At 54.5% G+C, this 115,343-nt stretch carries 95 protein-coding genes and 3 pseudogenes (2 of these 98 cut by a window edge); 44 read left to right on the top strand and 54 right to left on the bottom strand.

The window, feature by feature from the left end; translation table 11 throughout:
- On the bottom strand, positions 1-1,098 hold the 5' portion of the coding sequence (locus OEV49_02860; GenBank protein ID MDH3889999.1) for a TldD/PmbA family protein. 345 nt of this gene lie to the left of the window's left edge; the window shows 1,098 of its 1,443 coding nt (coding positions 1-1,098); the start codon lies at positions 1,096-1,098; the stop codon falls past the left edge of the window.
- 275 nt (positions 1,099-1,373) lie between these two features.
- Here OEV49_02860 and OEV49_02855 point away from each other — a divergent pair, with 275 nt between their 5' ends.
- Positions 1,374-2,138 (top strand): sulfite exporter TauE/SafE family protein, encoded by a 765-nt coding sequence (locus OEV49_02855; protein MDH3889998.1) that lies wholly within the window; start codon positions 1,374-1,376, stop codon positions 2,136-2,138.
- A 141-nt stretch (positions 2,139-2,279) separates the two neighbouring features.
- Here OEV49_02855 and OEV49_02850 read toward each other — a convergent pair whose 3' ends face one another.
- Entirely contained in the window at positions 2,280-4,031 is a 1,752-nt protein-coding gene (locus OEV49_02850; GenBank protein MDH3889997.1) for a chloride channel protein, read from the bottom strand.
- A gap of 168 nt (positions 4,032-4,199) precedes the next feature.
- Between OEV49_02850 and OEV49_02845 the strand changes: the two genes are divergently transcribed.
- Both OEV49_02845 and OEV49_02840 read left to right on the top strand, forming a co-directional pair.
- Positions 4,200-5,348: an FAD-binding oxidoreductase gene (locus OEV49_02845; protein ID MDH3889996.1), complete on the top strand. Its 1,149-nt coding sequence runs from the start codon at positions 4,200-4,202 to the stop codon at positions 5,346-5,348.
- Between the two features lie 51 nt (positions 5,349-5,399).
- The gene (locus tag OEV49_02840; protein ID MDH3889995.1) at positions 5,400-6,119 is read left to right on the top strand and encodes a hypothetical protein; all 720 of its coding nucleotides are present in this window, start codon (positions 5,400-5,402) and stop codon (positions 6,117-6,119) included.
- A gap of 93 nt (positions 6,120-6,212) precedes the next feature.
- Here the strand turns inward: OEV49_02840 and OEV49_02835 are convergent, their stop codons facing one another.
- Positions 6,213-6,980 carry a hypothetical protein gene (locus tag OEV49_02835; protein MDH3889994.1) on the bottom strand — a complete coding sequence of 256 codons (768 nt, stop codon included), beginning with the start codon at positions 6,978-6,980 and terminating at the stop codon, positions 6,213-6,215.
- Between the two features lie 291 nt (positions 6,981-7,271).
- Between OEV49_02835 and purF the strand changes: the two genes are divergently transcribed.
- Complete coding sequence (gene purF, locus OEV49_02830; GenBank protein ID MDH3889993.1) at positions 7,272-8,687, top strand: amidophosphoribosyltransferase; 1,416 nt, start codon at positions 7,272-7,274, stop codon at positions 8,685-8,687.
- A gap of 173 nt (positions 8,688-8,860) precedes the next feature.
- Positions 8,861-11,602, top strand: a complete 2,742-nt coding sequence (locus tag OEV49_02825) for a S8 family serine peptidase (protein ID MDH3889992.1) — start codon at positions 8,861-8,863, stop codon at positions 11,600-11,602.
- A 752-nt stretch (positions 11,603-12,354) separates the two neighbouring features.
- Here the strand turns inward: OEV49_02825 and OEV49_02820 are convergent.
- The 35 genes and pseudogenes from OEV49_02820 to OEV49_02650 all read right to left on the bottom strand — a co-directional run bounded on the left by OEV49_02820 (position 12,355) and on the right by OEV49_02650 (position 48,331).
- Positions 12,355-13,734: a toll/interleukin-1 receptor domain-containing protein gene (locus tag OEV49_02820; GenBank protein MDH3889991.1), complete on the bottom strand. Its 1,380-nt coding sequence runs from the start codon at positions 13,732-13,734 to the stop codon at positions 12,355-12,357.
- A 530-nt stretch (positions 13,735-14,264) separates the two neighbouring features.
- Complete coding sequence (locus tag OEV49_02815) at positions 14,265-15,710, bottom strand: NADH-quinone oxidoreductase subunit N (GenBank protein ID MDH3889990.1); 1,446 nt, start codon at positions 15,708-15,710, stop codon at positions 14,265-14,267.
- A 49-nt stretch (positions 15,711-15,759) separates the two neighbouring features.
- The gene (locus OEV49_02810) at positions 15,760-15,972 is read right to left on the bottom strand and encodes a glutaredoxin family protein (GenBank protein MDH3889989.1); all 213 of its coding nucleotides are present in this window, start codon (positions 15,970-15,972) and stop codon (positions 15,760-15,762) included.
- A complete protein-coding gene (locus OEV49_02805; protein ID MDH3889988.1) occupies positions 15,960-17,555 on the bottom strand; it encodes an NADH-quinone oxidoreductase subunit M in 1,596 nt (531 codons plus the stop codon). The genes OEV49_02810 and OEV49_02805 overlap by 13 nt, the downstream gene beginning before the upstream one ends.
- Positions 17,556-17,558: 3 nt before the next feature.
- The gene (gene nuoL / locus OEV49_02800) at positions 17,559-19,496 is read right to left on the bottom strand and encodes an NADH-quinone oxidoreductase subunit L (GenBank protein ID MDH3889987.1); all 1,938 of its coding nucleotides are present in this window, start codon (positions 19,494-19,496) and stop codon (positions 17,559-17,561) included.
- 12 nt (positions 19,497-19,508) lie between these two features.
- Positions 19,509-19,811 carry an NADH-quinone oxidoreductase subunit NuoK gene (gene nuoK, locus OEV49_02795; GenBank protein MDH3889986.1) on the bottom strand — a complete coding sequence of 101 codons (303 nt, stop codon included), beginning with the start codon at positions 19,809-19,811 and terminating at the stop codon, positions 19,509-19,511.
- The gene (locus OEV49_02790; protein ID MDH3889985.1) at positions 19,812-20,396 is read right to left on the bottom strand and encodes an NADH-quinone oxidoreductase subunit J; all 585 of its coding nucleotides are present in this window, start codon (positions 20,394-20,396) and stop codon (positions 19,812-19,814) included. It abuts the gene before it with no gap.
- Complete coding sequence (gene nuoI / locus OEV49_02785) at positions 20,393-20,905, bottom strand: NADH-quinone oxidoreductase subunit NuoI (GenBank protein ID MDH3889984.1); 513 nt, start codon at positions 20,903-20,905, stop codon at positions 20,393-20,395. Before nuoI ends, OEV49_02790 begins: the two co-directional genes overlap by 4 nt.
- Before the next feature lie 19 nt (positions 20,906-20,924).
- Positions 20,925-21,908 carry an NADH-quinone oxidoreductase subunit NuoH gene (gene nuoH / locus OEV49_02780; protein ID MDH3889983.1) on the bottom strand — a complete coding sequence of 328 codons (984 nt, stop codon included), beginning with the start codon at positions 21,906-21,908 and terminating at the stop codon, positions 20,925-20,927.
- Positions 21,909-21,912: 4 nt separating this feature from the next.
- A complete protein-coding gene (gene nuoG / locus OEV49_02775; GenBank protein ID MDH3889982.1) occupies positions 21,913-24,477 on the bottom strand; it encodes an NADH-quinone oxidoreductase subunit NuoG in 2,565 nt (854 codons plus the stop codon).
- 11 nt (positions 24,478-24,488) lie between these two features.
- Positions 24,489-25,823, bottom strand: a complete 1,335-nt coding sequence (gene nuoF, locus OEV49_02770; protein ID MDH3889981.1) for an NADH-quinone oxidoreductase subunit NuoF — start codon at positions 25,821-25,823, stop codon at positions 24,489-24,491.
- Positions 25,820-26,296 carry an NADH-quinone oxidoreductase subunit NuoE gene (gene nuoE, locus OEV49_02765; protein MDH3889980.1) on the bottom strand — a complete coding sequence of 159 codons (477 nt, stop codon included), beginning with the start codon at positions 26,294-26,296 and terminating at the stop codon, positions 25,820-25,822. Before nuoE ends, nuoF begins: the two co-directional genes overlap by 4 nt.
- Positions 26,293-27,465, bottom strand: a complete 1,173-nt coding sequence (gene nuoD / locus OEV49_02760) for an NADH dehydrogenase (quinone) subunit D (GenBank protein ID MDH3889979.1) — start codon at positions 27,463-27,465, stop codon at positions 26,293-26,295. The genes nuoE and nuoD overlap by 4 nt, the downstream gene beginning before the upstream one ends.
- Complete coding sequence (locus OEV49_02755) at positions 27,465-27,989, bottom strand: NADH-quinone oxidoreductase subunit C (protein MDH3889978.1); 525 nt, start codon at positions 27,987-27,989, stop codon at positions 27,465-27,467. Before OEV49_02755 ends, nuoD begins: the two co-directional genes overlap by 1 nt.
- A 116-nt stretch (positions 27,990-28,105) precedes the next feature.
- Positions 28,106-28,555 (bottom strand): annotated as a pseudogene (locus OEV49_02750) (NADH-quinone oxidoreductase subunit B).
- Positions 28,546-28,905: an NADH-quinone oxidoreductase subunit A gene (locus OEV49_02745; GenBank protein MDH3889977.1), complete on the bottom strand. Its 360-nt coding sequence runs from the start codon at positions 28,903-28,905 to the stop codon at positions 28,546-28,548. The pseudogene OEV49_02750 and the gene OEV49_02745 overlap by 10 nt, the downstream one beginning before the upstream one ends.
- Before the next feature lie 115 nt (positions 28,906-29,020).
- Positions 29,021-29,425, bottom strand: a complete 405-nt coding sequence (locus tag OEV49_02740; protein MDH3889976.1) for a hypothetical protein — start codon at positions 29,423-29,425, stop codon at positions 29,021-29,023.
- 1 nt (position 29,426) lies between these two features.
- A complete protein-coding gene (locus OEV49_02735; protein ID MDH3889975.1) occupies positions 29,427-30,476 on the bottom strand; it encodes a histidinol-phosphatase in 1,050 nt (349 codons plus the stop codon).
- A complete protein-coding gene (locus OEV49_02730; GenBank protein MDH3889974.1) occupies positions 30,469-31,797 on the bottom strand; it encodes an MFS transporter in 1,329 nt (442 codons plus the stop codon). The genes OEV49_02735 and OEV49_02730 overlap by 8 nt, the downstream gene beginning before the upstream one ends.
- A 3-nt stretch (positions 31,798-31,800) precedes the next feature.
- Complete coding sequence (locus OEV49_02725) at positions 31,801-32,361, bottom strand: HDIG domain-containing protein (GenBank protein MDH3889973.1); 561 nt, start codon at positions 32,359-32,361, stop codon at positions 31,801-31,803.
- A 54-nt stretch (positions 32,362-32,415) separates the two neighbouring features.
- Positions 32,416-34,428 carry a TonB-dependent receptor gene (locus OEV49_02720; GenBank protein MDH3889972.1) on the bottom strand — a complete coding sequence of 671 codons (2,013 nt, stop codon included), beginning with the start codon at positions 34,426-34,428 and terminating at the stop codon, positions 32,416-32,418.
- A complete protein-coding gene (locus OEV49_02715; protein ID MDH3889971.1) occupies positions 34,425-34,949 on the bottom strand; it encodes an ECF transporter S component in 525 nt (174 codons plus the stop codon). Before OEV49_02715 ends, OEV49_02720 begins: the two co-directional genes overlap by 4 nt.
- Entirely contained in the window at positions 34,946-37,063 is a 2,118-nt protein-coding gene (locus OEV49_02710; protein MDH3889970.1) for a DUF6055 domain-containing protein, read from the bottom strand. The genes OEV49_02715 and OEV49_02710 overlap by 4 nt, the downstream gene beginning before the upstream one ends.
- On the bottom strand, positions 37,060-37,896 hold the full coding sequence (locus OEV49_02705) for a PHP domain-containing protein (GenBank protein MDH3889969.1): 837 nt from the start codon (positions 37,894-37,896) through the stop codon (positions 37,060-37,062). The genes OEV49_02710 and OEV49_02705 overlap by 4 nt, the downstream gene beginning before the upstream one ends.
- Positions 37,897-39,405, bottom strand: coding sequence for a glutamate formimidoyltransferase (gene ftcD, locus OEV49_02700; GenBank protein MDH3889968.1), 1,509 nt, complete (start codon positions 39,403-39,405; stop codon positions 37,897-37,899). It abuts the gene before it with no gap.
- A gap of 104 nt (positions 39,406-39,509) precedes the next feature.
- The gene (locus OEV49_02695) at positions 39,510-40,466 is read right to left on the bottom strand and encodes a hypothetical protein (GenBank protein MDH3889967.1); all 957 of its coding nucleotides are present in this window, start codon (positions 40,464-40,466) and stop codon (positions 39,510-39,512) included.
- A 3-nt stretch (positions 40,467-40,469) separates the two neighbouring features.
- On the bottom strand, positions 40,470-41,294 hold the full coding sequence (locus tag OEV49_02690; GenBank protein ID MDH3889966.1) for a DUF3108 domain-containing protein: 825 nt from the start codon (positions 41,292-41,294) through the stop codon (positions 40,470-40,472).
- A gap of 7 nt (positions 41,295-41,301) precedes the next feature.
- Positions 41,302-41,805, bottom strand: coding sequence for a low molecular weight protein arginine phosphatase (locus OEV49_02685; GenBank protein ID MDH3889965.1), 504 nt, complete (start codon positions 41,803-41,805; stop codon positions 41,302-41,304).
- On the bottom strand, positions 41,802-42,464 hold the full coding sequence (locus tag OEV49_02680) for an L-threonylcarbamoyladenylate synthase (protein MDH3889964.1): 663 nt from the start codon (positions 42,462-42,464) through the stop codon (positions 41,802-41,804). The genes OEV49_02685 and OEV49_02680 overlap by 4 nt, the downstream gene beginning before the upstream one ends.
- The gene (locus OEV49_02675) at positions 42,433-43,056 is read right to left on the bottom strand and encodes an SPOR domain-containing protein (GenBank protein ID MDH3889963.1); all 624 of its coding nucleotides are present in this window, start codon (positions 43,054-43,056) and stop codon (positions 42,433-42,435) included. The genes OEV49_02680 and OEV49_02675 overlap by 32 nt, the downstream gene beginning before the upstream one ends.
- Positions 43,031-44,098 (bottom strand): sugar phosphate nucleotidyltransferase, encoded by a 1,068-nt coding sequence (locus tag OEV49_02670; protein ID MDH3889962.1) that lies wholly within the window; start codon positions 44,096-44,098, stop codon positions 43,031-43,033. Before OEV49_02670 ends, OEV49_02675 begins: the two co-directional genes overlap by 26 nt.
- A gap of 400 nt (positions 44,099-44,498) precedes the next feature.
- Complete coding sequence (locus OEV49_02665) at positions 44,499-44,945, bottom strand: hypothetical protein (GenBank protein ID MDH3889961.1); 447 nt, start codon at positions 44,943-44,945, stop codon at positions 44,499-44,501.
- Positions 44,946-45,319: 374 nt separating this feature from the next.
- The gene (locus tag OEV49_02660) at positions 45,320-45,907 is read right to left on the bottom strand and encodes an indolepyruvate oxidoreductase subunit beta (GenBank protein ID MDH3889960.1); all 588 of its coding nucleotides are present in this window, start codon (positions 45,905-45,907) and stop codon (positions 45,320-45,322) included.
- Between the two features lie 5 nt (positions 45,908-45,912).
- Positions 45,913-47,694: an indolepyruvate ferredoxin oxidoreductase subunit alpha gene (gene iorA / locus OEV49_02655; GenBank protein MDH3889959.1), complete on the bottom strand. Its 1,782-nt coding sequence runs from the start codon at positions 47,692-47,694 to the stop codon at positions 45,913-45,915.
- A 154-nt stretch (positions 47,695-47,848) separates the two neighbouring features.
- Entirely contained in the window at positions 47,849-48,331 is a 483-nt protein-coding gene (locus tag OEV49_02650) for a DinB family protein (GenBank protein MDH3889958.1), read from the bottom strand.
- A 559-nt stretch (positions 48,332-48,890) separates the two neighbouring features.
- On the opposite strand from OEV49_02650, the gene OEV49_02645 reads away from it, so the two are divergent.
- From OEV49_02645 to OEV49_02610, 8 genes are all read left to right on the top strand, one after another.
- Positions 48,891-49,244 carry a carboxymuconolactone decarboxylase family protein gene (locus OEV49_02645; protein ID MDH3889957.1) on the top strand — a complete coding sequence of 118 codons (354 nt, stop codon included), beginning with the start codon at positions 48,891-48,893 and terminating at the stop codon, positions 49,242-49,244.
- Positions 49,241-50,113 carry a hypothetical protein gene (locus OEV49_02640; protein MDH3889956.1) on the top strand — a complete coding sequence of 291 codons (873 nt, stop codon included), beginning with the start codon at positions 49,241-49,243 and terminating at the stop codon, positions 50,111-50,113. The genes OEV49_02645 and OEV49_02640 overlap by 4 nt, the downstream gene beginning before the upstream one ends.
- A gap of 231 nt (positions 50,114-50,344) precedes the next feature.
- Complete coding sequence (locus tag OEV49_02635; GenBank protein MDH3889955.1) at positions 50,345-50,989, top strand: endonuclease V; 645 nt, start codon at positions 50,345-50,347, stop codon at positions 50,987-50,989.
- Between the two features lie 21 nt (positions 50,990-51,010).
- On the top strand, positions 51,011-52,204 hold the full coding sequence (locus OEV49_02630; GenBank protein MDH3889954.1) for an amidohydrolase: 1,194 nt from the start codon (positions 51,011-51,013) through the stop codon (positions 52,202-52,204).
- Positions 52,201-53,682, top strand: a complete 1,482-nt coding sequence (locus tag OEV49_02625) for a hypothetical protein (GenBank protein ID MDH3889953.1) — start codon at positions 52,201-52,203, stop codon at positions 53,680-53,682. Before OEV49_02630 ends, OEV49_02625 begins: the two co-directional genes overlap by 4 nt.
- A gap of 669 nt (positions 53,683-54,351) precedes the next feature.
- A complete protein-coding gene (locus OEV49_02620; protein ID MDH3889952.1) occupies positions 54,352-55,269 on the top strand; it encodes a CdaR family protein in 918 nt (305 codons plus the stop codon).
- 2 nt (positions 55,270-55,271) lie between these two features.
- Positions 55,272-56,276, top strand: coding sequence for a tRNA (adenosine(37)-N6)-threonylcarbamoyltransferase complex transferase subunit TsaD (tsaD, locus tag OEV49_02615; protein ID MDH3889951.1), 1,005 nt, complete (start codon positions 55,272-55,274; stop codon positions 56,274-56,276).
- Positions 56,276-57,019, top strand: coding sequence for a hypothetical protein (locus OEV49_02610; protein ID MDH3889950.1), 744 nt, complete (start codon positions 56,276-56,278; stop codon positions 57,017-57,019). The genes tsaD and OEV49_02610 overlap by 1 nt, the downstream gene beginning before the upstream one ends.
- A 17-nt stretch (positions 57,020-57,036) precedes the next feature.
- Here the strand turns inward: OEV49_02610 and OEV49_02605 are convergent, their stop codons facing one another.
- Both OEV49_02605 and OEV49_02600 read right to left on the bottom strand, forming a co-directional pair.
- On the bottom strand, positions 57,037-57,525 hold the full coding sequence (locus OEV49_02605) for a hypothetical protein (protein ID MDH3889949.1): 489 nt from the start codon (positions 57,523-57,525) through the stop codon (positions 57,037-57,039).
- 11 nt (positions 57,526-57,536) lie between these two features.
- Entirely contained in the window at positions 57,537-57,797 is a 261-nt protein-coding gene (locus OEV49_02600) for a class I SAM-dependent methyltransferase (protein MDH3889948.1), read from the bottom strand.
- 278 nt (positions 57,798-58,075) lie between these two features.
- Between OEV49_02600 and OEV49_02595 the strand changes: the two genes are divergently transcribed.
- From OEV49_02595 to OEV49_02555, 9 genes are all read left to right on the top strand, one after another.
- A complete protein-coding gene (locus OEV49_02595; protein ID MDH3889947.1) occupies positions 58,076-58,642 on the top strand; it encodes a sigma-70 family RNA polymerase sigma factor in 567 nt (188 codons plus the stop codon).
- A 24-nt stretch (positions 58,643-58,666) separates the two neighbouring features.
- Positions 58,667-59,686 carry a DUF4097 domain-containing protein gene (locus OEV49_02590; GenBank protein MDH3889946.1) on the top strand — a complete coding sequence of 340 codons (1,020 nt, stop codon included), beginning with the start codon at positions 58,667-58,669 and terminating at the stop codon, positions 59,684-59,686.
- 34 nt (positions 59,687-59,720) lie between these two features.
- Positions 59,721-60,926: a polymer-forming cytoskeletal protein gene (locus OEV49_02585; protein ID MDH3889945.1), complete on the top strand. Its 1,206-nt coding sequence runs from the start codon at positions 59,721-59,723 to the stop codon at positions 60,924-60,926.
- Between the two features lie 57 nt (positions 60,927-60,983).
- Positions 60,984-61,841, top strand: a complete 858-nt coding sequence (locus OEV49_02580) for a toast rack family protein (protein ID MDH3889944.1) — start codon at positions 60,984-60,986, stop codon at positions 61,839-61,841.
- Between the two features lie 373 nt (positions 61,842-62,214).
- Positions 62,215-63,585, top strand: coding sequence for a trypsin-like peptidase domain-containing protein (locus OEV49_02575; GenBank protein ID MDH3889943.1), 1,371 nt, complete (start codon positions 62,215-62,217; stop codon positions 63,583-63,585).
- The gene (locus tag OEV49_02570; GenBank protein ID MDH3889942.1) at positions 63,578-65,035 is read left to right on the top strand and encodes a PDZ domain-containing protein; all 1,458 of its coding nucleotides are present in this window, start codon (positions 63,578-63,580) and stop codon (positions 65,033-65,035) included. Before OEV49_02575 ends, OEV49_02570 begins: the two co-directional genes overlap by 8 nt.
- Positions 65,036-65,621: 586 nt before the next feature.
- On the top strand, positions 65,622-68,927 hold the full coding sequence (locus tag OEV49_02565; protein ID MDH3889941.1) for a KAP family NTPase: 3,306 nt from the start codon (positions 65,622-65,624) through the stop codon (positions 68,925-68,927).
- A gap of 927 nt (positions 68,928-69,854) precedes the next feature.
- Positions 69,855-70,703, top strand: a complete 849-nt coding sequence (locus tag OEV49_02560) for a T9SS type A sorting domain-containing protein (GenBank protein ID MDH3889940.1) — start codon at positions 69,855-69,857, stop codon at positions 70,701-70,703.
- A gap of 77 nt (positions 70,704-70,780) precedes the next feature.
- Positions 70,781-72,478, top strand: a complete 1,698-nt coding sequence (locus tag OEV49_02555; protein MDH3889939.1) for a protein kinase — start codon at positions 70,781-70,783, stop codon at positions 72,476-72,478.
- A gap of 226 nt (positions 72,479-72,704) precedes the next feature.
- Here the strand turns inward: OEV49_02555 and OEV49_02550 are convergent, their stop codons facing one another.
- Positions 72,705-73,211 carry a ferritin gene (locus OEV49_02550; GenBank protein MDH3889938.1) on the bottom strand — a complete coding sequence of 169 codons (507 nt, stop codon included), beginning with the start codon at positions 73,209-73,211 and terminating at the stop codon, positions 72,705-72,707.
- A gap of 683 nt (positions 73,212-73,894) precedes the next feature.
- A complete protein-coding gene (gene pepF / locus OEV49_02545) occupies positions 73,895-75,781 on the bottom strand; it encodes an oligoendopeptidase F (protein MDH3889937.1) in 1,887 nt (628 codons plus the stop codon).
- 111 nt (positions 75,782-75,892) lie between these two features.
- On the opposite strand from pepF, the gene OEV49_02540 reads away from it, so the two are divergent.
- Positions 75,893-76,297, top strand: a complete 405-nt coding sequence (locus tag OEV49_02540) for an acyl-CoA thioesterase (protein MDH3889936.1) — start codon at positions 75,893-75,895, stop codon at positions 76,295-76,297.
- Here the strand turns inward: OEV49_02540 and menE are convergent.
- The 8 genes from menE to OEV49_02500 form a co-directional block, all read right to left on the bottom strand.
- A complete protein-coding gene (menE, locus tag OEV49_02535; GenBank protein MDH3889935.1) occupies positions 76,290-77,747 on the bottom strand; it encodes an o-succinylbenzoate--CoA ligase in 1,458 nt (485 codons plus the stop codon). The genes OEV49_02540 and menE overlap by 8 nt on opposite strands.
- Positions 77,740-78,843 carry an o-succinylbenzoate synthase gene (gene menC, locus OEV49_02530; GenBank protein MDH3889934.1) on the bottom strand — a complete coding sequence of 368 codons (1,104 nt, stop codon included), beginning with the start codon at positions 78,841-78,843 and terminating at the stop codon, positions 77,740-77,742. Before menC ends, menE begins: the two co-directional genes overlap by 8 nt.
- The gene (locus OEV49_02525) at positions 78,840-79,724 is read right to left on the bottom strand and encodes a 1,4-dihydroxy-2-naphthoate polyprenyltransferase (protein MDH3889933.1); all 885 of its coding nucleotides are present in this window, start codon (positions 79,722-79,724) and stop codon (positions 78,840-78,842) included. Before OEV49_02525 ends, menC begins: the two co-directional genes overlap by 4 nt.
- A gap of 277 nt (positions 79,725-80,001) precedes the next feature.
- On the bottom strand, positions 80,002-80,835 hold the full coding sequence (menB, locus tag OEV49_02520) for a 1,4-dihydroxy-2-naphthoyl-CoA synthase (protein ID MDH3889932.1): 834 nt from the start codon (positions 80,833-80,835) through the stop codon (positions 80,002-80,004).
- A 2-nt stretch (positions 80,836-80,837) separates the two neighbouring features.
- A complete protein-coding gene (menH, locus tag OEV49_02515; GenBank protein ID MDH3889931.1) occupies positions 80,838-81,650 on the bottom strand; it encodes a 2-succinyl-6-hydroxy-2,4-cyclohexadiene-1-carboxylate synthase in 813 nt (270 codons plus the stop codon).
- Positions 81,651-83,426: a 2-succinyl-5-enolpyruvyl-6-hydroxy-3-cyclohexene-1-carboxylic-acid synthase gene (gene menD, locus OEV49_02510; protein MDH3889930.1), complete on the bottom strand. Its 1,776-nt coding sequence runs from the start codon at positions 83,424-83,426 to the stop codon at positions 81,651-81,653.
- Positions 83,427-83,428: 2 nt separating this feature from the next.
- Entirely contained in the window at positions 83,429-84,829 is a 1,401-nt protein-coding gene (locus OEV49_02505) for an isochorismate synthase (GenBank protein ID MDH3889929.1), read from the bottom strand.
- Entirely contained in the window at positions 84,829-85,608 is a 780-nt protein-coding gene (locus tag OEV49_02500; GenBank protein ID MDH3889928.1) for a ubiquinone/menaquinone biosynthesis methyltransferase, read from the bottom strand. The genes OEV49_02505 and OEV49_02500 overlap by 1 nt, the downstream gene beginning before the upstream one ends.
- A 168-nt stretch (positions 85,609-85,776) precedes the next feature.
- Here OEV49_02500 and OEV49_02495 point away from each other — a divergent pair, with 168 nt between their 5' ends.
- Both OEV49_02495 and OEV49_02490 read left to right on the top strand, forming a co-directional pair.
- Positions 85,777-86,724, top strand: a complete 948-nt coding sequence (locus tag OEV49_02495) for an aldo/keto reductase family protein (GenBank protein MDH3889927.1) — start codon at positions 85,777-85,779, stop codon at positions 86,722-86,724.
- A 91-nt stretch (positions 86,725-86,815) separates the two neighbouring features.
- On the top strand, positions 86,816-87,319 hold the full coding sequence (locus tag OEV49_02490) for a DinB family protein (protein MDH3889926.1): 504 nt from the start codon (positions 86,816-86,818) through the stop codon (positions 87,317-87,319).
- A gap of 436 nt (positions 87,320-87,755) precedes the next feature.
- Here the strand turns inward: OEV49_02490 and OEV49_02485 are convergent, their stop codons facing one another.
- The 4 genes from OEV49_02485 to OEV49_02470 form a co-directional block, all read right to left on the bottom strand.
- A complete protein-coding gene (locus tag OEV49_02485) occupies positions 87,756-90,713 on the bottom strand; it encodes a VCBS domain-containing protein (protein MDH3889925.1) in 2,958 nt (985 codons plus the stop codon).
- Positions 90,714-90,917: 204 nt separating this feature from the next.
- Positions 90,918-92,321, bottom strand: a complete 1,404-nt coding sequence (locus OEV49_02480; protein MDH3889924.1) for an RtcB family protein — start codon at positions 92,319-92,321, stop codon at positions 90,918-90,920.
- Positions 92,322-92,639: 318 nt separating this feature from the next.
- Positions 92,640-93,065, bottom strand: coding sequence for an archease (locus OEV49_02475; protein ID MDH3889923.1), 426 nt, complete (start codon positions 93,063-93,065; stop codon positions 92,640-92,642).
- Entirely contained in the window at positions 93,052-93,900 is an 849-nt protein-coding gene (locus tag OEV49_02470; protein ID MDH3889922.1) for a histone deacetylase family protein, read from the bottom strand. The genes OEV49_02475 and OEV49_02470 overlap by 14 nt, the downstream gene beginning before the upstream one ends.
- A 510-nt stretch (positions 93,901-94,410) precedes the next feature.
- Between OEV49_02470 and OEV49_02465 the strand changes: the two are divergent.
- From OEV49_02465 to OEV49_02375, 19 genes and pseudogenes are all read left to right on the top strand, one after another.
- Positions 94,411-94,491: pseudogene (locus tag OEV49_02465) on the top strand (type VI secretion protein).
- A 27-nt stretch (positions 94,492-94,518) separates the two neighbouring features.
- Positions 94,519-94,707 (top strand): annotated as a pseudogene (locus tag OEV49_02460) (PAAR domain-containing protein).
- 823 nt (positions 94,708-95,530) lie between these two features.
- Positions 95,531-99,493 (top strand): hypothetical protein, encoded by a 3,963-nt coding sequence (locus OEV49_02455; protein MDH3889921.1) that lies wholly within the window; start codon positions 95,531-95,533, stop codon positions 99,491-99,493.
- Between the two features lie 48 nt (positions 99,494-99,541).
- Positions 99,542-100,762, top strand: coding sequence for a hypothetical protein (locus OEV49_02450; protein MDH3889920.1), 1,221 nt, complete (start codon positions 99,542-99,544; stop codon positions 100,760-100,762).
- Between the two features lie 15 nt (positions 100,763-100,777).
- Entirely contained in the window at positions 100,778-101,209 is a 432-nt protein-coding gene (locus tag OEV49_02445; protein MDH3889919.1) for a DUF1795 domain-containing protein, read from the top strand.
- A gap of 15 nt (positions 101,210-101,224) precedes the next feature.
- On the top strand, positions 101,225-102,145 hold the full coding sequence (locus OEV49_02440; protein ID MDH3889918.1) for a hypothetical protein: 921 nt from the start codon (positions 101,225-101,227) through the stop codon (positions 102,143-102,145).
- Positions 102,146-102,251: 106 nt separating this feature from the next.
- Positions 102,252-103,043, top strand: a complete 792-nt coding sequence (locus tag OEV49_02435; GenBank protein MDH3889917.1) for a hypothetical protein — start codon at positions 102,252-102,254, stop codon at positions 103,041-103,043.
- A gap of 219 nt (positions 103,044-103,262) precedes the next feature.
- Positions 103,263-104,168, top strand: coding sequence for a hypothetical protein (locus tag OEV49_02430; protein ID MDH3889916.1), 906 nt, complete (start codon positions 103,263-103,265; stop codon positions 104,166-104,168).
- The gene (locus OEV49_02425) at positions 104,165-104,668 is read left to right on the top strand and encodes a hypothetical protein (protein MDH3889915.1); all 504 of its coding nucleotides are present in this window, start codon (positions 104,165-104,167) and stop codon (positions 104,666-104,668) included. The genes OEV49_02430 and OEV49_02425 overlap by 4 nt, the downstream gene beginning before the upstream one ends.
- Before the next feature lie 14 nt (positions 104,669-104,682).
- Positions 104,683-105,969 (top strand): hypothetical protein, encoded by a 1,287-nt coding sequence (locus OEV49_02420; GenBank protein ID MDH3889914.1) that lies wholly within the window; start codon positions 104,683-104,685, stop codon positions 105,967-105,969.
- A gap of 137 nt (positions 105,970-106,106) precedes the next feature.
- Positions 106,107-106,772 (top strand): endonuclease/exonuclease/phosphatase family protein, encoded by a 666-nt coding sequence (locus tag OEV49_02415; GenBank protein MDH3889913.1) that lies wholly within the window; start codon positions 106,107-106,109, stop codon positions 106,770-106,772.
- A 183-nt stretch (positions 106,773-106,955) separates the two neighbouring features.
- Positions 106,956-108,410 carry an AAA family ATPase gene (locus OEV49_02410; GenBank protein MDH3889912.1) on the top strand — a complete coding sequence of 485 codons (1,455 nt, stop codon included), beginning with the start codon at positions 106,956-106,958 and terminating at the stop codon, positions 108,408-108,410.
- Entirely contained in the window at positions 108,407-109,498 is a 1,092-nt protein-coding gene (locus tag OEV49_02405) for an AAA family ATPase (protein ID MDH3889911.1), read from the top strand. The genes OEV49_02410 and OEV49_02405 overlap by 4 nt, the downstream gene beginning before the upstream one ends.
- Positions 109,499-109,534: 36 nt before the next feature.
- On the top strand, positions 109,535-109,975 hold the full coding sequence (locus OEV49_02400; protein MDH3889910.1) for a type VI secretion system contractile sheath small subunit: 441 nt from the start codon (positions 109,535-109,537) through the stop codon (positions 109,973-109,975).
- Positions 109,976-109,999: 24 nt separating this feature from the next.
- Positions 110,000-111,421: a DUF5458 family protein gene (locus OEV49_02395; protein MDH3889909.1), complete on the top strand. Its 1,422-nt coding sequence runs from the start codon at positions 110,000-110,002 to the stop codon at positions 111,419-111,421.
- Positions 111,422-111,489: 68 nt separating this feature from the next.
- Positions 111,490-111,900: a hypothetical protein gene (locus tag OEV49_02390; protein ID MDH3889908.1), complete on the top strand. Its 411-nt coding sequence runs from the start codon at positions 111,490-111,492 to the stop codon at positions 111,898-111,900.
- 83 nt (positions 111,901-111,983) lie between these two features.
- On the top strand, positions 111,984-113,771 hold the full coding sequence (locus OEV49_02385; protein MDH3889907.1) for a phage baseplate assembly protein V: 1,788 nt from the start codon (positions 111,984-111,986) through the stop codon (positions 113,769-113,771).
- On the top strand, positions 113,771-114,145 hold the full coding sequence (locus OEV49_02380) for a GPW/gp25 family protein (GenBank protein ID MDH3889906.1): 375 nt from the start codon (positions 113,771-113,773) through the stop codon (positions 114,143-114,145). Before OEV49_02385 ends, OEV49_02380 begins: the two co-directional genes overlap by 1 nt.
- A 28-nt stretch (positions 114,146-114,173) precedes the next feature.
- A protein-coding gene (locus tag OEV49_02375; GenBank protein ID MDH3889905.1) for a hypothetical protein crosses the window boundary here: on the top strand, positions 114,174-115,343 show its 5' portion. Its footprint extends 489 nt past the window's final position; 1,170 of the gene's 1,659 nt are visible here — the first part of the coding sequence; the start codon lies at positions 114,174-114,176; its stop codon lies beyond the right edge, outside the window.

The following is a 115,343-nucleotide window of genomic DNA, read 5'->3' as shown; positions in this document are numbered from 1 at the left end:
CGGTTCGAGATTGATATTGGTCATGCGAATCAGCGGCAGACGGTTCCATCCATCGGCCCTCATGGTGCCGCTGGAGCGTTGGTTGATCACCGGCGCCGTCTCACGGCTGGAAAGATATCCGACGAACTTCCCCTTGCGAATGAGCCAGTTGCGCGCCGCTTTGACACCTTCATCGTCGTACCCGAAACTACCCAGCGCGCCGGGCACGGTGGCATCGGCTACGATGTTGACGATGTCCGAGCCGTACTTGAGCTTCTTCAGTTTGTCGATAGTCATGAAGGACCCACCGGCCAGCGATATCTCCGTACCTAAAACACGGTCCAACTCGGTCGGATGGCCGCATGATTCGTGAACTTGCAAAGCCATCTGCGGTCCGTTGATAATTACGGTCGTGGTCGTGTCCGGGCAGGGAGCCGCCTTAAGCAACGCCACGGCTTCTTCGCGCACCCGGTCGGTGTGGTCCATGAAGTTCATGCTATCTATAAACTCGTAACCGCTGGTGGCGTAGTCACCACCAAAGGAATTCGGGTATGATCGGCGATGTGCTTCATTGCCGTCGAACGCAACCGCCGCGTATCCACCGCCTGCCTCTCGAATCTCCTGCTCGATCTCGGCGCCTTCGGTAGACACGAACAGCTTGTTGATGTGATGGAATTCCATCGATCCTTCGGCTGTTTTGATCTTCTTGGATTTTCTAATCTCATCGCAGACGTTGATCAGCAGCCCGATCTTATCGTCCGAAGACACTGTGAATGGATCGACCTTGAATTTGGTCCGATACCGAGCGACATACGGCTCCTGTTCGGCGAGCACGACCGACTCATGTTTGGTGATGGCTGAGGCTTTGGCAATCTTGAGAGCCAGGTTGGCAGTTTTCCTCAACTCCGCGCCGGTCAGCGTTGCCGTTGAGGCAAATCCCCAGGCGCCGTTGGCGACGACGCGGATACCAACGCCGACATCCAGGTTGCGCACGAACGAATCGACGTTGCCGTCGGAGACGTTTAGTGATTCCTTTTCGGTCCTGACATAACGGCAATCGGCATAGTTGACCCCCTTGCCACGTAGCCAGTCGACACATTCCTTGAGTTTATCTTTCACGAACCCTCCGAAGAGTAGGGTTAATAATTACACGCAGCTTGGCGGCCAATTTACTGCAAATGACAATCGGCGTCAAGCGCCGTCCGGGAGAAAAAAAGCTTTCTTACGCCATGATAGTGTCGTCAGCCAGAGCGCCTGGCCGGGTCGCCCGACACCACCTACAACCAAGCACCTGTACAAGAAATCCAGAGTTTTGGATTGACCGCTGGCCGGTACGGCGGTAGGTTAGCGGCCGATGATTCGCACCGACACAAAACGCCTTTCACGCTGATTCGATGGATTGGTATCTCTACATTGCGGTGATCGCAGCCGGCTTCATAGCCGGGTTTATCAATACGCTGGCCGGGTCCGGTTCACTGGTGACGTTGCCGCTGCTGATTTTCCTCGGCCTACCGGCCAACATCGCCAACGGTACCAATCGCATCGCGATACTCCTGCAGAACGCGGTCGCAGTGAAGAGTTTTCACCGTCAGAAGCTGATTGATTTCAGACACACTCTCACCCTGGCCATCCCGGCTGTGCTTGGCGCTTTGGTGGGCGCACAAATCGCGGTCAATCTGGACGAAGTTATCATGCGCCGCACCATCGGAGCATTGATGTTGGTCATGCTGATCGTCACACTGATGCATCCACAACGATGGCTTGAACAAACGAAATCGATTGCCACCCGACCGGGTTGGTGGCAGATGGTTTTGTTTTTCGGCATCGGAATCTACGGCGGCTTCATTCAGGCGGGCGTGGGTATCTTTCTGCTGGCCGGACTGGTGCTGAGTATCGGCTACGATGTCGTGCACGCTAACGGCGCCAAGGTGGTGATAGTTTTTTGCTTCACGGTAATAGCCTTGGCCGTCTTCGTGTTCAACGATCAGGTTAACTGGACGGTGGGACTTGTTCTTGCTATCGGCAACATGTCCGGCGCCTGGGTAGCTGCACGCATGGCGGTCAAGCGGGGCGCCGTGTTTGTGCGGTGGCTATTGATCGTCGTGCTGATCTTGTCGGCCGGGTATTTGTTGGGGGCAGGGGATGTGATCGGCTTGTGACTTCTTCTTGTAGGTCGGTCCGCCGCGGCGGACTGTGGTCCTGACAGGCAAGCCTGTTTCTTGCGCTACGCGCACTGTCTTAGCGCTACTTGATAGTATCACGCGCCGCGAAGCGCCTGAGGACCATTTATGGGTGATTTATCACCGCCGCAACGTCTCGATCAACTGCTTGTTGTAGTACCCCAAAAGTTCATCACGACGCAACACACCGATGACTTTCTTTTCATCACCGGCAACCACAATCGGAATCAAGCGAAGATCACGCAGGTTGAACATGCGATAAGCCGTCTCCAGCGTATCGTCGGCCAGCAACACAGCCGTTTCCGGATTAACCACATCCTGAGCAATGACCAGGTGGTCAAGAGTGTGCTCACTCATCAATGACCGAATATCCTGGAACGACAGAACACCACGCAACTGCTCGGCTGAGTCGAGGACTATGAAATAAGAATCGCTGGAGCGTTCTATGGCATGAAATATACTGAGTAACGGTGTGGCAGCGCTAAGTGTTTCGAACTTACTGTCCATGATCTCGGATACTTTGTGCGAACGCAGAACATTGATGTCTTTACCGCCACGTATGTCGATTCCACGGCGGGCCAGCTTTATCGTGTAGACAGAGTGTTCGAAGAGTTTTCCGGCAATGAGAGCGGCAAATACTACCGTGACCATCAGGGGAAGGATGATACGGTAGTCGGAAGTCATCTCAAAGATAATCAACATCGCCGTGATCGGCGCATGGGTGGCTGCAGCAACCATCCCGGCCATGCCAACCAGAGCATAAGCGCCGGGCGTGGCGACGGTGCCGGGGAAAAGATAGTTCACTAAAAACCCGAAAGCACCACCGCCCACGGCACCCATAAACAGCGATGGCGCGAAGATACCTCCCGAATTACCCGACCCCAGCGTGAACGACGTAGCCAGCAGTTTCAGGACAATTAACAACAGCAACAACGACACACCCAACTGTCCGTGCAAGGTCAGGCTGATAGTCTCGTATCCGTCGGCCAGTACCTGCGGGTAAAAGATCGCGATGCAGCCCAGCATCAAGCCACCCACGGCCGGTTTGGTCCAGTCGGTGATTTTGAGTTTTTCAAACATGTCCTCAAACCAGGTAAGCGTGCGCGTAAAAATAACCCCACCACCGCCCATGGCGGCGCCCATCACAACGTACAACGGGATCTCCCATGCGGAGACCAGTGAATAACTGGGCACGGTGAAGGCCGGATGGTCCCCCATGAAACTTCGTGTCACCACCGAGGCCACCACCGACGACAGAATCACCGGCGAGAAAGTCTTGATGGCAAAGTCACCCAGGATGACTTCCAGCGAGAAAATCACGCCCGCAATGGGGGCGTTAAACACCGCCGATATCCCCGCAGCCGCGCCGCAGCCGACCAGGATTCTCACCCGATCACCCGACATCCTGAACATCTGGCCGACCGTGGAGCCTATCGCTGATCCGATCTGAACAATGGGCCCTTCTCGACCGGCCGAGCCGCCGGACCCTATACAAATAGCCGAGGCAATCGTCTTGGCCACGGCCACGCGGGCACGAATGATCCCACCCAGACGCGCAACCGCGTTCATTACTTCCGGTACCCCATGGCCTTTGGCCTCGCGGGCGAACAGGTAGACAATCGGCCCGACCAGCAAGCCGCCAACCATGGGAATCAGCGGCAGCCAAAACTTGAAACCGCGCGCTCCAACCGCCTCGGTCAGGATCTGATCGGTCAGACCAAAGGCCAGGTCGTTAAAATACCGAATAAGCCAGGTGAAACCCATCGCCCCGAAGGCTGTGGCCAGTCCCACGAACACAGCCAGCAATATGAGGACATGGGTTCCGTGGAATTCGAAACGGTGGTAATACTTATCAAGCAGTCCGGAAAACATGGTTTTTGAATCTATCCATTTTGCAGACAATCGCCAAGTCTTTAATGCACGTTTTTGGAGTGATCAATCCGCCTTGGCGCGAATTGGCTTGACTTGGCGGGGGTCGATGTTTAACCTTGGTCCGATGCTGACAAACGGTGCCATATATGTCGGACAGGCAGCCCCTTCATGCGGATGAGAGCCGACGCCATTATTATCGGCGGCGGGATTATCGGCGTCGCAACCGCCTTCTATCTGGCTCGTGAGAAGTTCGGCCAGATACTCCTTCTGGAAAAAGAACCACTATTGGGTGCCGGGGCAACCTCCAAAGCGGCCGGCGGGATAAGGGCCCAGTTCTCCACCAGAGTCAATGTCGAGATGTCGATGTTGTCCGAAAAGGTTTTCACTGGTTTCAAAGAGGAAACCGGTTTCGACGCGCTGTATGATAAGGTTGGGTACATGTTCCTTCTTCAGTCCGACGAGGAAGTCATCAGGTTCCGGGCCAGTTACGAGATGCAGAAGTCGTTGGGCCTGGATGTAGCAATGCTTGAGCCTTCGGAGATTGCCATGCGAGCGCCCCATGTTTCTCTGGAAGGTATTCAAGCCGCCGCCTTCTGCGATGACGACGGCCTGGGTGATCCGCACGAGTTTCTGACCGGCTACGAGAAAGCTGCTCGCAAACTGGGTGTCGAATTTGCCTTCGACACTGAAGTGACCGGGATTGACGTGAAACAAGGCGAAGTTGCGGGTGTCCGGACCAACCATGGCACAATCAGCTGTCCGCTCGTCATCAATTGCGCGGGACCTCATGCCGGAGTGGTCGCTGAGATGGTCGGTGCCGACTTGCCGGTCGTACCGGTCAGACGACAGATTGTAACGACCGGCGAACTGGATTTCGTTAAACCGTCCTTCCCCATGGTCGTCGATGTCAAGACCGGATTGTACTGCCACAAAGAATCGCAAGGGATGCTCCTGGGCTGGGCTGATAAATCGGTAGAGCCTTCGTTCGATGTATCTCTGGACCCGGACTACACCGACCACATTCTGGAAATCGCCCTCGAGCGAATACCCCAACTGGAACAGGCGGAGGTCGGCAACGAATGGACGGGGCTATACGAGGTGACGCCGGATCATCACGCCATTATTGGATGGGAACCGTCAGTGAACGGCATGTTCCACATAGCAGGCTTCTCCGGCCACGGATTCATGCATGCCCCGGCGGCAGGACTTCTAAGCGCCGAGATAATGTCCGGCAAAAAACCGACTTTGGATATCTCAGCCGTCAGCCCGACCCGCTTTGGACAGGGCGTCATGGTCGAAGAAACGAACGTAATCTGATCGACAGTTCGGCCCCAGCCGAACGCACAAGAACAACTGGGAGGTGTTCTGATGTCACGAAAAATACTGTGGTGTTTGCTCATGCTGGCGGCTCCAATCGCTTCAGCTCAGGAAGGCTGCTCCGCCGATCAGGCCGCTGCATCCGGATATGTCTCGTTCGGCGACTTCCACAATATTATGGCCCCGGCCTGGCATACGGCCTGGCCCGCCAAGGATTACGCTGCACTTATTGCGGCCGGCCCCAAGTTCACCGAACAGTTTAAGGCTATCGCACAAATGAATCCCGAACAGGTATCACCGACCCGCCGACCCAGCTTCATAGAACAGAGACAACTGTTTGCCGAACTCGTCGAAAAGTATGCCAATGCCTGCCGACAGAGTGATTCGGAACAGGTCTACAAGCTGATGCCTGATCTGCACACCGCCTTTGAGGCTACCGCGGCTACCCTGTTGCCGGTGAGCTATCCTGAGTTTGACGGGCTCATGGTGACGATTGATCTGATCGTACAGCACCATCTGCCCGACCGGAACATCGAAGGACTGGTCGCTTCCACAGAAACCCTCCGGACAAAAATGGAACACTTGATCGCCGCAGAGTTGCCGGAGGCATTAGAAGCGGATGAAGAGAAGCTTCGGCCCGCCCTCGAAATGCTATGGCATCTGGTTCTGCACATGCTTCAGGCTATGTATCAAGATGATATCCATGAGTACATCATCTACGCCACGGAACTCAAAACTCAGGCGGACGAGTTTATCTGGCTGAATCTGTAGACTGTGATAGCGGGATCGAAACCAGAGGTCCGGTCCACACCCCACAGAATCCGTCTGTCTTGTTGGTAGAGAGAATAACGGCCGTTTTGCCGCTCACTGATCATCCCGCTCATCCTCCGGCGGCAGCGGGATCATTTTGATGTTGTCGTAGTAAACGACCGAGTCAGGTTTGTCGACGCGCATCAGGCGCTGAAGCACGCTGCGAATGCGGTCGGCAGAGCTTTCTATCTTCTGCAGTTTCTCTTTCATGTCGGGAGTGACTCCGGGACCGGTTCTAAGTAGATTGGCTATGCCGAGGATCGGAGTCAGGGCGTTGTTTATCTCGTGGTTGGCCGTCACCGCCGTCTGATGGATTCCTTCCACCTTGGCCTGATCAAGCGCCTGACGGCCGGTCGGCAGTTTCTGGGTGAGACCGGCGGCGGCTGAGTTGAGGGCCAGCAGTGCGCTTAAGGCTTCCAGAAATATGTTCTCCGACACTATGGTCCGCTCCCCCGTCTGCAATCCTATCACTGCACCGTGAACCTGACCCTGATATCGTAACGGCAGCGTGAACGAATGCCGGGGAGGATCACCGGCAAACGACATATAGGCGGACTCCAGTTGCCGTTCGTTGCGCAAGGCTGAGAATAGATCGTCTTCGAGACTTTGCAGGTGTTCTTGTTCGGTCTCGGTTTCGGCAAAGGCGACATTCACCGCAGGCTTTCCCTTTTTACCCCACAGATAGAGAGCTGCAGCAGACAGGCCCACCAACTCAGCCGCCTGCTTCAAAGCAGCTTCAGCCGAATACGTAACGTCCTCACCGGCGGCTCCGGCCATCGCAAGTTGACGGAGAATCTCGTATTTGTGCGTGTCGTTACTCATTATTCGATCATACCTGGGTTTCACCTCTGACCCATAAAGCAAGAACAATGCCTCGCTGCCGTTTTGAACTGCCGCAAGGTCAAATCATGAAGTAGCCCTAAAGGTACACCTGGAGCCGGTTTTCCACCAGCGGTTTCTTGTGCAAAGGTTGCACAGGCTTGCCCGAAGATGATCAGTCTCTGCAAACTCCTTCAGTTTTTGGGCCTGGTCAAATCACCGTCAAACTGATTGACAAACGCCGGTCGGGTCGATACATTGTGCGCTTTCCAGGCTGAGGCCTGAGGCAGTTTTATGACAGACGATATGGTTCATGACAATTGTGGTGTCTTCGGAATCTTCGGTAACGCCAAGGCGGCCGAATTGACCTACTTCGGACTATATTCGCTACAACATCGGGGGCAGGAATCAGCCGGGATTGTCACCTCCGATAACGGTGTCATACGCATGCACAAAGGGATGGGTGAAGTGTCCGAAGTATTCGGCAATGAGGAGACCGTCAAGAATCTCCCCGGGCGAATCTCTGTGGGGCACACCAGATACAGTACTACCGGCGCATCGTCGCTGATTAACATCCAACCTTTTCTGATCACCAACCGCCACAGCAGCCTGGCCATTGCACACAACGGTAACCTCACCAACTCGAAACAACTGCGTTCCCGGCTGGATGCTAAAGGATCAATCTTTCAGACCACTTCTGATACCGAAGTGATTCTTCACCTGGCCGCTCGTTCAAGTAAGAGCCGACGGATCGATCGTATTTGTGACTCCTTGTCCAGTGTTAAGGGCGCTTTTTCTCTTCTGTTGCTGACTGAAGACAGTATTATCGCGGCTCGTGATTCTTATGGTTTTCGACCTCTGTGTTTGGGCAAGTTAGGGCACTCATGGGTGGTGGCGTCCGAAACGTGCGCTTTTGACATCATCGGAGCCAAATACGTGCGCGATATTAAGCCGGGTGAGGTGCTCGAAATCTCAAAGAAGGGACTGCGCTCTCGTTTCCCTATGAAGAAAACCAGGCAGGCTTGCTGCATCTTTGAGTATATCTATTTTGCCCGGCCGGACTCCAAGATTTTCGGTGAAAACGTCGATAAGGTCAGGCGGCGGCTGGGTCGTCAGCTTGCCCGTGAATATCCGGTCGAAGCCGATATCGTCATCGGCATCCCGGACTCGGCCAACACAGCCACTTTGGGGTACTCCGAAGAGTCCGGTATCCGGTTCGAGATCGGCCTTATCCGAAATCACTATGTGGGCCGGACCTTTATCGATCCGCATCAGGACATTCGCGACCTCGACGTCAAAGTAAAATTCAACACAGTCAGGGGTGTCCTGGAAGGTCGCCGGGTTGTTGTTGTCGACGATTCAATTGTGCGCGGCACGACATCACTCAAACTTGTCAAACTGATTCGCGATGCCGGAGCCAAAGAGATCCATTTTCGTGTCTCCTCTCCCCCGATTATATCCCCTTGCTTCTATGGTATCGATATGCCGACTCGGCAGGAGCTGATCGCCAACAAGAAAACGGTGGCGCAGATGGAGAGATACCTGAAAGTCGATTCACTCAGGTACCTCTCCCTGGAGGGGATGTTGGGAATCAAAGCGCTGCCCAACACCCGTTTTTGCGACAGTTGTTTCTCCGGCAGGTATCCAATCAAGCCGCCGACTATCAACGGCAAGAACAGGCTCGAACAGAAAGTCCGTCAGATAAGATAATCAGCCACGGCTGCTTCGAGCATTCTCATCGATTGCCGATATCTCCAATAGTAATGTTATTGACGAAACCGCGACGGTCCGTATATTGTTGGTGTAGATAACAGAGGTTCCTGCCGGTCTTCCTCACCGACCGACGATACACAAATGCGGACAGACTACAACCTGGAGACGACATGACGATGAAATTGGCCACTAGAATGCTTTTGGTACTGATACTGACAACCGGCAGTATGCTTGCAACGCCGGGCGCCGCGCTGATAGACTCTGATACGGCCGAAAGCATGTCGACGGACCTGATCCCGCGTGTTACCGCCGACAAGTCGTCGGCGATTCCCGTAAGTTCGCAGGCTGTCATTTCCCATGTCGTGGTCAAGTTCGCACAATCCTCAGGCGTCAGGCTTCGAGGTAACAGATTAATATCATTGACCACCGGACGACCTGTGCAAAGGGCAGAGTCGGTGCTTCGTCCGTTTTTGGGCAGTGATTTCTCCAGGCTCTTTGCTGGACAATCAGAAGACAAACTTGATCGGGACAGGGATGCGGCTCAACGTCGTTCCGGGCATGAGATGGCCGATCTCAATAGCTACTATCGAATCGACCTGACCGATCCGGCCCTGGCTGAGCAAATAGTCCGGCAACTAAACGCGCTGGATGAAGTCGAGATCGCCTACATCCAGCCTGCTCCTGAAGTGGCTGAGGACATCGACCCACCGACGCCGGACTACCAGCCGAACCAGGATTATCGCGAGGCGGCGCCGGCCGGTGTCGATGCCGACTACGCCAACACTTTGCCCGGTGGCGACGGCAGTGGGGTCAAAATCATCGATATCGAGATTAACTGGCAAACAACACACGAAGATTTAGACAAAGCGTTAGGCGCCGTAATCGGACCATACCCCGGCGAAGGCCAATCCAGCACCAATCACGGCACAGCCGTGTTGGGTGAAATGGTGGCCGGCAACAACGGTTACGGCATGACCGGCATTTGCTACGGGGCCGATGTCGGCATGGTTTCGGTCTCCACAATGTCGTTCGCGCAGGCTATGTACACGGCTATCGACAACCTCGATCCGGGAGATTTGGTCCTGATCGAGCTGCACGCACCCGGCCCTCGTTACAACTTCCAGTCGCGCCCGGATCAGCTCGGATACGTCTGCATGGAGTACTGGCAAGCCAACTATGATGCCATACTCTACGCCTGGGCCAAAGGCATAATCGTGATGGAAGCGGCCGGCAACGGAGCCGAAGACTTCGACGATGCCGGACTTTATGCTCAGATCTTCGACACCACCTGGCGCAACTCACATGCTATAGTCATCGGCGCCGGCTATCCCGCCGGGTACGCTCAGGACCTCCAGCGACTGGGCTTTTCCAATTTCGGCGCGCGCGTCAATCTTCAGGGTTATGGCACCGGTGTTTACACATGCGGTTATGGCGGACTGTTCGATGGTGGTGGTGATTACGACCAGTATTACACGGCTGGTTTTGGCGGAACGTCGTCGGCTTCACCGATTGTCACCGGGGCTGGAGCTTGCCTGCAAGGTTACTACAAAGCAAACCATGGCTCCGTGTTAACCTCGGACATGATCCGCGATGCCCTGGTGCCCACCGGTACCCTTCAGTTGGGAGATACCTCGGAGCATATCGGCCCTCGTCCGAACCTTTTCGCAGCTATCTCCACCCTTGCACCGCCACCGTCGATCTACGCCCTGCCGATCCTCATCGACACGACGATGGATGTTGGTTCCATGGCTACGACCGATGTCTGGCTGTTCAACCGTTCGATTTCGCAAGCGATGGACTTTACCATAGTCGTCAATGACAGCCTCTTCAAGAATCTCGGCAACTGGCTCTCGCCGTCTCCGACAGCCGGCACGGTTGGGCCGTCCGATTCGTTAATGCTCGCTGTTACTCTCGATGCCTCGGTCATTGAGGATCAGGTCGAACGCTACCGGGGACTGCTCACGGTCAATTGGGGACTATCAGGCGGCAGTCTCGATTCGAGCAGTGTCGTCCCGGTCTACCTGACCGTACCCTGTGACGATACTACTTATGCTGCGAAAATATCCGGCGATCCTGAGGGACCGGAGTTCAAGTGGATCTCGGCCAAAACGCTGGGGACCAAGTTGTCGTTCGGCGACTACTATCACCAGGGCAGCGGCAATCCACTGGACGATGGCAGCGTTGGTCCACGCAATATCGGTTTTCACTTTCCGTTCTACGACACCACCTTCAACCGCGTTTTCATGGGTGTCAACGGCGGCGTGTCCTTCACCGACACCAACATCAACGTCAATGGTTATTACGGCGGCATCGACATTCCCGGCACACCGTTCAGTACCTTTATCTCGGCCTTCTGGAGTGATCTCATCTTCGACACTGTTGCCGTGCCGGAAGCAGGAATCTACCTGTACAACGACCCCTCCTACGACACGCTGGTGCTGGAATGGTATCGTCCCTCGAATTTCAATCTCGCTTCGGACACCACGATCAACTTTGAAATGCTGTTGACCAAAGACGGCAGTATCATCTTCCAATACCTCGATGTCGGCATCAGCGGTTTGGAGCAGACGGCGCTGGTCGGGTTGGCCGAGGTGGACTGCCGCGGTTTGAGCCATGTCAACAACGGTGACATTCCTGCGCACGTGGTATCGGATTCCACCGCCGTGGAGATTTTCTTCACCGATCGCATCTGGGTGCAGGCCGGGAACACGGATGGTCAACCGGGGACTGATATCGCCGACCTGGTTTGGTTGGTCGATTTCCAATTCACCGGCGGTCCGGAACCGATTCCTTATCAATCGGGTGATGTCGACTGTTCAGGTGGTTTGATTGACATAGCTGATCTGGTCTACCTGGTCGACTGGATGTTCACCAACGGCCCCTCCCCCTGCTACTACTTGCAGTTGTTGTAGGTATAATTGAAGTACACACAACGCCCTACGGGCACTCCTCTCAAGAGGGAATCTGGTAAGGTACCGTGCACGGCAGATGTCCACATCTGCCGATTGTGTGCGTGGTGTACCTCCTCGTGCACCGCGAAAAACAGCGACTTTCCTCGTAGGGCAGGTCCGTCTTCGCCTGCCCGCCGCGGCGTGAACCCGCCAATTGTGTCACCCCGAGCGGAGTCGTAGGGCAGGTCCGTCTTCGCCCGCGCGCCGCGGCGTGAACCCGCCAATTGTGTCACCCTGAGCGGAGTCGAAGGGCACCCCCGATCTGTCATTCCCGCGAAGGCGGGAATCCATCTTCGCTTGTGCCGTCATGCGACCTCGCGTGACGATTCTTGTCTGTCGATCCTGCACGTCGGGCGCAAATGGGTTTGTTTTGCGGAAAAAGTGTTTTCTGTGGGCGGTAGACGCCCCCGTCTACCCCAAGCCCGCCGCCAGACATGATTTGAGGCGACCAGCCGGCTTGCGCACAAATGGGTTTGGATTGCGCATTTTCACATTTACATGATAGAATCGATGGTGAATACGATGCCTGCATGATTTGGCTTTGATATGTTCTGCGCTGGTGGTCATGTGAATACTCCTTTATTGATGAATAGGCGCGAGCATTCAATGTGGGATTTGTAGTGATCGTGCGCGAGGCGCGTCCCCGTGCACCACGAAAAGCAGGTTTACCTGTCACCCTGAGCGCAGTCGAAGGGTGCTACCGCGCAACCAACCTATTCCTTCTTCTTCTGCTTGGTCTTCAGCAACGCCGTCTTCGCAACAATAAACTCCCGTACATCGTCAGATAATTCGGCGGTCTTGACCCAGTCATCGATCTTCTTGAAAGACCAATCGATCTGAAACTCCTTTTGGAGCAACTCATTGAACCTGCCTGACGTTTCCTCAGTATCCTGTCCCAGCAACTTCCGGGCAATGCATCCAAGATACAAAGAAATGGATGAATCCTTATGTTCCAGGGATAGTGCTTGGGCTTTCTTGGCATACCCGAATGCGTCATCATAACGTCCCACGATTATGCACACTTCGGCCAGACCCTGTAGCGTAGACAAGTCCTCTGGGTCAATCTCGATCGCTGCACCGAACTCTCTCAGAGCAGCATCGTAACGCCCCAGTTCGAAGAATGCATCTCCCCTGTTGTGATGGAACGTATTGGCATCATCCGGAGCCAGCTTAAGTGCCATATCGTAGTCCCTCAGAGCCTCTTCGTAACGCTCCAGTCTATGCAAAACGAATCCCCTTTGTCCGTATACATAGGCATCATCCGGCTCAAGTTTGAGGGCCGCACTATAGTCCTCCAATGCCTCCTCGAAACGCTCCAGTGTGCTGTATGTATTGCCTCGGTTTAGATAAATGTCGGCATCATTCGGATCTAGCCGGATAGCCTTTCGGTAGTCTTTTAGTGCATCACCATATCGCATAAGAGAGTCGTAAGCGTTGCCGCGATTGCAATACGTCTCGGCGCTATCGGGGTCGAGATCGATGGCACGGGTGTAACAGCGCAGGGCCTTCTTGTGTTGGTTGCGTTCTTGAGCCTCGTATCCCTTGTCAAACCAGTCATCGGACTCCAGTTCATCTTCATCTTCATCTTCATCTTCATCGTCATCGTCATCTTCATCGTCATCGACGTCTTCATCCTCATCCCCTACCTCAGCCTGGTCCAGGCTATCCCGGGTACTCTCAGGTTTACCTATCATGTCCGTGATGGCATCCAGGAGTTCGTCAAACTCGGCGCTTTCAGCTTCCGGCGCCCAGTTCAACAGGTTGGCGGCTTGGATTCGTCGGAATTCAAGGGGTGGTTTGACTTGATCTATCAATACGGGAACGAGCTTATGCTGGCTCTTGGCCTCACTGGTTTCGTCCCGTACATATTCAGATTCAATCGAGTTTTCCGACCAGACGACGATCACACATCCGCACGAGTTCAAAGCTGCTTCGATGACCTCATTGTAGGTCTTGCCGACAGGAATCTTACGGTCCCACCAGACAGCCCACCCCACTCCTTCCAGAGCTTCCACCAAGGGAGCGATGCGACCGCGGTCCTTGCTTGAATAACTTATGAAGATGTCGCTGTTCTTAGTGGCGTCACCGGTCATTCTTCATCCTCTTACTTTAGGACCCTAACCACAGTTTGATTAGAGTCTCCTTAAGTTATGGTATTATTCGTACACCTAACAGCCGATCTCCCTGGTGTTCGGACCTTGGAGTTCGTCGATGAAAGGTTACGACCGTGTGAGCAGCATGTCAATGCCAAAGGTGATAAATCACTTTTTTTGCGCTTCGGGCCTGTCGAACGCTCGCCCTTCGACTGCGCCCAGGACGACAGTGTGTCAGAGTCGCAAGGGCCGTCGACCCACCGGTGTTTTCTTCGGAGTCCCTTCTTGAGAGGGGATTTAGGGGTGTGTTATTGACTCAACCCCACGAGGAACACACCCCGGCCATTGGCCACCGACCTCTCGACGGGAACAAGAAAGAGCAGAGTACGAGGTCCGCCGTCCACACAGTGATCCTTGAACCGCGCTCGGCATGACAATTGGATCTTGGGTGTGGTGTCGTGGCGACCTCGCCCGACACATGTATATCTGTCAATCATAGGCGTGCGTAGCGCGAAAAACAGGTTTACCTGCTACAAAAAGGCAAACAGTGCCGACTGGGAAAGTTTGAGTACCTGGTCCGGGAAGAAACCCAGACCAAGAGTGCCGACGACAGTTATCACCAACACCAGCATGATAGCGGGAGAGTAAGTAACCGGTGCGAACGTGCCCTCAAGTTTGTCGAAGTACGACGTCTTGATCACACGCAGATAGTAATAGACCGACAAAAACGAATTCATAACGCCGATCACCGTCAACAATATGTAACCGGACTTAACAGCCGTTGAGAAGACATAGAATTTACCAAAGAACCCGACCGTCGGTGGGAATCCGGACAACGCGAACATGAACAAGGCCAGCACCGCCGACAAGTACGGCGCAGATGATGCCATGCCGTTTAGCTCAGTGAAGTCAGACTTGCATCCGGACCGCGTTTCCAGGAGCGTCACCACCGCAAAAGCGCCCAGGTTGAACATTGCGTAGCCGACAAGGTAGAACAAGGCTGCCGCCAGAGCATCGCTTGAGCCGACGCAAAGAGCCACCAGTATGTACCCGGCGTGCGCTATCGAAGAACAGGCCAGCATTCGTTTGACATTGTCCTGTTTGAGGGCCAGGATATTGCCGACGGTCATCGTTAGCACCGCGAGTATCCAGAACAAATCACTCAAGAGGTCCATTTGTGCAAAACCATACAGGAAGATGCGCAGCATCACCGCAAAACCGGCTGCTTTGGGTCCAACCGAGAAGAACGCTGTCACCGGTGTCGGCGCACCCTGGTAGACGTCAGGCACCCAACTGTGGAACGGCACCGCCGCAACCTTGAAGCCGAATCCGATCAGAATCAGACCGGCACCGACGTACAGGTAGTAGCTGAAGTTGGAGACAATGAAGCTGAAATCGGCCACGATGCGTCTGAGGTCGGTCGTGCCCGACGCACCGAACACAAAGGCGATGCCCAACAGTAGAAAGGCCGAGGCGAACGCGCCCATGATGAAATACTTGATGCCGGCTTCGTTCGACTCAAGCGACCGCCGGGCCAACCCGGCCATGACATACAGCGGTACCGACATGATTTCAAGGCCCAGGAACATGACCAGCAAATCGGTCGTGTTGGCCATCACCATCATGCCCATAGTCGAAATCAAAAGTAGGGCGTAGAATTCCGGGTTGCTGATTCGCTTGACCGAGAGGTAACGATGCGCAATCAACAAAACCAACATGGCCACGATCAGGAATAGTATCTTAAATGCAGTGCCGAAATCATCACAGGTGACCATACCGAAGAACCCGGACATCTGATTGCCCCACTGCTGCACAGCATAGAACATAGAGACGGCCATACCAAGCAGTGCTACCAGCGGGGCCAAACGTGCGATATGCCGCTGGGCAGAAGTTACCAAAATCAGAAAGGCGGCAGATAACAGCGCGATTTCCGAGTAGATCAGTTCGAAATTTATCGAGGCCGACGTAAAGTCCATAATCTCGTTTTTTCTTCGGGCGACGACCGCCGCCCATCAGTTAGAATCCTCAACCGCCTCCGAAACCGAGCTTGACATCATCTCCTTCGATGATGACCGGGACGATGCGCTCACCTTTGGTTATTGAAAGCAGCTTGTCCTTGGCTCCCTCTTCAACGTTGATGTCGATTTCGTTGAACGAGACGCCTTGTTCCGTGTAGTGCTTTTTGGCGGCGGCACAGTACGGACATCCCTCCTTGGTATAGATAATCACTTCGGACATGAGATACCTCCTTGGGTCAAATGGGCGGTCGTTAGTTGTTCGTTTCCCGGTTGGATAGCTATCTCTCTGACTTGTCCGTCTTCGTCTAGTCTGACTGTCTGTGCCCTGGCCACGTGTTGCAGTACCTGTTTTACGGCCGGTTCCATTCGCTCAAGCAGCGGTTTGGGATAGACACCAATGCCGAACATGAGCAACACCAGCGGAACCATGATCAATTTTTCACGCCAGGAGAGATCGGTCAACTCCTGGTTTTCCGGTTTGGTGACTTTGCCGAACACTACCCGCTGGAACATCCACAGCATGTAGCAGGCGGACAGTATCACGCCGCTGGCCGCGATGACGGCATAGACAGTGTTGGCCTTAAACATGCCCAAAAGAATCAGGAACTCACCGACAAAACCGTTGGTCAGTGGTAGGCCGATCGATGAAAGTGTCGTTATCAAGAAGACAGCGGCAAAGAACGGCATCACCCTGGCCAGGCCACCGAATTCTGAAATCATGCGGGTGTGCCGTCGCTCATAGATCATACCGACGAGCAGGAACAGTGCGCCGGTGGAGATGCCATGGTTGATCATTTGTAACACCGAGCCTTGCATCCCCTGAAAGTTGAGTGCGAACATCCCGAGCATGACGAAGCCCATGTGTGAGACAGATGAAAAGGCCACCAGCGACTTGACGTCCTTCTGCACCATCGCTACGAGGGCACCGTAAATGATCGCGATCAAACTTAAGACGCATATATACGGCAGGTATGTCATAGTGGCGTCCGGGAACATGGGCAGACATATTCTCAGGAAACCATAGGCACCCATTTTCAGAAGCACACCGGCCAGAATCACCGAGCCGGCCGTGGGCGCCTCGACATGCGCGTCCGGTAGCCAGGTATGGAAGGGCCACAACGGGACTTTGATGGCAAAGGCTAAGGCAAAAGCGCCGAAGAGCCAGAGCTGATCGCGGTAGACCGTCGGCATGGATACCAGTTTCATCAAATCGAATGAGTACTCACCAGAGAACGCCTGATACTGAAAGAGCACATACAAAATTGCGACCAGCATCAAGAGCGACCCGAACATGGTGAACAGCACGAATTTTATGGCTGCATAAACGCGCCGCGGTCCGCCCCAGACGCCGATCAGGAAATACATGGGCACCAGCATGACTTCCCAGAATACATAGAACAAGAACAAGTCCAAAGCGCAGAACACGCCGATCATCCCGGTCTGTAAGAGCAGTAGGCAGATGAAGTAGCCCTTCACGCCGGTGGTAATGGAACGCCACGAAGCGAGAATGGCCAGGACGGTCAGAATAGTGGTGAGGACGATCAGCACCAGGGAGATGCCGTCGATACCCATGTGGTAGTGGATACCCATCGACATCACCCAGGGCAAGTCATACTCGAATTGCATGCCGTTGGCCACCGGATCGAACATCGACCACAACATAAACGACAGTAACATAGTTACAAATGCAACTATTAAGCTCACTGCTTTGATGCTGTCATGTCGTTCTCTCGGCACCAGCAAGAGCAGGAGCACGCCGATGGTCGGGAAGAATGTCACCAGTGTCAGTATTGTGTTTTCCATCATCTATCCAAAAAGCATCAGGGCCACAATGACAACCACGCCGAAAACGAACAAAGTGGCGTAGGTGCGCACCCGTCCGGTTTGACCGGTGCGGAGGAGTTGGGCCATATCACCATAGATTGTGGCCAGCCCGTTAACCAGCCCGTCGATCAGTCGAACGTCGAAAATCGTCCACAGGAACTTGGACCCATTGACCACCGGACGGACTATCGCAGCACTATATATTTCATCCACAAAATACTTGTTCAGCAGAATACGATGAGCCCAGGGCATCTTGTCGCGTAGTCTGGTCGCCATCTCCGGAGCCCGGTTGTATATTCGGTAGGCCATATAAATGGCAAAGGCGACCATCAGCACCGAGACGGCCATCAGACCCAGTTCCAGTCCGGTGTTACCGCCGCCTGCGGCCATGGCCTGCGAGGCAGCATGCTGCGAAGCACCGGCCATTACCGGCTCAAGCCACTGTTCGAAGTAATTGGTGAAGCCGAACACGTGAGGCAAGCCGACAAACCCACCAACAACCGAGAGACCGGCCAGAACTATCAACGGCATAGTCATGGATCTCGGTGATTCGTGCAAGTGTTCGCGAGTGTGATCGTCCATGCGTTCAGAGCCAAAGAAAGTCAGATAGACAAGCCGGAACATATAGAAGGCGGTCAAGCCGGCTGTCACAACTCCGATCACCCACAAGAGTGGATGGCCATAGTGCGATGAGAACGATTTCCACAGGATTTCATCCTTGGAGAAAAAGCCACTGAAAAGCGGAATGCCGGATATGGCCAGCGTAGCAAGCAGCATCGTCGCATAGGTGATCGGCACGTACTTCTTGAGGCCGCCCATTTTTCGCATGTCCTGTTCGTCGGACATGGCATGGATGACCGAGCCGGCCCCGAGAAAGAGCAACGCCTTAAAAAAGGCATGAGTCATCAAGTGAAAGATACCTGCCGTGAAAGCTGCCACGCCGCAAGCCAGGAACATATAACCCAACTGGCTCACCGTCGAATAGGCCAATACACGTTTGATGTCGTTTTGGGCCAGACCGATGGTGGCCGCAAAGAAGGCTGTGGCGGCGCCGATTATAGCCACGATCATTAAGGCATCCGGCGCCATCAGAAAGAGCACATTGCTGCGGGCGATCATGTAGACGCCGGCTGTCACCATAGTAGCCGCGTGGATCAGAGCCGAGACCGGCGTGGGTCCTTCCATGGCGTCGGGCAACCAGACAAACAGCGGAATCTGAGCCGACTTGCCGGTGGCGCCCACGAACAACAAAAGACAAGCTGCGGTGATCAAAGTACCACCGGCCGCGAACGAACCGGGTGCGCTGTGCATCACGGTCTGAAAATCAAGCGAACCGACCTGCCAGAAGATTATAAACATGCCTATCAAGAATCCGAAATCGCCGATACGGTTGACGATGAACGCCTTCTTGCCCGCATCGGTGGCCGACTGTCGGTCGAACCAAAAGCCGATCAGAAGATACGAACACAACCCCACGCCCTCCCAGCCGACGAACATGAACAGGAAATTGTCGGCCAGCACCAACACCAGCATGGAGAAAGTAAAGAGATTCAGATAGGTGAAGTAGCGGGCATACCCGGGGTCCTTGTGCATGTAGCCGATTGAATAGACATGGATCAGGAACCCGACACCGGTGACTACCAGAATCATGACGGCCGACAGCGGGTCGAGCATGAGAGCGATGTTGACATGGAAATCACCGGCCATTATCCACGGCAGGAGGACCTGCTCGATTATACGACCGTCAGCAGGCAGCCCTTTCAAATCGAAGAAGAGCAAGACCGAGACCACAAACGATACACCAATCGAAGCACAGGCAACAAAAGATACCACCGGTCTCGGCAGACGACCGATCAGGAGACCGTTGATCAGGAACCCGGCCAGCGGGAGGGCCGGTACCAGATACAAATACTCAGCCATGTTAATTCTTACCTACCACTTCAGTATCCCAAACCGATCGATGTTTATCGTTTCGCGATTACGGAAAATCATTATCACCATAGCCAGCCCCACCGCGGCTTCAGCCGCTGCGACGGTCAGGACCAAAAACACCATTACGTGGCCATCTTCTTTGCCCAGTGCTTGCGAGAAAGCGATCAGCGCCAGGTTGGCGGCGTTGAGCATCAACTCCACACACATAAACATAATTATGATGTTGCGCGATATCATCACGCCAACACAGCCGATCCCGAACAGCACCACTGCTACCACCAGGAATGCAGGAATAGTCACCATTTAGCCATGCACCTCTTCGATGGGAGGGTTGCCTGCCGCACCTGCATCCTCCACCCTGTCTCTTGACTCTGATGCTCTCGAACGACCGGCCAGCACCACGGCGCCGACGATGGCCACCAACAATAGTACTGAGGTCAGTTCGAAGGGATAGAGGTACTTCATGAAGATCAACTCGGCCACCGCTTTGACCGATCCGAAACCGTCAGGCAGTATTGTCTGGGTGCCTGCGTCCGGAAACACGCCGTTCCTCACGACGAATCCTAACTCCACGGCGAGCAATGCGGCCACCAGGAATTTGGTAAACTTACTCACCGGCGACGAACCGCCGCCAAAGTCTTCCGTCCCGCGAAGGTTCAGAAGCATTATCACGAACAAGAACAGCACCAGGATTGCACCGGCGTATACAATTATCAGCACCGCTCCCAAAAACAGAGCGCCGAGTTGCACGTAGAGAACCGCCTGCGCCACCAGCGACACGATGAAGTATAAGACGGAGGCGACCGGATTGCGCTGGCCGATCATCATGACCGCACCAAAAACGGCGATGACTGCTGATGCTCCGAAAATGATCGTGTCGAGACTCATTTTGTTTTATCCAGTATGCCGTACACTCTTCTCACACGGCGGATGATGCGTTTGAACGGATTGTCCTGACGTGGGTGCGGAACCAGCATCTGCTCCTTGGTCCAGATGAATGAGTTCCGTTCCGAGTCGGAAAACTCGTAATCTTGTCCCAGAAAGACAGCTTCTTCCGGGCAGGCTTCTTCACAAAAACCGCAGAAAATACAGCGCAGCAGGTTTATCTCATACACCTCGGCGCGGCGTTCTCCGTTTTCAGATTCCTCAGGCTCCATGTAGATAGCATCAGCCGGGCAGGCGGCGGCGCAGAGACCGCAGCAGACACATCGTTCGGTGCCGTCGTCGTAGCGTTCCAGATAATGCCGCCCCCGGTAGCGTGGGGTCATCGGCTTCTTGCGCGCCGGATAATCCAGTGTCACCGGTCGTTTGAACAAGTGCTTCAGCGTGACCGCAAAGCCGATAGGCATCTTGAAAATCACATGTCCGAGGGCTTTTATAATCTCTTTCACTGCCATATCACCGTCAAAAAATATTTCACAACATTACCAGCGCCGCGGTTACCATGGTATTCAACAAGGCCAGCGGAAACAGTACTTTCCACCCAAAGTTCATCAACTGGTCATAGCGAAAACGCGGTAAGGTAGCGCGCAACCATATAAAAAAGAACATGAACGCAATAACTTTCAAGATCAACCAGACTACCGGCGGCAAGTACGGCCCCTGCCAGCCGCCGAGGAACAAAGTGGCTCCGATGGCCGCAACGGCCAGCATGTTGGCGTATTCACCCATAAAGAACATGGCGAATCGCATCGACGAATACTCGGTATGGTATCCCCCCACTAGTTCCGATTCGGCTTCCGGCATGTCAAAGGGAGCTCGGTTGGTCTCGGCGGTGGCGCAGGTCAGATACAAGAGAAACCCCAGCGGCTGCTTCCAGATCAGCCAACTACCGAAGGTGGCTTGACTCTCTACCAACTCACGCAGAGAAAGGGTATTGGCCACCAGCACCACGCCGATGATCGACAGACCGTATCCCACTTCATAAGAGATCATCTGGGCCGATGACCGGATACCACCCATGAGAGAGTATTTGGATCCCGACGACCATCCGGCCAGCACGATGCCATAGACACCCAGCGAGGTGACTGCAAACACGAACAAAATGCCGATGTTCAAGTCCGAGCCGACCATCTGGATCTGATATCCGAACAACTCGATTTCGCCACCGAACGGCACCACCACGAAGGTGAGCAGGGCCGGGACGAATGAGACTATAGGCGCCAGGGCAAAGATAATATGCTCAACGCGATTGGGAACAATGTCCTCTTTGAAAATCAGTTTGACGGCATCCGCTATGGGTTGCAGCAATCCATACGGTCCGGCATAAGTGGGTCCCATACGATGCTGCAGCCTGGCCACAACCTTGCGCTCCATATATGTCGAGTAAGCACAGCCGGTCATGACCACAGCGATCACGAAGATGACTTTTATCGATGATATCAACGCAACTTCCAACATACCTTCACTCATCAACCTTGCTGATCTTCACCCTGTCTACGCGGTCTTTGCGCTTCAACAATTCGCCGGTCTTGGTCGCAAAGAAGTTTCGCGGGATCACCAGCGCATCATTCTTAATCCACTTCGAGATTCTGACCGGCACAATCACCTTGCCGACCTCCGATTCGACCCGGACCGGATCGCCGGATGTCACCTTGTACCTGGCCGCCGTCTCTTTGGAAAGTTCAATATATGCCTCACCCACAACATTGGCAAGCGAGGGAGCTTTCTCGCTCAGATGGCCGGCATGGTGAGCATCATCGACCACATAGAGCGGATGGGGAAATTCTTCGGTGGTTGTTTGCTGCTGTGGATCGGCTTTGAGAAACTCGTCAGGTAAAGATGTATCAGGCTTAATCTTCAGCAGTTGATCGCATTCGTTGGTGAGTTGAGCGGCCGACTCAAACCATGGCGCCTCGAAACGTTCAGCAATAGCGGCCACTATCTCATAACCGGGCCGAGACTGGCCAATCGGATTCAGTACCTTTCTTGCTACCTGTTGTCGTCCCTCCAGATTAACGTAGGCGCCCTCGAACTCGGCCCATGATGACAAAGGCAGGACGACATCGGCCAGCTCAGTGGTCTCCGTTTCGAATAGGTCGCAGGCTACCATGAAGTCGACCTTGCTGATTCCCTCCTGCACAAAATCTCGATCAGGACAGAGCATGATCGGGTTGGCGCCGAGAACAAAAAGCCCATCGATCTCTTCTTTCTTCATAAGAGCGAGCATGGCATCGGTGTTGTGTGCATCGCCGTCGGGGAAACGGCCCCAAATCGACTGGAGTTCCTTACGGATTGATTCCGACGGTTGCGGCATCAGGCCAAGCCGCTCGGCACCCACGGAGTTGGCATGACGGGCCAGGACGGCAAGCTGTCCTTTGCTCCTTAGGCTGAGAAGACGATCCAGATTGGCCAAAGCCTGAGCGATGATCTCGCGACCAGTCGAACGGGCCACCAATTCACCAACGACGAAGGTGATCTTTCGACCCTCGGCCAGCGCCCGAACCACGGTTTTCAGAGCGTCGATATCCACACCAGATGCGGCGGCAGCCTCGGCACAGGTTTTAGGAGTGAGTTTGCTGAGTAGATCAGTCGCCGCAGACTGCGTGACCAGGTTCTCTTCGATGGCCGCTAAACAGAGTCCGTTTACAACAGCTTCATCCGTACCGGCCTCGTACACCATCTGCAACTGGGCAATATCGGCCGACTTCACACCATAAGGGTTGATCGAGAACACGCTGGTGCCAGAGAAATTGTACGCCTTGCGCATCCGGACATATTCGTTGGGATGTTCGCGCAGCATGTCAGAGCCGAAGACGACGATCACATCAGAGTCGTCGATGTCGGCAATTTTGAATTCCTGGCGACAGAGAGCACCAAAAACCGATTCGCTCGCCGGGAGCCTTTTGTAGTCCTGACGGAAATCCAGATTGTTGGAGTTCAGAACCGTTCGCATAAACTTGCCAAAGCTGTACAGGCTGGCGTTATCGAGATTGGGTGCGGCCAGACCGCCGATACATACGCCCCCCTTCTTTTCTTTAATCTCGCCAAAGCGACGGTGGATCAAGTCCAGCGCCTGGTCCCACGTAGCTTCGACCTGCTTGCCGTCTTTCTTAATCAACGGTGTCTGCAAACGTTCATCCGAAGTTATCACCTGGTGGCTGTACCGCGTGACGTTGGCCAGCCAGCCGTCATCAATATCATCGTTGCATGATGACTGCACACGGTAGATGTGGTTCTTGTGGGCGTCTTTGTAGAACAGGATGCCGGTGCCTGAGCTGGTAAAGTTACAGATTGATTGCACTGTCCTGGTCAGCCAGACCCGGACTTTGTAACGCCATTCCTGACTGGTCAGAGCGCCGACCGGACAGATTTCAATCAGATTGCCAAAGAAAGGATTGTCCACCTGCATCCCCGGCGCAGCGCCGATTTCTGCCGAGTTGCCGCGTTCGTAGACACCGAGATCGTATTCGCCGAAGGCCTCTTTGTTGGCCCGCACACACTTGTAGCAGAGAATGCATCGGTTACGATTCAGAATGATCTCCGGGCCGATTTGGAGATCATCAAAGGTCGTGGTCATGCCGTCATCGACGAACCGATTCTTCTGAAACTCATACCGGCTGTCATCAAAGCCATGTTCCACAGTTAGGTCCTGTAGCGTGCACTCCCCGCCTTTATCGCAAGTGGGACAATCCAGCGGATGATTCAAAAGCTGGAACTCGATCAAGGCGCGACGAGCCTTGAGCACTTTGTCCGAGTTGGTCAGTACCAGCATCCCCTCCATGGCGTCGGTGGCACAGGAAACTTCAAGTTTGGGACGCTTCTCAATCTCTACATAGCACATGCGACAGGCGCCGACCGATTTCAGTTTCGGATGCCAGCAAAAAGTAGGTATCTCGATACCCATCTGCTGGGCTGCTACCAGCACGCTGGTGCCGCGCGGTACTGTTGTCTCTTGCCCGTCAATGGTGAGGGTCACAGTGTTGGGCTTGACTTCGGCCGCGGTGCTTTTCTTGGTATCCTGTGCCATAAGAATCTACTTTAGAATCCGAACTCCGATTGCACCAGACACTTCTTGTGGTCGATGTGATACTGCCATTCATCGCGCCAGTGCTTGATGGCCGACTGAATCGGCATCACGGCGGCATCACCCAGCGGGCAGACGGTGCGTCCGATGATATTCCCACAAATTTCCTCGATGTGTTCGATATCACCGTCGCGTCCCTGCCCGGCTTCAATACGAGTAATAATATTTTCCAGCCATCCCGTGCCTTCCCGGCAGGGTGTGCACTTTCCGCAGGACTCGTGGCGGTAGAAATGAGCCAGTTTTTTCAGCGCCCACACAATGCAGGTATCTTCGTTGAACACGATCACGCCGCCGCTACCGAGCATCGAGCCGGCTTCCTGAAGCGACTCATAATCCAGGCCGACCTCTATCATCTCCGGTGTCAAGAACGGTGTCGACGATCCGCCGGGGATGACACCCTTGAGTTTTTTGCCGCCCGGGATGCCGTTGCCGAAGGCTGGATCGTAGATTAACTTCTTAAGCGAGAAACCGAGTTCCACTTCGTAGTTGCCCGGTCGGTTGACGTGTCCGCTCAAAGAGAAGATTTTTGTCCCGGCCGATTTTTCGGTGCCGAGCGCTCTGTACCAATCGGCACCGCGATTGATTACGAACGGCACGGCGGCCAGACTTTCGACATTGTTGACGATTGTCGGGCAGGCGTAAAGCCCGGCGATGGCCGGGAATGGTGGGCGAATCCGCGACATGCCGCGTTCACCTTCCAGTGAATTCAAAAGGGCTGTTTCCTCGCCGCAGATGTAAGCACCGCCGCCGGTATGCACGATCATCTCCAGATCGTAGCCGCTGCCGTGGATATTCTTGCCGAGGTGGCCACGTTGGTAAGCCTCCGCCATAGCCCGCTCCATCATCACCGCCGAATGACCGAACTCACCGCGAATATAGATGAACATCAGATGGCAATCGATGGCATACGATCCGATGGCCATGCCTTCTATCACCGAATGCGGGTCACGCTCCATCAGCACCCTATCCTTGCAGGTACCCGGCTCGGACTCATCGGCATTGCAAATCAGGTAACGCGGCTTTGTGCTGTCTTTGGGCACAAAGCTCCATTTCACACCGGTGGGAAAACCGGCGCCGCCACGACCCCGGATGCCGGAATTCTTGACCTCGTCGATAACCTCACCCGGCGACATGGAAGACAGCGCTTTCTTCCAGGCTGCATAGCCACCATGAGCTTCAAACGTTTCGATCTTAGGTTGATCGGGGTCCTCTGCATATTTGAACAGATGCAGTTTTTCGTTCTCGGTTGCTTCTGCGGCGTTGGTGATGACAGGTGAGTAAAAGGTCATGCCTCGTTCCTCAACTGTTTCAGAACCGAATCAACTTTTTGAGGCGTCAGGTTTTCGTAGTAATCATGGTTGATCTGCATCATAGGCGCAGTCGAACAGGAACCCAGGCACTCCACCGAGATTAGCGTAAACAGCCCATCCGAGGTCGTTTCGCCTTTCTGGATATCCAGCTTGTCTTCGAGATACCTGACCAGCGAATCGGCCCCCAACAGCGAGCACGACAGATTATGACAAACCTGGATCAGGTACTTGCCGGTCGGTTCCTTGGGGAACATGGTATAAAACGTCGCTGCCTCGGCGATCTCCAGAGTCGGCACACCGATCGCATCGGAAATCTCCGAGTAAATCTCATCGTTGAGATGGCCGACTTGTCGATAGGCTATCGTCAGCGCCGGCAATATGGCCGACTTGGCGCGCGGATACCTGGCCGCTTTCTCCTGCATGAGTTTGATCGATTCATCGGTAAGGATCATCGGTCCACCTCTCCGAGAACGATGTCAATTGAGCCTATTGCGCAGACGACATCGGAGAACATCATTCCCTCCACCAGACGCGGCAGAACGGCCAGATTGATAAAGGACGGCGGTCTGACCCGGATTCGCCTGGGCATATTGGTGCCGTCGCCGGTGATATAAAAACCCAACTCGCCCTTGGGCGACTCAACGGCCTGGTAGATCGAGCCGACCGGGGCTTTGAAGCCCTCGGTAATGATCTTAAAATGGAAAATCATCGACTCCATTTTGTACAGCACGTCTTCCTTTGGCGGCAGCACCACTCCGGGGACATGGGCCCGATAGGGACCTTCCGGCATACCATCGAGGGCCTGTTCGATAATCCGTATCGATTGCCTGATTTCCTCCAATCTGAGTTGGTAGCGATCGTATGCGTCACCGTTGGTGCCGAAGGCGATATCGAAATCAAAGTTCTCGTAACCACTGTAGGGATTTGCTTTGCGCAGATCATGCTTGACCCCGCTGCCTCGCAACATCGGCCCCGACAGTGACCAGGCGACGGCTTCTTCAGCCGATATCACGGCCACGTTGCGGGTCCGGTTGATAAAAATCTCGTTGCTGGTCAACAGGTTTTCATAATCGGCCAGCCCCTCTTTGACCTGGCTGACAGCCGCGCGCATTTTCTTGTCGAAGTCGATAGGCAGGTCATGAGCCAGGCCGCCGATGCGGATGTAACTGGTCATCATGCGTTGCCCACCGCAGGCTTCGTAGACATCGACAATCGATTCACGATCACGAAAGGTATACAGGAGCATGGACATAGCACCGAGATCAATCGAGTGCGTGCCCAACCAGACCAGGTGCGACTTGATCCGAGTCAACTCGGCCAAAGCAACTCGCACCCACTGAACCTTCTGGGGAATCTCCACGTCCATCAACTTTTCCACGGCCAGACAGTAGCCAAGATTGTTCGACATCGGCGCCAGATAGTCCATGCGGTCGGTGCACGGCAGCGCCTTGTAATACAGCTTGGACTCCATGGTCTTCTCGATACCGGTGTGAAGGTAGCCCACGGTCGGTTCGGCCCGAACCACGCGCTCGCCATCCAGTTCGATCACAACTCGTAAGACGCCGTGCGTGGACGGGTGCTGCGGACCCATGTTCAGGGTGACTGTTTTCTGCTCGACCACTAGTGCGTCACCTCGGGCGGGTCGTTTTTGTTGAAGCTGAACTGCGGTTGTTCATAGGTCAGCGGGAAATCTTTGCGCAGCGGATGCCCGTCGAGTTCATCCGGTGTCAGGATTTTTGTGAGTTCCGGGTGACCCACGAACACGATGCCGAAAAGGTCGTACACCTCGCGCTCCATCCAGTTGGCGCTCGGCCAAAGATCGCACAAAGTTGCGATTGACGGATCCTCGGCGGGTAATCGTACCTTCAGGAAGAACCGGTATGAATGGGCGATGGAGTACAGGTTGTAAACGACCTCAAACCGTCCGTCCTTTTCACGTCGATGCCCCAGCCAATCGACAGCGGTCAGGTCGGCCAAAAACTTGAAGTTCAACTCGGTATCATCCAGCAATGCCTGGCAGATATCGATCAACGCTTGCGGCTTGATGAAGAAAGACTGGTCACCTCGGAAGTCATCCTCACTGATGATGGCATCACCGAATCGTTCTTTGATAAAACCTCGGAGTTGTTCTTCCATCGCTGCCATTGGTTCCAAATTTCACAATCTCGGCCGATTCAGCAGACTGCACGTCACACTGACCATAACAGTCAGACTGCTTTGCGGCCCCAGTCTTCTCGCTTGTCCTTGATGGACTCCTTGTCGACTTTTTCAAACAGTTTCAGAATACCGTCCATCAATTGCTCCGGTCGCGGCGGGCATCCGGGCACATAGATATCGACCGGGATGATCCGATCCACGCCTTGCAGGACGGCATAGTTGTTGAACACTCCGCCGCAGGAGGCGCATGCTCCCATGGCCAGCACCCATTTCGGATTAGGCATCTGTTCGTACAGGGTCTTGACCACCGGCGCCATTTTCATGGAGACGCGACCGGCCACGATCATCAGATCGGCCTGTCGCGGCGACGGTCGCATGACTTCCATACCCCATCGGGCCAAATCGTAGTGTGGCGAGAATGTCGATATCATCTCGATAGCACAGCAGGCCAAGCCGAAACCGAACGGCCACATCGAGCGCTTGTGCGCCCAGTTTACCATCTTGTCCAGGGTGGTCAGGATAATTGAATCGGGGATCTTTTCTTCTAGTCCCACTTAAGGGCTCCTCGGCCAAGCATGTAAAAGTAACCGACCAGCAAAATAACGACAAACACCAGCATCTCAACAAAACCGAAGACACCGAGATTGCGCGAGATCACGGCCCAGGGATAGAGAAAGATAACTTCGATATCGAATAATATAAACAGGATCGCCACCAGGAAGAACTTGACCGGCACCGGGTCGCGTGTACTTCCCACCGGTTCCACACCACACTCGTAAGGCTCGAACTTCTGTCCGAGACGGGTGCGTCGCCCGACATATATGGAGAGAAAGGCAAGAACCGAGGCCAAAACTGCGGCAATGACCAGCATAAACAGAATGGGGTAAAATGTCTCAAACATCATCAATCCACCTTACAGTCACAATACGCGACTCAATTGCCCAACTGTAGCCATTAAGCCAATGCTTGTCAAGAGAATTTGAGACGATTGCTTCCGGGCGGGCGCGGACGGCGACTCGTCACTCAACCGACCACTCATATCCATCAAAAAAGGGGTGGTTTTCCACTAATGCGACCAGTTCCTCGCGATCATAGTCGCCGTATGCACGCGATTGGCCCTCCAACCTTACTGTTTTCGAGCCGAAGTCGACTTCCATCCACCCCCCACCACGGACATGTATATGCGGAGCATGGACCTCGACCAAGTCGGGCTGCTTGACCCAACTGGACGGAATCTGACGGTCGGAACAAAAGCGATCAAGCAGGTAGGCATGGTAGGGAAACTGGGTGGGCGGGCCAAAAAGTAGAAACAGACACTGTTCGTCGAACACCAGCAGGAATTTGCAGCTCAATCTTCCCTCAATCTGTCCGGAAGGCCGGCCTTCGGGTTCATAGAAGATCACCTGCCGCTCGGAGTCGGACATATCAGGAACCCACTCTAATGTGATTCGAGAAAATCCACCCGCGGCGACCCTTGAAAGCCTCAACGCGATAGATACCGCCGGAGGAGACATTGAACTGCAAGCGGTCAGACTCAGTCTCGACAATCGGGCGGCCGTTGTGGATCAGCCTGAGCGATGCTTTGGAAGGAAGTTCGACATTCAAACGCAGATCGCTGGAAAGCGGGAGTTCACCACCGCACACGACCCGTCCGCCTGAGGATTCGGCAAAAAAACGGAAGCGCTCGGCTGATCCCCATCGTTCGTTGGCAAAGAACAATCGACAATCACGAATAGCGTCATACAGTTGTGCCCGCGCTGTGGCCGCATCGGAATTGAGCGGTGCCGTCATCAGTAGGTAGCACCTGAGAGACTTGAAATGGACTTTATAAGGGAATATCTCGAATGTGAACGGCCATATCCTGATTGCAAAAGCATGGGCATCGACACCGGCCAGACCAACGCACTTGCCGGTCATGTTCAATTCATCCCACTTTTTCAGAATGCGATCGGTCGGCGCCACAATCGATTTGCGCGGCGAAAAAGCCATGGCCAGCAAGTTGTAGCGCGTAAGCTTTTCCGTCCACTCCGACATCTGATTCCATAACTCGATACCGGAGAAGCCCACCGCCGACCAATCCTTCCACGGATAGGCCGGGTGGTTCTTGAGCGCCGTGCGCACTTCATCCGGATGAGCCAGAATCCCCAGCGCGCCATCGGCAGCACCGGCTGCGACATATTGGGCGGCGGTCATATCCTTGGGATAGACGCCAGGCGAATCGAATAACAGGTAGTGATGGTGGTCATCGAGATCATTGTGCTCATATCCCACCGTCACCAGTGTGTCGCCATAGTAACCCTCTTTGCCTGCATCGCGGTTGTTGACATTCATGTGATCGGAAAACATCATAAAGTCCAACCCGACCTCACAGCCCAGGGCCACCACCTCTTCGAGCGGTTTGGTGCCGTCCGACTCGGTGGTGTGGATGTGCACACAACCTGTGTACTGAAACCATTTGTCGACTTTTTTAACCATTCACTCTATCCGCGCCAGACGGTACCCTGCGAAAAATGTAAAGGCCCACAATCATCATGAGACTCAACGATAATACACCAACTCGGTACGGCAACTTGGCTGCGTCCATGTCATTTATACCGAAGATCGAGATGGTTGTTTGACCCAGAATGCGATCCGGCTGAAAAAAGTAGACGACCGTAGTCCATATCAGCGGGGCCATAAAAGCCGCTGCCCGACCCGACAGTGAAAACAGGCCAAAGAACCGGCCCAACTCTTCACGCGGGACCAACTCGGCCAAAAGTGGTCGAGTGGTGGTCCACAACCCGCCCATCAGAACACCGACGATGGAACCGAGTATCCAGATGAACATCATATTCTCGACAAACACGAATAGAATTAGCGCGATCACCCAGCCATAGACGATGATGTTCACGAGCCGTTTTAGCGACCAGATTTGCGCCAGCTTGCCGATAAAAAACGATCCGATGACAGCGGCGATGGGCGTTATAATGAGGAAGGTGCTGATTTGGTCTTCGGCCAAACCGACTACCACCGATAGATACAGACTAATGTTGACTATCACTGTCGCCACCGCATCCTCGAAGAAATAATCGGCTACCAAAAACCGCAAAACGCCGGGGTATTTTTTGGTTTGGCGCAATCCATCCCAGACGTCTTTGTAAGCTTTTTTCCAACTCACTTTTGGGGCGGTCGATTTGACCGGGGCCTCCTTTACCCACAAGAAAATCGGCAGGGCAAAAAGCGCGAACAAAAGCGCGGTCGGCAGGAACGAGGCCACCTTGCCCCCGCCCTCGATGAACGGGACGTCGAGACCCAGAACCGATCCACTCACGAACGGCTGCACCAGAATGATTCCGAGAATTGCACCTACGTACCCGACGCCCACGCCAATGCCTGAGACCAACCGTGCGCGGCGCCCCGAAGCCACCGAGTACAACAGCGAGTTGTAAAACGGCATACCGGCCTCATAAGAGAAATTGGCGGCGATAAACAGGATGATGGTCACGAAAATAAACCCGGGCGGTACAAAGGTCATCCCGCCGACCGCTATGCAGCAAGTCAGCGTGAACAGAAAGAGGAATATCTTTTTCTTGGCCGAGTGGTCCGACATCGCCCCCAAGGCCGGCAACAACAAGGCCGCCAAAAGCATCGACAGCGAAAAGGGAATATCGAAGTACCGATCATCCTTGCCCAGGTCGTCGACAATGTATCTTTTGAGATACATCGACGTGATGTTCATGGAGTAGATGGTGTTGGCGAAATCGTACAGCGACCAACCAACGATATCTTTTCGCAAGAGACGATCGGCGCTCTTCATGTGCTACAGCCCAAGCTCATCGGCGATGGTCATCATGCCCGCGTGTACCAACATCAGGAAATCGGTCAAGGCCAATCCGAGATGCGAACATGCCTCCATGTTTTCGCGTGATGCTCCGGCTGCAAACCGCTTTTCTTTGAACCTGCGAAGCATGAACTCCGCGTCCAACACATCCAGCTTCTTGTCCGGATGCATCAAAGCGCAAGCGACAATAAACCCGGTAGCCGGATCGACAGAATAGAGCGCCCAGTCCAGCCGGCTCCGGCAGGGTTGATGTCCGGGGTGGGCGATGATGGCGTCCTGCATTTCCCTGGGGAGATCGTACTCGGCCAACCATTCACAGGTGAGGTAAGCGTGGCGAGCTTCGTCGTCCTTGGTTTGGTTGTAGTCCAGGTCGTGCACCAACCCGGTGAGGCCCCAGTATTCGACATCCTCCCCCAGGTGCACGGCCAACTGTCGCATCCCTGCTTCGACGGCCAGGATGTGTTTTAACAGATTGTTGACGCCGATTTTGTCGACCACCATTGGATAGGCGGTTTCGCGCGTAAGGTTCAATTGGTGCATGAAGGTCAATTAACCTGACCGACCGTCCAAAGTCAAGCCACAGCGATGTCCGGCTCAATCGTCAAAATTCCACACTAATCCGTAATAGAAAAAGCTGCCGCGAAAGGTCATGTGGTCACGCTGTAAATAGGCTTGATTGAGCATATTCTGAAATACCAAATGAAAACGAAAATTGGTTAGACCAACCGAAAACTTGGCGTTCACGATCAGCTCTTCACCAAGGTTCTGGACCACGTAACCGTGATAGGGGCCCACGTATATCACTTCGCCATAGGCAAATAAGTGGATGCGTTGCTTTTGCAGGTAGTGATGCAACTCCATGCCTGCGAAGGCCTGGTACTCGGGCAAGTACGCCCTATCTTCGAATTCGGCATAGTCAACATAGTGATATGATCCGCCGGAGGTCAGAGTGGCCAAGTCACGGTACTTTAGTCGTTGGTGCACCGTGGCGCTGACAAATTCAACATCGCCGTTGATTGGTGAAAACCTGGTGAAGCTGCCGATACTGTCTGCGTCTTGTATCTGTTGCCAGTCGATTCCGTTTTCTATCATCCCGCCGGTAACATCCAGCCCCACGGCGTTCTGCACACTGCCGTACTCTGCACGGATATTTCCAATTAGTTGTTTCTCAGGCTCCAACTCACGATTGCCGACATTTGCATAATCCCGAGTCGACTCATTGTAGACGGCTGCCTGCTGCTCGGGCAGGAACAGTTCGGAAAGCGACGGTTCTCGCTCGGCGTACCCCACCGACAACGAGACAAACCAGCCAGATGCATCTTTATGTATTACCGCAGCGGCATTGGGCAGAAACGAGAAGTCATCGTCGTAGCGACCACCAATGGACAAACCATAGCGCACGCCATCGCCAAGCCGAATCATGTCGAAAGTGAAATCCGCCCAGGTCTTTGACCAGAGGTCCTGATAGTTTTCATATTCGAGATAGTCACCATCGAGTCTGAGATTGAAAGCCGTCCTGCCGCTCAACCACTCGCGCGCCATGAAACCACCATTGCCGGTCTGGTTGTACCGTGACAGGTAGGCGCCTTCGGAGAATGACCCTTGCCTGAGATGTTTGTAGCCGAGCAACCAACGGCCACTACCTTCGTTTAGACTGCGTTCGACAGAGACCGTGGCATGTCGATCAAAACGGTCGCGTGGAATTGCCTGTCCGCCGATGTCGGACCGCACGTCCTGCCAACCGTCGCGGCTGTACAGCCGCCCCTGCGCTTTGATTCCGTGGCGCCCACCAATCGGAAAGAACATATCCCCGATATAGTGGTAGGAGTCATCGGCGCGTCCCGAAACCGGTCCGTCCGCTTTGCGATAACCGAGCGCCAGGTTCATGCTTCGTCCGCGTGAAAACCGTCGCGAGTAGCGTCCTCGTACCCACGAAAAAACATAGTCCCCCTTATCAGCCGAGATAGACGTCACGGGATTATCTCCGGATGGTTCCTCCGGCAATGTAACCAAAGTGGCGACCATTTGTCGACCACCAAGTAACCTACCCACCGGACCGGGCAGGAGGTAAATGTCGTGATCGAACGACGACGGCAGATCGTTGAGATCGATCAATCCATCCGGCTCAATAACGTGTTCGAACGGATGAGTGGCCTGACGATTGACAACCAGGTTCAGCCGATCACCGGCCAGGCCGAACGGCTGTACCGTTTTGCGCATCGGTGTTTCCTGATGGTCCAGCGTAAAGTAAGAAGGGTCCGACCGGAAATAGTCGCCGACATCATGAAACGAAGCACGGCTGCGAGCCTCATGCACGTTGGAGCGTTCAGATGCAAAGTAGGCAACAACGGTATCGAAAAACGAAAAGGACGGCGTTCGTTCCACATGTCGCTTCTTGTACTCTTCATATCGTTCGTTGAAACTTGCTACCGCGCTCGAATCGGTCAAGCTGTCAACGGTAGGTTCGATGGAGTCGAGGCTGTCGTTCGGGGTCGCAAGCTGTGCGCTATCGACCACGACTTCGACTTCGGTGGAGTCGGCCGCCGATACTAAAGTGGGCAGCGAGAGTAAGACTATGATGAAGAACGCTATTAGTAGTCGGATCATCTGAACCTGCTTTCTCGCGCATATAAACGAGTCACAACGCCGAAAAGCAACGGGAAAATCAAAGCGTTGGATACCATCGAAATGGCTACCCACGGCAAGCCACTGATAAACCTCGGCCAGAACGGTTGGTACAACCAGGCATCGACACCATTCACCGGCAGATAGTAAGCCAAAGTACAGACGACCGCGGCCAGAATCAACCACATCATACCGGGGGGGATGCGTCCGTGATCCGATCGTCCATGCACAAATGCGCCGACCAAACCACCGCAACCAGCCCCAATCATCTGTGCCACCAACAACGGAAGAGCAGCCGGCCCAAACGGATTGAACGAACTGGACAACCACATGCCGATCAAACCTATCATCGAACCGGCCAGGGCACCCCACAAGTATCCCCCTGCAAAGACTATAAAGAACACAAAAGAGACGTTCGGCAAATAAGCCGTAGCGTATGACAGAACATATATCAGAGCGGAAAACAGTGCGATTCTGCTAATCAACCGCGGCTGAAGGTTCATCGAATCACGAGCACCTTGGAGTGATCTTCGGCCAGCAGGGCGCCTCGCTTGGCCTTTGAGAAAAGCCGCGCATAAACAAGGTACACTCCGGCGGCTATGTCGGCGCCGCTTTCGTTTTTGAGATCCCACTCGGCCGACCATTTGCCGCTCCGCCTCCATTCGGAGCTTCGGTCCGCCTGGTCATCATCTCTGGAAATCGTCTTGACCCGCTCACCTGCAACGGTGTAAATGTCAATCTGCAACGTGGCCGGGTCACTGAAATACGGCGAACCGGCCACCGGGAAACTGCTACTGTCGGTACCCGTCTGCAACAAAAAGGTAACACGAGGTTGGTCCATCTCGGCCACCATTACCGGATTGGGATAGAGGTCGAGCACCGCGGCCGGGATGTTAACCAGCGAGTCGAGAACACTGTTTTCTCCAATCCCGTATCCGACAAGCATGGTGCGGTACCAAAGGGTGTCATAAAAACCATGTTCGGTGGTCGCCGGAGTCAGGATAAACACCATCGACCGATACTGATCGTGCTCCGGCAGATCTATCTTGAGACCGGCGTCGTCCGGAATATAGAATCGATCAACAATCAGCGAATCCGGTTCCTCTTCGAACTGGTAAATGACGTTCATACCCCAGGGTTCCGGAAGCGTTGGCACTTTGGAGTCGATGAGCGAAAGGTATACATTGAAAAAAGTATCGATGTGGGTTGTAAAACTGTAGCGCCACTCGGTGATATAGGTAGTATCTCTGGTCTGGGTAGAATCTGTGCAGTTGGGAAACTCGCCGGCGCCGGAGTCGCACACCCATATAATTGTGTCGTGCATTACGAGGGCGGTAGCCAGTTCATTGAGGGTGAAGTAGTAGGCACCATTGACTTTCGGACTCTCGCCACTATTGGCGTTGGTTTGCAAAAAAACCGGGTACTTGAAATAGGTGTGAAGTTTGTCAAACGGTATGGCTGGATATTCCTCTTTCTCAGAATAGCCCGTCACCGGAGAATTGTCGGAACCATTCTTGATGGCCAAATCTGATCGCTCATCGGTCAGGTAGTTCCACAGAGCAAACTCAGAGAAAGCCGAGACCCAGTTTTGTGTGCGATCACTGGCCATCAGGATTGCCGAATCGGCCGCCTTAAGGAAACTGGGACCAAAGCCCATCGAACCGCACATTAGCCAGATGTCACGAATGATATCGCGTCCGTATTTTTCGCTCAGGTAAATCGGATAGACCACCGAAGCGTAAGGGTGCAGATCGGTGCCACCGGTGAACCGCTGCAGGGAAGCTCCCGGAACATTAAAAAAGAAATCCAGGTAGGAATAGTAGTCGTTGATGTCGTCATAGATTTCTTCTTCCACCCAAGTCGACGACATTTCCATCCAGTAGCGACGCTGGAGTGTCTCGCTGTTAAAGTCCTCTGTTTCTCCCCAATCAATACCGAACTGCACGGCATGAAAGAACTCATGGGCCGCGGTCACCCGAATAGCATCCAGGGGCCGGTTGGCATAGTTGGCCAGATTGGTGGGATTGGAGTTCATTTCGATATAGGAGGTCGCCTGCTTGAAAGTGGGATAACCAATCGAATCTGTCCAGGTTTGCCCGTAGAATAGAGTCCCCAGGTAGCGCATGTAAATATCGTACTTTTCGTCCCCCCCGGGTTCGTATCCATCCAAAGGCGGCGGCGGGTAGCCCAGCGTATCGATAAGGTAGGCATAGACAGAATCCATAATGTCGGCGATTTTCCTGGCCGTGTCGGCACCACCCAGGAGCGCATCCAGACCGGTCGTGGTATAATGCACCCTGAACAGTCCTTGGGGTGAGTCAACGGAGTCGGTCAGAAATGTCGGACGGCTGATTTCCTGTACACCGAGCGACTTGAGCAGATCAGGGTCGAGCTTATCATAGTTCGTGACAAAGTTGAGAATGGCCGGGGTGCCGCACTTGAGCGGGTGCGAGTCGGCGTCGTCATGGCTGGTCGCGGTCATATCTAAACCACCCTGGCCGGTGACCAGCATATAATCGCCAATGATCTCGACCTGCATCTCGCGAGACAGCGTTTCACCGCCGGAGATTTGTCCGGCCAATAGGATGATAAACAGGACCGTCAATAATATTCTCAATCCGAACCTCGCTTCTGTGATGAGCGTAATCTCAATTGTTGTAAACAGTCTATCGGCACCGCCTCGGACCCAACTGAACCGCAACGCCCACCGCGACCGTGAAAGTCGGAACCGCCGGTCCAGATCAGGCGAAAACGAGCCGCTATCTCCTTGAGGTTTGCCACCTGATGTTGCTTGTGATCGGGGTGCAGCGCTTCGATGCCGTCAATACCAAGGGCCACCAATTCCTCGATCCGATCTACGGCGCCGCCTACCATGGGATGGGCCAGCACGGCCACCCCACCGGCGGCATGGATCAGATCGATTGCTTCCGCCGGTGTGAAATTCGCCTTGGGAACATAGGCCGGTTTCCGGTCTCCGATGTATTGTCTGAAGGCATCATCGTAAGTGGCCACCGCTTTGCGCCGATGCATCGCCTCGGCCACGTGCGGTCGACCGATCGGGGCACTGCCGGCTGCTTGCAAGACGTCGTCGTATGTAATCGTGATTCCCATGTCGTTTAGTCTTTGCACCATCGTGCGACCCCGTTGGTTCCTTTTTTCCTGAAAATCATTAAGCGCTTCCAACAATCGGGCATTGTCCGGATCGAAAAGGTAGGCCAGCAGGTGCAGGTCGCCTTTTTCGGCAGAGCAGGACAACTCAAGGCCGGCGATCAGTTCCGGGTCGCCTTCCTTGAGTAATTCACCGGTCTCAAGGAAACCGTCGATGGTGTCGTGGTCGGTGATGGCAAACGCTGCCAGTTTTCGGCTGCGTACTTCCTCCAGGATTTCCGAGGGCGTTCTCAGACCGTCTGAGCAGGTGGTGTGGAGATGCAGATCGATTCGTTGTGTCATCTATAGTTTGCTTTCAACCAACTCTCTGATCTGCTCCGCCAGACCCTCAGCCTCACTGGTTATAACATCCGCTTCATCTTTTAGTTTCGTCACAAACTTCTCATCATCGATTGAGGTCAGGTTGATGCGCACATTATAACCTGCCCCGTGAACTGCGGCGCGGGCCATCAAGGCGGCCACGCCGGCATCGGTGATAGAATTCTGGTTACCTTTCTCGGCCACTACCCGGGCCAGTTTCAGCGCCTCCAGCGATTTCTTCATGACCGTCAACGGTACTTCAGCGGCATGCTTGTTGGCTTTCTCGACACCTTCATCGCGCTCGGACCCCTCGGGCAGCTTGAAAGCCTCCATGACTTTATTGAACGCCTCCTTGTCGGTCTCCACCAGGGTCGACAGTTCACTGCGCAACTCATCCCCCTGGTCACGGACCTTTGTGAGCTCCCCTTTGACCGCCTCAAACTGCTTCTTGCCGATGGACAGCCGACAGACCATCGAAGCCAGGGCCGCGCCCAATGCCCCAGCCGCCGCCGCCACCGAACCGCCACCGGGCGCAGGTGATGATGAGGCCACTTCATCGGCGAAGCTCTCTTTGACCGACGAACCTCCGCCGGACTGCTGAAGTTTATGCTCAAGCACCTGCTCGGCCGAGAAATTCTCAAGACGCAGGTAGAAATCGGCGACATCGAGCATCGCTTCGTTCGGCACCAACCCGATTATCTCCGACGACGTGACGTTGACACCATAGCGGGCCGCTTCAGATTTTATGGTTTCAAAGACTCTGAAAACCGGTGTCTTGGTAAAATTGACCAGGTTCATTGAAATCTGCACCTGGTCGCGCTCCTTAATTTCAAAACCGAGGGCCTTCACAAAACGATAGCCACCCTTCAGACTGCGAACGGCATCAGCCACCTTGTCGGCAATCCACTTCTTGTTGGTATCCAGGTAAACGTTGAACGCCACCAACGGGAAGCGCACACCGATGGCTGTGGCGCCGGATTTCAGATTCATCTTGGCCGGACCGTAATCAGGCTTGCGTTTGGGATCTTTTTCAATCGCGTCGATCATACCTTCATACTGACCGGTACGCACTTTGGCCAGGTTCTTACGATCCGGCTTGGTGCGTGCATCTTCGTACAGGAACACCGGAATCGATAGTTCATCACCTACTTTGCGGCCCAGCTTGTTGGCCAGTTCGACCGCTTCCTCGATGCTCACTTCCGATATCGGGATAAACGGACAGACATCGCAGGCGCCCATTCGCGGGTGCTCGCCCTGATGCGTTGTCATGTCGATAAGCTCGGCCGCTTTCTGATAGCCACGAAAAGCGGCCTCGACCGCAAGCGAAGGATGGCAGACAAAAGTCACCACCGCCCGATTGTGATCGGGGTCCATCTCCCTGTCAAGCAGCACAACGCCATCAGCCGAAGTGATAGCCTCACAGATTGCGTCGATCACCTCGGGACGGCGACCTTCTGAGAAATTCGGAACACATTCAATTAACTTAGCCATTATTGTCTCCGCGAAATAAACTACATCAAGCACTCCCGGATTACCGCCGGGAAGAGTATCCAAACCCCGCCAATATATGTTAAAAGTTGTCTATGGCAAGTGGCCTATCGTTCAAATTCGCGCCGCAAGGCCCAGGCCAACAGAGGCACCATGATCTCATGATGTCCGACAAAGTTGAATCCCCTGCCGCAACCAGCCGTGGGGCGACTCACAATGTTCTGCATCGGTCGGTATTGCAGGATCATGTCGAAATTCGCCGTCACCAGACGGCTTTTGTGTTTTGAGACGTTTCGGGCCACGGTCAGCGCCTTTAGAAACACTTCCGGCAAAATCACCGCCGAACCGATATTGGCCGCTATCCCACCCTGATCAATCTCGGTACACAAAGAGGCCAGCAGCCTGAAATCGAGATGCGACGCCTCAGCCGCCTCGGCGGCATTGTATTCCGGATGTTGGGCCACGATATCGGTACCGATGCCGATATGAACGGTGACCGGCAGGTCCAAAGCCACAGCGCGACCGAACAGCGAGACCTTCCGATGTTTTGCACGCTCACCATTGATGAACATACCGGCGGCGGCTCCCAAACCGATACTGCGCTTCGAAGCAAGGTGTGTCACGGCCGCGAACAATTCCGCCGTTTTTTTGACCATACCGAACGAACCGTCGGCCAGCCCGGCTTGAACATCTTCCGATGTTGCGCCGAAAAACGATACTTCCAGATCATGGATTAGTCCGGCCGAGTTGAACGAAAGCGAGGTAACCGACCCCCGCCGCATGAGGTCGATCAAAATCGGTGACAATCCGACCTTGATGTTGTGTGCCCCCAACATCAGATGAAAGGGTCGGCCTTTCTTGCGGGCTTTTGCTGTCAGAGCAACGAACTCATTGAGTTCACCGGCCTTGAGGAAGCGTGGAAGTGAATCAAAGAAATCCGCCCCACCCTTTTTGGCCGGACGACCGAACGAATCGATTTGAGTGCGGTTATGTTGTCGTGTACCGGCTTGACGTTTGACATCGGAAAGATCGACCAGGGATTTCTTTTTCGAACGGGCCGCCATGACTCAAAAAGCCTCGATTTCGCCCAGGCTGAAGTCGGTCAACTCAGCCGAGATCGATCCCACAAGGATTTTGGACTTCATCAGAACCGGCATCTTGAGCCGATCATCGGTCAGCCATACTTTCAGCCGTCCTTCGTGCTTGAAGACACCCACCGACTGGGTCAGCGGCTCTACTACCACACAGTCGAAGTTGCCGGCTTCTACTGTAATGTTCTCTTTCTTGAGGATTTTCACTTCAAGTGGATAGTTCTTGCCATCAGTGAAATTATCGATGTACAACGACGACCCGACATTGAGTTCCTGCGAACGAACATAGTAGAGAACACTTATGGCGTCCTGGACCCAGGGCGCGACTTCGATAGTGTCCCCTTTGTACACGGTGAAGTGCTCACGCTGATCGAAAGCATACATGCGATCGGATCGATAACTGCCTTCGCGAAGATTCTTCTCGAAACGCCAACTGAACAAGCCGACGGCATCTATGACCGACTCCACTCGGTCGTCCACGGTATAGAAAGTTGAAAAAAAGCTGTTTGAGTTGGCCCGAGTCACAACTTGATAGCAGGGACGACCGCTGAATTCAATCAGACGCATCACCTCCATGCTGGCCGTACCGGCATTGATGAACCCGTAGTTGATGTCAAAACTCAACCGTTCACCGACACCGAAAGCGACATTATCGACAAAGCGATCAAACTGGACAGAATCGCTGTCGGACAAATCACCATCGGCCAACGCCTGGGTGACTTCGAGCTGGACGGTGGCAAAGAAAATAAGCGGCAGAAGTCCGAAGAAAATCACCGCCAACAGCAGCGTCTTGTGTATCATGCGTCCTTCAGGCATTAGTCTCAGCGTCAGTTTTAGCATCTATCAGTTTTACAAATTCATCCAGCCGCCGGTCGAGAAACTCATAGATTTCCAGAAAAGTCTCGTTGTATCGTTCCAGTGATTGCCCGATAGGATCGTCGACACCCTCGCCTTGCAGGTCGGAATCCGGGAAGTTCTTAAAAAGATACGTCTTGCTCCTTGCATCATCGGCCAATCTGAGAACCTGGTCGACGTGACTCGATGTCATACCGAGTATCAGGTCAACGCTATCTACCAGTCGATTTGTGAGCGGCTGCGATTGGTGGCTGGAGATATCGGCGCCTCGGAGTTTGGCTGCTTCGACTGCGTACATCGTGGCCGGATATCCGGAGGCCCCAATGGTACCGGCCGAGATCACCTCGAACTTATCCGGGCGCTTGCTTTCAAGGAGACTCCTCAGAGCTCCTTCGGCCATCGGCGAACGGCATGTGTTCCCGGTACACACAAACAGAACTACGAACTTCTCACTCACCTGGCTGTCTCCAATGCCGCCATCACGTCAGCTTGGGCTATGGCGCCTTCTCTCAGAATCGCAACCTGATCACCATCACATCGCACCACCGTCGACACCGCACCGTCCAATCGTCCGGCGTCGAGATACAAGGCAACTTCATCGCCGAAAACATCAATTACATCTTCGATTGTTTCAGCCTCCGGTCGACCACTTCTGTTGGCCGATGTCGCGGACAAAGGAAATTGTGCGAACTCTACCAATCCTTGCACTACGGTCGAGGATGACACCCGCAGTCCGATCCATCCGTCGGATACTACCGGCCATTCCAGATCGGGGGAGGCTTTCAAAACGAGGGTGAGTGGACCGGGCAAGAACCGCCTGGCCAAAACGTCCGATGATGCCGTCATCACGGCGTGCTTCGCCAGCGCCGCTACCCCGTCGAGGAAGACCGCGACCGGCGTACCGCTAAGGCGACCTTTAACCTGATACAGTCTATCCAGGGCCGCAGTGTCATCGGCCCGAGCCAGTAGTCCGTATCGGGTCTCCGTCGGTGCGACAACCAACCCGCGGTTGGCCAGGACTTCAGCCGCCCGTGCTAACATTGTGGGTTGCAACAAGCCGGCATCGACAGGACAGATGCGTTGCTCACTCATTCGGCTGGGGACCATTCTCGACATCAGCGCTGTCTCCTGGAGCCGACGGCAGACTATCGTAAAGTGGTGTCAACTCCTTCACACCGATCGTGACCATTACAACCCAGGCATTGGCATATCCTGCCGCCTTAGCTCTTGTTTGGTAGTTTTCGGCAGCGTCGCGATCTGCGAAACTACCGACGCGCAGTTTGAAGTACGGCACCTCGTATTCCATGAACACCGGTCTATCGAAAATCTCTTCGGCCACTCGCCGCGCCGCAGACGCCTCACCATAGACTTTCGTCGTCAATATTTGCACTCGATAGGCCTGACTGTTGAGAGTGTCGATTTGCTCTTGCGGCGAAAGATAGTTCCAACCCGGGTCGTACGGTTCTAATGCGGAAGCCTGCTGACCGGCCGAACCGGCTTTGATCTCACCATCATTAGGCGACAGGCGCGGAACAACTTGACGGTCTTCTTCGGACTCCAATGGATCGTAGCGCTCAAGCCCCGGCGGTAGGGTGCGGCCCGACGTGCCCTCTTCTGAGCCGCCCGGCGGGGGGTCTTGGCATCCGATCATCCAGTTAAGCCCGAGGGTCGCGATGATCAGACTAAAGATACTTGCGCGCTTCTTCATTTTCTCCAAGTTTCGCCAGCAACTTCTTGATATCTTCGGCCCGAGTCTTGTGCGCCACCATGGTGACCTCACCCGACCGGACCACTATCAGGTCGGAACAGCCAAGCACGGCCAGGATCCCGTCGGAGTCGTTGAACAATGTCATCTCATAAGAGTCCATGGAGATGGCTTCGCCGATCTGCACGTTGCTGTCCGAGTCTTTTTCTTTATAACGCCCCAGGGCGTTCCAGTCGCCGACATCGTCCCAAATAAAATCCGCTTTGATCGTAAGAACGTTGTCCGCTTTTTCCAGAACGGCAACGTCAACTGAGATTGAGGTCGCTTTTGTGTACAGTTGCATGCGAGCCTCAATCTCCGACGCCTTACCGATATGCTCCGAGTAATCCATCAACAGGCTGTGCATCTCCGACTGATGTTCGGCCAGGGCTTTGAGAAAGGCCTCGGCTGTCCAGATGAACATGCCACTATTCCAGAGAAACTTGCCGCTGAAGTAATACTCCTTGGCCACAGCCACACGCGGCTTCTCTGTAAAGCCGGACACGAAGTATGCCGGCAGATCGCTCGGATGTTCGAACTGGTCACCCACTTTGATGTAACCATATCCTGTTTCGGGCCGCGTCGGGACAATACCGAGAGTGAGCAGATTTCCACCGGCCGAGGCGATAGCGGCGCCGCCCTCCAGACATTTCAACAGTTTCTCGGTCGGTTTGATCAGATGATCGGCTGACAAAACGACCAAATTGGCGTGCGGATCGTCTTTGATCAGATGGATGGCCGCCAGTCCGATAGCGGCGCAAGTATTTCGTCCGAATGGTTCGCTGAGAATGTTGTCTTCGCCGACTTGGGGCATCGAGTCCTGGATGAATTTGCTCATGGAACGGCTGGTGATGATCCGCACGTTCTCCATTGGAATCAACGGTAGGACCCGATCGATAGTTTCCTCGAGCATCGTCTTATCGGATGTCAGTTTCAGAAACTGTTTCGGCCGATTTGCTCGCGACACCGGCCAGAATCTTTCTCCTTTGCCCCCTGCCAAAATCACACCATACAGCACAATTACACACCTCTATGCCGAGTTTTCACACCTGATCGATCATACCATTGTTGAGTGTTCCAGTCAAGAAAAGACTTCTCCTCGCCCCTTTGTCATTCCCTCGAAGGCGGGAATCCATCTTCTCTTCGGGTGACCGTCTCAAACCTTGTCTGGCCGGGTGGCCCACAGCTTACTGTTTGGGTGGTGTTGGGCGACCCCGCCCGACACCTGCGTGACGTGCCCGGCAGATGTCCACATCTGCCGTTGGGTGCCCCATCAGCTTGCTGTGGGAACTCTGTCATTCTGGCGAAGGCCAGAATCCAGTCTTTACCATGTCACCTCAAGCGCAGCCGAGCCGTGAACCCACCATCTTACTAATATTGCACTGGGTCCTTCCCACCCAAGTACTTCAGCCCGCACTGAAACAGCATGACCACCCAAAGCCCACTACGAAGACACCAAATATGGTAATTACGAGTCCACGCAGCAACCAAACCGTACCCACACTTTTATCTTTATTGTGATCGGTGCCAACAATGTCCTTCAGTCTGTCAGATTTCGATAGACATTTTTCTGCGCACCTCAAGTGCTTCCGAATCCACTTTGCTGACTCTTCAAGTGCGATGAAGGCGTATGCACAAATCATCATGCCGGCTACGGAGCCAGTTTTCATCAGCAGAGATAGATCAATATCCGGGTTCTTCGGTTGTCCGTCAGCCACACTTGCAACTATGAACCCCAGGATAGCGACCGCTATACTCAATATCCAGGAGATCGTATTGAACATAGCCCCTTTGACGCTTATCGATTTATCTCGAAAAAACTTCCATAGCTCGACATATTCATCCTTGTCCATCTTGTCTCCCATACTACTGTTCCTCCGTATTCATTGTTAGATTCCATTTGAGCGGTTGACCTGCTTGAGGCTGTCTCACAATAAGTCAAAATAGACCCGCGATGGTTTTTGTCAAGATAGAGTAGGTATAGTCTTGTAGGTCAGGAGCCCTGAGCGCTCCTGACCTACAAGTAAAGACTGCGCCACCTCTGTGGCCGGCTGGGTGGCACCCTCAAAGTCGCTTTGGGGGTGATTCTACGGTAGTTGGACACCCGCCCCATACAAGGTTGGAGGCGGCCACCCAAATCGAAGACTGGATACTGGCCTTCGCCAGTATGACAAAATGGCGGGTGACTGGTCTGCGAGTTGCCGGTCCGAAGACGGACCCTGCCCTACTAAGCCTCCACAGAGCGGCCACGCTCGAAGGCGGCCAGATTGGCCTCGACAAACTGCGCCTTGACACCGGCTTCGATCACCTCACGCCACAAGGCAGCATCGAACGGCAGGTGGTTCGACAGCACCCCCAGAAGAACCGTGTTGACCAGGCGCGGGTTACCCAACTCCCTGGCGATCATGTCGGCCTCGACAGACACCACTCGTTCGGCTTTTTCTCGCATCTGCTTGATCGGTTCGTCGGGATAGGACAATTCCCTGGATGAACTCACTATGGCCGGAACTATCGAAGTGGTCGAGACAATTGCCACCCCGTCTTCTTTGATCCAATCTATCGCCCGCAATCCCTCCGCCTGCTCGAACGAAATCAGAACATCGGCCCGGCCATAAGAAATGGTGGGTGAATGGACGCGGTGTCCTATCCGCACATGCGAAGAAACCACCCCCCCACGCTGGGCCATTCCGTGCACTTCGGACTTTTTCACATCCAGGTTTGATTTCAAAGCCACGGCGGCAATCAATTCCGAGGCCAGAAGCACCCCCTGGCCGCCGACCCCCACGATCAGTATGCTGAATTCACATTCCATCATCACACCTACACTTTCACCATCTGATTTTTCAAGACGATCGCCTCCTCGGGACAAATCTGCGCGCACAGTGTGCAACCGGTGCAAAGAGTCTCGTCGATCACCGCCTTGGGATGGCCGTGATCATTGGTCTCATCCGAAGCTGCGATAGCCGGACAGGAAATCCGGAAACAGGCCGAGCAGCCGTTGCAATGGGCCAGGTCGACCACGTATGGTTCATCCATTATTCGTTCGGGCATCAGCACACATGGACGATTGGTAATCAGCACCGAGGGTTCGTCCGAGTGCAGTTCCTGTTTGACTGCGCTCATACATGCGTCGTAGTCATAAGCATCCACTTCATGCACGCGAGAGATACCCAGCGCCCGGCACAGCTTCGGCAGGTCCACCTTTCCGGCCGTGCCCCCCATCAAGGTGCGACCGGTGCCCGGATGTTCCTGTCCGCCGGTCATGGCCGTGGTGCTGTTGTCGAGTATAACGACGGTAACGTTGCTCTTGTTGAATGTTGCGTCCAACAGACCGGTAATACCGCTATGCAGAAAGGTCGAGTCACCTATCACCGCCACCACCCCGTTCTCGGAACCGTCGACCCGTCCCATGCCGATTGCATTCCCGATTGAGGCACCCATGCAGATACAACTATCAAGCGCCTTCAGCGGCGGTAGCGCTCCCAGTGTGTAGCACCCGATGTCGCCGGTGACGGCCACCTTGAGCTTTTTTAGCGCCATAAACATGCCACGATGCGGACAGCCGGGGCACAGCACCGGAGGACGCGGGAAGAGCGGTGACCCATTCGTCTTGGCAACGACTGAGACTTCTGTCAAAACACCGGCGTCCTTAAGACCCTGGGCGACACGATGCGGCGAGTACTCGCCCAGATGACCAAAAAACTTCTTCCCCTCCACATCGAAACCGGCAGCACGAATCTGATCCTCGTAGAAAGGTTCGAGTTCCTCGACCACGATCACCCGTTCGTGACTCTTCACAAAATCGCCGATCATCTTCATGGGCAACGGAAAGCTCAGGCCCAGTTTCAGATAGTCCAATTCAGGCGCCACTTCTTTGGCATATTGGAACGCGATCCCACCGGTGATAATGCCGACTTTGGAGCCGTTGTTCTCAATGTAGTTGTATGGTGACTGTTCCGTGAACTCCTCAAGACCGGCCAGCCGCTTGCGCACTACTTCGTGACGCCCGCGGGCAAAACCGGGGATCATGACATACTTGGCCGGTTCCTTTGCGAATTTCTTCGGTTGGGTTGTCACCTGCTCACCAACTTCGACCACAGTTTTGGCGTGCGAGATGCGAGTAGTCAACCTAAGCATCACCGGCGTATCAAACTCCTCGGAGATTTCGTAACCGGCCAGCAACATTGCGCGCGCTTCGGCTGAGTCGGACGGTTCCAGCATCGGCACCTGAGCGAACTTGGCGTAGTGACGGTTGTCCTGCTCGTTTTGCGAAGAGTGCATCTCCGGATCATCGGCGCAGACAATGACAAAACCACCACCGCCGCCGGTGTACGAATGGGTCATGAACGGATCGGCCGCCACATTGAGACCGACATGCTTCATGGTAACCATCGCCCGCGCCCCGCCCATCGAAGCACCGATTGCCACTTCGTAGGCAACTTTCTCATTGGGCGACCACTGCGCATACACTGATCGATACTTGGCGGCAATCGTTTCGAGTATCTCAGTCGACGGTGTCCCCGGATAGGCCGAGGCGAGTTTCACATCGGCCTCAAAGGCACCGCGTGCCACCGCTTCATTTCCCGACATCAGTTCTTTCATATCTTTCTCTTGATCTGTTCAGGCCTTTCTCTAACTAACCCTGGTTCACGCAAGTGAACTTTTTCACGAAGTGGATGATAAGGAAGTAGCAGCTAATTGGCAAGGGGTCTGTAAACAATTTCCGCGAATGCTCGCAAACGGGGCTGGCGCCCCCTCACCCGGTGATTTGGTCGCCGCCGTTCAGGCGTCTGATATAGGCCAGTTGTCCGGCGTGATAGGTCTCGTGTAAGGCCAAAAAAGCAATACCGCTCAAAGCCGTGCCGTCGCTAATGGGATACTGAGCATCCATCGGCGCACCCAGATCATCGTCGGTCAACTCTTCAAACCGCGCCTCGACCTTATCCGCAACTTCCTCCCAGACTTTGAGAATCTCGGCATACGACGGATAGTCAGCGGCATCTTTCACCTCGGCGCCGCGCGCAAACAGATCGCCGAACGGTCGCTCCTGTTCGATTCCAATATGGCTGAGGACTACAAAACGCGAGGAAGCCAGGTGTCCGACCAACCACTTCATGGAATTACCTTTATCCTCGATTCGACTCTCGATGGCTTCCTGCGAAAGGTCTTTCAAGGCTGACGAGATCAACCAGCGGTTGATTTGGTACTGTTTGGCAAAGAGAGCTACTTTCTGGTTCATCGGGTCTCCTTCGATTTGAGTGATAATCTACCAATTGGGTACAGTATGCAGCCATCCGCCGGCAAATGTCAATACCTTTGGCCAGTCTTCTGCCGACTTGATTGGGTGGCACGGGCAGAGCCCGCAGGCTGCATCATACTGTGGTTTCGCAGGGTCCTGACCACGCCTTAGGCGTGGTTGTGACCCTGCGACTCTTACTAAGGCGTGGTGTAGGAGCAGCCTTTGAAACCCCCGGTTCACACGCTCGCCTTCGGCAAACGCAGGAACAGGAGGAACCTGCTACTGCGACACAGCCTCAAGGCTTGCGGCGGCCACCCAACGACGGTGGCGCGCAGGCGAAGACGGACCCGCTCTACTGTGGGTGGTGTTGAGGGACTCCACCCGACACCCAGACGCCACGCGGGGTTTTCGCGCATGGGCTGTCAGGCGAGTCGCCTTACAGCACGTGCCAAGAGTGGATTCCCGCCTGCGCGGGAATGACCTCGGTCGACCCGAGCCTGTTTTGTGTTGCCCTGGTTTCCCGACACGGCTATATTCGCCAAAAAACCGGGAGAAAAACATGGCCAAATCGGTAGAACTGTTCAAGAAAGAGCGAGAAAGACTTAATGAAATCGTACTGTCGCGAGACAATATCAATATCAAGCGGTTCTTCGGGATCGACTCAGCAGTTTACCGCGACGGCGCACTGGACACAAAAACCAAAGAGCTACTCGGACTGGTCGCCTCGCTGGTCCTTCGTTGCGATGACTGCATCAGCTACCACACCATACAGGCGAAAAGTATGAACGTCACGGATCAGGAATTCGATGAAGTTATGAGCGTCGGCATGGTTGTCGGTGGGTCCATCACCATCCCTCATGTCCGCCGGGCGAGTGAGTTGTGGCAAGAGATGAAAACGGAGAGTGATTCATGACGAGAACCGTAGTTTGTCTACTGATTCTTCTGATGAGCGGCGGCTCGGTGGCAGCTCAGGATTCCACCGCTCTGCCGGAGATCGTAAGGTGGTATCATGATCATTATCCGTTCGTCACCATGACCGACTCGGTCTTCACTTTCGAGACAGAGTTTGTATGGCCGGACGGGTTTCATCGGCCAGATTCATCCGAGCAAACTGCGTTTCAGAACTGGGTATCGAACTTCCCGCTGTGGCACCGGTGGCGTCCGGTCGGTCATTGGAAAGGTCGCAAGTTGTATGAGCGCGATGAAATCTCACGGCCTATCCATCTGCCCTGGAGAGGTGACCGTTTCAACGACAAGTCGATTCCGTTGCGCATCCTGGGTGAGTGGCTGTTTCTCCATCATCGTGAATCGGAGTTTAGAATCCTGCCTAAGGCGGGCGACACTTTGCGCTACCAGGACTTCCTGGGCGGTGATCTGCTCTTCAATAACCGTATGGAACCGTTTTTTGAACCGGGAGAACGACGTCAGCCAAGTGCACGCGAGTTCTTCAAGTTCATGATGTTGTGCATTGATCAGTCGGACTACCGAAGTCTTGCCGCCAACTGCACAGCCATCAAACCCGAGGACTTGATGCCGGGCGACTTGCTCATCACTCAGAATAAGACGGGCCGAAAAGGGCGTGTTTATGTAGTGATGTTGAAAGTGGAAAACGACTCAGGCGATATCCGCTATGTCGTCGGCTGTGGCTGCGAGGAAGCGTGCGACTTTCACATTCCGCTACTCACCGACGACCGACACAAACCCTGGATAGATTTGGCCGCGATTGAACAACTGGCACCGGAGTACGAAGAGCGCGGTTACTACCGGCTGAGCATCCAGTGACGTCATGGTACATCCGGAGCCAAGACAAACTGTCCGGCTTTGCCGAAACGTGAATCGATAAAAAACTTGTATGGACTTGGCCGTACCTCTATAATGTAGCTTAACTGTTGTCCGACATTGATTGGAACTACCACAGGCCCGGTTATCTGGAGGGATGATTCTACTGTGCAGCCTATACATGTTCGAGAGTGGCCGAAGTCAAAAGCGGAAGCATACCAGTATCAGGAGAGTGTGGCGCAGCAAGTCAAACTTCTGCCCATAAGTCCAGAACCACGCCTGATCGTTGCCGTCGAGACAGCCTACGGCGCAGGTGGCGAGACGCTCTACTGCTGCGCGGCTGTGATGAGTTTTCCCGACCTCGAGGAGATTGAATGCGTCTTCTCACACGGGCCGGCCGGATGGAGCTACGAACCGGGTCTATTGTACTTTCGCGAGGGGCCGGTGATTGCTCAAGCCCTCTCGAAAGTTGTGGCCACCCCGGACTTGCTCATGGTTCATGGTCACGGCATCGCTCATCCACTCCGTTGCGGATTGGCCAGTTCTCTTGGCGTCGTTTTTGACATGCCGGCTATCGGTTGTTGCCGCAAATCACTGGCCGGTCATCATCGCGAAGTGGCGCCGACTAAAGGTTCGGCCCAGCCAATCATGTTGAACTCCGATGAAGTAGGCATGGCCTACCGCAGCAAAGATAAGGTCAAGCCGATTTTCATCTCCCCGGGGCATCTGTGCGACCTGCCCGGCGCAGTTGATCTGACAAAACGTTGTCTGCGCGGATTTCGCCAGCCCGAACCGCTACGACTAGCCCACCTGCTAACCCATAAATACAAACGTCGATCCGAGAGAAAAAGCCAGGCCACGCCATCCGAAGTTATTTGATGTCAGACCAACCGAGGTAACATGCAAACGATCCACTCGAACATCATTAAAGCGACCCGGAAGTGGCGCCGCAAACAGATTGCCTGGCGACGACATTTCCATCAGCATCCTGAACTCTCATTTGCCGAGCACAAGACAACAGCCTACCTTCGCCGGGCTGTGTCTTCCATGGGTCTGAAGATTCTACCTCTCAAAATGAAAACCGGACTGTTAGCTGAGGTTCGCGGTAAGCGACCGGGCCGCACGATAGCGCTGCGTAGCGACATTGATGCCTTGCCGGTAACAGAACGCACCGGCTTGAGTTTCGGCTCGAAGGTCGACGGTTGCATGCACGCATGCGGGCATGACGTGCACATGGCCTCGCTGTTGGGAGCGGCGGCCGTGTTGTCAGAGATGCGAGATGATCTGCCGGGGACGGTTCGATTCATTTTCCAACCGGCCGAGGAAATGCCGCCTGGCGGCGCAGCCCCAATGATTGAAAACGGCGCCCTGGATAGTGTCTCCATGATCTTCGGTCTGCACGTCGACCCAACCGTGGCGACCGGAAAGATCGGCCTGCGCGATGGCGTTACTATGGCTGCCGTGAACGATTTTGATTTGATCGTTCACGGTCGCGGCGGACACGGAGCACGACCTCATGAGACGGTCGACGCCGTCGTGGTGGCCGCGGAGATTGTCCAGGCTTTGCAGACGATTGCATCGCGCAAGATCGACCCAATCGCGCCGGTGGCTATCACCATCGGTCGGATCGAAGGCGGTGTGGCACGCAACGTGATCACCGACCGGGTGACATTGAACGGTACCGCTCGGGCCTTATCGGAACAAGCGGCGCGCGAACTGCCCAAGCTGGTAAAGCGAATCGCTCAGTCGATTGGCCGCGCCCACGGCGCAAAGGTAGAAGTGAACATCACGCACGGTTACCCGGTATTCAAAAACCACCCGGTGGCCAACAAAATCCTGTCGGGCAGTTTTACGGCCTTGTTCGGCAGTGGGAAATTGGTCACCACTCCCCCGGTCTTAGGCGGCGAAGATTTCGCTCGCTATTTACAACTGGTGCCGGGCGCAATGTTTCGGCTGGGCTGCCGCAACCCGAAAATCGGCGCCGACAAACCGTGGCACTCCCCTCACTTCATTGTCGATGAAGAAGCGCTGACCTTTGGCACCGCCCTCTTGTGTGCCGCCGTCATAGACTCACTGACGAGCGACCGCAAATGATGCATAGTCGGCTCAGAAACTCTGCCATTTGGTTTACGGCTCTGTTTGTTTTGGCATCTTCGTCGCAGGCGGATATTCTCAAAGATCAGGTTATCACTTTCGCCGATTTCAGCTATGTCAACTCGATCAGCAGTTCCATGAGGTATGTCTACTTCGCTACCACCGAAGGTATCACCCGATACAACAAGATGGAGAACCACTGGGAAATGCCGCTGACCGGCGGCGAAGGGCTCGGCAGCGAGCAGGTTGTGCGCGTCGTGGTGGACCAGTTCGATACTCGGCTGTATGCCGAGACGGCCACGGGAATCTACGAGTATGATTCGCTCTTCGATCGTTGGTATACGCTTTCCGAGCTGCCTCAGGTCAACACCTCCGGCAGGCATGTGGAGGTACCGCCTGTGATCTACACACCGCCGGATTTTCATTTTCTGAGCGACAATACTTTGCAGGACCCCGAGGGTAGGCGCTTTGCGATCACCGATGTTCTTGATGATGATGACGGCAATCTGTGGTTCGGCACCTGGGGTTACGGCGCCGCCCGCGCCTCGGACAATTCATGGATGATGGAACCGATGCCTTTCGGACTCATCCAGAACAACGTCATCGATGTCTACTCGCATGGCGGCGAGATATGGGTGGCCGGAGAAGCCCAGACGGCCGGACGTTCGGGCATCTCGATCTATGATCCGCAGGAAAATGTTTTCGAGTATCTGGAACCGGAGTTCTTCAACGATTATCCGATAGTAGACGTGAACTGTCTGGCCGTCAACGAGCAGACCATTTTCATCGGGTCCGTAGAAGGGGTGCTTTTGTATGACAGATCGATGGAACGTGTTACGCGCACACTATCATCACACAACGGTCTGCCCCACGACAACGTTCTCAGCCTGCAACTGGTGAACGACTCTCTCTACGTCGGGACCCAGGAGGGTCTGGCCATGATAACCTCAGACGGTGACTCGGCGCAATTCTTATTCCCCGGTCGCTTTAATCGAATGGCCGTGTATTGCTTCGAGCGCGTGGACTCTCTGCTGTGGATTGGAACTGAAGAAGGCGCTTTTCGCCTGCAACTCTCAAACGGAAAACTGCACCAGTTTATCGATCCGGATCACGCCTTGACCGGTGATGTCTTTGCCATCAAGGCCTGGGAGGACCAGTTGGTCTTCGCAGGCCCCGATGGCGTGGTTTGGGCCGACGGCGGCACCGGCGAAGTCCAACTGCTGTTGATATCCGATCGCATCCGTACCTCGGTAGTGGCGCTGGCTATCAATGACAGGATAGTCGCCGCGGCCTCCGACGATGGCCTGACCCTGGTTTACTATCGAGACAAACGACAAAACAAGCGGACATTCACCACCCAGGACGGGCTGCCTTCCGATTATCTTTACGATTTGGTGCTGGACGGCGACTATCTGTGGGTCGGCAGTGATCAGGGGCTGAGTCGTTTTTGGTGGAACAACCCATCGCGGGTCGACTGAGTGATGGGGAGGATTGTTGGCTGTTGGCGCCCCTCGACTGCGCTCGGGGTGACAGACCAGCTTTCTTCGTAGGGCAGGACCGATTCTGGTTCTGCCATTGACCGATGTCGGAACCGCTAAGAGGGTTTCAACCTACTTGTGGTGTCGGGCGACCCCGCCCGACACAGATCCGTGCGTGGTATGCTGATTCCCGTCCCAAACAAGGTTTGAGACGGCCACCCGAAGAGAAGATGGATTCCCGCCTGCGCGGGAATGACAAAAAGGTGCGGGAATGACAAAAAGGTGCGGGAATGACAAAAAGGTGCGGGAATGACAGAAGCGCGCGGGAATGACAGAAGCGTGCGGGAATGACAGAAGCGCGCGGGAATGACAAAAGAGCGCGGGGATGACAGAAGAGCGCGGGGATGACAGAAGAGCGCGGGGATGACAGAAGAGCGCGGGGATGACAGAAGAGCGCGGGGATGACAAAAGGGTGCGGGAATGACAAAGAGACTCGACTTTAATAGTTGTTTGCCTGGGATCGATTGATTAGAATAGATGCGCCTCGTCGGTTGATATGAGAACACGGCTTGACCGTGCACCCTTCGACTCCGCTCAGGGTGAGGTTGCAAATGCGCGAAGCGCGAAAAAGTGATTTATCACCCGGCTGAGAAGAATAATTGGAGAGCTGTGAAATCGTTGTTCGACAATCTGGCGCTAAAAATCGTGGCGCTTCTTCTCGGTGTGCTGCTTTGGTTTCACGTGGCGACGGAGAAGGTATATACTTATCAGGTACGTCTGCCGTTGAACATCATCAACCTCGGGGAGGATTTGGCCCTGGTCAGGTATCCGGCCGATAGCCTGACGATAGTCGTGTCGGCCAGCGGAAAGCGGTTGGGTCGCACCCGCTGGCGCGAGGATGGTGTGCGCATAAACGCGCTACAGTTCCCCGCCGGAAGACACCAACTAACCCTCACTCCGGCCAACACAACATTGATCGGAGGGAGCAACCTGATCTCTCTGGATGAAGTCATAACGCCCAGCAGTTTGGAGTTATACGTCGACCGCACATCGGAGGTAAACCTCAAGGTACAGACCGATCTGGTCGCAGTGGCCGATGATGGATTCGCGGTAGCTTCGATCTCAAGACCGGAACCGGACCAGGTAACGGTGGTCGGGCCGCGTTCGCTGCTGGGCGGATTCAGCACTGTCTTTACCGAGCATAAAAGAATGACCGGGCTGCGCAACAGCCTGGATATTACCGTACCGCTGGCTCTGCCGGCCGGCTATGGTATCACCCTGGACCCTGATTCTGTGACCCTCTCGGTGGAGGTCGTGCCGGTGCGCACCAGAGTTTTCAAGGCGGTCCCGGTAGTCTTGTACAACCTGCCCTCGGACAGCCGGGCCACAAGTCAACCGAGTCAGCTCGATGTGGTTCTAACCGGACCACCCGAGGCAATCGACTCACTTGATGGTTCCACGCTCATTGCCTCAGCCGATTATGCTTCTGTGGATTCATCCGGTCGCGTGGCGGTGAGGGTGGACTGTCCCTCGACCTTTCGCGTCAAATCTGTCTCGGTCGACTCAGTCACAATCAGTGGACTGTGATCATGCTCACACTCGGCATTGAAACATCGTGTGATGAAACTTCGGTGGCGGTGGTGCGCAGTGGCCGTGAGATCCTGTCGAATGTCATTCTTTCTCAAACCGACCATAGTAAATTCGGCGGTGTCGTGCCCGAGATCGCCGGTCGGGCTCATTTGCGCAAGATCGTGGGTGTCTATCGACAGGCTCTCAGCGAGTCTGGGGTCGAGCTGGAGCAGATCGATTTAATCGCCGCTACTATGGGACCCGGATTGATCGGTCCTCTTTTGGTCGGACTGACTTTTGCCAAAGGGCTGGCCTTTGCCGCTTCACTCCCGTTTGTGGCCGTGCATCACATCGAAGGCCACATTGCGGCCAACCTGCTTGAACATCACGACCTGCAAAGCCATCACCTGACTTTGATCGTATCCGGCGGCCACACCATGTTGGTTGAAGTCAATGGGTTTGGGTCCTATAAAATCCTGGGCGCCACCAAGGATGATGCGGCCGGGGAAGCCTTCGATAAAGTGGCCAAACTGCTGGGGCTGGGTTATCCCGGCGGGGCCAGGCTGGACCGATTGGCTGCCGACGGCGATCCCGAATTCTTTCGCTTCCCACGCCCCATGCTCAAAGAACCGGGCTATCAGTTCTCATACTCAGGACTGAAGACGGCGGTCGCGCTGTATCTCAAAAAGCTGTCACCCGACCAAATCCAGCAGCAATTGGCCGACATTGCGGCATCTTTTCAGGAAGCCGCCGTGATGGTGCTGGTGGAAAAGACTGTGCGGGCGGCCAAGGAACTGCAACTGGCCGACGTGACCGTCTCCGGCGGTGTTGCCGCTAACAGTCGTCTGCGAACGATACTGGCCGAACGCCTGGATGCAATTGGGTGTCGGCTGTTCTACCCAACCCTTCCACTATGCACCGACAACGGCGCCATGATCGCTGCCGCCGGCTACTATCGTTTTCAGAACGAAGGAGCCTCGGAAATGGCTGTTAGCGCGGTGCCTTATCTTAAACTTGGAGTTTGATGATGCGCAAATACGATGCTAAAACATCCCGTCCGGTGTCACCTGTTCGATATCTGGTGCTTCAGATGACGGCGTTGCTGATTGGTCTGACGATGTTGCTTGCCGGCTGCTCTTCCGATGAGACATCCGAGGAGAAACCAACTACTGAGAACCAAACCAAAAGTGTAACTCAACGCGACTCCGCCACTATGGCCGCCCTGCGGGACAGTGGGACCCTCAACGTCGAATACATCCCCCCGGATGTCCCCTTCGATCTGAACGGTACACCGGTCGTGGTCGGCGGCGTCAGGTGTGTACCGGCCACGCAATGGGAGGACCTGGGCGCATCCGGCGAGATGGTGGCCCATTACCGCTATGGACCGCTCAAGAACGAAACCGAGCAAGCGGAAGCGGCTATCTACTTCTTCGGCGCGCAGGGCGCTGACTACGAGAAGATTATGGATCGATGGATCGATCAGATATCGATCGGCGATGGTCGAGACTCCCGCCAGACGGCGCGGCAGCATGATCGAGAGATCGGTGGCATGAAAGCCCATGTTTTGTCTATGGATGGTATCTACACACCCGCCACCGAGGGATTTGACCGCGAAGATACAGGGGTAAGAGACTATTACCGGGTGGTCGGTGTGGTTATCGAAGCACCCGGGGGCAACGTCTATTTCAAGCTCACCGGCCCCGACTACACCGGGCGCGTGATGATCGACCAGTTTATGAATATGGTTTACCGGGTGCGGAGAATCTAGCGGCCGCCGACAAACTTTTAGGTGCGACGGACAATAATCAGAGGGCGATGAACCTGAGGGTATTGCTCGATCGGTTGGCCCAGATCCCAGTCGGACCACCAGCCGACAAACTCGAAGTCGTCGCGACCGGCCAGGAAACTTCTGAACTCCTGCGGGAACAAGGCCATGTTACGTTCGACCGTTTCAAACTGATGATGCTCCCCATGATCGTCCACATCGACAGTCCAGGTCTCTTTATAAGTGCTGCGCCCGGTCGGAATCGGTTCGATATGAAATCGTGATCTTAGTTTGATCCCGTCTTTCTCCGCCTCGAACGAAACCCGCTCATCCCAGTCTTCCGGATCGAAAAACTGCAGGCACCAGTCCAGAAAGTACAATCCGCCCGGCTTGAGCGCACGGCTGACGGCGTCAAGGTGACTGCGGAGATCATCCTCGCTTTTCAGATACAACGATCCGATCATGACATAGGCGAAGTCGGTTTTGCGTTCCAGCGTGAAATCTATCATGTCCGCCTGTATCAGTGTAGGGCCGGGCGCAGGTGTTGCCACTTGGACCTGGCATGGTTGAGCATATTCTTATTGATGTCCAGACCGGTATAGCTGAACTCACGCCGGATCAACTCCCCGGCATGAGGTGCATGGCCGCAGCCGATCTCAAGCAGACTGTTCACGCCGATCTTTGAAAAGCGTTTCAGGCAGCGTTGCATGAACTCGACTTCGGATGGAATGTCCCGAAAGGAAAAGGCAACTTCGTAGTATTTCGGGTTGTCGTACAACATTTTTCTTACTTGTCTCCTTGTCGGCATGAACGGCAGCCGACGCCGATATTGGAGTACCTGGCCTGGGACGGGGGGCCAACCTCTTCAATAATGACCAACAAGTGATCTTGTTCGCTCCCTTTGTGGACCTGGCTGTTTACTATATGAACAGCCGATTGACGGCAGCATGAACGGTGATATTTAGCTTGTTACCGTTGGTGCCGTTTCATATCATATTTAACTGAAAGTGAAACTGCGCACAGGTGTGCCCGTAACAGCATAAGAGAAAGACCAGTTCGTTGCCGGAAAGCGAGATAGCACTGATCGGTCGAGCCCTTGAGGGAGATCAAAGAGCTTACACCGAACTGACACTAAGATTCAAAGCAGCCGTTTTCCAGATCGTGTTCAAGATTGTGCGCGATAGGGAAACAGCCAACGACTTGGTGCAGGAAACGTTTATGAAGGCTTTTTCCTCGCTGGCGAGTTACCGTTCCGAGTTTCGTTTTTCGACCTGGCTGTATAAGATCGCGGCCAACAGTTCTATCGACCACCTTCGAAAGAAGCGGATTCAGGCGCTCTCGCTGGACCGCAAACTGGAGACCAAGGATGGTAGCGTCGAAATCGAGATTCCCGACTACTCGTACCATCCCGGGCGAACCCTGGAGCGCAAAGAACAGAGGCTGTCGATCGAAGAAGCTATCGCTTCGTTGCCGGTGAAGTACCGCGAAGTAATCGTCTATAGACACAAGGATGATAAATCATACGAAGAAATAGCCGATCTACTCAACATACCGGTTGGAACGGTGAAAGCGAGGATATTCAGAGCCCGCGAACTTCTTAAGAAGAAGCTGAAGAACGCGCTCTGAGAACCGGATGGAGGTCTTCTCGACATGCAATGGCGCACAGCCACCATATCGTGGTTAGTTGGTATCCTCCTATGGCTGTCCTACTCGCCTGTCGTGGCCGAGGCCTGGTTTGAGTTCGAGAAGTCGCTTGAAGTCCATTCCGCTGTCGAGTTGGATCTTTCGTTGACGGCCGGTGATGTTTATATCACCAAGGGTAGCGGCAACCGTCTCATCATCGAAGGAGTCAAGCGGGTCTGGGGACGCGATTTTGAAGATGCCAAACGTGTCGCCGACTTGATCGAGATCGATGTCCGTCAGGGCGGCAACCAGGTTGTCATCGCCACCAACTATCTCCCCCTCGACCCTGATGACAAGTCACTGCTCGGCAAAAAGTTTGAGAACGGGGCGGCGCACTACGGAAATGTCGACTATCGCATCACCGCACCCGCCTTCGCCAAAGTTGTGATCCACGCCAAAGCCGCGCAGATTGAATTGAGCTCTGTCAACGCAGATGTAGCCATCGAAAACGGGCACGGCAGTGTCCGGGTCGAGTCATTGTTCGGGCCCTTAAGAGTTCGCCAAACCTCAGGGGACATCGACCTGGCCAACATTGAAGGTGCTGTCGATATCGAAAACGGCTCCGGCGATACGCGCTGCGAGTTTCTGATCGGCGATGTGACTCTTAACCAGGCCGAGGGTGAGGTCGACCTGAAGTGGGTGGAAGGTGACATCCGAATCAAGTCTCTCTCCGCCGCCGTGCAAGTCCGTCAGTTGCAGGGCGCCATCGACCTGGAGAACAATGACGGCAACGTATATATACAAACCGAGCTGAATAGTCCGCGCGATTTCTTTGTCCGAACCGGCTCCGGCGCCATTCGGTTTTCCGTGCCCGAGAAGTCAGCCGGAGCACTCAAGATTGAAACAGAATCCGGTGTCATCTCAACCGAGCTGCCGATTTCGGTGGAGGCTATGACAGCTAATCAATTGAAGGGTGTCTTCGGACGCGGCGGAACTCAGATTGAATTGATTTCCAGTTCGGGCGACGTCACGCTGGCTGCCTTCTGAGCCTTGGTGACTTACATAGGACGTTGATAGTACGATGAGGAGTATCTCCTCCAAACATGCCTGGATTGTCGCTGCTGCGACGAGCCTCCTCCTGGCCGTACCGTCCGCCGCTCAGCGGACGGATGAGGGCTATGCTCCGGCCGACACCACTTTCTACGAAATCATGCTAAGTGACGAAGGCGTGGTCGCGGTTGATACGGCCGGTTATGACTGGTATTATGACTTTGATCGCGGCCGCTGGGAAGCCGGCATTCCCGAACCGGACGAGGTGCCACCGCCCCAGGACGACTTCGGTATAGGCGGCCAAGACCCCATCGCCGAACGCTGCACGGTTGAGAAATGGATTAAACCGTTCGAGACCAGGCCGGTCATGGTGGGGTATGATGAGTACGTTGATGGTGACATCACCGTGCTGGGCCGAGTGACGATCAAAGGCTGGGTGATCGGCAATGTTCGATCACTTGACAAGCGCGTCCTGATTACCGAAACCGGCTGGGTCGACGGCGACATTCAGGCTCCGAAAGTAATCGTGCGTGAGGGCGGCTTTGTCGGCGGCGACATCCTGGAGGAGGATTTTGATCTGAGTTCGCCGTTCTCGGTGGCCGGCATCATCGTCGCCGCATCATTCACCGGTCTTCTTTTGCTGTCGGCGCTTTTAGTGATTACGGTGGCGCCCCGTCACACTGAAAACTTGTGCAACTGCATCGAAAACAGCAAAGCCAAGACCTTCTTCCTGGGCTTCCTGTTGTGGCTTGTGATGCCGTTGTTGATGGTGTTGGTCACTATCACAATTGTCGGCGCCTTTGTAATATGGGTGGTCCCGTTGGCCTATGTGGCCGCGTCGATCCTTGGCATGATTGCCTTCGGTAACATGGTCGGTCGCGTGCTCTCGCGACAACTTCTCGCAGGCGAAAAGGGTCGCCTGTTCCAGACACTGGTGGGCATACTTTTAACCATGAGTCTTTGGTTCGTGTCGGCAACTTTGCTCGGCGCCGACGGCGGCCCGGCCGAGGGGTTCGGGGTGTTCTTCCTGGTGCTGGCAATCCTGATCACAGCTTTCCCGGTAGCATCGGGAGTGGGCGCGGCTTTTCTCACTCGTTTCGGATTCCGCGAATACCTGGACTGGAAGGATCGGGCCAGGGTCGCCACCGAACCGCCACCTCCGGCGCCACCGCCGATACGGCCGGACCGGTTGTCGCCGGAACCACCCGATGGTACGACCACGATCGATGAAACTTGACGGGCCAGGCAGCGTAGATAAGACTCAGAAGATAGACCAAGTTCAGGAGGACCTGCGATGGTTCGACGGTTGACAACGATTACTATTGTACTGATTCTGGTTGCGGCAGTAGCCGTTGTGGCCGGGAGAATCGAACACTTTTCCAAAGAAATTGAGGCTGAAGGGGCGAAGAAAGTCGATGTAGTGATCGATCTCGCTGCCGGCGAGTTTTATATCACCACCAAGGATATGGCCCAGGTGGCCACTGTCGAGGTCGAGTATGATTCTCGACGAATTGAGTGTGTGGTCGAGTACAATGTCCATGGTTCCACCGGAGAGTTGCTCCTGGAGTCGGCTCTCAGGCGCAAGAGGAATATCGATACCGAAGAGAACAGGTGGGAGGTGGTGCTTTCTGACCGCTACCCAATGACTTTGGAAATGGAAGTGGGCGCTTGCGATGCCGAGATTGATCTTGGCGGGATTCCCCTGACCGAACTAATGTTGGAAGTTGGAGCCGCGTCCGGGGAGATAGACTTTTCCGAACCAAATCCGGAGCGACTGGGTGAGATTGATATCGAAGCCGGAGCTGCCTCGGTAGCCATTATGAACATAGGTAACGCCAATTTCGAACAGTTTAGTTTCGAGGGGGGCGCGGGATCGTTCGAACTCGACTTTCGCGGCGATTACAAAGACGAAGCCGAGATCAGTATCGAAATCGGACTTGGTTCGGCCGAGATTATTCTGCCCAGAGATATACCGGTGCGCGTTGAGACAGGCGATCCGGGGTGGTTTTCTACGGTCGATTTTCACAATGACGATCTCGATGAAGTCGACGATGGCGTCTACGAGTCAGATGACTTTGAAGATGCCGATGTTCGGATCTATCTGGACCTGGAAGTCGGTCTGGGTTCCATCGACATTTATTTCAAACGCTAAGGGCTGACACAGCAGAGTCCAACATTATCCGTGAAACAGGCTACGGCTGGGTGGTCGTCTCAAGCCTTGCTTGGGACGGGGAGTATTTTTGGACGTCCGCTACGGCCGATTAGCGGTTCTGCCCTACAGGACAGCTTGTGGTTTCCAGCGCACACCACCAACTGAGAAACACCGTTCGACTCCGCTCAGAGCAAGGGTTCAAGGCGGGAAAAGCATGAGACCCATTTATGGGTGATTTATCACCATGGTACAAAGCGCTTGCCGATGAGTATAATAAAGCGATATACTCAGGCCGGTGAAAGCAAGGCCGGTCGGATGACGTTAGGCACCGTGAGGCAGAGAAGGATACTCTTTACTCGAACAGGAAATCGCGATGATTAAACACATAATGATAGCAATTCTGATAACGACCACAACCGGATCTTCTCTGTGGGCGGGCGCAGCTCAAAAGGAAATCTATAGCGCTCGTGACAAGGTCATGCCGGCGGTGGTACACATCCAGCCGGTGATCAAGAATTACCGCACGGGGGAATTGGAAAAGCAAGCCGTCGTGGGTTCCGGCGTAATATTCCATCCGGACGGATATGTGGTAACCAACTACCATGTGGCCGGCAAATCCGAGAGGATTCTGTGTACGCTTGCGGACAAGGAAGTAGTGCCGGCAGAATTCATCGGTGGCGATCCACCAACAGACATCGCCGTCATAAAGCTGAACCTGGAGGACTACCACGGCACGATCCATGTAGCCGATTTTGGCAACTCGGACTCAACAGAGGTTGGCCAATATGTGTTGGCCATGGGTTCGCCTCTGTCCCTTTCGCGCTCGGTGTCGGCCGGTGTCGTCTCCACCAAGGATCGCTACTTCTCCAGCGATGTGCGGCTACCCACGGGTGAGCGTACCGGACGCTACAACCTCTGGATTCAGACCGATGCGGCTATCAATCCCGGCAATTCCGGGGGACCCTTGGTGAACATGTCAGGCAAGGTGATCGGCATCAATTCGCGGGCAAGCATGTTTGCCAACAACCTCGGATTTGCTATACCCGTGAATATCGTCAAAGAGGTTACGACCGCTATCATGGCCGACGGCAAAGTCACTCGAAGCTGGATTGGTCTGCATTGCCAGGCCATGCAGGAGATGGAAGACTACTTCGGGACCGAAGATAACTCCGGGGTATTGGTGTCATCGATTGATGCCGGTTCTCCGGCCGAAGCGGCTTTTTTGAAAGCCGGCGATGTAATTCTGGAGGTTGACAATCAGCCGGTATCGGCTCGGTTCATTGAGGAATTGCCGAATTTCTATGCGCTGATCGCCAACCGTGAGCCGGGCGACGACATCGAACTCACGGTGCAGCGAGGTAGTGAGGAATTTCGATTCTCCCTGCAGACCAAACTGCTCGGCGATTTACAGGGGGAGGATTTTGAATGCAAGAACTGGGGCTTTACCGTGAAAGCTATCACCCGCCAGATGCAGATAGAAAGACAATTGGATGACACTGCCGGGGTCCTGGTGGTCGGTGTCAAGCGGGTCGGTACCGCCGACCAAGGTGGGCTGAGACGGTCCGATGTCGTACTAAGCGTGAATGACCACCAACTGAAGGGGCTGGACGATTTCATGCCTCTGTATGATCAACTCAGTCAGAAGGACGCTGAGACTATCATGTTGGTGGTAAAACGGGCCGGAGCCAGAAGATTCGTTCTACTGAAAACCGAGGATGAGCAAGGAGAATCAACCGATGAGTGACGCTGTGATCAAGAAGCATTCGAAATACGCGGCCACACTTCTTGTGGCGCTGATCGGCCTCGGTTGGATGGCGCCGACTGCCCAGTCGCAGGAGTTTGATTTTGAGCGACTGCAAAAAAGAGTCCGCACCTACACGGTCGTGATCGACATGGACCTCGACCTCGCTTTCGGCATTCATAGTTCAGAGCAAAAGGAAAGGTACATCGCCACCATCGTCACCGAAGACGGCCTGATTATTTTCAACGGTAGCGATCTTGCGGGTGGTGGCGTGATCGGTGGTATGCCGGGAGTAAATGTCTCGGTGACCCCTCGGCGCATTGAAGTCTCCACACTTGACGGCGCCACATACGATGCCGAATACCTCGGGGTTGATCGGTACACCGGAATCGGCTTCGTGAAAGCCACCGCCGATACCTCGCTGGAATTCGAACCGATCAAATTCAAAACCCGACGACGGTTCGAGGTCGGTGAATGGCTGGCCTTGTACATGCTTCTGCCTGAGTTCATAAGCCCGCCCTTGACCGCCGATATCGGAATGGTTTCGTCGGTGGTGGCGTCGCCCGAATCGTTCCCGCTGACGGTCGGATTCAACTCCTTTCAAATGACCTCGGTACTTTTCGATGAAGACCTCGAACCGGTGGGCGTTTTGGGGATGCTGGTCGATCCGGCTCGGGCCAGCCTGGAGGCCAACGGTTTGATGGAAGCACTGGGGCAGTTCGGCATGCCCTTGTTGGGCGTCATCTCCGGTGACAGACTGGCCAAAGTAATCGCCGAACCACCCACCGCATCCGGCGGAGAGCGTGGCTGGCTGGGTATCCGACTACAGGCGCTGACCGCGGAACTGGCCGAATACTGGCAGCTTGAGACGGGCGGCGGCATAATCGTCAACGAAACCGTCAAAGGCTCCCCGGCCGACAAAGCAGGCCTGCAAGTTGGTGATGTAATCGTTTCGGTCAACGGGGGACCGGTCGACGTAGATCGGGAAGAAAACATATCGATTTTCCAGCGCCGCATATCGGAGTTGGGACCGGAAGCTTCTGTGGAAATGATGATCCTGAGACCGGCCAACGGAGACAGCGACACTCTCACCCTGTTGGCTACGTTGGACGAAGCTCCGATCGGCGCCACCGATGCCGAGGAGTATGAGAGCACTCCGTTGGAGTTCACCGTTCGCAATCTGGTCTTCGACGACTACTTCTTCCTGAACCAGGACGCCGAGACTTTCAAAGGCGTTTTTGTCTCTGAGATGGCTCAGGGCGGACTGGCCGCTATCGGCGGGTTGCAGATCGGTGATATTGTCCAGCGAATAGGCGACACCGAGATCGGCTCGGTCGATGAAGCGCAGGCGGTTCTGGAGAGTTTGGAACAAAGCCAACCGACCGAAATGATACTGTTTGTCTGGCGCGCCAATCAGACAATGTTCGTCAACATCAAGACCGACTGGCAGTGAGCGATAAATCGCTTTTACGCGCTCCGCGCGCCGCGGCTGTCATGCCGGACTTGATCCGGAATCCATCTTCTCCCGTAGGGCAGGATCCCTGTGATCCTGCCATCTTCGGCGGCATCGCAGGGATGCCGCCCTACGGTGGTGTGGGCGGCAGACGCCCTCGTCTGCCCCAAAGCCGCTCGCATACACCGCTTTACGCGGGCCGCGCGACGCTCCGAAATGGGTTCGTTTCTCGGAAAAAGTACTTTCTGAGATGTCCTGTCCGCGTAGATGGGTTCGTTTCATTGATTTTTTTTCTGAGGTTGAAAGAACTTGTATTGTTTTTGTCGAGATAGGCAGAGTTGACCGTATTGATTGGCGCACTTCGGGATTTGCGTGGCATGGTTTCATACTAACGAGCGCCCCGAAGTTTTCTGTAGTGGATTGGTAGGGTTTTTGTGGGAGTGATATGAGCGTTTCAAATGCGGCTTGCAATAGTGGGACATACGGCCTTTTCGGTTGATCACAGAATGCGATTACGGTATACTGAATAGCGGACAAAGCTGTCGATTGCTTGAAGGCTGGACCTTACGTATCTATCGAGGGAATAATGAATTCTGGGACGAGAACCATTGTAAAGTTCTTACGCGAAACTCCATTGCAGTCAGAAGATGATTTCAAGAGAGTCAGATTTGGACACAAAGACATCGCGAACACACTCACAAGCATTGTGAGTATATGCGAAACCCCATTTACGATAGGTCTTTTTGGGAAATGGGGCTCAGGTAAGAGCAGCATCGCCTATTTGGCTGCAGCCGCGTTGCGCAAGAAAGGAATCCCAACAGTGATCTTCGATGTGTGGAAGCACGAAGGAGACTCACTGAGACGATCCTTTCTCAGAGAATTTGTTCGTCAGATGAAATCGCCGGAAAATGATAACTTAGATGCTGAGTTTGAACTTGATGATCGCATGAATAACGCTGTGACACGCGTGAACGATGGGGAATTCAAAGTCAACTGGACCAAAGTGAAGCAAGCTAGAACTGCGTTTGTCTTTGCAGTGGCTGTACTTGTGGTATTTGCGCTCGCAGCATCATACTTCGATCTCATACAAGTGTACGAGAGAATCCTAGGTTTTACGCTGGGGTCTCTGTTGGGAGGGGGTTTCCTACTTTGGCTTGTCAAGAATGCGACACAGTTTCTTGGGACAGAAACAACAACGTTTTCAGTTGAGCGTCTCTCGGACCCACACGAATTCGAAGACGAGTTTGTACGCATCCTTCGGGAGACTCACAGGCCCAAATGCCTAATTGTATTTGATAACTTGGACAGAGTCTCGCACGAGCTAGCTCTCAAGAGCCTGTCAACAATAAAGACCTTCTTGGAACCGAAAGATATAGAGGTCGAGGAAAAGTCCGTCGTGTTTCTTATACCCTGCGATGATTCCGCAATCCGTGAACACATCCGAGCGGTTTATGTTGCACAAGCAGCAAACAACTCAAAGAGTACTTATAGCCCAGATGAGTTTCAGAAGAAGTTCTTTAATACTGTTGTCAGAATTCCCGACTTCTATCCTACTGAACTTGAATCTTTCACCGTGAGCTGTTTAGAAGAAACCGGACTGAAGGACCTATCGGACTCCGGCATCGCTTGGATGATAACCTACGCATATCGCGACAACCCGAGGCAGGTAATACAGTTTGTAAACATTCTGTTATCCCATTACATGCTAATACAAGAACGGGAAGGGCAAGAAAGGGATTTTGAACTGGGATATGCTAAGCGCAATCGGAGGGAAATCTGCCTCTTCTTACTCCTTCAGCATCGCCACCCTGACTTAATGGCTGAACTCACATCACGAGGGATAGGCGCACTGGAAGATATACCCGATGATCTTGGCCGCAAGGAACTCAATGAGGACCTAGAATCGTTGCGGTCACTTGCCAAAGACGTGTCTTCTGTTGCCAAGATTACGAACCTGCGACCGTATACGGCACTAAGGCAATCGGATCAGGAAAGGCATTTCCCCGGTCTTGATAGATTGTATGTTCTATGTGAGGATAACAAGATATCCGACGCAATAAAAGCTGCGGAGGATATTCCACAGATCAAAGAGAATCATTTGGACTTCGTTAGGGCCGTTCAAGCAGAGTTCGGTAGCAAGCGTAATCCAATCACGGCCGCATACTTCTTGAACTCCGTTTTGCACGTGCTGGAGGCCTTGAATATTAAGGTGGACTCCACTCGGTGTTCTGCAGTTTACAGTGCCATGGACTCGCGCCTGCGGAAGAGAATCGAAATCATTGCACCAGGTCTCTTGAGAAGGACATTGCTACAGGTATGTCCACACTTGGCTCCGGCTTTGGGCGAAATGTGGATGGACAGAATTGAGGACATCCTCGGTGATGACCACCTGAAGAAGAAATCAGGTGCCTTCGTGAGGGTGGCTCTTGAGGAAATGGCTGATAATGAGACGCTTACAGTAGGTTTCGAGGGGCGCATCAAGAGCAGTCTCACCGCACATTTTTCTGGCGACATTGAGGTGGCGAGACAGTTCACTCAGACCGGGGAACAACAGCAAAAATACCTGGATGCCAAGTACGTCTCAGACTTTACTAGGTCAATATCTGAAACTGACATTCTGTTGCTGGAGAACGAAGATTCGGATAAACCCTTATGCCCATCACGCCTGTACATTTTGGGTAAGTTTCTGGACAACCTGCTGCCGGTAAGCGTGCTCAGTCTTGCCGTACCGAAAATAACCTTGCTCATGGATACTCTGAGGGAGGGAGGCTGGGAAAGTGAGCATTCTACGAGGTGGAAGGCATTGATTCGGGGTGTGCTGGAGTTTGTAGTGTCGCATGAGACAATTAGTCACGATGATGTTCCAGAGATTGATGAGTTATCAGATGCAGCGATAAATACCTTTAGTGCAATCCCAGGAGCGGAACAATGCATCGCGGTGCCACTGATGGAATTGTTACTCGACAGGGCATCTGAATCGACAGCAGATCGACTTCAGGAGCACTTAAATGAGTTTTATGCAGAAGCTAATCTGGGCGGTTTGAAATATGTTATTGATTTAGTGGACGACAGAGAAGGTTTTGTTACTGTGTCACGAAATGCGGCAACACTCAAGGATCGCGCGATGTCGGATCCACTCATATTCGCATATTTCTATTCACATTTGTCAACAGGCCGCAGATCGGATTGGTTAGTAGAGTGGCTCACCTATGATACGAAATTAGCTTTAGAATTTGTGAGGAAGAGGGGCTATCGCATACCCCAAAAGGATAGATTCTTGCGAGCCGTTCTCGAACTGGCAGGACAAAGCGATATTACGATGCGCTCCGGATGCTATGAGGTTCTAAACGCTACCAAATGCAATAACAATCTACAGCTAGTAGAACAATATATCACCCAGGTGATCGAACTTATACGTGACGTGGACTCATCGAGCCAAGAAGCAGCTTTCAAGGCCATTCAAGGGATGGGTTTCTTGGATCGCCTCCAAAAGAGGGAGATCACTAAGGCAGCATTCGTTTGGGTGATCGGACTTCCGCCGAACGAGAGATTGCAGTTGAGTACACTAAGATGCATTGAATTCTGGTCGCCCCACCTAACTACTGATGAGGCGGATCAACTTGTCCCATTATGTTTTGACGACCTTGTGATCAAGTCGCACCAGACTGATACAATAGACCTTGGATTTGGCATTCTTGTGAAGGCATCACCCTCGTACTTGGATAAGGACAGGAAGCTCAATTATGACGACCTGAAGAGAGCTTACGAAGAGGAAAGTGACGTGTTAATCAAGCAGGCTATCGCGAGGGGTCTGAACCGTCTAAAACCGTCTAAGCCTCAGAGGGGCGAAAAGACATATTGGGCCTGGGTAGATTCGCTTCCGCTAGAATAGCCTCCCGCTTTGCGGCCTCGCGTCGAATTTCCCCTTTCTCAAAGAGCTTGCACGGGAATGCGTCGGGTAGCCTTATCCCGGGGCAAGCCCACGGGCCACCCAATCTACTGAGTCTCCGTACCCTCACACTTTCCCCACAACATCCACTTTAATACTGGCAGCAGGTCCGTTGGTAAAGGACCATGTTATGCCTACAAGCGAAAAACAAATAGCCGCTAATCACCTGCAAAACCACCCCAATTCACGCTGGTCTCAAAATCACCACAGATACTATTTTGCAAACTTGAAAAGGGCCAAAACGAACCCACTTCATACCCGCCCCTCGACTCCGCTCGGGGTGACATTGTCAGGTCTCCAAGAAAAGAGAGACCTGACCGGCCACCTGGGGCAGACGAGGGCGTCTGCCGCCCACAAAACCCGCCCCTCGACTCCGCTCGGGCTGACACCCATAAATGGGTTCTTTACGCTTCGCGCATTGTCGAAACCCGCCTGCGGCGTCCTCGCAATGACGGTAAACAGGTGTCGGGCGGGGTCGCCGCGACACCACGGCTCGGACACAGATGGCGGGTTCACGCCACGGCGCACAGGCGATGACAGACCCGCCCTACAGCCTCACGACAGAGTCTAGTGGCTCGAACAGTCTGCATCCGGTTGCGGTAAGGCAGTCGACTGCGCATGTTGCCCCGCCACAAGTATAACCAAACAACTCGAACCTCCACCTCTGTTCACATCCAGCCGATGAGTAACCCACTGCCGCCCACCAGCGTCACGATCCGCCTGTGCAACTATTGAACAGCTTAGAAACCGGTCATGGCTTTTCGGCCTCAAGGCATGAGGTTTGCACTAACTGTTTCCGGCGGCTTCGTGGAAATGAGTCACAACCGCCTGAGAACGCAAGTAGATAATGAGCAACCGAAAGGATAGTCGATGAAACGACATGTGCTAATGATTCTCACAGCGACCGTGCTGCTACTCCCCACCCTGGCCGGCGCGCAATTCACCAGTTTTGCGGGTTCCGTCTCGGTCGACATGGTCCAGGCTGAACCGGGCCAGAGTTTCGAAGTCAATGTTCGAATAGTCGGCAATGATCTGGCTATTGCCGGGATGCAACTGCCGCTGAAGTACAACAGCCCGCACCTGACTCTGGACTCGGTTTCCTATACTACTTCGCTGAAACCGGGCGGTATGAGCGCCATAAGTCTGATCGATAACGCTTCCGACAGCGTGGCAATCAGCTTCTATCCCAATTACAATGTTTTTCCGGTGACGACAATGCCTGACTCGGAGGGAATCCTGGCCACCATGCATTTCACCCTATCCGGGCTGGCGCCTGTTGGGACTATCGCCATCGACTCAATCTACCACGGCAATAGTCCGATCGTCTGGTCCGGGATCGGTTTTTCCGACGCCCTGGGGGAGGAACTCAAACTACCGGCCGCCTTTATTCCGGGTCAGATCACAGTCCAAATGCCCACTGGGGTTGATGATGAATCCGACGGCCAACTGCTCCCCAACCGATTCGAGATGGCTCAGAACTACCCCAATCCGTTCAACCCGACTACAGTGATTGAGTTTGCCCTGCCCACCGCCGGCCTGGCAACTCTTGAGGTGTTCAACGTCCTCGGCCAGAAAACGGCGGTGCTGCTGGATCAGCGTATGCCTGCCGGTGTCCACCAGGTTGAGTTCGATGCCGCCTCATCCCCCTCAGGCATTTATTTCTACCGCCTTTCCACAAAGGATAAGAGTCTGACCAAGAAAATGATTCTCATAAAATAATGCTCTGAGGGCATTCTGCCGATTACTACAGGGACCGCCCATAAAGGGTGGTCCCTGATTTTTTTGGCTTGGGGAATATGACCACGGAAGTAAAGGACAAAAAGGAAGTCCGAATTGGTGACTATCTTGTCACCGGCAAGATCGGCCAGGGAGGTATCGCGGAGATTTTCCGTGCCCGCCAGGAGTCGCTGGACCGTGACGTTGCCGTCAAAATCCTGTTCCCCAACCTGACCACCGACCCGGAGATTGTCAGACGATTCGAGCGTGAGTCGATGGTCATCGGCAAGCTCAATCATCCCAACATCGTTCATGTGATTGATCGCGGCTCAGCCGGGGGGCGCTACTTTTTTGTCATGGAGTACGTCGACGGCACCAACCTGCGTGAGATTATCGACGCCGACAAGATAGGCCTGAAAACGAAACTCGACATGTTGGTGTCGGTCTGTAAGGCCCTCGACTATGCCCACAAGAACGGCGTCATTCATCGCGACATCAAACCGGCCAACGTGCTGATAGATCGCCAGGGTAACGCCCTGGTGGCCGATTTCGGTATCGCCCAGATGGTCGGCACACCCGAGAGCGAGGCGACTTCGACCGATGTTGTCATGGGCACTTTCGCCTACATGTCACCGGAGCAGAAAGTCAGCTCAACCAATGTCGATCACACTACCGACATCTACGCCGTAGGCGTGATGCTCTACGAAGTGCTGATCGGCAAGAAACCGATGGGTCGTTTCAAAATGCCCAGCGAGATCGATCACAATCTCGATCCCCGCCTGGACGACATAATCCTGAAATGTCTCTCCCAGGAGCCCAAAGACAGGTATCAATCGGCCGTGCTGTTGAAGGATGCTATCCTCGAAGTGATCGGCGGCACCGAGGCAGTTAGCAGCCCCGATGATCTGAGCTTTGATGATTCCGATTCATTCATGGGCAAGTGTCGCTACCTCGACACCATTAAAGAGACCAAGTTTGGCTCCACTATCTTAGTCGAGAACAAACTCAACAAGCGGCTCTATGTAATCAAGAAGCACAACAAGGGTGAAGCCGGGCGCAAAGAAGCCAACCTGTTGAAATCGGTCAAACATAAGAACGTGATCAACATTTTCGGCGCCGGCGGCGATAAGAAGTCGACCGTTGTCATATCCGAATACGCCCCCGGCGGTTCGCTGGCCGACCGGCTAGTGCGAAGATGGGAATGGGAAAAAGCGTTCGGGGTCATCATGCAACTGGCCGCCGGGCTGGATTTCATCCACAAGAACAATATCGTCCACGGCAATCTGCGACCATCCAATGTTCTGTTCGACAGCAGCGAAGTTGTCAAACTGACCGACTTCGGTTTGCCTATCCATTACGACGGACCCAACAAGAAAAACTGGTACTCGCCGCCCGAGCGCAAGCCCTCGCGTCAGGGGGACATTTACGGTATGGGTGTCATCCTGCATCAGATGCTGACCGGTCGCAATCCGAGCTATGATTCGGCCAGCAATCTAAGGCTCGACGACATGCGAGGTGAACTGCCGGTCGACATTTGCAATATTCTAATCAAGCTCCTGGCTATTCGCGTGGTTCATCGCTACAAGGGCGCCGAGGAGTTCATGTTTGACTGGTCCGAAGCCGAAAAGCGCAAACGCGACAAAGTGCAACGCAAGGAAGTCAAGACTGTGGCTGCGCCGCCGCAGAAAGAAACGCCGGTGTGGATGTACGCTACGCTCGGTTTGGGCATAGTCATCCTGGTGCTGGTTGTTTTGTACGTTTCCGGCGCGTTGAATTAGTGGCAAGCCACCCTTTCGCGCTACGCGCGTTGCTAACCTCATGCTTAGCTCACCCCACAACCTTACCCTGAGCGGAGTCGAGACCACAGGGGGTTCGGCATGCGGTTTTATTGGCGGGTCCACGCCGCGGCGCGCAGGCGAAGACGGACCCACGCTACTGAAGACTGGATTCTGGCCTTCGCCAGAATGACAACGGTGAGACGGCCACCCGAATATAACCGGTGCGTTACTCGCCGCCCTCCGGGGCGCGGAGTTCCATAATGCGGTTTTCCAAGAGCAGAATCTGATCCGGAGTCTTGGCCATCCGCACCAAATCGAGCAGTTCGTTGGCTGTGGCTACTTCTTCCACCTGCTCGTCAACGAACCAGTTGAGGAAGTTGCGCGTGGCATGGTCCTTTTCCTCGATAGCCAGATCAACACATTCGTTGATATTACCGGTCACCTGTATCTCGTGATCCCGGGCCGCTTCGACGATCTCCTCGACCGAGTTCCATTCATGCTGTGGTTCTTCAAGCGCCAGTAGTTTGACTTTGGCGTCCTGATCCAGTAGGTACTTGGCCATTTTGAGCGCGTGCGCCTGCTCTTCAGCCGCCTGCTCGGTGAACCATTGCGCAAAGACCTTCAGCCCCATCGTCTCTAACTCAAAAACCATCTGCTGATACAGCCAGAAAGAATAGTATTCATACTTGATCTGCAGATTGAGTCGGTCGGCAACTTTCTGTGAAATCATCATCGTTCATCTCTCCTGATCATCATGTTAAGTTCCATCACTGCTCACCTTGGAGCAACAGCCACCAATCTTATCATTTGTGAAGGAAAATCAAGGATTTCTTGCGAAAACCTTGGGGAGCGTACATAGATGCTGGTTGCAGCCCGAGTCTGAAGACTCGACCAGCACAAGTGGCAAGCCACTGTTTCGCGCTTCCCACGGTTCTGGGTGGCACCCTCAAACTCGTTTTGGGGGTGGCCTTGATTCTCCCGCCGCGGCGCGCAGGCGAAGACGGACCCACCCTACGGGGATTTCCGGCTTATGTGCGCGAAGGGCGTGAAACTGCAAGCACCACAGAATCCCACAGCAAGCTGTGGGGCACCCAGGCTGTCACAGAATCCCACAGCAAGCTGTGGGGCACCCCAACTCGAATATGACGTCGGTGGCTTGATCGGCCTGCGTGTGATGTTGTAAGCCGTAGGTCAGGACCCCTTGTGGTCCTGACATCCCGCGGAGCGGGATTCTCTGCGTATGAACTTTGGCGGGTTCGAAGACGGACCCGCCCTACCTTCTTTTCCCACAGCAAGCTGTGGGGCACCCAGTCTGTCACAGAATCCCACAGCAAGCTGTGGGGCACCCAGGCTGCGGCAAAGGCGGATCGACCGTGACAGTCACGGCTCGACCATGACATTCACGGCTTGACCGTGTTAGCTTTCGTTCAGCAAAGCTTCCATCTGATCAACCAGTTCACCGAACAGTTTGATCGTGCGCTCAACCGGTTCCGGATTGGTGATGTCCACACCGGCATCTTTGAGGATGTCAACCGGGTACTTGGACGATCCAGTGGACAGGAATTTCATGTAGGCATCGACGGCCGGTTTGCCCTTTTCGAGAATTGCCTGCGACAAGGCCTCACCGGCAGCAATCCCGGTGGCATATTGATAGACATAGTATTGACGATAGAAATGCGGAATCTTCATCCCGCTCATATCGTTGTTCTCCCCGATGACCAGTTCCGGGCCGTTGTACTTCTGATAGATGTCTCGATAGGTCTTGCGGAAGTAGTCGACCGAAACCGCCTCACCGGATTCAACCCGGTCATGCACGGCCAGTTCAAACTCGGCAAACATAACCTGAGTAAAAAAGGTCCCTTGAATCAGTTTGATATAATGATTGAGGATAGCCAGTTTTTCCTGTTTGCTTTCGGCATTAGCCAAGAGATACTTGATAACGAGCGCCTCGTTGCAGGTAGACGCAACTTCCGCCGTGAAAAGGGTCTGGCCGTGATAGATGTACGGCTCGGTTTTGTTGGCGTAGAAGGCATTCAAGGCGTGCCCCATCTCGTGGGCCAAAGTAAACAGATCGTCCAGCCGACCGCTGAAGTTCATGAGTATGTATGGATGCGATTTGTAGGTTCCCCAGCAATAGCCGCCGGTTCCCTTACCTTCCGTTTCGTAGGCGTCGATCCAGCCGGATTCGAAACCTTTGGTCAGGTCTTTGACATATTGCTCACCCATGGGAGCAAGACCCAACCGACAGATTTCGACACACTCTTCGTATGTGTATTCTTTGTCGAAAGTGAAGCCCAACGGAACCGACAGATCGTAGGTGTACAATGTGTCGAAGCCGAGTATCTTCTTGCGCAGCCGCGTCCACTTGTGGAGGACTTCGATATTGTCGTTAACCGTCTTGACCAGATTGTGAAAGACAGAGGTTGGTATATTGTTATCATCAAGGCTGGCATTGAGACAGGTTTCATACCCGCGGATCTTGGCCAAAGCCCAGTCTTTGTCCAACGATGCGCCAAAGGTCGTCCCCAGGGTGTTGATGTATCTGAGGTACGACGCCTGCACGGTGTCGTTGGCCCGGCTCCTGAGTTCGCGGTCGGGTCCTTCCATGATGCGCGCGTACCGCCCCCAGGTAAGACTGATGGTATCACCCTCACCATCGACCACCGTACCCAGCTTCAAATCGGCCGCGTCGATCATTTGAAAGATAGCCGAAGGTGCCCGCGCCACCGGTCCCAGGGCCGCGATGATAGCCTCTTCCTCCTGTGACAGAATATGCGCCTTGCGCCTCAGTTGGTCTTCGAGGTAGAACCGGTACAGTTCCAGTTTGGGCTCCTGCTTCATGAACGCCTCGACTTTGGCCTCGTCCAGGGTGAGCAGTTCCGGCTCGATAAACGATGTAGCCTCGCTCAATTGGGACGACAAGGCCTGAATTCGCCCTGCCAGTTCCTGGTACACACTCGAACGGTTGTCTTCGTCGAGTTTGAGGTAGGCGTAGACATACAGGTTGCCCTCGATAATACCCAGTTCATCCGACATAGTCAGACAATCATACAGCATCTTGGGAGAGTCACCCAGATGGCCCTGATACTGTTGCAGACCAGTCATAGTAGATTTCAACGTCTGGAAGTCCGCCTCCCAGAGATCGGGTGTTTCGTAAATGTCCTCGACACGCCACTTGTACTTGTCGTCGATATCCGACCGTTGTGGAATACCGGAATCGTCGGCAGTGTATGCCAACGAGGCCATCAGCAGCACGGCCCAGATTATGAGCAGCGCGCGACAGAGCGTTTGCGAAAGTTTCATCTTCACTCCTGAAATCAGTTCATTGTAATTTTGCTGTTTACACTCCTACCATTGACGCTTAATATAGACAACATGTTGCGTTCGATCACCTGATTTTTCGAAAGGGATTTCGTGGCCTTCGAAATTAAGTCCAGCATAAAACTGCATGACACCGATGCCGCCGGCGTTGTCTTCTTTGTAAGCCACTTTCGGATCGCTCACACCGCCTATGAAGAGTTTCTTCAGTCGATCGGCTGCGGTATGGAGCAGATAATAGGAGGCTCCGACTACCTGGTTCTGATTGCCCACGCCGAGGCCGATTACCTGCAACCGTTTCATTTGGGGGACAACATTTCGATTTCGGTTCGGGCCACGAAGCTAAAGCGCGTCTCCTTTGAACTGACAACTGACATCAAGAATTCGCATGGCGAGATCGGGGCCACGGTACGAACGGTGCATGTGGCTATCGAGAGAAACACGGGTAGAAAAATCGACCTGCCGGCGCCGATCCGAGCCGGGTTGGAATCGATCAAGTAATATCCGCCACAGCGTTCTCTTGGACCAACTTTCGGAACCTGCGCCGGTCCGGTTTCATCTCCCCCCCGCCGTCGGACTGAGGCCATTGCAACAAGCGAACCGGTATCTTGAACCGAGGTAGGTGTTTCTCCAGGTGAGCGGTAATGTCTGCAACAGGCAATGAAGTATCCGAACTAAGTTTCAGAATGGCTGTGGGTCGAAGACCGAATTCCTTGTCGGCCAGCGGCACCACCAATGCCTGGAGCACTCCCTGCAAACCGGAGAGTCTGGTTTCGATTTCCTCAGGGTGGATATTCTCTCCGCCCGAGACAAACATGTTATCGAGGCGGCCAGACACCGTCAGATTACCATCGCAGTCGAGGGCGCCGGTGTCGCCGGTGTGAAACCAACCTTCGTCATCAGTTGCTTTCTCCACTCTTTTTGAATTGAAATAGCCCGCGAAAAGGGTCTTGCCTCTCACCAGAATCTCGCCGGCCGGTGAGATGATCAGTTCGCGACCGGACAACAGCCTGCCGGATGTGCTCGACCGAGCCTGAGTGTCATTGGGTGCGCTGGTGGTGACCTGCGAAGCCATCTCGGTGAGGCCGTAAGTTGAAAAGACAGGCCAACCGCGGTCACCAGCCGCGACCATCAACTCAGGTCGTACCGGACCGCCCCCGATCAATACAGCTTTCAATCGTTTTGTAGCCGACGGTGAAAGTCCCTCTTGAAGTAACCGGATCAGTTGCGTGGGCACCAGCGACAGGTGTGTGATCTGATACCGCTCTACAGATTCGCCAATTTGATCATCGCCGGAGCCGACAACAACCGTCCCACCGCCAAGCAACATGCGAAACATGATGGCCAGTCCACCGACGTGATACAGTGGCAAAGAGAGCAACCAGCGGTCGGGAGGCGACACGGGGATGTTCTCGTTCGAGCCGATGGCACTATAGTAGTGATTGCCGAAGCTGTGCAGTACAGCTTTCGGCGCGGTAGTAGTTCCTGATGTGAAGATGACCGTGGCCGCACGATCTGGATCGACCATGTTCGGCCTTTGTTCGACATCCCCGACAGACGAACCCGGGAGGGTATGATGATCAATCTCCAATTGCCGTACCGACGTCGGGTATCCATCGCTCATACGATCACTTGTCGTTACCAAAAGGCGGCAGCCGATCCTACTGAGCAATTGTGCCACGGACGTTTCCGGCCATCGCGTACTGATTGGACAAGCCACCGCCCCGAGCCGCCACAAAGCATGCAGCAGCAATGGGTATGACAAGCAGTTGTCGGCCAACAGGCAGACCAGATCGCCCTGGCTAACCCCATCGGCTTGTAACGCCGTTGCTGTGGCCGTCACTTGTCGGCTGAACTCGCCGTAGGTGAGGACCGTATCGCGGCTTATGAGAGCCGGTTGATCCGGCCGGCGCACGGCTGCTCGACACAATGGACATTCGATCTCAGGCATCCGTGATTTCCTTGAATCGGTCGCGATTGATCGACTGGACCACGTCCGGCAGTTCGTCTATAACCACCTGACCGCCTTTTATCGTCAATGATGGTGTCAGCAAGTCCTCTTGAAAAACACCAACCGTGTCCAGACCGGTCGGTGTGTCGGTCGCGCTGTAGGCCGCCGCGATGTGTGCAATTATCGTGAGTCCGAGACTTGACTCATACGAGGAACTGAAGACCGAGGTTATACCCAATCGTGTAGCCGCCCGGGCAGAACGGACCGCCCGTTCGAGACCGAGTTGTGTAGGTTTCAGTACGATTGCTTTGACGCCCGGCCACTGGTGCAACTCATCCGGCGAGATCATTCGCAAACTCTCGTCCAGGGCCAGGGGTGCTTCCGTATCCTCAATGTCGGTCAAGCGGTGCAGCAACGAGATATCTGAGATCGGTTCTTCTATATAATCGATACCTATCCCCCGCACTTCGTGTGCAAACTGATTAAATTCGTGCCGGGTCCACCGACGGTTGGCATCGAGACGCAAGGCAGCATCCGGACCGATCAGGTCGCGGACCTCTCTGGTCAACCGGATATCGTCATCAACCGGTCTCCCACCAACCTTGAGTTTGAAAGCAGAGTATCCCAACTCAAGCCCTCTTCGCACCTGTGCCAAAACCTCGCCATGGTCCCCGGTCAAGAGTGCGTTGACCGACACTCTCTTGAGGGGCTTATCAGAGAGTAGCCGAGCCAGTGAAACCCGGCGCAGCTTTGCCGCCATGATCAACACGGCGCTCTCGAATCCGAAGCGCACCGAGGGTGCCAATTGGTAGCGGCCCAACCAGCTATCGAAACCGCCTGAGAGTTCTTCAAGATGCTCAGGTATCTCACTGCCGACCAGAGAGCTTCGCAAGAGCCGCAGTTCAGTTTCAACGTCGGTCTGGGATTCATCGCTGTAACCACCCAGGGGCGCCACTTCGCCAAAGCACACCGTGCCCGTTTCATCCTTGAGCTCAATGACACAGCCGTGCCGCCGGTGGTGTGTTTCCCGACCGATAACCAGGGGGCGCTTTAACGGCAGCGCATACTCATGCAGGTGGAATTGGGCTATCTTCACAACACCCAGCCAATTGAAAACAGAATAGTGTAGAGCAACAACAGCCGCCCGGTGGCGGCCAGGATGTTGTTCAACCGATGGCCATCTACCGTTGTCCATACTGTTTTGATCGCTGGAACGCATCCGGCCAGGGTGAGACAAGCCAACATCGAAAACCAGCGCCCATCGAACCAGACTACCAGCACCGGGGGTAGAAGACATGCAAAGAGCACAGACAAAGTGTACTCCCAGCGGGCAAAGGTTCGTCCGAGCCTGACGGCCAGTGTTCGTTTGCCGGCCGCTCGGTCGTTGTCAATGTCGCGCAGGTTGTTGACCACGAGTATGGCCACCGATATCAGACCGGGCGCAAGTCCGGCCATGATCGGGGCGAAGTTTATGTTGAGGGCTTGAACATAGTATGCCCCGGCAACGGCCACCGGGCCGAAAAAGACCAGTACGAACAACTCGCCGAGTCCGTGGTAGCCCAGCGGGAAGGGACCACCGGTGTATAGAACTCCGAACAGGATCGAGGTTAGTCCAACAGCCACAATCGGCCATCCCCCCCGCCAGACAAGATAGCATCCGGCCAGCATAGCAATACCGAAGACGACAAAGGCGGCCCGTTTCATGCTCCTTGGGGAGATCAGCCCGGCCTGTGTGAGGCGCGTGGGACCAATCCTATCGGCGCGGTCGGCCCCCTTTATGAAATCATAATAGTCGTTGGCCAGATTGGTCCCGATCTGGATCATGACTGCCCCGAACAAGGCGGCCAGAGCCGGCAGAATGACCATGACGCCATCGGCATAAGCCATCGAAGTTCCGATGATTACGGGTGCGACGGCCGCCGGAAGAGTTTTGGGTCGCGCCGCCGAGAACCAGAGTGTGATTTGTGAGTCTGTCATTTTATTCGCATTCAGTCGGAATAACATCCCCTCTTGACAGGGGTGGTCAAAGGCCGGGGTGTGTTCTTCCATCAGCCAAACACACCCTAAATCCCCTCTCGATAGGGGACTTTGAGAAATACTCGATCTGGCGTTCCATAGGGTCCTGGCTTAACCGGAGGGTAAGGTGTGACCCTGCTGGTCGTAGAAGCGCAGGGTCTCACTTGCCTGCGGCGAGAAGGACCCAGCGCAACATCAGAGTTACCCTGTGCGTAGTCGAAGGGCGAGGGTCCGACCACTACGGCTGCCGAGGGAACCTTGAAAAGTCGGGTTTGCGTTTTTGCACATAAGCATCGCGACCCTCCTGTCCTTCCTCAGTCATATAAAACAGCATAGTGGCATTTCCAGCCAACTCCTGCAAACCTGCCTGGCCATCACAGTCGGCATTCAGGGCGGCTTTCAGGCAGCGAATGGCCATGGGCGAGTTGGCCAGAATCTCACGACACCACCGGACCGTCTCCGCTTCGAGTTGGTCGAGGGGCACCACGCAATTGACCATGCCCATATCCAGCGCCTGCCGGGCATCATACTGACGACACAAAAACCATATCTCGCGCGCTTTTTTCTGTCCGATGATACGGGCCATATAGCTGGCCCCGTAACCGCCGTCGAACGATCCCACCCTGGGGCCGGTCTGCCCAAAAACAGCGTTGTCGGCTGCGATGGTCAAGTCACACATCAGATGCAGCACATGCCCACCGCCGATACAATACCCGGCCACCATCGCGATCACCGGTTTGGGACAGGTGCGAATCTGGCGTTGAAAGTCCAGCACGTTTAGCCGATGGACGCCGGTATCGTCGACATACCCGGCGTCGCCACGCAGCGTTTGGTCACCGCCTGAGCAAAACGCTTTTTCTCCCTCGCCGGTGAGAATGATCACACCGATCTCCTGGTCGTCGCGGGCATCGGCCAGGGCTCGCCCCATCTCGAAAACTGTTTGCGGCCTGAAGGCGTTTCGTTTTTGCGGACGGTTAATGGTTATCCTGGCAATACTTTCGGTCTTGTGGTACTTGATGTCTTCAAACGATGTGGCTTCGGTCCATTGTATCTCACTCATGTTACACTCCATGTTCAATCGTGCAAAAACTCTCGCACCAATTTAGCATACTCGCGCGGTCGCTCAAAGTGCACATTGTGTCCGCAACCCGGCACGATTTCCAGGGATGAAAACGGACAGCGTGTTTCGATCTGACGACCGATGACACAGAATTTACTGTCATTTCCACCAGCGATCAAGAGTATCGGAAGATTCACACTGGGCAGCTCGCTCCACAGCGACACCTGAGCACCCGTACCCATGCCCTGCAATGACATTTGGAGACCCTGAAGATCGTTTTCCATTCGTCTGGCAATCAACCGTTCCAGCCGTTCGGGTCGAGTGGCCATGGAAGCGAACAGGGGCTGTGCGTACCACTCACGAAGAAACGGCTCCATCGGCTGCGTATGCATACGCCGGGCCAGTTCGGCATCGGCCAGAACGCGTGCATACCAGACAGTCTTCGCCTCAAGACCGGGTGAGGCTGACTCCAGTACGATTCGTCGAAAGTGTTGGGAGTGACGCACAGCCATATACAACGCGAGCCGTCCCCCCATCGAGTATCCGAGCAGATGCGGCGATTCGATGCCAAGCTCCTGGAGCAGGTTCACGATGGCGGTGGCGACGCATTCCATACGATAGTTTTCTTTGTCACCCTGGACGACTGTCCGCCCGTGTCCCGGCAGATCGACAGCCAGAACTTGCAGGCCGGATTCAACCAACGGGTCGGTAATCTCCTCATCCCAGTCGTCGGCCGACCCCATGAAACCGTGCAGCAGCAACACTGCCTGATGCCGGGGGTCTCCTCGTCGCTGGTAGTGGAGTCTGATGATGTTTGGTTCTGTCATTTATAGCTCCGCGACAGTTTTGCCTGTCGCCTCAAGGATTCGGGTGTAGAGTTCACGAGTCTTGTTGCGGTCTGTCTTTACTTCGATCAGCGTACTCGGCGTAGAGTTAATGGCATCGCGGTAGCACTGTACAAACTCTTCAGACTTGGCCGGTGCGCGATAACTCAAGCCGAACTGCTCGGCACTGGCGGCGAAATTGAGGCCGTGCGGCGCAGCAAAATACGGTTCGAAAACTTCTCTCTTGTGGGCGATCGGCAACATTGAGAAGATACCTCCGCCATCGTTGTTGATCAGCACGATGGTCAACGGATGTTTCAGTTTGCCGACTATGGCCAGAGAGTTGAGGTCGTGCAGAAAGGCCAAATCGCCGATCAATAGGGTCGCCGGTCGGTCCAACCCGGCTGCATAGCCGGTGGCTGAAGCGATAGTGCCGTCGATCCCGCTGGCGCCACGGTTGCAGCCCGGCAAGGGAGCGTCGGAGATGCTGTATTGTGCGAAGTCGGCGAAACTGTCCATCAGCCGAATTGACAGACTGTTGGCCAGAAAGAGACCTGAGTTCGGAGGTAAATGTTGCGATATCAGCCGGGCCAGGCCGGGTTCGGCCGGAGCGTCGTCTTCATCGATGATGCGCTCTACGAGTTTTCCCACTCGTTTTGAGACACTCCGTAAATGTTTCTGGAATCCGCTTTCGCTTGAACAGGTCACCAGAGGCGTCAGTGCTTCACAGAAGGAGTCCGGAGTGCATTGGTATCTTCGCGTGACTTGATGCTGCCAGTCTTGCCGGTGTGGATGATCCGCTACATGCAGAAACTCATCGAACTGAGCCTCTTTAAGGAAAGCGCTCAACCTTTTTGACACCACTCGACCACCCAGGTGAACCACGACCGATGGGCGCGCGATTTTCCACAGGTCGGTTGATTGCAGCAGCAGATCGTAGTACGGTATAACCGTTTCGCAATCGGCGCCCAGTCTCAATCCTGATGAAATGTCCGGCAACAGCGGCCAACCAAGTTTTTGGGCAAGGGCGGCAACAGCCAGACGTTCGGACCGATCGTTCAGACGGCCAGCAATCAGAAGTCCCGATGCGGCAGTCTTGATAATGTCACTCACCTCGGCTGCCTGGTCGCCTGAGAGGGCTGAGCGCCGCTGTTCGTAACGAGTGATTGGTTGCTGCTGTGCTCGCCAGCCGGTTATCGCTGAGTTGTCACTGATACTTTCATCGGCGGACTCAAGCGGCAGGAACGGTTCACGGAACATGCAGTTGAGATGCACCGGTCCGCACGGGCTGTCGGTGGCCCTATGCACAGCCTGATCTATAGTGGTCAGAACGAACTCCGGTGGGATGCTTTCATCAGGACATGGCATATCAAACTGCCAGCGAGTATAGTCACCGAAGATACCTATCTGCTTGATGGCCTGGTTGGCGCCGCAGTCGCGCAATTCCGGTGGTCGATCAGCCGTGAGCAAGAGCATCGGCACCATGTCCATCGACGCCTCGACGACGGCCGGCAGGTAGTTGGCGGCGGCCGTTCCCGATGTACAGATCAGCGCCGCCGGCTTGCCGCCGGCGCGGGCATAGCCGAGGGCATGAAAAGCGGCGGCCCGTTCGTCGTGGAAGAGTTGTTTACTTACCGTCGGGTTTTCAGCCACGGCCACCGTGAGCGGCGTGGACCTCGCGCCGGGTGACAGGCAGAAATAGTCGACCCCACTGCGGACGAGTTCCTCTATCATCAGACGGCAGAAGTATTGATTGTACAGCCCGATACTGTCTTTCATGATTAACCCAGAGCCGCAAGGAAATTAGCCAGCTTTGAATCTATCTCGCGCCATTCGTCCTCAGCCGACGAGCCATCCACGATACCGGCGCCGGAGTACAAATGCACGGCGCGACCGGCGACCAATCCTGACCGGATCGCCACCGCAAACTCGGCTGAGTCTCGGCTCAACCAACCTACCGGTGCAGCATACCAACCTCGGTCGAACGGTTCCAACTCGTCTATCATCCGAAGCGCATTCTCTGTCGGCACACCCCCCACCGCCGAAGTGGGGTGTAGCATTGAGGCGATATCCATATCGGAGCGACCATTGTCCAACTGACCCTCAAGGCGCGTGATCAAGTGCTGCACACGAGCCAGTTTCATCAACGAATCGGTATCGTCGTGGTCGAGAGTCTGCCACTCGGAACATAGGTGCGTCATTACGCGGCTGATGTCTTCAACCACGAAGCGGTGCTCGATTATATCTTTCCGACTGTTGATCAGTTCCTGCTCCATTTGGAGATCTTCGTCGGCGGTGGCGCCGCGGGGTCGAGTGCCGGCCACCGCCTCCGATTCTATGCGACGACCCGACCGGCGGAACAGTCGCTCCGGCGAGGCGCCGACAAAAGCAGCGGGGGAATCAAACTGGAAAAGGAAGTGAAAACAGTCAACCGAGCGGTCTTTGAGCCGACGTAGTAATCTGACGGGATCAACCGTCCGTTCAAACAGCAGGTCCGACCGTCGGGCCAGCACAACTTTTGACAACGACCCATCTTTCACCGCCCGCAAAACGTGGTGAACAGTACTCTCCCACCCGGCCCGATCGGGCAAGTCGGTTCGGTCGATCATCGGCGACAAGTCCGACGGTTGTTGTGCATCGGGGAAAACAACAACTGAAAGGGCGTTTAATATTTCAGCACAATGCTCATGATCGGCCTGCAACCTGAGGTTGCAAACGAACCAACAGCGCTCGTCGGCCCGGTAGAGCTCGAATCGTGGCAGAACGAATCGACATGTTGCGAAGTCGCTCCATAGTTGATCTGCATTACCCGACCGATTGCAAAAGCGATGACCACCGAAGTATCTCATAGACCCGCCTTCGGCAGGATCATGATTGGATCGGCTTGGCCAGGGGGTGTTATCACTATCATGGTGTGAAGGCTCGATCAGATCGGCCACTCCAATACCGGCAGTCTCAAAAACGCCCTCGCGGTCGGACCAATACATCCGATCTGTCGCCGCCTGCACCTGCAGCCAGGCCAGTGAGTCAATCGGCGGCAGTTCCACGACCAATCTCTGAAGCTCCGGCGCCAGGGTCTCCACAGTCGAGACCGACGACAGCGCAGCCTGGATATGTTCAGCCATCAAAGGTAACACCTGTGAGTAATCTGTCGCTTTGGGATGAGTCGTTGAGATGGCCATCAGCTCGTCTTGTCCCCCTGGTAAATCGAGGCCACACCAAAGGTGAGTGGGGTCGCTCTTACGTTGGTGAAGCCGTTTTTTTCAAGCAAGTCACAAAACTCCCGGCCATGCGGAAAGCTCTCCACCGATCGATTGAGATGTCGGTAAGCAGCAGCGTCACCTGAAAGCAATCGGCCTACAATTGGCAGGAAATAGCGAAAATAGGCCAGGTAGCTGTAGTATAAGAGCCGGTTGCGAGGCAGAGAGAACTCAAGCACCAAAAGCCGCCCGCCGGGTCTGAGAACACGGTGGAATTCGCACAGTCCGGCCATCGTATCCGCAAAATTGCGAATCCCGAAGCCGATGGTGACAACATCGAAACTGTCCGCGGGAAACGGCATGACCGCTCCGTCGCCAAGGACCAGAGCCACCTGTTCTTTCCGTTGATTCCCGCGTAACTTTTTCCCACCCACTTCGAGCATCAGTGGGGCCAGGTCCAGACCAATTCCCAAGCCTATCTGCTCAGAATGCTGCTTTAGTGAGAGTATCAGGTCGGCGGTGCCGGTGGCGACGTCCAACAGGTGTAATTGAGAACCGGCGGGCAAATGGTCGACCAGGCGACGCCGCCAGACTACATCACGCCTTAATGAAAGCAGACGGTTCAGAAAATCATACCGGTGGGCAATACGGTCGAACATCCGCGCATTCTCGCGTTGGCGGGCGATGACGGGCTGATCAACCGACTGGTCATTTGAGTTGGCCGGTTTTTCCTGATTCACAATGGCAGAAATCACTTCCATGTTTCGACTCTCTCTCAATCGGCCGTTGCCGATCCCACAGATCGGACAATATACAGATTTGTTCTGCTAACACAAGTGGAGGTTAAGAGTTAGTGCAAATGCATCTTGCCAGAGGGGGCTGCCGGCATTAAGTTTACCACCTGTAACAAGTTCACAAGAAAGGACAATATGAAATACCGTCGTGTCGGTAAAAGCGGACTGAGAATCTCTGAAATCTCACTGGGCGGCTGGCTGACCTATGGGGGCAGTGTGGATTCGGAGTTGGGTGTTGAGATTGTCAGACGAGCGATTGAACTGGGCGTGAATTTTATCGACATCTCAGACATTTATTCCAAGGGCAAGGCCGAGGAAGTGATCGGACGAGCTATCGAGCCGATGACCCGATCCGACCTGGTGATTTCCAGCAAGTTGTTCTGGCCGATGTCGGACAATGTCAATGACCGTGGTCTGAGTCGCAAACATATCATGGAATCGGTGGAGAAGTCGCTGAAACGGATAGGCACCGACTACCTCGATATGTACTTCTGCCACCGTTTTGATCCTGAGACGGAAGTGGAAGAAACAGTTCGCGCTATGGACGATCTGGTTCGCGAGGGTAAGATTCTGTATTGGGGTACATCGGTCTGGGAGGCATCGCAAATCGAACAAGCGGTGAATGAGGCCAAAGCGTTCAGCGGATACTTGCCGGTTGTTGAGCAGCCCTGTTACAACATGCTGGACCGTCATATCGAAACCGAGATTCTACCGACCTGCACACGCTATGGAATCGGTCTCGTGGTCTGGTCGCCGCTGGCTCAGGGTCTGCTGACCGGCAAGTACGACCAGGGCGCGCCCGAGGACAGCCGAGGGGCTCGCACCGACTGGCTTAAGGGTATTATGACCGAAAGCAACTTGGCCAAGGTAAAGCAGATCGGAGCCATTGCCCGCGATATGAACATCACCACCTCACAGTTGGCTCTGGCCTGGACACTGCGCCTGCCCGAAATCAGTTGTGCAATTACCGGCGCCACGAATGTGACGCAGGTCGAGGAAAATGTGATCGCCTCGGATATCGAGGTGCCGTATGATGTTCTGGAGGCCATCGAATCGATACTCACAGGTTCCACCGGCGAATAGATCGGGTTTTGAGAAAAAACGTAAGGTCGGACCGCCTTTGCCGACTACTCTGCAAAAGATATAGAGAAGAAAAACTCTCAAGGAGAACAAAATGTATACAACTGTCCAGTCTTTTGAGGCTGAATGGAAATCTGTGTCCAAGAACACACTGAAACTGTTTGAAGCCTTGACCGACGAGTCGCTAAATCAGTCGGTATCCGGAGGTCACCGCACGCTGGGACGGATCGCCTGGCATATTGCAATGACTCTGCCTGAGATGGCCGGTCAGACCGGATTGGATTTCGCAGGTTTCGATCACGAACAGCCGGTTCCACAAACCGCCATGGAGATCACAGGGACTTATCAAAAGCTGGCCGCGCTTGTGGCCGAACGATGCATGGTCGACTGGACCGATGTCGAGATGACTGAAGAACTGGAATTATACGGCGAAAGATTTCCGCGCGGCGTCTGGGGACGATCCCTGATCCATCACGAGATTCACCACCGCGGTCAGATGACTATTCTGATGCGCCAGGCCGGGCTGGCCGTGCCGGGGCTATATGGTCCGTCCAAAGAAGAGTGGTCCACATTCGGTATGGAAGAGCCTGTGGTATAGCTGGAGCCTGGTGATTGAAAGTGTTGCTGGGCGGGGCGCCTGACGGCTCTCGACCTGAAAGGCAGGTGTCGGGCGGAGTCGCCACGACACCACCCAGGAATGCGGCCTTTGTCACCAAACCCGTCGGGCGGAGTCGCCACGACACCACCCAGGAATGCGACCTTTGTCACCAAACCCGTCGGGCGGAGTCGCCACGACACCACCCAGGAATGCGACCGTTATCAACAAGCCCGTCGGGCAGGGTCGCAACGACACCACCCAGGAATGCGACCTTTGTCACCAAACCCGTCGGGCGGAGTCGCCACGACACCACTCCCACAGACAAATACTGGCGAACGAGACGCAACGCATCAATGACGGCAGAAGTAGAAAAGCCGCCCCCGACTAAAACGGGAGCGGCTTCTTCTAATCAACTGCCCGAGACTCATGCTATTACTCAGGGACAAGCCTGCGGCGCCGGTCCATCGTTAAACATGTAGTCAACCAGGTAAACGAGATCACCAATATTAATCTCGCCCGAACCGTCAATGTCGGCCTCTTCGAGACACGGCGGCGCAGGCCCGGCGTTGAACATGTAGTCAATAATGTAGACCAGGTCTGAGATGTCGGTCACATCGCCGGTATCGTAGTCGATATTGCCTCTGGTCCCGACACAACAGGCAAAGTCACCATAGCATATTGCAAAGACCTGTCCGGAGTCGATGGTCAGTTGTCCATCGATGGCCTTGAATCTGACTCCGATGGAATCGGAACAGGCATCCAAAGTGGTCCCTCCGAATATTTCAAATATGGTATCGGCCGGCAGTTCGGTAGTATCATTGTAGTCAGTGAACTGGGTGGCCCCGAATTCATCACGATACGCAAAAGCTATGACAATTCGCGCCGAGTCGGTCGGATGAGGATTGTGTGCATGACCGACAAACCAGATGTCTTTATGGTCGGCCACTTCGGGATTCACCCACGCATACATCTCAGTTTCCGCCTCACCACCCGAACCAGACACTACGTAATCCGACACGGCCACCGAATCAAGATACGGCGACTGAGCTACATCGCCCACGCCGTCATCGTTGGTATCCTCCTGGTTCGGATTGTAGTAAGTCGGAGCGTTGTCGAGGCTATCGGGTACTCCGTCCATGTCGTTATCTGCTGATTCGGAAAAGGCGAAGACAATCCGTCGGCTGTTGGTTTTGTACCTGAGGGGATCCTTGCCCTTGATTCTTATGCGCTCAACCTTGCAGCCTTTCTTGTCCTTTCTGTCCCGGTAGGTTTGTTTTTTGTCATGGGCAACATAAATGTACTTGCGTCCCCGAACCTTCTTCCACCCAACCACCATTACACAGTGCCCGCCCTTGCGCTTGGTACCGCTGTATCTCCAGTAGCTCAGTTCAACATCCTCGCCATTGTCGATTTGTTGTTTAATCCATTCCCAAGTAACGTACCCGTTGACGCTTTCGTTAGTGCTTGATACCCCGTGCCTGGTGTATTTGGCCTGGTCCGGTAGGCCGCCCGTTTTTGTCCCCTGGTGCTTGCAGACGATCTTTCGGCTGAGTCCGTTCTTCTTCATATACTCGAATTTGCCGTTGATCATCCTGGATCGATTGACTCCCTTGCCTTTTCTGCGCGACGGCTTGGTTCCGCCCACCCAGCGTTTCATATACTTGTCCAGTTGACCGACAAGCGAGTTATCGCCTTTCAAACCTGGTTTGTGGTCGTGCGGCACTTTGATCTTGTACCTGTTTTCCAGCCACTGCAGGCTGTTGGCTATGGCAGCCGGTACACATTGGGATTTGGCCGCCTGAACATTAGGTACGTTCGGTCGTTTGACATCGTTTTTCTTGGAAGGTGTACCGGCACTGTCGACTGTAAAAATCGGTTCCGGCGGCGTGCCTACAAAACCTGATGTCTCCAGCGTATCTTCTCCATCACTGATAGCCACTTCATCCGGTATCACCGCAAACGAGGAACGGGGACCGTCGGTGAAACTATCCACCGGCTCCGAAGTGTATTCAATATGAGCGGTCAAAGCCGAAACGTCCTCACCCGGGGCGGACAGTAGTTGAAAATAAGTTAGAATGCTGCCAAAACCGTCGGCCGTGTCCAACCATATATTGTCGACCACCCACCCCTGATCGGTGTACACGTTCAGGTATCCGTCATTGAATCCGTAGTACGACACCAGTTGTTCAATATCCACTTCCATTGCGCCCCAATCCGAATTGAGTAAGGTGAGGCTATCGAAATAGAAATCAGTCTGACCGAAAGATACCCCCGGTATATCGCCCGCGGCCACAATTGTAATAGTAAACTGGCAAGCAGTGAAGTCCAGTCCGTCTTCTACGTGAACGGTAAATGTGAAAGTGCCTTCATCGGTTGGGTCTGAGTTGAACTCAAAGTCACCCGCGCCGTCGATGGTGAACACTCCCAGCGGGTACGGCTGCACTTCTTGAATGGAAAAGGTGAGCGCATCGCAGGCGTCGGCGTCCTCGGCCTCTACGTCATGAAAAACAACCTGGCCCTGGTACCCATACAGCTCGGCATCACATCCCTCCACGAACACAGGTGGTTCGTTAGTGAATATGACTTCAGTCCAGGAGGTGTCGCAAGCACCAAGGGTGTCGCAGACTTCAATGCCCAGAGTATGTATTTCCATCACATCTTCAGGCATCGGCATATACTGCCACACACCGGTGGGGCCTTCCACTGCCCCCATTCCGGATATCAATGTGAACCAGAGGGGGCTGCCTTCCGGGTCGGTTGCATCGAAATCGTATGTGGCCAGGTTGCAGTGATCAAAGAAAAGGCTTACTGGATTGTTAGTGAAGAAGGGAGGTGCGTTGGGTATCTGCTCGATTTCCCAGCAGTGCGGTCCGTCCCAGCTTGGTATGACACCGCCACCACTCCAGGCCCAGTACCAGGTGACAGTGGGCGGTATGAAGGCTGAGTCCAGACAGAGAGTCAATCCTTCATCGCCGAGATAGACTTCGGTACCAATGGAGAGTACGACCTGAGAATAACCGAGGGGAAAGCCTTCGCCGTACATGGCTACTGCATAGAATCCAACGGTGTCCGCTCCCCAGCCCGTCACACTGTTGGCGAATGTGCCCATACCGAAATCGAACCGGGACGACCAACCGATATCCATGGTGTCCAACGTAATCGGACGCCAGGACGCACCGTCGGGCGACCAAACCTGGAAACCATGGTTCAGGCCAACTACGGCCGAATCATTGTTGTTTGTCAGCCTCAGGTAAAACCCGATGTCCGTGTCCACCGCCAGGTTGTTGGGCGTAGACCCTTCGCCGACAACATGGTCCAGCGAAAGACCGGCCGACACAGGGCTGCTCATAGAAGCCGCGAGCACCACCAGCGTAATTGCCAGATGCGTCTTCATAGAATCTCCTCCGATTGACTTTTGAGTACATCATCCTGCCCGAATCATTTTGTCTTCTAAACGTTAGTCTGTTCGACAAGCCAAAGGTTCACACTTAGCATTCGAGTTGAGAGCAGCGACCGTCTTTGGCTGATTGCTTCGTGTGGATGCAATCGACCTTATTCTGATGTGAGACTGAACTTGGTGCCCTGGGTTTCCGGTAACTCAGCCTTTGACCACACCCAACGGGCGCAGGCGGGCGACTTTTTTGGTCAGGCCGGAGCGGTGCGAGACATCGACGACATTGTCGATATCCTTGTAAGCACCCGGCGCTTCCTCGCTGATGATGCGACGGTTCTTGGCCCTGAGATAAATGCCGCTGTCTTTCAGTTGACTTTCGACTTTTTCAGCCGGATGCTGCCTGATCGCGGCATGGCGTGACATCAAACGCCCGGCGCCGTGACAACTTGAACCGAACGAATCGCTCATGGCCCGCTCGGTGCCGACCAGTAGATAGCTGGCTGTACCCATGTCGCCGGGGATCAAGACCGGTTGGCCGACCGCGCGATAAGGCTCCGGCACCGCTGGATGGCCCGGACCAAAGGCGCGAGTGGCGCCTTTCCGATGGACATAAACCTCACGCTTACCCTGCGCCGATTCATGCTGTTCCAACTTGGCAATGTTGTGCGCGATATCATAAACCTGCCGCATCCCCAGCTTCTCGGCCGATTGTCCGAACACTGTCTGGAATGACTCCCGTATCCAGTGTGCAATCAACTGCCGGTTGGTCCAGGCATAGTTGGCCCCCGCTTTCATGGCCGCGAAATATCTCTGAGCTTCGTCGGACGTTGCCGGTGCGCAGGAAAGCTCCCTATCAACCAGCGGCAGTCCATACTTCTGATTGGCACGCCGCATGACTTCGAGATAGTCGGTACAAATCTGATGACCGCAACCGCGTGAGCCGGTATGGATCATGACGACAATCTGATTGACCTCGGTGATACCGAAGGTCGTGGCCGTTTCGTTATCATAGATGGCATCGACTCTTTGTACTTCCAGAAAATGATTGCCGGCGCCAAGGGTGCCCAGTTGCGGAGCGCCTCGTTTTTTCGCGTTGTCACTCACCAGTGACGGGTCGGCCGAGTCCATCGCGCCCATCTCTTCGGTCGCGACAAGATCATCCGACCAACCGTAGCCGTTCTCCACGGCCCAACTGGAACCGTCACGCAGGACGCGGTCCATCTCGGGCATCGAGAGATGCAGTCTTCCTTTGGAGCCGACACCGGACGGGACGTTTTCGAACATGGTGTCAATCAGTGCCTGGATGCGTGGTCGGACATCGTCCAGATGCAGATCGGAGCGCAACAGACGCACGCCACAGTTGATATCGTAGCCGACACCGCCGGGCGAGATTACACCTTCGTGAGCATCGAAGGCCGCAACGCCACCGATGGCAAAACCGTAACCGTGATGTATGTCGGGCATGGCGATGGAGTAGTTGACGATTCCCGGCAAGGTGGCCACATTCACCACTTGTTCCGGCGCATTGTCGCGGGTTATAGACTCGATCATCCGGTCGTCGGCGTAGATCAAGCCCGGCACCTGCATGTTTAGTCCGAGACGTTTCATGGCCTCCGTTTGATAGTCCTGCGGAATCTCAAAGCGGCAATCGTCCAGTTTTTCAAGGGGACCTTCCCAACTTCTGGCGGGTCCGGCTGCGCGTCTGTGTTTCTTTTTCACAATCGCCTTCCGGTTGGTATCCACTGGACAACTTGGTGCCATCTCATCCCGCGTAGGGGGCGGCCTTGCGTCGCCCCAAAAAGCCACTTGTGGCCTCGACTGCGCTCGGGGTGACTAAGATCGGCGGAGACAAGCCCCGCCGCTACGCGATAATGATGCTCCGTAGTGAAGGAGCTCAGGCAGCCGGCCACCCGCCATCCAATTAGTCTATACATCCAACAACACCTTTACGTGCGATTCGTCATCGCTGTCGGTATTATCTACTATCTCCATCAAGTGGTATGACACGCCCTTAACGTGATGACCATGTGCGTGCTTCTGTTCATCAAACTTCTCCCCTGTCGCCTTGGCGGTTAACCTGGTCGAGCCGAGCAACACGACTGTGAAATCCGTCAAGACCAGATTGTCGACCTCAAATCGAACCAACAATTCCGACAAAAAGCCAACCAACAGCCCTTCCAGATCGACCGATTCTACAGTTATGGATGTTTCGATTTCCGGAGTGATTTTGGACCCGCCGGTAATCAGTTCAAACAAAGCCTCCCCCGCCACAGCAAACGCCTCCGGCAAATCGGCGCCGTAGGCTGTGTAACCGATGTCGGCGGTGTGTTCAAACAGCTCATGCCGTTTCATCGAAGCCCTCCACAAAGGCCTTGATGCAGTAGGCCATATCCGTTGCATAACCGCCTTCGAGAACTGCAAAGCAAGGCCTGCCGAGTTCGGCGATCAGAAGGCCGATGGCTCCAAAGGTATCGCGGTCGAGGTTCATGTCGGTGATGGGATCGTTTTGGTAAGCATCAAAACCGGCCGATACGGCAATCAGGCCTGGGTCGAAATCGTCTACATCATCCAGCGCTTTTTTGAACCGATCAAGAAAGGCTGACCCCTCGATCCCGGCCGGAAGCGGGTAGTTGCGGCAGTTTAGCTCATTGCTTAGGCCGGTGCCGGGATAGAGCGGGCTCTGGTGAAGCGAAACAAACAGAATTCGATCATGTCCCAGAAAGATGTCCTGGGTACCGTTGCCATGATGACAGTCGAAATCGACAATCGCCACTCGTTCAACTTCGGTCAACGCCCACGCCGTTGCGATAGCGACATTGTTGAAATAGCAAAAGCCGCCAAGTTGGGACCGTCCGGCGTGATGACCCGGCGGACGCATTAGTGACATGGCCACCTGGCCACCGAGCGATAGTTCTGCCGCTTTCAAGGCCGCACCAGCGGACCGGCGGGCGATGTCGAAGATGCCGGGGTGGGCCGGTGTGTCCGGATCAAAAAAGTTCTCGCTTTGGACCTGCTCGATCAGTCGATGGTCGTGCACACGCTCGATATCTTCAACTCTCGCTTCCTGCGGCTGGACGATCATGTATTGACCTTCAAGCAAGTCAATTGCAGAACTGACCCGCTCCGGTCGTTCGGGATGACCGGGGCTGTGGTATTGGAGACACTTGGGATCGTAAACAAGTTTCAATGGTACCTTCGTTTTTGGAAGCTCGGACCAGCGCCGGAAGATAATGAACAAACCGGGCAGACTCAAGCTCGTATGCGAGTTGATCCGGCAGACCGTCAAGCTTCAGATTTACAGGTGCAGTCGGGCGACTCGCCTGACTGTCTTATGGCAGCACAGATTGTGTCGGGTCACATCCCTGCTCTCAGGCTTGTTGAAAAGGTCAGAATCTTCGTCATTGCGAGCGAACCCCGCCGCAGGCGGGGCGGGGGAGCGCGGCAATCTCATGCCTCGACTCCGCTCGTCCCGCGACTCCGCCCGGGATGACAGATGTGTGGCGAATTGAGATTGCCGCGGCCACGCGGAGCGCGTGGCCTCGCAATGACGGCGACCGGGGTTTATCGACACTCCCTCAAGTTGAGGGAGTCAAAACATAAACTATTGACTTGCCGGTTTGATCCTGCGTATAATTTGCAGTGCGAGAAGCATTCAGATCAATTCACACCATGCGGTCTGCCGCAGGAAGGACAAATGGGTAAACCGGCTGCCCGAATGGGCGACATGACAGTACACGGCGGCAGCATCGTGGTCGGCTGCCCGACGGTGTTGATCGGTAACAAACCGGCTGCTCGCGTCAGTGACATGCACACCTGTCCAATGCAAACTCCGGCTCCCGTGCCGGTGCCGCATGTGGGCGGACCTATCCTGCCGCCTGGTGCGGTCACCGTGTTGATCGGCGGTATGCCGGCTGCTTGCGTCGGTGACATGGCCACCTGTGTCGGCCCGCCGGACTCGATCGCCCCACCCGGTGAACCGACCGTGCTGATCGGCCCCGGCGGTGGTGGTGGTGCCGGCGCCGGACGAGCAGGCGGTGGCGGCGCCCAGCAAGAAGGCGAAGCCGGCGGCGAGGGTGGCGTCTCAGCCGAGATAGAAGACGAAGGCGAGGACCACTTTCTGCATGTCGACTTTGTGGACCAGGGTGGTTTCCCGGTCATGGGAACTTCTTATAGTCTGACAAAGTCGGGCAGCATGATAGACGAAGGCGTCCTCACCGGTCGGGTAAAAAAAACCGGCATCGAATCAGGCAGCTACGACATCGAACTGCGAGTCATCACCAAAGCCGAGTGGTCGGCCCAGGAGGCTCAGGTAGGCGACGAAGTCGGACTTACGGCCGATTGTTCCGGCATTGAGGACGGCACCGATGCGCAACTTGTGATAATGTTGCGTGACTTGAATGCACCCGACCGCGAAATCAAAGCTATCGAAAGCTCGGTCTCAGGCGACAAAATCGAAGGTACGTGGACGTTTGAGATTAATGAAGACTTGCTGCCGGTTCAGAATGAACGCAGTGGTCGGCAGGGTTACTCTTCACCGGCGTATTACTTTGTTGCCAAAGCGGCAGGCTGTTCGGCTCGTTCGAAACTTCTGAAATTCAAGGCCCGGGTAGATTTGAAATTTGTGGACGATGAGGGTAATCCGATCGCCAACACACCATTCAAGGTCTATTGCTCTAACGGTGTCATCAAGAAGGGTACACTGGATGGCAACGGCGAAGCACGCGTGGAAAACATCCCTCCCGGTCGCATACGGGTGTCTCTCTTTACCGAGGATTAAGGCTCATTGACGTCCCCTGCAGGAATCGAAAGTAACACGAATGCCTGACCCAAACCGAATCGACGCTACCCGAAGCGGAGTTTCAGGTGAGCTTCCAACCACTACTGGTAGTGTTGAGTGTACTGTCAATAAAGTACATGTTCACATTCTGGAGATGGAGGATGTGTTATTCCATCTCAACAGTGCGGTCATGATGCCAGCCAGACCTTCTGGCCAGAGTTCTGCTGATGGCACCGCCGATGACGCTACCGACCCCGGCGATGCTCAGACACAAGAATTGCAGGACAGGTACACAGGGATCAAGGCTCTGGCCCTGGTATTCAGGCAAATCGAGGTTGAGCCGACCCATCGCATGGTGGTCGCGGGGCATACCGACACCTCCGGTGAAGACTCAATGAATTTTGAATTGTCCCGCCTGCGAGCGGATGGTGTGCGATGCCTCCTGACCGGCGACCGTGAGGAATGGGCAAGGCTTTCATACGGTCGTCACCGCGTAGAAGATTATCAGCAGATAATGCTGTACTTCGCCACTGAAAGGCGATGGAACACCAATCCCGGTCCAATTGACAACGTCTGGGGCTCCAAAACGAAGGCGGCAACCAAAGAGTTTTTCTCACAGGTCGGCATAGCTCCCGCCATGGCGGTGGCTGTTGGAAATAACCCGAGCAAGTCATGGCCGATTCAGGCATGGCAGGCGGTCTATGATCTTTACATCGAAGATCTCGCCGGCGCCCTCGGCGAGGACACCGACCAGTTTAAGGCTCGCCAGTCTTCAATAGGGTCGAAGTTTATTGATCCGCGAAAGATGATTGTAGCATGCGGTGAGTCCTTCCCCGTCGACGACACTGATAAGGACAACTATCGCTCACAGCTTAACAGGCGTGTTGAGGTTCTCTTTTTTGACAAGGACGATGCCCCCAGCCTCACCTGCCCACACCAGACGAGAACCAAACATACCAAAGAAGAATGCCCGATATGGTGTGATCACCATATTACACGTAACTACATCGAACCGGCCGACTTCTATGCTGTCGACTATCACCTTCAGTTCAAGTATTTCGACCGTGTGAAAAAGCAGTTTCAAAACGTCCCCGGCCCCATTGATATCAAAGCTTTCAAGAGGAACGAAGCTGCCGGAAGCGCCCCCGAGCAGATCGGCTGCGTTTCGCACTATCAAAACGGCGTCCACACGGCACGGGTCAGATTCGGTGAGGAAAACCCGGACTTCACCGGCAAGCTCCTCTATTTTGAGTTTTCGGCTCCAGAACGTGCCGGGACACCGGTCGTTCGCATGATCCACACCTCGGGGCCGGACGCCACACCGCATGTGGTGGACCGCCCGTCGGATTTCAGCACCAAGTCATTTGCCGAAAAGTACCAGTATTATGATCTGCCGATGAAATGGTCGTCACATAACTATTTCACGAGACATGAAAGCACTCCGGCCAACGACGAGCGTTTCCACGTTCATGTTAAGGACAAGCGGCAACTGAAACCATACGGGGCCAATGTCACCGCCCAGGATCAACCGCTTATGTTCTCGCTGGACGACATTGTGTTGTTCGATGCCGCCAACACGCACGATCAAAACATACAAGATGCCAACCAGGCCGGAACGGCCAAGGCGCTGTGTGCCGGCGGCGCCAATCCCGGCTCACGCGTGAAAGTGTTTGTTGTCGACTCAGACAGTCACTGTTTGAAACTCTGGCAGAAACCGAATGATGATCACACCTCCGCTCCCCCGCCCCCATCCGGCGCCCCTGCTCCCAGCTCACCCGGTTCGAATATCACCACGGCCAGGCAGGAACGGATCCGGTTCGAGCGCAACCTGGTTTCCGGGTTGGCGCCGGGCGGTGTGATCGTGCATTTTCGGGATGATTTCTACGCCATCAGTGACCAGCGCACCACCAACCAGCCGGCCGACTGGATGGACCTGGCCCATAAACCGGTCCTGGGAGCGCGTAAGGCGATACGTGATGACACCAATCGTCACCTGAAGTGGGAGCGCAACGTGAGTGGCGATCCGTTGGGCTACACCGGCGATTACGAGTTGCATTACTTCCACCAATTGTATTTGGAAGATGCCCACCCGGTGTCGTTCATGATCGTCTACATATCGATGAACTTCATGCTCTCGGCCAAGGGCGCCCAAGCCCGCACCGCCTGGGCGGCGGTGCCTGACAATGCGGACATGGATGATGTATCCAATTTCGTGAACATTGGGGTCTACAGCGCCAATGATCGATTGAACCAGAAAAAGTTCTACTATGACGAAACCACCTCCAGCGACAGTTCGCTGTTGATCAAGCCGTGCTATCTCATTGACGAACGAGAGACTTTTGAGATACCTCTGGCCTCGGCGCCCAGCGGCATCGATTACAAGAAGTCTGCACAGGTGGGAAACCTGCTGACCCACGCCAGTGTAAACGCGGCCAAAGCAGCCGCCTTTGGCGGCCCGGTCAAGTGGATTACCTGTATCACACCGGAAGCCGATGGCTCCTGGGCCTGGTCGATCCGCAGCGCCAGCGCCACCCGGCCCCATTCGGTCATGAGCCTGCGTAAATCAACCTACCAGCACCCCACCGGTAACTGGTCATACCAAACCGGCGGCTATACCGAAGACGGCGAGAGTTATGACTGTTTCGTATTCGCTCATGAGTTGGGCCATGCGACCAGTTTGCAGGATGAGTATATCAAAACGGAGAGCATCAATATCGGCGGCAACAGTCGCAGCCATTACGCCTTCTCGCACCATCTGATTCAATACACGATGAATCCCAACAACGACGCTGTGTTGATGTACCACAACGGTGCGCCGCGTTTGCGTCATTGCTGGTACCATTTGCATTTTCTCAACACGACCATCCAAGCTATCCCGGCAGCCAATGCACACATCCTGAAGAACAAGACATTCGCGCTGAGATTCCAGAGGGGCTCGAAGGACCATACTTTCTCACGCAACATTAACTGGACACCCAGCGGCGCGGCACCGACTGCCGGCTCGGCCTCGATCAAGAGCGACATCCGCGAGGCGGTCATCAAAGAGGGACAGGCTCGAGTGCCGAACATGGTGGGCGTCTCGGCCGCACCCGATCTGACTACGCTGAGTGCCGCCCTTCAGGCCAAGGTCAGTTTCGATGCCACCGGTAACATACTGGCCTGGACCGACAACGCTGTCATGTCCAACGCCGACCGCGACTCGTTACGCGGACTCTTCACGGCTGACGCCAACAAAAACAAAGTTAACGACCTTCAGCAGAAAACGCGGTCGCTGCGGCGCTTGCTCCTGGCTCTATATGATGTGGGACAGGATGAGTCGTCCGAAGGCGAGTCATCATCGAAAGGCTGTTTCACTGGCAACCAGAACGGCTACCGCTACCATGGCGTGCTGGTGGTTCGGGTGATGATCGGTGTCGATGTCGGCGCTCCAGCCATGACAGGGGCCAATGTCCACGCCAAACTGGGACACATTAGGGCCGCCTGGGTGAGTCTAAACCAGAAGTACCGCCTTAGCGGAGGACCTGCGGAAATCGAGAAAGTGTATATACACTTTCTGCCCGGTTTCAAAAGTCAGGCCTCAGCCGGTACCGACTGGAACTATGCAATGCAGTTTGTGACCGGTTACTCGGAGATCTTAACCGGCACTCTTGACACCAGTACACTCTCGGCCGGTCTTCAGACTAAAGTAACCTACACGGCAGGTTCGCATGCGCTGGCCTACAGTGGAGTGATGACAACTGCCCATCGTGTGGAACTGAACGGTGCTGTGGACGCCGGTGACCGGGCCAAAGTGGAGGCGCTCTATCAAAAAACAAATCTGGCCAGCGCCGATGGACGAGTCGATGTCGCCCAAACCTTGACCGGCACTCAACTCAGAAAACACTTTCTCAATATGCAAAGCGGTGAAACCGAACTTGCCGCGCTGAAATTCCTGGAAACCTGGATGAACGATAAACTCAGCGCTTCGTACACCCTGGAGCAAATCCCGGCGGGGGGACCATGATTATCGGCGCCATAATGGACAATAGCTTTATGAGGAACAGGATCGTTGATGAAAAAGACGAAAATCCGGCAGCGAACCACACAAACGGCCTGGGTGGTTGGCCTTTTGTTGATGGCGGCCTGCTGTGGCCGAATGTGCCCCTCGGCCGGGGAGTCGATCATGACTGATAGGACGGTTTTGAACTCAGGTATCTACGGCGATCTACAAAATCGTTCCTCTCTTCCGGTCACCGGGCGTATCAGCGGCATGGAACTTTACCACGCCAAGGCTGCAGACATAGCGCAACCAGGACGCCCCCTGGTCCTATCGATAGCGGGCGACAACCTGGTGGTCGGCTATGGGAACCATCTCATTTGTCTCAATCGCACAGATGGCGCCCTGCGTTGGAATCGGTCGATGCGAGGCAATCACTTCTTTCAGTCATCCAACCTCGGTATTCTGACATTGGACCAAGCCGCCCAACATGTGCCGCTGAGTTTGGACAATCGGCTGGGTGAGGAGACCTATCTCGCCTCGGTTCACGAAGAGACGTTTCTGCACCTGGTCACCACTATGTCCGACGGTTCCTGGGCGTATATTGTCGAGCAATATCCGGAGCCGATGAGTGAACCGGACGAGGAACCCGAAGAACCGGCCACACGGTTCGTGCGCTACCATCCGGGACAGATGGACGTGCGCTGGGAGTTTGTCATGCCGCCGGAACCGCGCGGCGTGGCACTGACAGAGGACGGCAGCCGTATGTATGTAGCATTCCGAAAGAGCCTGTACAGTATTCCAACAGAGGCAACCACAGACGATCATGTGACGTCAATGGAGTTCGCCGACATCAGGTCGCTGGCTGCAGATGGAAACGGAAATGCGCTGGTGCTTGATGTCGTTGAGCAGGTGGCTAATCTCACCCTGGTCAAGTCGGATGGGTCCATTGGGTGGACGGCTGCTTTCGACAATTCTGATGTATCCGATCAACCGGCCGCTTCATCACGCGACGGCTCGATTTATATGGTCGTGCATAATACGCTTCACCAGGTGCGGGATGGCCAGATCAAGTGGAGCTATCCGTTGAAGGCCAAGACGAGTGAAATCGGTATCACTGTACTGTCGGACAATTCGGTGCTCGCAGGCGCCGGTACGGCGCTGTTGCATGTTTCCGACTCAGGCCAGGAGATACTTACCAAATGGCTGGATAGCGCCATCCGCACACGACCGATCATGGATGAAACTGGAATAGTATATTTCGGCGCCGATGACGGCATTCACAGCCTGAAATAGATGGGACTTGACTAAATGGCTGCATCGAATAACGGATTCAAAATCGACCTGCCGGATGGCTGGGAGGATCAGACCATCCACTACTTTATGGGCCCCGAAGAGAGCGGGCTGCAACACATTCTATCGTTGCAGGTGGACACTCAACCAAGCTCGAACGACCTGGAAGAGTACGCCCGCGACCGGGTTGAACAGATGCTCGAAAGTATTCCCGATGCGGAAGTGTTGAAAGAAGAAGAAAAGCAACTGCCCAGTGGGGCTCAGGCTTATGAAGTCGTTTACAAGTGGGCGCCGTCGGAGGACAAAGTAGTCTTTCAGAAGTTAGTCTTCGTACAACATAGCAAGACCATGTACAACTTCAACGGAACCTTTACCAAGAAGACGATCAAGACCCTTGGCGTGGAAGTTGATCGCATGATTCAGGCTTTCATACCGGGATCGGAATTGTAGAGGATACCTGATCGCATGGCGCTCAAGTTCACCAAGAGTACCGACAGCGAACACGAAGTCAAGCTGAACTCAGAGCTGATCTCGGTGACCTGGACCTGCGGTTTGGCTATCGGTGGACAATCGGCAGCATTTCAGGTGCAGACCGAAATGGTCGGTGAGGGTGCGCCGATCAAAGTTAAAGGCAATAGCGAAAAAGGCAAGAGTCTCGGCAATCTTTCGGGTGTGGTCAGGCGCAACAGTTTTTCAGGCGCGTTTGATATTCCCGAAGACATCGAACTGGGCGACAAAGTGTTTTTCGAGGCCAAGCTTCCCAAGAACAGCCTTGAAGGTGAGTCCGAACACATCCCGGCCTATCCCCCGATTCGAGTTACCAACCTGGCTTGGAGCGATCAGCAAGCGCGACGTGGCGACACCCTTACACTCACTGCCGACATCAAAGGTCTGCCCAACGAGACCAAAGTTGAGGTCATGATTTACGAGTACCACCCGGATGCCGGCCCGGACCGGGTCACGAGCCTGCCAACCAAAATCGAGGATGAAAAAGTGGAAGTGCGTTGGCAGTATGACTATTTCAGACCGGCTGACGACATCCCGAGTGAGTCGGAGTTACAGGAACGCGACGAACAGCGCCACTACGTCCACCCGGAGTATTTCTTTACTATTAAGGTGGAAGGCGTCGAATACGGCCGCGAACGAGAGTCGGGTTTGCTGAGGTTTAGGGATGGATATCGAGTAACCTTGACCAATGCTGACGGAACACCGGCGGTCAACGAGGACTATGTGCTGCATCTTGCAGACGGTACGCAGCGTAGCGGCACTCTTGACAGCAGCGGCCAGGCCATCGAGCGAGGCCTGCCACCGGGCGAAGTCAGAGTAGAGTTTCCCAATCGCTGCGAACAGGTAGAGGAGGGAAATGATTGGCTTGATGAGGACTAAGACAGATGGTCGCCAGGCTCAGCGTTGGAGCAGTGACCTACGGAGACAGGCTCTGAGGACCGACCCCTAAGACTTAGGTTGGGCGAGATATGGAGGACGCAGGCACTTGAAAGTGATATTGTTCGTCTTTGCGCACGGCAAGCTGTATGCCGACTACCAAAAGGATGTCAATTGGATCAAACCTTTCGTGAAGGATGACAGTAGCGAAAAGACTCTGATAGCTTCAGTGGGCAGCGGGTTGTTTCGCAGTTTCCAGGCTGCCGTAGATACCACGATTTACTATTATGTGCCCAGAACTATAGCGCTCGCAGCCACCTCCGCACGCGGCATCCACCCACTCCTTTTGAAGGGTTCTGTCAAGAAGGACAGCGAGTACTCAAAAACCACTCTCTCTCTGCGGTCACTGGATAAGGATTACAGCGCCGCCATAGTTGTCCCACCGGTTTGTCGTTGCGTCGATCCGACATTGTTGAATAGTGATTATCCCTCCAGTGTAACGTATAAGAAATCGTCGAAGGTGCCTGATTATAGTTTTTCGCCACCCAGGACATTACAGGAACTGAACTTCCTGGCTTGGGGCATTTATGCACTGTGTGGTTGGAAGCTGGACTGTCTTTATGACTCCAATGCACTACAAAGAAACACGCCTCTCTCGGCAATCGTGATGGAAGTAGGCAAAACCTACACGAAGATGGATTCTTTGGAGATTCATTTGGTTTGCTGCCGAGTTGAAGTGTTGTCTTTTGAGGAGGCGAGCAACGGCGAACCAAAAAAGAAAGCAAAGATGAGAGAAAAGGTGTTGAAGACCACGGATACCTCAAACTGGTCTGCAAACATCCATACGCTCACATACCGAGATTTGGATACCAGGATTAAGACCGAGTTTACCGATACTTAGCACCCGATTGATGACCGTCTTTATCTGGCAGGTCGCTACGGCCATTCTCGCTACCTGAGCAGGCCGACGGGATTAGGCGGGTTGTCATGAATTCTACCATAAAAAGTAAAACCCGACCCAAATAATCCATCCTTCGAGTTCGTATTAGAGAAGATAAGTGCGACGTCTCCACTTTTGAGTGGTGGCAATACTCTGAAGTGTGGGATGGACTGAAGCGAAGTGCTCAAGTTTACAAAAGCGACCGACAGCGAACACGAAGTGAAACTGGATTCCGAGCTGATCTCGGTCACCTGGACATGCGGCAAAGCTATCGGCGGGCAAACGGCATCCTTTGTGGTGCAAACCGAAATGGTCGGCGAGGGGGCACCGATCAAAGTCAAAGGCAAAAGCGAAAAAGGCAAAAAACTCGGCAAAGTCACTGGTGTGGTCAGGCGCAACAGTTTTTCAGGCGCTTTTGACATACCGGAAGATATCGAACTGGGTGACAAAGTCTTTTTCGAAGCCAAGCTTTCCAAGAACAGCCTCGAAGGCGAGTCCGAACACATCCCGGCCTATCCCCCGATTCGTGTTTCCAATCTCAAGTGGAGCCAACAGGAGGCAAGGCGCGGCGACACTGTCACTCTCAGCGCTGACATTAAAGGCCTACCCAACCAGGCTGAGGTTGTGATTGTCATCTACGAGTATGATCGGGACGGCACACATGATCCAATCTCCGAGCTACCGACCAATGTTGACAACGAGAAGATCGAAGTATCATGGGCATACGAGTACCACGAAGACACGGACGAGATAAAAACGCAAGAGGAGCTTGATGATTACGACGGCGATTATAACCCGCCGGAATACTACTTCACTATAAAAGTGGAAGGCGTCGAGTACGGCCAAAACCAGGAGTCGGGTCTGCTGACATTCAAAGACTGGATGGAGATTGTCTTGACCGACCACGCCGGGGCGCCAGTGGCGGATCGGGAATACACGCTGACGCTGGCTGACGGTACCGAGAAGAAGGGAAAGCTGGATGCAAGCGGTCGGTCGCGAGAAGAGAACCTGCCGCCCGGCAACATCAACGTAACCTTCGCCGAACCGGACGACGACGGCCCCGAGCCCTGGGGGGGTGGTCGATGACCGGAATCAGAGGAACTGCGGCATCGGGTGAGTCGGCTGAATTCACAGAGCCGGGCGGAGAGATGTTCTACGCCTTCGTGGCCGATATTGAAGGAACTCTGGACGCCCCCCACGTAATATTTCTGGATGCCGCCGAACGCGATTTTGTCGATGACTTCGCCAGAACGGAACTGCCCCCTGATGAGTTTGCCAAGGATGGTAAGATGCCGGGATGCGTAGTGCGAATGGCCATGGGTGAAGGCGACCATGCCCAAATCCCGGGTACCCGCAAGCCGGTAGACCTGCAACCATGGACCTGGTACGTGCTGACCTTGATCCGGACCGATGATCCGGCGCCGGAAGGAACAGAAGACGAGGAGGGGTATGCTCAATGGTTCGATGCTGAGGATTTGGTCACCGACGGCAGGAGTTGCATGGTCGCCCTCATTGACGATGTGACTGACGAGGAACGAGAAACACTGGCCAACCTGTTCGCCGTAAGGGGCGAAGAGTTGAGCTGATAGGATGGGTCGGTATGTTTCGTAGGTATCTCAAGTTCGTGCGCAGCGGAGGGGCACTGCAGTCGCCGATGAAGCGACATAAATCCGGACCGGCTCCCGGGCCGGCGGCTCCCCCCCAGCTACCTCCTCCGCCCCCGCACGTTTTCACTCCCTTTTTCGTAGGTGTCCATAACATCGGACAGGGATCGTCGGTGGCTATCTATGACATTCTGGGTAGACCAAGAATCTATTTTGATTTCGGTTTTCCTTTGATGTGCTACTTCCGGACGGCCGTACCCAACAGTCAGGTCTATCCCGGTTGGGGGGGATGGGCGGGTAATAATCCTGCTTTCCCGGCTTTGGCCAATCCGCCCGCCGGAACACTCCATCGAACTTTCCGCAACCCACGAGCCTGTTTGCACAATACCGACATGATAATACTCTCGCATTGGGATTGGGATCACTGGTACCAGGCACACGCCAACATGGCCAACATTGCCGGGACGACCATTCCGGTGGTAGCGCCGGTCCAGCCGGTGGGCGGTCAGGCGCTGGGCTTCTGGAACGCACTGGGCCTCCGTGTTCCTCCCGCGCGGTACGTGTGGCCGGTCGGCCAGGTCTGCCGTGAGTTCGTATGGGGATACTTGCTAAAGTGCAACGGTCCGGCGGGGAACGTCAACCGCACCGGCCTGGCCGCTTTGGTCCGGATGAGGCGAGATCCTGCCGTTGCCTACCCGGTTCGACCGCTCCTGGGCGCCAACGTAGCAGCTCCCGTGTTTTCAGCCAACGAGCGATACATACTGCTGATGGGCGACGGCGAGTTTATCGATCTGCCGATTTTCAACGCCGCCGGTCCGCCCTTTTGGCCTGCTAATATGCGCCTGGTTGGCATGACTGCCTCTCACCACGGCGGTAACCTGGCCACACCGGCGGCACAGATACCTACTCCGGCCGTAGGTGCGCCCGGAAGAATCACTTTTTCTTACGGTGTGAGGCACGCTCCGGGGCCGCCGCCACTGCCGGGAGCGGTGGGAGGTCCGGGTGTTGTATGCAGACACTGTTACACTCACGGTGTGAATGAAGGCCATCCCCGCAACGCTGCGGTGACGGCTTATCATGGCCAGGGCTGGACCTACCGCATGGACTGTGGCAATGACGTATGCGCCGGTCCGGCGCTGGTATGGGGGCCCAGACAGACCGACAACAATTTCGCAATGGTGATTCCGGGCGGCTTCGGTGGAGCAGTTTGGCAGGCTTCGTTTCAATTCGATGGACACGGACCGTGCGCCGGAGCGTGTATGCTGAGGAACTTTCAAACCTAAGCCGCGGCCCGCTCGGCTGGGCAATAACGAGAGGACCGGCAGCGGGTGAGGTCATGGTCGAGTTTCCCGCCCGCCGGCAGAGACTGTTTAGTGAACGAGTACTTTGGCGCAAACCTGTTCTCAAAGGGAAATGTATTATGGAGGTAGCATTCTACAACATTGAAAAGTGCGGAGAATCCTCAGACCCGGAAAAGAAAATGAAAGTAGATGAGTTTTTGGCTAAGTTTCTCTGGGATTTTGAGTGTGATATTGTTTTTCTGGCCGAGGTCCATGCTGCTCGCGTCGACGACTTCGTAAATCATATACAGGCGATGAAACCCAAGTACCACGTGGAATCGGCTTATGGCTTTGGGAGCTGCAATTACGTCTGGGCTCGATCCAAATTTGTTTCAGTTACGTCGGTGGATGACGTAGGACCCAGACCCCTAATAATCTTCGCAAAGACGGGTGAACCGGCAGTGGGCGTCATCCATGCCAAGTCCGGCCAAAACGCCTTGACGGTTAAGCAGCTAGAATACTATGCCCTCCTGCTGGAGACCAACTCTGCTGGCATGTGGGCCTTGACAGGTGACCTGAACTACGACGAAGCGAAGTTCGAAAGACTGACTCTGCCAGTTGGCGCACACGGCGGTACAGTGTGGGAAATTACTCAACACAAAGGCGGGTGTCTGGACTGGGCCATATTGGGAGCCGCCACCAGAATAAAACTCAACACGTTCAGGACCGCAAAAGCAAACATGCAGGGTGAGTTGCTGGAATTGGAGCAGCCAGACCACGCACCGGTGTTCTTCGATTTCGATTAGGCGGCGGGTCTCACGGACGGCAAAGGTACGACACCGTTCACAATCCGGATTACGGCCACAAAACAACTTGACATCGAAGAAACCGTGGACCTATAATGATGTTTTCCGGGCACATTTTCCGAAACTTCTACTTCGGAATCTGTTTCCGCTACGTATGTCTTAGCAATAGGGAAATTGCAAACTATGGATATAGCTAACTACTCATCGGATTCGAGAACTGTCATTAAAGTGGCCCGTGAGGTCACGGCCGAGTTCCGTCATCCCGAAATCGAAGTCGAACACCTCCTGATCGCTGTGGTGCGGCACGAAGGCTCTGAAGTCGAATCGATTCTCAACCAGGTCGGCAAAAGCCCGGCCTTTATCGAATCAGTTATCGAGGACCATCTCAAAGCCCAGTCCAGCCGCTCCACGCCGCGCGAAAAACTGGCCATCTCCCCCGCAGTCCACGAGGTTCTGACTCAGGCACTGGACGAGAAGGCCAAGCTCTACGATGCCCTGGTCGAGCCTGAGCATATTTTCATTGCCGCCTTCGATCCCCAGTCGAAACTCAACCCGGTCGTGCGCGACAAGATCGACCTGTCCAAAGAAGACATCTACCGCGCTATCGCCGACTCCAAATCTGTTCAGGAAATCGCCACAGCTGCCCCGACCGCTGAAGGCGCTGCCGCCGATTCGTCGGCCAAGCCGGTTTCCGGCACCCTGCGCTACTGCACCGACATGACCAGCCGGGCCGCAGCCGGTGAATTCGACGCCATGATCGGCCGCGAAGAAGAGCTTCAACAAATGATCCAGATTCTGCTTAGACGCCGCAAAAACAGTCCGGTCCTGACCGGCGGCGCCGGTGTCGGCAAGTCGGCCATAGTTGAAGGCTTCGCTCAAGCCGTTATCAACGAGAAAATCCCCAAAACATTACTCGGCGTCAAAGTGATGGAAGTGGATATGGGCGCCATGGTGGCCGGGGCCAAGTACAAAGGTGAATTCGAGGAAAGATTCAAGGCTTTGATCGGCGAAGTGGTCAAGTCAGCCGGAAAAATCGTTCTGTTCATCGATGAAGTCCACATGATCTGCGGTGGCGACGGTGGTGGCGGCATGGATGCAGCCAATTTGCTGAAACCAGCACTGGCCCGTGGGCAGATCAGGCTGATCGGCGCTACCACTGAAGAAGAATACACCAAGTATCTCGAAAAGGACAAGGCTCTCGATCGACGCTTTGAGCGCGTTAAAGTCGGGGAACCGCCCTACGATGACGCTGTTCGCATCGTTACCGGCGTGGTCGACAGCTATGAAAAGCACCACGAGTTGACCTATACCAAAGATGCCGTGACGGCTTCGGTCAAGTACTCGCAACGATACTTGAGCGAACGTAACCTGCCCGATGTGGCGCTTGATCTGATCGATGAAGCCGGTTCCGAGTTCAGCGTCAAAGAAGAATTCGCCAAGGAGAAACTGCCGCAGTTGAGCGAGCGCACCAAGGATCTGGCAAAAATGATCAAGGAGTGCGAAGCTCAGAAGGCTCCCGAAAAGTCCGAGGAGTTTGAGCAGCTCAAGTTGGCATACGACGAATTCGCACGAGACATAGAGCGGTTGCACGACGCCTGGGGCTATCGAATTGAGGCGAGCGCGGGAGGTGGAGAATGAAAATCGACAAGATGAACTTAGACGATATCAAAGCCGATCTCAAAGATCGCAAAGGGCAGCTAAAAAAAATCGCCGCCATGGTCGAAAAGGTCGAGCGAGTGATTGATGATCCTGATATCGGCGCCGTGGTCTCCCGGCGCACCGGTATCCCCCTCTCCAAAATGATGACGGCGGAGAAAGACCGGCTGGTCAAGATGGAAGAGTTTATGTCGGCTCAGATCATCGGTCAGGAAGCAGCCATCAAAGGTATCGCCAACGCCGTCCGCAAGGCGAGGGCCGGGTTGAAACTGCCCAACCGCCCGGTCGGGTCGTTTTTGTTTTTGGGTCCCACCGGAACCGGCAAGACATATCTGGCCAAGCTGCTGGCTGAGTTTTTGTTCGACGACAAGAACGCCATGGTGCGGCTGGATATGTCCGAATTCATGGAGCCTCATTCGGTGGCCAAGATGATCGGCGCTCCGCCCGGATATGTCGGTTACGAGGCCGGTGGCGTGCTGACTGAAGCGGTGCGGCGCAAGCCGTTCTCGATTGTGCTCTTTGATGAAGTCGAGAAAGCACATCCCGATGTGTTCAATGTTCTGCTTCAGCTTCTGGACGACGGTCGCCTGACCGATGGCCAGAACCGCACGGTCGACTTTTCCAACTGTGTGGTTGTGCTCACGTCCAACTATGCCGCCGACAAAATCCTGGATGCCGACCGGGAAGGGCGCGAGGTCGACATGGAGGAGGTGCGAGGCTTTCTGTTCACCAAGTTCCGTCCTGAGTTCCTCAACCGGCTGACGGATATAATTGTCTTTCACTCGTTCACCCAGGAACAAGTCGAGAAGATCGCCGGTTTAGAATTCAAAGGCCTGTGCAAGCTGCTGGAGGATCAGAACATAACGGCAACCCTGTCGGACGAAGCGAGGCACAAGCTGGCTGTGGACGGCTACACTATCGAACTGGGTGCGCGACCGATCCAACGCATCATTGAACAGGAAATTGTAAACAAGCTATCAGTAGATATAATCACCGGCTGTGTTTCGGCCGGTGACAATGTGACAATCGATGTCAAAGATGATGCCTTCGTCTTTACGGTGACTTCTTAGACTAAGGCAAAATGAATTAGCAAAACGGAGGATTGAATGGCCAAGTTTATTCTCGGAGCAACGGAAAGGATCAAGAAAGACGATTCGATACCTGTTGAATTGCTCCCTTCCAACAAGATGCTCTACATGGCGCGTCTTAATGCCGAAGAGGACGCCGATGTCTCCCCAACCCGCTGCAATAACCTAAAAGAAGTGTTTGAGAAATTCCGTCCCGGATTTTCGGCTGAACTTGAGTCGGCCGAAGGCGAACCGGTCAACGCTGAGTTTGAGGTCAAAGGGATGAAAGACTTCACTTCCAAGGAACTCATCGAAAAGAACGACTTCCTCCAGAAGACGTACTACTCGAAGGAGATGATGGCCGATCTCGACAAGCAGCTCAAGAAGAACAACGCACTCAAGAAGACGCTGGCTGAAAAAGAAAAGAAGGAAGCGCTTTTGAAGGCGGCCAACTATTACATTGACCTGCTCACCGAATAGATGACAAAACGAGGAAATGAATAAATGGGTGAAGAAGAAAAACAAGCTCAACCGCAGGCAGCCGAAGCAGCACCGGCGCAGCCGGCCGCGGCGGAAAAGATCTCCGATGAAGATTTCGCGTCATTGTTGAGCGATTCTTTCGGGGATTTCAAGAAACTGGCTAATCTCCTGCCGTCGTTCAAAACAGCCGACGGTGATCTGGTTCGGGGTATCGAATGGCTTGATCCCAAGAAGGACTTTCAGCGCAAAGAGTTCCTGACCAAAAAAGAGTTCGCGGTGCAACGCAAACTCCTGGGTGAGAGGTTGAAATTGTGGGTGCAGTATCTCAGTCAGAGTGACAATCTGGATGAGGTCCGCAAGTCGCTGAACGAACAGGCGACCAAGCTTGAAACCAACCTCGACAAGAACATGAAAAAGGTGCATCAGTCCAGCCGCGAACTGGAAACCACCTATCGGGCCATTGACAAGTTTTTTGCCAATGCCCAGCAGGAGCCGGACGAAAAGGTCAACGTCTATTTCGCCAATGTCTCGGCTGAGGAACTGACCGATCCGGACGACAAAGACAAGTTCGAGGAAGTGGCCAAGGCGGTGGCCGACTTGTATCGTGAGTGGGGCATTAAAGACTGTTTCTCAATGGCTGTTGTCCCCGGTTACCTTGGCAGTGTGGAGAATATCGACACGGTCGCTCGCCAGTTGGGACTCCCCAATAAGGTGCATGTCATGACCGACCTGCCGAACTTTGAGACTTTTGAAGATATCATGGAGATGCTTGACGACCCGAACTACGCCAACTTGTCCGGTATCGACGACTACAAGCAGTATGTATCCGTCTTCGCCAACTATCTGCAGGCGCGTGGCGCCAACCAGTATGAAGACGATGACATGTGGATACCACCCTCGGCGGCTGTGGCCGGTATGATGTACAAAGGTGATACCACGACTGGCATGCAGCAACCGTCGGCCGGCTTCAAGTATGGCAAAGTTGCTGAAGCCAAGTACATACGTTTCCGGGCCAATCAGGTCGATGCTTCCAAGATCGTCGAGAAAGGCCTGATCCCTATGGTTGACTTCGAAGGTTCAGCCGTAGCCATGGGTGCTTCGACCCTGTTCACAAAGGAGACATTTGACGTCTATTCGATCCGTCGCACCTATGACTATGTTTACAAGAACTTGCGTCAATATCTCAACAAACAGACCTTCTCGGTGATTGATCAGAAGTTTATCGATACCATGCGGAAGGACATTGACAAGTTCATGAAAGCGATTTCGGGTGGTGACAATATCCTTCAGGACTATGACGTGCAGATTTTCGCAGACGAAGAGATGCGCAAACGTCAGGAAGTGGGCATCAAAGTCGCTTTGAACCCGAAGTATCCGGCGCGTACATTTGTCATCGAATTCGAAGCCTGGAACGAAGGCGACGCTACCAATGTGAAGGATAAGTAGGAACCTGAACAGAAAGTAAGCAAACAACTATACTGTAACGAAAACGCTGAGGCTAAAAGGAGAAGGCCATGGCCAGAAGACCATTTTTGGAAATCGACGGTGTGAAGTATGACAACGTTTACGAGATATCATACGAATTGTACACCGCCCGCGACGAGACCGGTCGCCCGTCGGACCGTGCTCACGCCGGAACGATCAAGGTTACCATCGAGAGTGACCCTGAGGGCAACGTTGACATCGCTCGTTGGGCGATGGATTCGAGCAAACCGAACTGGAAGGCCGGCAAGGTCACCTTCCATAATCCTGATGACGCCATCATGAAAGAATTGACCTGGGAGGAAGGTTTCGTGACCAAGTTTGTCGAGACCATCCCGCACGTCAAAGATCGTCCGCAGGATCAGATATTTATCTATTTCGAGATTTCGTGCCACAAGGTGGTCGTCGGCGACGCCGAAGTCGACAACCGTTGGCAGGAATAAGACACTGTTGTAGTGTGTCGGGCGGGTATAATTGCCTGCCCGGCACCGACTGAAGACCTGGAACCGCGAGGATACCAAGCAACATGGCCTACGATTTTAAGATCAAAGTTGCCGACCAAGAGATCGACCGTGAGTTCCTGTCGTCTGTCTCCAGTATCAAACTGGACCAGTATGTTGATCGGCACCATGTTCTTAAAATCGAGCTGCACGGCCTGGGTGCAGAGGCGGACCTGAGCGAATTCTCCGGGACGCAGGAGTTCTCGGGCTTCCTCGGTGAGACGATTTCGTTGAAGGTGGAGACGGACGAGGTCGCTGACGAACCCCGTCCCATTACAGCCATGGAATTCATCGGGGTGGTTACCGAAGTCCGCCATGAAAACACGGTCGACATGATAAACTCGATCACCATCACAGCCCACAGCCCGACGAATGTCATGGACGGTCCGCTGCGCAACAAACTGTATCATGACATGAAGGCCAGTGAAATCATCACTCAAGTGCTGAACAACCATCCCATTACCGTCGGCTCCGTCGCGTCGACCGAGGCCCAGTTGGCCCACTGCGTTCAGTACCGCGAAAGTGACTTCCAGTTTGTCATGCGCCTGGCCGGACTCAGCGGTCTGTTTGCATATTACGACGGCTCCGAGTTCACGGTCGGCAAAGCCGCCGCCTCAAGCAGTGACGTGGAGTTGACTTTTCGTCAGATGCTGTTCGAGTTCAAAATGGGACTCGGAACCCGGACAGAGAAATTCGCCGCGCAGTCTTATGATCAAGTCAGAAAGGAAGTGTACGACGGCGAGACTTCCGGCTCGCTACAAACGTCCATCTCGGGTCTGGCCAAGTTGTCGCACGATGCTTCCAAGAACCTGTACCCGGAAGGCAGTTTTGTTTCCGGGCTCAAACCGGACAGTCAATCGTCGTTGGACAAATCAATTGAGAGTGCGCGTGAAGCATCGGTTGGGCGCATGGTGCATTGTTCGGGACGGTCGCGTGATCCCAGACTTAAGATCGGCGCCTGCGTCAAGATATCCGGTATGCCCAGCGATTTCCACGGACCACACTGGATCAAGTCCGTCGGCCATCGATATATCAGAGGTGAATACACCAACAGTTTCACCTGCACGCCGCTGGAGACCGCCTACCCGACGAAAAGACACCAACGCAATCCGTTAACCGATATTCAGAGCGCGCTCGTCACCAGCACTGAAGACCCCGAGAACCTGGGTCGCGTGAAGGTCAAGTTGGAATGGAGCGACGGAACCACTGCGGCCGAACCTGAGCGCTGGCTACGGGTAATGGCGCCGCACGCCGGGAGTGAAAAGGGATTCTTTTGCCTGCCGGAGATCGATGACGAGGTGTTGATAGCTTTCGAACACGGTGATCCGGATCGTCCGCTGGTGATCGGCGCTCTGTATAACGGCGTCGACAAACCGCCGAACGACCACGATGCCGGATTTGATGCCGCTCAGAACGATCTGAAGCTCTTCCGCACCAAGAGCGGCAACGAGATTTACTTCCACGATGCTGACGGCAGCGAGACCATCTGTATCACGCAACCGTCCGGCAACACCATCACACTCAGCGCCGACGGCCCCAAGATCACCATCGAGACCGACGGTGACATCAGCCTCAAAGGCGCCAACATCAGTCTCGAAAGCACAACCGGCGATATTACGCTCAAGTCTGGCGGCGGTCTGGAAGCCGAGAGCACGATGGATACAAAAATCAAGGCGGGTGGAAATTTCTCAAGCGAAGGCAGCATCAACCACGAATCCAAAGGTGGCGCCCAGATCAGCATCAAGGCGCCGACTGCTAAGGTCCAGGGTGATGCCATGACAGAAATCAAGGGCGGTCTCGTTAAGATAAACTGATGGAATATTTGTCCCTCCCCCTGGTAATGCGCGACGGCTACCTGGCCCGATCGGACTTAGACGATTCAATCAGACACTCGGTGGGGCTGATTATCAGCACCCGTATCGGCTCGATAGGCTTCAGCCCGGACTTCGGTTGCGATCTCTGGGATAAAGAATACGCCGACTTGTACGCTGCCAACAAAGCCGATGTACGAGCCAGTTTGCGAAACGCCATCGACAGTTTTGAAAAGCGACTCTACAACGTCACCGTGTCGTTCGGACTAGCCACGGAGTCGGCCCCGCACATCCTTGGCATCACCGTAAAGGTGTCCGGGAATTTCAAGGACGGCAAGGAGGAACTGAAATTCGAAGCCTCCTATGGCCTGGGTTAAAAGTCGGGCCTGAAGCGATAAATTGACCATGGATACTCACGAACCTAGATCGGCCGACACTATTTTCGCCCAGATGCACCGCGAGTTGCGCGCCTTCAACCCGGAAGTGCCGGAGTCATCGGAGCGCATGGATCCTATCCTGCGGATTCTATTGCAGATGTACGCGAACCAACTGGCCAACATTGATCGCAAAGTCGGCAGCACCTGGGAGGTGGCCAAAGCATCGTTGATACGCTCACTGGCGCCGGAATGCCGTCGCTGGCCGGTACCTGCTTTCACCGTAATGAAATGCCAACCGTCCGATCCGGCCGTTGAGGTGGACCCGCACACACGCTTCTTCCATAAAGAAAAACGAGAAGGTGGTCAGACCTTTTTCTTCTCCCCTTTGCGAACGGAGAAACTGCTGAAAGCGCTGGTCAAGCACGTCTACCTCAAGAGCGGTGACAAGCTGGTCAAACTATCCTCGGACTCGCCGTCCCAGGCGGCCTCAGCCCAGCCCGATACTACCAATGGTGGCAATGACCAACTTTTTATAGCTATAGAATATGATGGACCCAGCGCTCACCTGAGCAAGGCTGTTGCCTTCCTGAACGGCGACCCGGCGGCGCTCAAGCAGATTCGCTGGGGACGCTGGTACCCGGGAACGCACTTCGGATCGTTTTACGAAGATAGCAGCTTCTGCCCCGGCCTCGGTTGTACGCTTGAGGAGTTGTATCAAACCAACGGCAACGCTCTTGACTGGGGCGGACTCAGGTCGACCGCTGATTTGTTCCAGCCGTTGGCCGACAGTTTTGCCGTTCTTCCGGAGGAATTCAGTACAACCTGGGATGCCGGTCCACCCAGCGAGACTCTGGCGAGTTTGATTGCCAAATACGGCATTGAGCCACCGACCGAGGATAACCTCTGGTGGATTCGCATCGATCTTCCGCCGGGTGGCGACCGAGCCAAACTTCTGGAGCCGCTGGGAATTCACTTCGACTGTTTTGTGGTTGTCAACAAGACCGAGCAGACATCGTTCAAACATACCGGCGGCAGCCGCCTGGTCGAACTGGAGTTGCCTGAGAGTATAAGCACCATTTTCGAGGTCACCAGCGTGATCGATTCCAATAATCGCGAATATGTCCCCACCCATGAGGTGCTGTCTGATCGCGAGTTAGGCCACTATTCGCTGGAGGAGCGCTCCGATCGTCTTGCCCTG

This window comes from Candidatus Zixiibacteriota bacterium (genome assembly GCA_029860345.1).
Taxonomy (GTDB): Bacteria; Zixibacteria; MSB-5A5; order GN15; family FEB-12; genus JAJRTA01.
This window is presented reverse-complemented; position numbering and strand designations above follow the sequence as displayed.

Coding starts and splice junctions, on each gene's coding strand:
- OEV49_02855 (MDH3889998.1), top strand. CDS start 1,374: ATGGATTGGTATCTCTACATTGCGGTGATCGCAGCCGGCTTCATAGCC.
- OEV49_02850 (MDH3889997.1), bottom strand. CDS start 4,031: ATGTTTTCCGGACTGCTTGATAAGTATTACCACCGTTTCGAATTCCAC.
- OEV49_02845 (MDH3889996.1), top strand. CDS start 4,200: ATGCGGATGAGAGCCGACGCCATTATTATCGGCGGCGGGATTATCGGC.
- OEV49_02840 (MDH3889995.1), top strand. CDS start 5,400: ATGTCACGAAAAATACTGTGGTGTTTGCTCATGCTGGCGGCTCCAATC.
- OEV49_02835 (MDH3889994.1), bottom strand. CDS start 6,980: ATGAGTAACGACACGCACAAATACGAGATTCTCCGTCAACTTGCGATG.
- purF (MDH3889993.1), top strand. CDS start 7,272: ATGACAGACGATATGGTTCATGACAATTGTGGTGTCTTCGGAATCTTC.
- OEV49_02825 (MDH3889992.1), top strand. CDS start 8,861: ATGACGATGAAATTGGCCACTAGAATGCTTTTGGTACTGATACTGACA.
- OEV49_02820 (MDH3889991.1), bottom strand. CDS start 13,734: ATGACCGGTGACGCCACTAAGAACAGCGACATCTTCATAAGTTATTCA.
- OEV49_02815 (MDH3889990.1), bottom strand. CDS start 15,710: ATGGACTTTACGTCGGCCTCGATAAATTTCGAACTGATCTACTCGGAA.
- OEV49_02810 (MDH3889989.1), bottom strand. CDS start 15,972: ATGTCCGAAGTGATTATCTATACCAAGGAGGGATGTCCGTACTGTGCC.
- OEV49_02805 (MDH3889988.1), bottom strand. CDS start 17,555: ATGGAAAACACAATACTGACACTGGTGACATTCTTCCCGACCATCGGC.
- nuoL (MDH3889987.1), bottom strand. CDS start 19,496: ATGGCTGAGTATTTGTATCTGGTACCGGCCCTCCCGCTGGCCGGGTTC.
- nuoK (MDH3889986.1), bottom strand. CDS start 19,811: ATGGTGACTATTCCTGCATTCCTGGTGGTAGCAGTGGTGCTGTTCGGG.
- OEV49_02790 (MDH3889985.1), bottom strand. CDS start 20,396: ATGAGTCTCGACACGATCATTTTCGGAGCATCAGCAGTCATCGCCGTT.
- nuoI (MDH3889984.1), bottom strand. CDS start 20,905: ATGGCAGTGAAAGAGATTATAAAAGCCCTCGGACATGTGATTTTCAAG.
- nuoH (MDH3889983.1), bottom strand. CDS start 21,908: ATGTTGGAAGTTGCGTTGATATCATCGATAAAAGTCATCTTCGTGATC.
- nuoG (MDH3889982.1), bottom strand. CDS start 24,477: ATGGCACAGGATACCAAGAAAAGCACCGCGGCCGAAGTCAAGCCCAAC.
- nuoF (MDH3889981.1), bottom strand. CDS start 25,823: ATGACCTTTTACTCACCTGTCATCACCAACGCCGCAGAAGCAACCGAG.
- nuoE (MDH3889980.1), bottom strand. CDS start 26,296: ATGATCCTTACCGATGAATCGATCAAACTCATGCAGGAGAAAGCGGCC.
- OEV49_02755 (MDH3889978.1), bottom strand. CDS start 27,989: ATGGCAGCGATGGAAGAACAACTCCGAGGTTTTATCAAAGAACGATTC.
- OEV49_02745 (MDH3889977.1), bottom strand. CDS start 28,905: ATGATGTTTGAGACATTTTACCCCATTCTGTTTATGCTGGTCATTGCC.
- OEV49_02740 (MDH3889976.1), bottom strand. CDS start 29,425: ATGTCCGACTCCGAGCGGCAGGTGATCTTCTATGAACCCGAAGGCCGG.
- OEV49_02735 (MDH3889975.1), bottom strand. CDS start 30,476: ATGGTTAAAAAAGTCGACAAATGGTTTCAGTACACAGGTTGTGTGCAC.
- OEV49_02730 (MDH3889974.1), bottom strand. CDS start 31,797: ATGAAGAGCGCCGATCGTCTCTTGCGAAAAGATATCGTTGGTTGGTCG.
- OEV49_02725 (MDH3889973.1), bottom strand. CDS start 32,361: ATGCACCAATTGAACCTTACGCGCGAAACCGCCTATCCAATGGTGGTC.
- OEV49_02720 (MDH3889972.1), bottom strand. CDS start 34,428: ATGATCCGACTACTAATAGCGTTCTTCATCATAGTCTTACTCTCGCTG.
- OEV49_02715 (MDH3889971.1), bottom strand. CDS start 34,949: ATGAACCTTCAGCCGCGGTTGATTAGCAGAATCGCACTGTTTTCCGCT.
- OEV49_02705 (MDH3889969.1), bottom strand. CDS start 37,896: ATGACACAACGAATCGATCTGCATCTCCACACCACCTGCTCAGACGGT.
- ftcD (MDH3889968.1), bottom strand. CDS start 39,405: ATGGCTAAGTTAATTGAATGTGTTCCGAATTTCTCAGAAGGTCGCCGT.
- OEV49_02695 (MDH3889967.1), bottom strand. CDS start 40,466: ATGGCGGCCCGTTCGAAAAAGAAATCCCTGGTCGATCTTTCCGATGTC.
- OEV49_02690 (MDH3889966.1), bottom strand. CDS start 41,294: ATGATACACAAGACGCTGCTGTTGGCGGTGATTTTCTTCGGACTTCTG.
- OEV49_02680 (MDH3889964.1), bottom strand. CDS start 42,464: ATGTCGAGAATGGTCCCCAGCCGAATGAGTGAGCAACGCATCTGTCCT.
- OEV49_02675 (MDH3889963.1), bottom strand. CDS start 43,056: ATGAAGAAGCGCGCAAGTATCTTTAGTCTGATCATCGCGACCCTCGGG.
- OEV49_02665 (MDH3889961.1), bottom strand. CDS start 44,945: ATGGACAAGGATGAATATGTCGAGCTATGGAAGTTTTTTCGAGATAAA.
- OEV49_02660 (MDH3889960.1), bottom strand. CDS start 45,907: ATGATGGAATGTGAATTCAGCATACTGATCGTGGGGGTCGGCGGCCAG.
- iorA (MDH3889959.1), bottom strand. CDS start 47,694: ATGAAAGAACTGATGTCGGGAAATGAAGCGGTGGCACGCGGTGCCTTT.
- OEV49_02650 (MDH3889958.1), bottom strand. CDS start 48,331: ATGAACCAGAAAGTAGCTCTCTTTGCCAAACAGTACCAAATCAACCGC.
- OEV49_02645 (MDH3889957.1), top strand. CDS start 48,891: ATGGCCAAATCGGTAGAACTGTTCAAGAAAGAGCGAGAAAGACTTAAT.
- OEV49_02640 (MDH3889956.1), top strand. CDS start 49,241: ATGACGAGAACCGTAGTTTGTCTACTGATTCTTCTGATGAGCGGCGGC.
- OEV49_02630 (MDH3889954.1), top strand. CDS start 51,011: ATGCAAACGATCCACTCGAACATCATTAAAGCGACCCGGAAGTGGCGC.
- OEV49_02625 (MDH3889953.1), top strand. CDS start 52,201: ATGATGCATAGTCGGCTCAGAAACTCTGCCATTTGGTTTACGGCTCTG.
- tsaD (MDH3889951.1), top strand. CDS start 55,272: ATGCTCACACTCGGCATTGAAACATCGTGTGATGAAACTTCGGTGGCG.
- OEV49_02610 (MDH3889950.1), top strand. CDS start 56,276: ATGATGCGCAAATACGATGCTAAAACATCCCGTCCGGTGTCACCTGTT.
- OEV49_02605 (MDH3889949.1), bottom strand. CDS start 57,525: ATGATAGATTTCACGCTGGAACGCAAAACCGACTTCGCCTATGTCATG.
- OEV49_02600 (MDH3889948.1), bottom strand. CDS start 57,797: ATGTTGTACGACAACCCGAAATACTACGAAGTTGCCTTTTCCTTTCGG.
- OEV49_02590 (MDH3889946.1), top strand. CDS start 58,667: ATGCAATGGCGCACAGCCACCATATCGTGGTTAGTTGGTATCCTCCTA.
- OEV49_02585 (MDH3889945.1), top strand. CDS start 59,721: ATGAGGAGTATCTCCTCCAAACATGCCTGGATTGTCGCTGCTGCGACG.
- OEV49_02580 (MDH3889944.1), top strand. CDS start 60,984: ATGGTTCGACGGTTGACAACGATTACTATTGTACTGATTCTGGTTGCG.
- OEV49_02575 (MDH3889943.1), top strand. CDS start 62,215: ATGATTAAACACATAATGATAGCAATTCTGATAACGACCACAACCGGA.
- OEV49_02570 (MDH3889942.1), top strand. CDS start 63,578: ATGAGTGACGCTGTGATCAAGAAGCATTCGAAATACGCGGCCACACTT.
- OEV49_02565 (MDH3889941.1), top strand. CDS start 65,622: ATGAATTCTGGGACGAGAACCATTGTAAAGTTCTTACGCGAAACTCCA.
- OEV49_02560 (MDH3889940.1), top strand. CDS start 69,855: ATGAAACGACATGTGCTAATGATTCTCACAGCGACCGTGCTGCTACTC.
- OEV49_02555 (MDH3889939.1), top strand. CDS start 70,781: ATGACCACGGAAGTAAAGGACAAAAAGGAAGTCCGAATTGGTGACTAT.
- OEV49_02550 (MDH3889938.1), bottom strand. CDS start 73,211: ATGATGATTTCACAGAAAGTTGCCGACCGACTCAATCTGCAGATCAAG.
- pepF (MDH3889937.1), bottom strand. CDS start 75,781: ATGAAACTTTCGCAAACGCTCTGTCGCGCGCTGCTCATAATCTGGGCC.
- menE (MDH3889935.1), bottom strand. CDS start 77,747: ATGCCTGAGATCGAATGTCCATTGTGTCGAGCAGCCGTGCGCCGGCCG.
- OEV49_02525 (MDH3889933.1), bottom strand. CDS start 79,724: ATGACAGACTCACAAATCACACTCTGGTTCTCGGCGGCGCGACCCAAA.
- menB (MDH3889932.1), bottom strand. CDS start 80,835: ATGGAGTGTAACATGAGTGAGATACAATGGACCGAAGCCACATCGTTT.
- menH (MDH3889931.1), bottom strand. CDS start 81,650: ATGACAGAACCAAACATCATCAGACTCCACTACCAGCGACGAGGAGAC.
- menD (MDH3889930.1), bottom strand. CDS start 83,426: ATGAAAGACAGTATCGGGCTGTACAATCAATACTTCTGCCGTCTGATG.
- OEV49_02505 (MDH3889929.1), bottom strand. CDS start 84,829: ATGGCCATCTCAACGACTCATCCCAAAGCGACAGATTACTCACAGGTG.
- OEV49_02500 (MDH3889928.1), bottom strand. CDS start 85,608: ATGGAAGTGATTTCTGCCATTGTGAATCAGGAAAAACCGGCCAACTCA.
- OEV49_02495 (MDH3889927.1), top strand. CDS start 85,777: ATGAAATACCGTCGTGTCGGTAAAAGCGGACTGAGAATCTCTGAAATC.
- OEV49_02490 (MDH3889926.1), top strand. CDS start 86,816: ATGTATACAACTGTCCAGTCTTTTGAGGCTGAATGGAAATCTGTGTCC.
- OEV49_02485 (MDH3889925.1), bottom strand. CDS start 90,713: ATGAAGACGCATCTGGCAATTACGCTGGTGGTGCTCGCGGCTTCTATG.
- OEV49_02480 (MDH3889924.1), bottom strand. CDS start 92,321: ATGAAACGTCTCGGACTAAACATGCAGGTGCCGGGCTTGATCTACGCC.
- OEV49_02475 (MDH3889923.1), bottom strand. CDS start 93,065: ATGAAACGGCATGAGCTGTTTGAACACACCGCCGACATCGGTTACACA.
- OEV49_02455 (MDH3889921.1), top strand. CDS start 95,531: ATGCCTGACCCAAACCGAATCGACGCTACCCGAAGCGGAGTTTCAGGT.
- OEV49_02450 (MDH3889920.1), top strand. CDS start 99,542: ATGAAAAAGACGAAAATCCGGCAGCGAACCACACAAACGGCCTGGGTG.
- OEV49_02445 (MDH3889919.1), top strand. CDS start 100,778: ATGGCTGCATCGAATAACGGATTCAAAATCGACCTGCCGGATGGCTGG.
- OEV49_02440 (MDH3889918.1), top strand. CDS start 101,225: ATGGCGCTCAAGTTCACCAAGAGTACCGACAGCGAACACGAAGTCAAG.
- OEV49_02425 (MDH3889915.1), top strand. CDS start 104,165: ATGACCGGAATCAGAGGAACTGCGGCATCGGGTGAGTCGGCTGAATTC.
- OEV49_02420 (MDH3889914.1), top strand. CDS start 104,683: ATGTTTCGTAGGTATCTCAAGTTCGTGCGCAGCGGAGGGGCACTGCAG.
- OEV49_02415 (MDH3889913.1), top strand. CDS start 106,107: ATGGAGGTAGCATTCTACAACATTGAAAAGTGCGGAGAATCCTCAGAC.
- OEV49_02410 (MDH3889912.1), top strand. CDS start 106,956: ATGGATATAGCTAACTACTCATCGGATTCGAGAACTGTCATTAAAGTG.
- OEV49_02405 (MDH3889911.1), top strand. CDS start 108,407: ATGAAAATCGACAAGATGAACTTAGACGATATCAAAGCCGATCTCAAA.
- OEV49_02400 (MDH3889910.1), top strand. CDS start 109,535: ATGGCCAAGTTTATTCTCGGAGCAACGGAAAGGATCAAGAAAGACGAT.
- OEV49_02395 (MDH3889909.1), top strand. CDS start 110,000: ATGGGTGAAGAAGAAAAACAAGCTCAACCGCAGGCAGCCGAAGCAGCA.
- OEV49_02390 (MDH3889908.1), top strand. CDS start 111,490: ATGGCCAGAAGACCATTTTTGGAAATCGACGGTGTGAAGTATGACAAC.
- OEV49_02385 (MDH3889907.1), top strand. CDS start 111,984: ATGGCCTACGATTTTAAGATCAAAGTTGCCGACCAAGAGATCGACCGT.
- OEV49_02380 (MDH3889906.1), top strand. CDS start 113,771: ATGGAATATTTGTCCCTCCCCCTGGTAATGCGCGACGGCTACCTGGCC.